This is a genomic window from Simiduia agarivorans SA1 = DSM 21679 (genome assembly GCF_000305785.2).
In the GTDB taxonomy this organism is placed as follows: domain Bacteria; phylum Pseudomonadota; class Gammaproteobacteria; order Pseudomonadales; family Cellvibrionaceae; genus Simiduia; species Simiduia agarivorans.
Genome location: NC_018868.3, coordinates 3571130 through 3686472 on the forward strand (window position 1 = coordinate 3571130; position 115343 = coordinate 3686472).

The window sequence follows — 115343 nt, forward strand, 5'->3', positions numbered from 1 at the left end:
GGTGCAGTTGCTGCATCAGCTCAAAATCGGCGCACAAAAATTCGGTTTCCGTACGCAGCCACGGTTTGCAGTGGCTCAGATAAAACGCTTCTTCGCAGGTGGGTATGACCCACTGGATCTGATGCTGGGTTAAGAACTCATTCAGCGTGTTTGCCCAAGCCGCGAGCTGGGTGCGCGGTGGCGGTAAGTGAAGAAACCCCTGGCTGTAACGGCTGAAGCGCGCAAGCGGAAATGCCAGCGAGTCTGCCAGCCACACCTGATAGCCTTCGCGGCCAAGACGTCGCACCCACTCCAGCGCTGCGGGCGCGCGTGCACCCAGCACCAGGATTTTGTCAGGCGCCGTTTGCATGATGGCCTCGGAACAGAAGGCGACGGACTTTGTCCCCGGGTTTGCCAGCGGTCCAGATTTGGAGAGTGAGCGATGGCGCTTCGAGCGCGTGAGTCCGGAACAGGATCTGCAGGTGTGCCGCCAGCGCTGGAAAGTGTTGCTGATCGGATTCGGTTAATTGTATCAGCCAGCGATCCAGTTCTTGAATAATCCGGTAATCCTGTAACGGCGGGTTGAACGCCAGCAGATGTTGTCGCACGGTATCCGGGAACAGCGGCTTAATGGTTCCGTGCTCTCGGCATGTGGCGTAAAGCACTTCGTCCGCGCGCCCCTCAATGCCGGCGATGGTGGATTCGGCGCGCCCACAGCTGCAGGGTGTGGCGCGGGCGAGTAAAATATCATCTAACCGATAGCGCACAATGGCCTGACTTTCCCGTGAAAAATCGGTGATGACTGGGTGGAATCGGGTTTTTTCTTCATCAATCCATTGGCGTTCTATTATCAGGTGGGTTTCGTTTAGATGCAGGCCGCCGGCTTCGCAGCTGTAACCCAAAAATCCTTCCGTTGCCTGGTAGATCTGTCTCAGGCTGGCTGCCGGAAAAACCTTGCTGATCAGCGCGCGGACGTTTTCATCCAGCACTTCGGCCACACTGACAATGTCGGTGGGTGCAATGCTCAGTTTGCCCTGTTGTTGCCATTCACACAGTTGGTGCAGAACGGAGGCTGGTGCGACCACCACCTGCGGGCTGAACTCATCGAGGTTGGCGCATTGATCCCACAAGGGTTTGGTTAAATCGAAGAAGCGGAAATCAATGCGGCGGGTGTTGAGCGTTTGGTAAAGGTTGCTGTCGGCCCGGAGAAAAAAGGCAATGCGCAGCGGTGCGCGCCAGAAAAAAAGTATCTGTAGTAAAAGCTGCGCGGGCAATAACTTCGCTAATAAAATCCCGGCCCAGCGCGCCTGTTCATGTTCACTGACAAGAAATACCCCGGGCCTGCCGCTGGTGCCACTGGAAAGGCCCACGCTGAGCTCGCCGATTCCCGGCGTGAAATCCCGTGTGGCTTCGGCTTGTTGTGCAACGCTGAGCGCGTGTTGGATATTAATGGCGGCAATATTGTATTGATCGAACTGCGCCAGCAGGGTGTTCTTATCGGATGTGGGCAGGCTCGCCAGCATGGTGGCTATCGACACGTTTCGCTCAGGTTCGGGGGTGTCGCGAAAGGCGCCGTATCGGCCAATTTTTCTGATGAACCGTGTTAACTGCCGTTGCTGTCGACGCGCCAGGGCTTGCGGGTTTAAATGCCGGAGCCACCAGCGCGTGTAGACAAAATGCCACAGCAGCCGCAACTTGTTGCCGATGGTCATTTAATGCTTTCCATGGAATTTCCGGAACGCATCCGGGCAGTGGGACGGCAGAATCGACAGCTCGGGTTCGCGCCGGCTGAGTGTCGATAGATTTGTGAATGTGTGTTTGTAGCGCCGCCAGTTCGCGGTAAAAAATCCCACCAGGGGTGAAGGCAGTGCGCCCCGTTGACAGGCGGGCAGTGACCAGCAGGCATCGGCACAAAGGAGCACCGGGCCTTGTTGGCTGTGCGGAAGTAACAAGCCCAGCTGACCGGCACTGTGGCCGGACAGATCAATCAGCAGCAAGCTGCCATCGCCCGCCATGTCCCAGCCGCGATCAAACGGCGCCATCCAGCCGGGCAGGTCCAAGGGTGCGAAGGTGTCTGCGTATTGCACGCGAGGCCAGAAATCCGTAGGTAGCAGGCCGGGTAAAATGCCTTGCGTCGTCGCACGCCAACGGCCCAGGGATTGCAAATGCATGCAGTCGGCACGGCTCGCAATAAAACGGGCCTTCGGAAAGTCTTTCAGACCTGCCACGTGGTCGCCGTGAAAATGCGAAATAATCACGCCCGCAATCTGCGCCGGTAAAATGTGTCGTTGCTGCAATTGGACACACAGTTGTTCATCGTGCGGCAAGTGGATCGGCAGCAATTGTTTGTACAGCTTTTCCGGATAGCGCGCGCAGGCAGAATCAAAATGGTTGGCGTAGCCGGTATCGAACAGCAGGTGGCCCAGCGTCGGGTGACTGATCAGCGCGCAATAGGATGGAAACTCGGTCGATTGACAGGCCGCATCCCGGACCGCCATGCAGGCGAGGTGGTTGCAATGGCCGACTTTGAGAAAATCCACGGATACTGTGTTCATCGCAATTGATCCCGATACCAGGTGGCGTAGCGGGCAATGCCCTCGTGTAAACTCACCCGCGGCTGATAATTCAGGTCGGCGCGGATGCGGTCCAGGCACAGGGTCTGGCTGAAGGCCATCACGCCCGCACTGTAACGGGTGAGCAGTGGCTCCTTATCGGGCGTCAGCTTGCCCAATCCCTCCAGACAACAGGCGATACCATACAGCACGGGCCAGGGCAGATTGCGCTTGCGCACGGTCAGATCAAACTGTGTGCTGATTTCGTTCAACAAATCGCTGATACAGATTGGTTGGCCATTGGACAGGTTGTAGGTGACCGAGCGGGCGGGCAATGGTTGGTGCAAGGCGAGCAGTACGGCATCCACCAGGTTGTCGATGTAAGTCAGGTCCACCAGCGCACGGCCCTGTCGGGGCGTGGGTACCGCGCTTTTTTCGATGACCCGCAGCAGTCGGGGCATCAGCGTGTTATCCCAGGGGCCGAAGATCGCCCGCGGCCTGAATAACACGGTATTGGGTATCCGGCTTTCGCGTATCCGGGCTTCTGCCAGCGCCTTGGTGGCGGCGTAATGATTGACCGGGGGCGGTAGCACGGAATCTTCATCAATGTTCAGGCAATCGGCAAAGCGGAAATACAGGCTCGGGGTAGAAATGTGAATCAGGCGCTGTACGCCCTGCGATTCACAAGCGCTCACCACCTGTTCGGTACTTTCGACATTGGCGCTGTAGAAATCGTGGTAGCGTCCCCACGGCGAAGATAATCCTGCGGTGTGAACCACCGCCTGATGGCCTTGGCTGGCCTGGTGAATCTGTTTGCCCGCTTCGGGCGAGGCGTGATCAATGGCCAGCCATGTGACGTTGCCGGGCGAGTGTGCCAGTACCTGCTGTGCCGCACGTTCGTTGCGGCCGGTAAAGGTCACCTGGTGCCCCTCTGCGCTCAGTCGCCAGACAATGTGGCGGCCCACAAAGCCGGTTCCGCCCGTCACCAGTATGTTCATCAGTACTCCAGAATCGCGCCGCCAATGGACAGCCCGGCACCGGTACCAATGAGCAGCAGTTTATGCCCCCGTTGTATCCGGCCGTCGTGGATGGCGATGGCCAGTGCGGTTGGCAGCGACGCGGCCACCTGGTTGCCATGCCCGGCAAAAATGTTAATCACTTTATCGGAGGGGATGCCGAGCCGTCGCTCCAAATGGGACAGTGCCAGATGGCTCGCCTGATGGGGTACCACCCAATCGATTTCGGCCAGCGATAATTGCGCGAGGTCGAGCAGCTCGTCGATAAAACCGGGAATTTTTTCGGCGGCAAGGCGGAATACCTTTTTTCCGTCCATTTTGAATCGGGTCAGCGGTGCGAACGGCTGATGGATTCTGCTCGGATGAAAACGGGAACCGCCCGCGGGTATTTCGCAAAAGTGCGCGCCTTCTGCATAGGTGGTTAACTGCGAAGCCAGTATCCGGCTTTGCTCGGTTTTCTGGCTGTCGCCGCCGATCACCACGGCCGCCGCACCATCGCCAAAGATGGCGCTTTCTTCCAGCTGGTCCCAATTGAGGCCACAAGACGCCACGTCCGCTGCCACCAGCACAATGCGTCGGTAGCGACCGGCGGCCAACGGCCAGCGTAAATTATCGAGCGCGGCCAAAAAACTCAGGCAGCTGGCATTGATGTCAAAGGCCGGCATGGGCGGGCCCTTGAGTTCGTGCAGAATCAGCGCGGCATTGCTGGGTAAACCCTGATCCATGGTGCCGGAGGTGGCCACCAGGGCGTCGATCTGATCCAGCCGGAGCCCGGCATTGGCGAGTGCCCCTTCAACGGCTTGCGCCGCCATTGTCGCCGCCGTAAGTTCGGCTGGACAAAAATAGCGCTGAGTCACACCGCTGACCTGTGCAATCCGGCCCGCAGGCAGATTCAGTTTTGCATCGAGAGCGAGGCTGCTGACCGGATCGCCGGGCAGTGCCCAGCTTGAGCCCAGAATTCTAAGAGGGTGAACGTGTTGTGGCATTACCAGGGCAAAACTCCAATAGTGAAAGAGAAGCTTGTCCAAACTGCCGACGAACTGCAAGGCTTATGTGGGACGCGGCGGGAAGTTGATAGGAAAGGCCCAAGCCGTCATTTCGTGTCGGCCAATTGCATAGCTGTGAAACGGTTTGTTGTCGGACGCGGATCAGCGAGAGGTGCCTATCAGGGGATGAAGAATGCCGCCAAGCTTCTGTTGGCGGCATTCTTGCTGTGTTGGACTTGAGTAAAGTCTTTCGTTGTCGAACGAAAACTAATCCAGCTTGGCCTGCGCGGCCACACAGCGGGTTTCCGCTTGCGCGGTCTTTTTCAGCACTTTGGTCACTGTACCGGCCAGGCCTTGCGTCTCGGCCAGCGCCAGGTAGTGGCTTTCGCCTTCCGCTTTACAATGGCGCGGCAGCAGGGCGCCGGCGAGTGTCGCCTGTAACGCCGGTTGCTGGGCATTGGTCAGCGCGTGGAAGGCAACCAGGATGTCTTGCTCCAGTTCGAGATTCAGCGCGTGCTGCTCCAACGGCATCATGCTGAACAGAATGGTGCGCAGATCTGTGTAGGCGTAGGTGGTGTCGGGATTACTCACTTCGGTCAGCCAGCGTTGCTTCACGGCTTTATCGGGCGCTTGTGATTCGGCGGCCAGGCGATTGAGTTTGCCCTTGTCCGAGCTGTCCTGCTGGCTCAGTTTTTCCAACCAGAGTTCGGCATCTTTGTGCCCGGTGCGCACCAGCATGCCGGCCAGGGTCCAACGGTCATCGGTGCCAAGTGTTTGGCCGGCCAGCAATTGGGTGGCGCGCTTCTGGTCGGCAATTCCTTTGGCATAGTCAGTCCACTGACCAAACCAGATGCGCTTGAGCGCGGGGTCGTCGGTCTGGAAGCCGGCCCAGGCCATGGCCGCCAATTTCGCGCGATAGGCTTCCGCCTGTTCCGGGCCGAATTCGCGCACAAACGGGCGCAGGAATACGTAGCTGTATGCGCCCTGTACATTGCGCGCTACGGTACCCAGCAGGGCCGGGTCGTTTTCTTTGGGCAGGTATTTCAGGCCCAGGTCGATGAAGCGGGTGGCGGCCAATTCGCCGTCAATCACGCTTTCCCACAGTGCGCGCCAGATCAACCCTTTTTGTACTGGATCGGTGAAGTCCGCCAGGTGGTTAGCCAGGTAGTTCACTGAGGTATCGTCGAACAGAATGCGGGCAAAGGTATAGTCGGACGCGTTCAGTAACACGAACGCCGGGCAGTCGTAGCCGCGCACCTGTTCCTGGGCGGAGTTTTCGCCGGTGACCTGAATATCCACTAATGAGCGCGCGCCTTCGGTGCTGATCAGCAGTGCGTCCAGTTTGTGTTCGCGCAGTGCACCACTGACATTGGCGGGCGATTGATTGACCACAAAGCTGGTCACCACGCCGTTGTCGCATTGCACGTCCGCTTTGAGCGCATTGGTGCCGGATTGTTGCAGCCACTGTTCGCTCCAGCCCGACAGATCGCGGCCGGCGGCTTCACCCAGCGTGCCCAGGAAATCATTCAGGTTGGCGTTTTTCCAGGCGTAGCGATCAAAGTGCAGCGCCAGGGCTTTCTGGAAAGTATCGGCGCCAATCAGGTGCTTCAACTGGATCAGGGTGGCGGCACCTTTGGCGTAAGTAATGCCGTCGATGGAGGCCATAACCACTTCGGTGTTGGGAATGTCCTGCACAATGGGATGCGTGGTATTCCACTGGTCTTCGGCGTAGCCCCAGCTCTTGCGGCTGGTGGAAAAGCTCTGCATTGCCTCAGTGTATTCAGTGGCTTCAGCGGTGGCGAAGTTGCCCATCAGGTCGGCAAAGCTTTCGTTCAGCCAGATGTCATCCCACCACTTCATGGTGACCAGATTGCCGAACCAATGGTGTGCCAGTTCGTGCATCACCACCACCGCCATGCGCTGGCGGTCGGCGCGGGTTTTCTCGCGGCGGGGTTGCAGGCGTTCGGTAAAGGTGACGGCACCCACATTTTCCATGGCGCCAAACACAAAGTCGGGCACCAGCAGCTGGTCGTACTTGCCAAAGGGGTAGGCGTATTCGAAATAGTTGTCGAAGAAATCGAAGCCCTGGCGGGTGACTTTAAACCAGTCGTCCACGTCAACGTATTGAGCATAACTCTGACGTGCGAACAGGCGCAGCGGCACGCGGAAGTCATTGTCTTCCCACACCTTGTAGGGGCCGGCGTGAATGGAAAAAATGTAAGTGGAGAACAATTGCGTTTGCGGGAAGGTCCACAGCTTGCGGCCTTCACCGGCGTCTTCCACCGCGGATTCGCGCTTGGCGGTAATCACTTGCCAATGGGCCGGTGCGGTAACGGTCATGCGGTAGGTGGCTTTCAGGTCGGGTTGATCGAAACCGGGGAACACCTTATTGAAGTGGTAGTCCTCAAATTGGGTGAACAGGTAGGTCTCGCCATCCTCCGCATCTTTGCTCCAGTGCAGGCCCTGACCGTCGCGACGGTAGGGGTGGGTGTAGGTGATTTCCACCTGCTGTGCCCCTTTGCGCAGGCTGGATGCCGGCAGGGTGATGAAAAAGCCGTTGTGGGGTGCGTCCACCACTGTGCCGTTGACCTTTACTTCGCTCACGGTGCCATCTACCAGGTCCAGCGTGAGTGGTGCGCTCGCATCGCTAAGGTCAAAATCAATCACTGTCCGGCCGCTGAAGGGGACATTGTCAGCGGGCAGATCCAGGTGCATCTGGTAGTGCACATTGCTCACCCGGGCCGCGCGCGAGGCGGCTTCAACGCGAGTGAGGTAGGGCGCGGCTTCGCGCGGTTCAACGCCGGGGTTGACGGTGTTCTGGCTACAGGCGCCGAGCAACAGGGCGGTGGTCAGGCCCGCCAGTAAGGGCAGGCGGCGCAATAGAGTCGATGTCATTCTGCGGTCCATGGATGGTTAATAGATTTGTTGGGTCCAATAGATAGAAACGAATAAAGTCCCCGAGCTTTCATCCCTTTTACCGCCTGAGGTATGCTTTTCGTCTCAGCACGAGGGCATTATGGCCACAATCGGAACCCACTACATCAAAAGTGCCCTGGGCGGCGCTAAGGCCCGGGGCCTGAATCCCAAAGCGTTGCTGCGCATGGCGCGCATTCCCGAACGGCCGTTGCGCGACCCGAAGGCGCGCATTCACGTGGATCTGGTGGCGAAACTGTATTTTGGTATTGCCAAGGCGCTCAATGACGAGTTCATGGGTTTTACCGAGCGCCCGATTAAGCTCGGCACTTTTGCGCTCATGGCGGACTATGTGTCCACCGCGGCCAATCTGGAAGAGCTGTTCCAGCGCGGCATACGCTTTTATAACCAGATTACCGACGAGCTCACCATGTCGCTGGAAGTGGAAGGCGACCACGTCTACCTCACCACTGTATTCAAACGGCCGGAACTGGATTTCGAGCACTTTTACATCGAGTACTGGCACGTGATCTGGCACCGGTTTGCCAGCTGGTTTATCGGCAAACCGATTAAGTTGGTGGGCGCTTACATTAACTACACGCCCATCGATGCCGAAGAGTTCCGGCTGTTGTTCCGCTGCCCCACCCACCTGAAGAGCAAATACAACCGACTGGTGTTTCACCGCAGCTACCTCACATCACCCCTGGTGAAAACCAAGCGCGAGTTGCAGGTATTCCTGCGCCGCGCGCCCATCGACATGCTCACCATCCCCGGTGAAGACACCAGCCTGACAGCGCGGATTAACCAGATGTTGCAGCCGGCACCGGGGCAGGTGCTGCTATTGCCCACGGCCAATGAGATGGCTGCACGGCTGGACATTTCCGAGCAGACATTGCGCCGGCGGTTGAGCGAAGAGGGCAAAAGTTATCAGCAAATCAAGGACAACCTGCGCGCCGACCTGGCCTGTGATCTGTTGGCCAATAAAAGCCTGGCCATCGGCGATGTGGCGCGGCAGCTGGATTTCTCCGAGCCCCGCGCCTTTACCCGCGCCTTCCGCCAATGGCAGGGCATGACCCCGCGCGAATACCGCAACGGTTTACGCGATAAGCCCCAGTTCCACGAGGAGTTGGCGGCCCGTTAGGGCGTCAGCGTCTATGCTTAGACCCCACTACCGCGTTTTTACAGCTAAATAGACAAAAACCTACATATAAAATCACCGTGGCGACTTTTTTATGTATGATTTTGTCCATTATTAATATGGATATTAGTGCTTAATTATTGGCTTAAATTTGTAAATATCTATATTTATCAATGTATTACTGTCTGATTGCGTGGTTTGGTGTGTCGGATTTCAGGGTTTAAAAATAGACATCAATCGGTAATATCGCGCCATTATTTTGTGGTGGGCTGTGTACTCATCGGGTCTCTCCCCGGGCATTTGCCCGGGAACCGATGGTCCTAAATTGCATGGTGCCATCCCGGCCAACCGGATAAAGAGGCAGATATGTCCCAAATACCTAAATCAGCGACTGAGTCAGCCCCGGTGCTGAACAACCCTTTTAATGACGCCGCCGAGGTGGAGTTTTCCGTGCCCGGGCAGGCCAGCTATGAGCCCGGTTTGTACGAGGCCAACCTGAAAAGCGGCCTGGAGCTGATCGAGCGGCCAAAGAAAGCGGCGGGCACGCGCAATATTCAGCGTCAGCATGCCAAGAAGCGCATGACCATCTGGGAGCGCTTGAGTGTGCTGACCGACGAAGAGCCAACGGTACTGTTCCAGAACTGGGGCAAAAATCTGGACGGCGCCTCGCTCGTGACCGCGATCGTGAAAATCAACGGCCGCGATGTGGCGGTGTACGGTCACGACTTTACGGTGCGGGCCGGTTCCATGGATGCCACCAACGGCCGCAAGCTGGCGCGCCTGTTTGAGCTGGCGGGCAAGCGCCGGATTCCGCTGGTGGGTCTGAACGATTCCGCTGGCGCCTATGTGCCGGCCGGTGTGGGCGGCTTGGATGGTTACGCCGAAGCGTTTACCGCACTGCGGAAAATTTCCGGTGTGGTGCCATCGATCATGTGCATGTTCGGCTTCAATGCCGGCGGCGGCTCCTATCTGCCCCGGCAAGGCAGCTTTCTGATTCAGCCGAATGATACCTTCTTCGGACTTACCGGCCCGGGTGTGGTGAAGTCGGTGCTGGGTGAAGATGTCACGCCCGATGAGCTGGGTGGCCCGGGTGTGCATTCTCAATCGGGTGTGACCGATTTTGTGGTGCCGGACGAAGTGGCGGCATTGCGCAAGGTAAAAGAGCTGCTCAATTACCTGCCCGACAATAACAGTATGTTGGCGCCGTTCCAGCCCACGTCCGACCCGCTCGATCGCAAAACCTGGGATATCGATATCCTGTTGAAGAAAGCTTTCAATTCGCCCTCCGGTTTCAATACACCGTTGGATGTGTCCATTATCATTCAGCAGTTGTGTGATCACGGAGACTTCCTGGAAATCCAGCCGGATCGCGCGCGCAATACGGTGACGGCATTGGGGCGCATGGGCGGCAATGTTATTGGCTTTGTGGCCAACAATTCGGCGGTATCGTCCGGCCAGATTGATATTGCGGCGGCCTATAAGAACGCACGCTTTATCCGTTTTTGTAACCTCTACAATATTCCCGTGATTTTCATGGAAGACACCACCGGTTTCTTGCCTGGTCGCGAGCAGGAAGCGGGCGGCATTGTGCAGGCGGGACGCGCCATGCTGGATGCGATCATTGATCTGCGTACGCCGCGTTTTCTGGTGATCTTGCGCAACGCCTTTGGTGGCGCCTATGCGTCGTATAACAATTACCCTACCGGTGCCGACTTTGTGATTGCGCTGCCCTCCACCCGCGCCGCCGTGATGGGCCCTGCCGGTGTGGAGTTTGTGTACAAGCCGGAATTACAGGCCATTCGCGCGGAAGTGAAGCAGCGTCTGGCGGCAGGCGAGGATGCGGCTGCTGTCGCAGCTTGGCAGGCAGCGCAGGAACAGGCACTGAAAACCCGTTACGAACAGGAGCTCATGAGCCCCAATGAAGCCCTGAGCCTGGGGTCTATTTCCCAGATTGTCATGCCCTCGGATTTGCGCCAGGTGTTGTGCAAAAACATGGCATTCCATTTGAGCCATTACACGCCCGAACCCTTTAACGGTGTTCAGCGCGAATTCTTCTAATGGCCCCTGATTCTGAGAGCAAGACAGTGAACAAAGAAAACTACCTGAATAATCCTCTGATTCATCAAGATCGCATCCGCACGGGCTCCGCCTGGGTGCAGAGCTTCGATTGCAGCCACATGCGCCCGTTGATTATTTGCCGTGGCCCCATTCGCAAAGAAGCGATGGATGTGTTTGAAGAAATGGGCATTCATCATTATGGCATTTTATTGTCGGAAAAAGACTCCATCGTGTATCAGAATGCGTTGGCGCCGGAGCTCAGAAAGCTGACCGACCCCACCCGCGTACACCGGGTACCCGATTACACCGGCGCAAATAAAGAAGAGCGCGCGGTGCGCATCCGCCAGATCATCAATATTGCCAAGACCAACGGCTACAACAGCATTTTTGCCGGCTATGGGTTTATGTCGGAAGACGCCGAAATGGTTGAGGCCATGGAAGAGGCTGGGCTCAATTTCATTGGCCCTTGCTCTTACACGCAGAAATCTGCCGGTATGAAGGATCAGGCCAAGCGCACGGCGTTGAAAACCGGCGTGTCGGTCACGCCCGGTGTCAATAACGCTACCAGCCTTGCACTGTTTGCCAAGTACGGTAAAGACGGCCTGGAGAAATGCGCGGCAGACAATAACCTCGCTGTGGATTTCGCTGCCTGCGCGGATGACGAAGAAAAAGCCCTGGCGCTGTTGGCTGCCTCCTACGATGCGGGCATCGACGTGATTGATGCCGATGATATCGGCCGCGCCCTGCAGGTAGAAGCCAGCCGCATGTTGGCGGAAAAGCCCAATAACCGCTTCCGGCTCAAGGCCATCGCCGGTGGCGGTGGTAAAGGTCAGCGCATTCTTCAGGCTGCCAACAGCTACGAGGGCGCGACGCTGGAAGAGCGCGTTGCCAAAGCGGCGGCCAAGGTGCCGGGGCTGACCCGCGAATGTCTGGTGGAATTGAAGACCAATGGCGTGGGCGACAACAAAAACGTGTTGATTGAAATGAACATCGACACCACCCGCCATCAGGAAATCCAGGTGGTGGGTAATGGCCAGTGGTGCATGACCCTCGGTGGCCGCGACTGTTCCCTGCAAATGCACGAACAGAAGCTCCTGGAAGTATCGGTCACGGTCGAAGAGCTGAAGGAAGCGATTGAGGTCGCGCGTGCCGCCGGCAAGCAGGATGAATTGCAGCAGCTGGAAAAGGATCTGGTGATTCTGGAAAAAATGGAGCGCGAAGGCGCTCTGTTTGGCGAAGCCGTAAAGCTGGATTCTGTGGGCACGTTTGAATGTATTGTGGATGGCGAAGCCCATTACTTCATGGAGATGAACACCCGCATCCAGGTGGAACACCGCGTCACCGAGCTGTGCTACGCGCTGCGCTTTACCAACCCCGAGGATGCATCCGACAGCTTCCGCGTGGATTCGCTGGTGGAAGCGATGATGCTGCTGGCGGCCCATGGCCCGCGCCTGCCAAAACCCACGCGCGAAGCCCGCAGTGCCGCCAGTGTGGAAGCACGCCTGAATGCCACCAACCAGGCCCTGCAGCCGCACGCCGGCGGACTGATCGAAAACTGGTCGGATCCCATCGACGGTGAAATCCGCGATGACCAGGGTATTTCCTTACACAACCCGGATACCGGTGTGTTCATGAAATACCATTTAGCCGGCGCCTACGATTCTAATATCGCGTTGCTGCTCACGGTGGGCGATAACCGCAAACACACGTACGAGCGCATGAGCGAAGTGTTGCGGGTCACGGAGTTGCGCGGCAAGGACCTGGCCACCAATCTGGAATTCCATTACGGCCTGGTAAACTGGTTTTTGGGCAACAACATCAACGCCCGCCCCACCACGCGCTTTATTGTGCCCTACCTCACCGCGGTGGGATTACTCAAGCAAGCGGCCAATAATATCGATCTGGCGCACGCCTATGCCAGTCTGTGTCAGACCCGGATCGCGCAAGCGGGCGAGCAAGGCAGGGCAGTGTCGGCAGTGTTGGAAACCAAGCAGCTGCTGTTGACGCGTCCGCTGGAAAAGCTGATGGCCGAGCCTCACCTGATGGCGGGCTGGTTGTCCATGCACCGCGCCCATTTTGACCTACGCGACGGCCACATCCATTGGCTCACCAACCCGGTGCAGGTGCTGGCAGAAACCTACCATTTCCTGAATATGGATTATTGTGGCCGAAAGCCCGCGGCGAACATGATCTGGCAGGAGGACAGCCAGGTACTGGCTGATGCGGTGGCCTTCTATCAGACACTGGCAACCAAAGTGCCCGCCAAGAGCTTTGATGAACTGTGCGCGGTACTGGCAGGCGGCGCGCCCGCAGGCTTCAGCGATGAGCAATGGGCCGACGTTCAGGCCGCGCACCGTGGCTACCAGCTCGGCTGCCAGATTCTCAGTTTGCCGGTTTATCTGGCACTGGAAACCGGCTTCTTTGATCTGAAAGTCAATACGGATCTGAGCATCCACATCCCCGAGCGGTTGACCGAGTCAAGCTTGCAGGCGGCCATGGCCAAAGTGTTGGTACCGCCGCCCGTTGCCAAGTCAGACGAAATACTCGCGCCCACTGGCGGCATGTTCTATTCACGTGAAGCCCCCGGTATGGCACCCTTTGTGGAAGTGGGCAGCCATTTCAACGCGGGTGAGCCCTTGTACATCATTGAAGTCATGAAGATGTTCAACAAGGTGAATGCGCCGTTTGCCGGCACCATTAAAGAAATCCTGGTTCAGGATGACGGCACCATTATCAAGAAGGGCCAGCCTCTGTTTAAAATTGAGCCGGATGAAAAAGTGGAAGTGGAGTCGCCCGAGGCGATCAACGCGCGGCGTCAATCCGCGACCGAGGCTTTCCTGGCCACGCTGGAAATCTGAGTGGGCCTTAGGAGATTATTATGATTGTTGCATTAGACCATATCGCCATCGCAGTGCCTGATCTGGAAAAAGCGATTACGCGTTTCCTCGAGGATTTCGGCCTGGAATACAAAGGCCGCGAAGATGTTGCCAGCGCAAAGACCAGTACCGCGTTTTTTCCGGTGCCGGCTACCCAAATTGAATTGGTGCATCCGCTCAACGGCGAAGGGCCGATTGCCGGCTATCTGGAAAAGCGCGGCGGCGGTTTGCACCACCTGTGCTTCCGCTCGGATGACATCGACGCCGACGTAGCGCGCCTTAAAGCCAAGGGCTATCAGTTTTTATCTGATGCACCCACGCTGGGTGCACACAATTGCAAAGTTATTTTCATTCACCCCAAAAGTTGTGACGGGGTGTTGATTGAATTGAATCAGCCGATGGACGATGAACATCGTTAAGGCTTGGTGCTGAATTCCTTCGCGGCTGGGAATCGGATGGCCGCCCCCCGCTCCTACAGTGTGGGTGCTAATGTGGGAGCGGCTTCCCAGCCCCGAATTCTGGCCGGCTAAGACCGGAGGACGAAAATATTATGACCGAAAAAAAATACACGCTGGCCGAATGGGAAGCCCTGGCCACCAAACAAATGAAAGGCCTGACGCCGGATGACCTGACCTGGCACACGCCCGAAGGCATCAACATCAAGCCACTGTACACCAAGGCAGATACCGAAAACCTGCCCTATGCGGATACCTTGCCGGGCTTGGCGCCCTATGTGCGCGGCCCACAGGCCACCATGTACGCCGGCCGACCCTGGACCATCCGCCAATACGCAGGTTTTTCCACCGCCGAAGAGTCCAACGCGTTTTACCGCAAAAATCTCGCCGCCGGTGCCCAGGGGGTGTCGGTAGCGTTTGATCTGGCAACACACCGGGGGTATGACTCCGACCATCCACGCGTGTCCGGCGATGTGGGTAAAGCCGGCGTGGCCATCGATTCTGTCGAAGACATGAAAATCCTGTTCGACGGCATACCGCTCGATAAGGTCTCTGTGTCCATGACCATGAACGGTGCCGTGCTGCCGATTCTTGCCAACTATATTGTTGCAGCGGAAGAGCAGGGCGTGAGCCAGGAGCAACTGGCCGGTACCATTCAGAATGACATCCTGAAAGAATTCATGGTGCGCAATACCTATATTTACCCGCCTGCGCCGTCGATGAAAATTATCGGTGACATCATTGCGTACACCTCGCAACACATGCCGAAATTCAACTCCATTTCCATTTCCGGCTACCACATTCAGGAAGCGGGTGCCGATGCGGCGCTGGAGCTGGCCTATACCTTGTCGGATGGGCGCGAATACGTGCGCACGGCATTGGCGGCGGGCCTGGATGTGGATGCGTTTGCCGGCCGCCTGAGTTTCTTCTGGGGCATTTCCATGAACTTCTACATGGAAATTGCCAAACTGCGTGCCGGCCGCTTGCTTTGGCACAAGATCATGCAGGAGTTCAAACCCAAGAACCCCAAGTCGTCCATGCTGCGCACTCACAGCCAGACCTCGGGTTGGTCACTGACCGAGCAGGACCCCTACAACAACGTGATCCGCACCACCATCGAGGCCATGGCCGCCGTATTCGGTGGTACCCAATCGCTGCACACCAATGCGCTGGATGAAGCGGTAGCACTGCCGACAGAATTTTCTGCCCGCATTGCGCGCAACACGCAGATTATCATTCAGGAAGAAACCGGCATTACCCAAGTGGTGGACCCGTGGGGCGGTTCCTACATGATGGAATCGCTCACCCAGCAGATTGCCGACCGCGCCTGGGAGCTGATTGAGGAAATCGAACAAAACGGCGGCATGGCCAAGGCCATTGAAGCCGGTTTACCGAAGCTGCGCATCGAAGAGTCGGCAGCCAAAAAGCAGGCCCGTATCGATCGCGGTGAAGATGTGATTGTGGGGGTGAACAAGTACATCCTGGAAAAAGAGGATGACCTGGAAATTCTGGAAGTGGATAATGTGGCGGTGCGCGAGTCGCAGATCAAGCGCATTAACCAGATCCGTGCCAGCCGCAACAACGAAATGGTCAAGCAGGCGCTGGCCGATATTACCGCCGCCGCCAAATCGGGCCAGGGCAATCTGCTCGACTTGAGCGTGAAAGCCGCGCGGCTACGCGCCACCGTGGGGGAAATTTCCGACGCTATGGAAGAGATTTTTGGTCGCTACAATGCTCAGGCCCGCACCATCAGTGGTGTTTATGGTGCACCCTACGAAGACGACGCCGAGTGGCAGTCAATCAAGTCAGACATAGAATCGTTTGAAACCAGACACGGCCGCCGTCCGCGCATGCTGGTGTGCAAAATGGGCCAGGATGGGCACGATCGCGGCGCCAAAGTGATTGCTACAGCGTTTGCCGATGTGGGTTTCGACATTGATTTGTCGCCCATGTTTTCAACACCCGAAGAAGTCGCGCGCCAGGCGGTGGAAAACGATGTGCATGTAGTGGGCGTGTCCTCCCAGGCCGCGGGCCATAAAACCCTGGTGCCGGAATTGATCGAAGCCCTGAAAGCGCAGGGCGCCGACGACATTATTGTGGTGGCCGGTGGGGTGATACCTAAACAGGACTATGACTTTTTGTATCAGGCCGGTGTAAAAGGTATTTTCGGGCCGGGCACAAAAATTCCTGTGTCGGCGCGCAAAGTGCTTGAAGCCATCAATCAAGCGAACGCATAACTCACGGAATTAATAGTCACACCATGATTGATCCCACACTGCTGCGGCAAGGCAATCGCCGGGCGTTGGCCAAGGCCATCACGCTGGTTGAAAGCAAACTGCCCGCCCACCGCGAGCAAGCCCAGCAGTTGTTGGAGCAGCTGTTGCCACATACCGGCAACAGCATCCGCATTGGCATTTCGGGGATTCCCGGCGTAGGCAAGTCCACGTTTATTGAGGCTTTTGGCAAGCACCTGATCGGCCTGGGCAAAAAAGTGGCGGTGCTGGCGGTAGACCCCAGCTCACCGGTGCGCGGCGGCAGCATTCTGGGCGATAAAACCCGCATGGAGGAATTGTCGCGCGACCCCAACGCCTATATCCGGCCCTCACCCAGTGAGGGTGCGCTCGGCGGCGTGGCACAAAAAACCCGTGAGACCATGTTGCTGTGTGAGGCCGCCGGTTTTGATGTGATCCTGGTGGAAACCGTGGGTGTGGGTCAGTCGGAATATGAAGTGGCCGCCATGGTGGATTTTTTCCTGGTGCTGATGATTCCCAATGCCGGCGATGAACTGCAGGGTATCAAGCGCGGCATTATGGAATTGGCAGACGCTCTCGTAATCAACAAAGCCGATGGCGAATCCATCAATCTGGCCACCCGCACCCAGCAGCATTATCAAAGTGCGTTCCATCTGATCAAGCACGGCAACTTCTGGAATCCGAAGGTGGAAACCTGCTCGGCCCTGCACAAGCAGTCCATCGACAAAGTGTGGGACATGATTGCCGAGTACCACGCGCTGGCACTGGAGCACGATGCGTTTTACAGCAAACGCGCGCGCCAGAATGCCCAATGGATGCAAAAGCTGATTCATCAGCTGCTGGAGCAACGGCTAAAGCAAAATCCGGATGTGCAGGCACGCATGGCGGAATTGCAGGCGGCCGTCATCAATAACACCACCACGCCGCTGCTGGCGGCAAGGACGATAGTGGATCTGTTATAGTGTGTGGCTGTTAAATCTGTTGTGCTGTTACCATGAAATTACCTGCCGACGTTGCCCATACCCTGAATCAATTCTTTGACGAGCACCTGCCGTTAACCGGCTTCATGGGGTTGCGGTTGGACCACTACGACGGCCAGACGCTGGTGCTGAAGGCGCCACTGGCGCCGAACATCAATGATAAATCCACCGCCTTTGGCGGCAGCCTCTACAATGCTGCAGTGATGGCCTGTTGGGGCTTTGCTTACCTGAAAACCCAGGAGGCTGGCATTGTCTGCAATCAGGTGGTGGCCGAGGGCCACATCAAGTACCTGGCACCCGTTCGCGGCGATATCACCGCCGTCTGCAGCTCTCCGGGTCCGGACGCGCTTCAGCATTTCTTCGATACCTTCAAAGCCCATGGCAAGGCCAGTATCAACCTGCAGGCAACGATCGCCTGTGGCGGCAAAGACGCCGTGCGCTTTGAGGGCCGGTATGCCATTTTGCGGTGTGATTGAGTTTTAACCAATTTAGTACGCTGGTAACATCAGAGGCTGCGATTCGGTCACACTTTTTTCTGCAATTCGCCTCGCGCTGAGCTTCAGCCTTGTTCTGTCGCAGACCTGTGTGACACCCTTCACCCATTAACAGGGAAGTGATCAATGTTTGCCCGCCTATTTGCCACCAACGACAAACCCTATATTCCCGGCTGGGATAAGCGCCGGAAGATTGAGTTTGATTTGTCTGGGGTGCGTTTTTCTTTAGAGGTTCCCGATTCAAACGTTCCAGATGCGAACGTGCTAATTGCGCCCTCCAGAATCAATATTTTTGATCCAGATAACTACCCATTTGCGGAAGACAGGCCTGATTACACGGTTAGCGGGATAGAGTCTTGTACCTTGATGACCCAATACTATGAAACTAAAGGTGCATTGATCGGGGGAATTACAGGTGGTATCAGCCTGGCTGTTAGTCTAGCGCAGGTGAGAGATTTGCCAGAGGGGATGTCGTGCTTTGTCGCTGCTGATTTTAGGCAGGTAGTAGACAGAGATATGTATTTTAACTTTGGTCCTCCCAATACCAATAGTTTTATGCCGATCGCGCCAGTGAATTGGGGCGTGCGGACTCTAGCAGGTATCGACTGGATATCATATTCCGTCTTGCCAGATAATCAACGCTACAAGGAAAAATTAACTCCTTCTGCTAGCAAGTATTGTTCGTTTGTAATGCTGACGCCAATAGATGCATCGCACTTTGTTAGTATTTGTGTCTCAATCGACAACTACTTGCCGTCGGCTGAGGCTGTCAATTGTTTGTGCCGAAAAGTCGATGAACTAATAGATTCATTTGTATTGACTGGCATTAAACAGGCCATAGATCTTTCAAGTTTGCGAGGTGATCGTCCACCTATTCATTGGGTTGAGCACTTAATGATCAGTAAAGAGGTGGCGCCTAAAATTTATAAGCGTGTAATCGATAAGTACGGATCGGCTCCACCTGAGTTTCAGTTGTCAAAGTAGGGAATATCAATGCGTAACGGATGGATCAGAGTTTTAGAGCAGTCTTATGGAAAGGGCGCGCAAGGCCGAGACGTGTATGTTTCGGCAGCAGCGCACCCATTTTTTGTCAATCTTGAATTGAAAAAAGAATCTAGCTTCCAATTGATGAGCCTTTTTCGCGCGGTTTTGAGTTTGAACGCGAGCCCGAATTCAGGGGATGCTATGAATGGAGCTGCAACGCTGAGAAATCTGCGTGGAGATGGATTCGCAATTGAATACTATCTTGATAATGGCGATGTACTAATATCTAAGCTCCGATTCAGTGGAGAATTGACCCGCCAAGATTCGTCCTTTGGAACTGGCCTTTTCGAGGTTGTTAAAGGTAGTTCTTGGGTAACTCGCCAAACACCTTCGCAACATATGGATTTGTTGCATCGTTGGGATGGCGCTCACTATGCAGCCGTGGCTGGTAAATTTGTTTCTAGTCATAGTGCTGGTTCGCGGTTGATAACGCACATTAAAAAAGCGTACTCCAAAGAGGTTCTTGAGCGAACCGTAGAGAGCCCAACGAACTTATATTCGATGTATTGGACTGAAAGCAAAAAATATGGCCAAAAATCCGACGCGGATGCCCTTGCGTCATTGCTACAGCAAGCCGCTGACGCTAAAGCACCGGTGAATTGGTTGGTCCATGGCGAAGGTGTGAAGACTTTTAACAAGGCTTTAGAAATTCTCAAGAGTGCACCTTCTCTGAGCCGCTATGCCGCAGCCGACGAGGAAATTGTCCGCAACCTGAGAGCAAAATTTGCAGAGCAAAAAGTCTTTTTATCGAATCCTATCGGTGCTGATGAAAAGTCTATTAAACCCCTTTGCAATATCGTCGGATTGACCTGGGTCGACCAACATATCAACAGTCGCGACCTGCGCAGCAGTGCCTCACGACGAAATGTGTACAAAGAAATCGCTTCTCTGTCTGGTAAAGCGGTAGTGGGAGGCGGTGCGGCAGGGGTTGGACTGAAAGAGCTGGGCGTCAGCTCGCTGCAAAAAGCAGGCGCTGCAGCCGTTGATATCTGCAGCTCTGCAGTCGCTAATCCAACGGTCCAGTCCGTGGCGTTAGCGGCCGGTGCGGCCTATGGCGTTTTCGTCGCGGGTAAAGGCGTCTATACCAAATCTTCGGGCGCCTACAAGGCAGCAAAAGCCATGATGATCAGCACCTTTGGTGCAGGCAGCGAGTTCTGGTACGAAAACGACGATGATCTGTTCGAGCAGATGTCGGCCTGACGCCTGATCAGCCCCGGGGTCGCCATCCGGCTCCGGGGCTGTGTTAACCAGTGCAATCCCTCAATTCATGACCTAAACTTGGCGTGTCGATTCCTGTGCCAAAGCCACATACTTATGCGCCACCTGTGCCTACTACTCTTGGTTTTTATGCCGTTTGGAAATATCCAGGCTGAGCCGGAGCAGGGCCCGCAACCGGTTGTCGTGGCTATGGGCAATTTTGAGCCCTACTTTCTCGCCTCCAGTCAGTCCGGCATTTTTACCGATATCGTTACCGCGGTATTTGAACGGATGCCCGACTACGAACCCCATTACTTGTTCGGATTAAGTAATAATCAGCTTTGGAGCGCTTTTGCCGGGGGGCGGGCCGATGCGGTCGCGAACGTGTTTGACAGTGTAGAGCTTGAGGGCTGTCGCTCAGACCCGGTGTTCAGGTTCAGGGATGTGGCGATTTCGCTGTTATCTGAAAACCTTGATATTGAATCAGTGGTCGACTTGAAAGGGCGCTCCATCGTGAGTTTTGAAGGCGCCTATGACTTTTTTGGCCCGTCGTTTTCGGCGGTGGTGGAAAAGGCACATTACAAAGAGGTGGAAAAGCCTCACCTTCAGGCCCGGTTGTTGATGGCTGGACGCTATCAGGTCAGTGTGGGGGATCTGATGATCTTTTTACAGGCGCGCCAGTCAATTGCACAGAAAGAAGGGCGCGATGCCCTTCCCGCTATAGTTGTTCACGATATATTTCCGCAGATTTATTCGCGCATGGCATTCAAGGAGCCTGCCGTGTGTGCGGCGTTTAACGAGGCGTTAGCCGAGTTAAAAGCGTCGGGAGATTACGAAGCCATTTACGCCCGATACCAGACCACCCTGCAGTGATTTTCAGTTGAGCTGATTGCCGCGCAATATCGCGAGTCAATGCAGGTACCTCGGTACCATTAGTCGGTGCGAAAGATGGACTCGGCTTCCTTTAGTGGGTACTCTCCAAGCATCTGTTTATACTGCGACTATGCAGCCTGTGCCTGATCAATTGGCTGAGGCTGATCTACCCGGGTCCAATGGATATGGCCTCATTTCATCGAATATTTACCTATCTATCAGGCTTCATTCTGTTTGGCCTGCTTTCATGTACTGATATTCACGGAGCTTCAAACGTGGCAAAAGCAAACCTGTTTTCGTCGGTGAAAGGGGTATTGACCCTTAGCGGCTCTCCGCTGGCCGGTGCAACCATCAATCGCAGTGTGCGCTGGCGTGATGAGGAACACACCGATAGCACCACAACGGATAAAGATGGGCGCTTCGAGTTCCCGGCCATAATGTCCAGCGGCAGCATACCCAGGCTGCCAGCAGAATTTAATGCTTTTCAGTCGATGACAGTGGACCACGATGGCAGCCAGGTACTGATTTGGGAGACGGTAAAGGCAGAATCAGAGGAAAACGCCGAGCTGGAAGGGCAGCCTATGGTGCTGACCTGCGAGCTGAGCGAAGCGTCGAGATTTGAACACCTGTTGTTGAACTCAATCGAAACCCGGTGTCGCTGGTAGCGATAAATAGGGATTTTTTAAACGGTATTTACTATGACAAACGTAATTGCACCATTGCAGGCTGCGTCACTGGCGCAGGTGATTTACCAGGTTCAGAACCAATATTTTAACAGGGCAACCGTCGATCGTTTTAAAGCTGACTGGGACCTGTCAAGTGAGGACAGCAAAGTCTCCGGTAAGTCCGGCACTTTATGGGTGATAAAAAAGAAAACCGGATTTGGTGTGGTTGCCGAAGGGCGGGGCGCGCAATTTGAAGGGGATCTGCTGCTTCTGTTCCGGGGTACAGATAACACCTTTGACTGGGCCACGGATGCAACGGTTGGTTTGTCGTGGACGGATTCCGCAGAGAGAGTGCACACAGGTTTTAACAAGTGTTTTGGCAGCCTTCGGGATGAGCTTGAGCTCAAGTTGCGGCCCTATGTTGGTAAGGTAAGGACGGTACATTGCGTTGGTCACAGTCTCGGCGGTGCGTTGGCATCGCTGTGTGCCGAGTGGTTGGAAACCAATAGTTTATTGGGGCAATCATCGGTCCAGCTTTATACTTTCGGCAGCCCGCGAGTCGGCTGTGAAGGGTTTGCAAAGTCCCTGAGTAATTCGCTGCAATCAGGTGCTGGCATCTACCGTTGCTATCACAAGACGGATGTGGTGCCGATGGTGCCCATCTGGCCATTTTTTCACGTGCCATACAAAAACCGTAGCTATTGCCTGAACAGTCCCGGGTCCCTGCCATCGGGGAGTTATCACAAGATGACCAACTACGTGAAAACGCTTTCCCGCTCCAAAGGCTGGGATTCGCTGATCGACCTGCAGCCGCCAGTATCTGAATCTGCAGTAGAGACCTGGCTTAAAAGTGACAGTCTGTATTCGCTTACTATCAATTCGATCAATATGCTGAATCATGCATTGATGTACGTGATTAAGAAGGTCCTGCAGGGGGTTGGCTTTGTGATCCAGAACAGTATCGGGCTGGGTGTGACTCTGCTGGATCATCTGGCCATGGCGTTGGCTAAGGGCTACGACCTTGCCAAAGATGCGTCCGTCTGGGTGTTGCGCTTGATGAAACGTATCATGGTGGCATTGGGCATGAAGATCGCCAAAGATATAACCGTGACAGCCCAGTTCATTAAATACCTGCTCACAGCTTTGATGGATAAAGTGAACCGGATGGTAAAGACCGCTGTCGACTTTGTGTTCTCCGAATAGCGCGCACAATAAGATTCTCTCTCCCGGCCGGACGGGCGACAGGCGTCCGGTTAACGGTTGACTGCAAAACCCGCGTGGCCCCTCTTCATTTGCTGCGGAGTTGCGCGACAGTCACGTTTATCGGGCTGGGATTTCGGCAACGGAGTCCCAGGCTCTGGACGCCTAGGGTTGCAGCGCGTGGACTGTTTGGCGTAGCCCCACTTGAATAATCGCCATTAGCCCATAGATATAGCCTATGGGATTGCCTATAATCCCCCTCCCGGCCGCCCAGCGCTGCCGGTGCTCTAGCCAACCGCATCCGGTGGCGCTGATTGGCCTTTGGCCGGTCAGCTGAAACAGGCAGATAATGCTTTTAAGGCTGCAAAGACTTTAAAAGCAAGCGACTTTTCAAGTGTAGTGGTGCCAGGCAAGGCGCCCAAGGCAGATAAAGCGGAGCGTACATTGGTACGTGAGCATTTAGATGACCGCAGGGCAACGACGCATGGCGCCGGTACACGCAGAAAAGGGGCCGATTAGGATTCGACGGCGGTAACAAAACCCGAAGTGCATGTCGTGAGGGTAGCCAATCACGTAAATCCAAAGCTACAAACTATTAGTTGCCAACGATGACAACTACGGTGCCCAGCTGGCTGCGTAAGCGGCTTGTGAAGCACTAACTAGGGGTTCGCCCTTAGCGGTCTTTAACAAGGTGCCAGTACCGCGTTAACGACTGTCATACAGAACTGGATCGCCGTGAAGCCTGCCTGGGGTGGATCTGCTAAACCTTATCAGGATCGCGTTTTACGTCTCGCCCGCTGGGCTGTAAAGCGTTAAATCAATAAGCGGTTCTAAACATGTAGAGCTGACGGCGGAGTACTGACGGACGGGGGTTCAAATCCCCCCGGCTCCACCAATACAAAACCCCACCTTCGAATGAAGGTGGGGTTTTTTTATTGGTCCAGCTGGTGGAGTGGGTGAGCCCCAAGGGTTCACAAAATGCCGGGCAGCTATTTGCTCCTGCAAACCTGTATTTCTGCCGTCCGTGGCAGTCAGAGCATTTTGGCCCGCGTCAGCGTCCGAAGGGTTGCGCACAGGGGCGGCCGCAAGGTCAATTTCCCCGGCCCTATCAATAAAAAATTCCACCCTCGATAGAGGGCTGGGGTTTGCGCTTGGCCACTATTCAGGGGCTTACGTTGCAAAGTCCTGTGTCTGTTAGCGTATGTTGGCCGGCGTTATCGCGCCAAAGGCTAGCGGGCCGATTCGATGCCTGGGCGTCGTTTGTGAGGTGTCTCCACCCACTGAAAAACGGCAACAACGAGTAAGGGCGAGCTCGGAAACCCCTGAAAGGTACGGGCTGATGCGAAGATCTGTTTCACCTTGCCTCTAGAAAAGGGACTACTCTGTCTGTCGATACAAGCTACTACAACTACGCACTTCAGGTCGCGTTGAATATGCAAAGGGTTTTGCCACAGCTCACCAGAATCCGGGGTAGCCGAAGTGTTGATCCCCACCCTAAATCCATAGGGTGCAAGATCCGCAATGGGTTCACGCCAACAGGAGACGCGCTTTACTTTGCCAGGTACTTTAGTCTCAATCGTATAAAACTGGTAAACTTAATCGCGCTTAAAGAGCTATAAAGTGGTTTTATGATCGACACTCTGTTCACACCGTTGTATCTCTGGGCCACGCTACAGGCGCTGGCGCTGGGTGTTATGGTTCCGTTTTTACGGCTGGATAAGTCGAATGTGTTTCTTGGCTCATTTTTTGTACTCACTGCGCTGAATGTGCTGTTTCAGTACCTGCTGGTATTCACTGATTTTCGATTGCAATACCCTGAAACTGTGTTTGTGTCTGATGCTATTGGTTTTTGTTATGGCCCGGTGCTCTATCTGTATTATCGCCAGTTGATTTTTGAGCGCATGGAGCTGCGGCAGTGGCTGCATTTCATGCCGGTTGGGTTGTACCTGCTGTATTTCATTGGTTTCGAACTGCTGTGGCGGGATTTCCGCTATGAAAACTATATCGACCAACCGCAGCACATAGCGGTGCTCAGCCTTATCGCGTTGTCCAATTTGATTTACCTATTTGCACTGCTGCACTCAATCAAGCGAAACGACCGACACAAAGGCGTGAAGGAATTTAAGCTGATCTCCTGGCTCGATATGCTGATCGGGGTGTTTTTGCTGAAATCGCTGCTGCACCTGTATATTTTCACCATGCACACGTTTTTTGAATCCGAGGTGTTGGCTGTAGTTCGGTTGGTGAAAGATGTGTTATTCATCAGTACTACGGTGTTGATCGTGGTGGCAGCACAGTGGTTTTTGTTGCGCTATCCAGAGCTGATACTGCACGGCAGCTCGTTGGATACAGCTGACGAGGATGATGCGGGTGATCCATTGCCCGATGTTGGCAAGTCAGAGCCTGACCAGTCTCTCACCCTAGAGGAGGCTGAACGTTTGAAGGCACTGGTAAGCGGCCAGAAGCTTTATCTGGATGCTGAGCTTACCGAAGCGGTGCTGGCCAGACATTTTGGCGTGCCCAGTTATTATCTGTCACGGCTGTTGAATCAGGTGATTGGCAAGCGGTTCAACGAGTTCATCAATAGTTACCGGGTGGAAGAGGCCAAACGGTTGCTGGCTTCACCGGATTCCAGCAACCGTACAATGTTTGCCGTGTCACTCGATTCTGGCTTCAAGTCGGAATCCGTGTTCTATACCAATTTTAAAAAATATACCCAAATGACGCCGCGCGCCTACAAACTCAAATTTGCGCGCTGACGGTCTGCATTATTCAAATGCTTCGTGCTGATCGTCGGCCGAGCGCTGGATAAAATACTGGTCCAGCTGTTCCGAATCCTGATAGTGAGCCCGCAAATCTTTCAGGTCACTCTTCAGATCTTCTATCAATGCCTGCTGCTCGGGCTGCCCGATAAGATTGTTCAGCTCCTGAGGGTCCTGGGCCAGATCATACAGCTCCCATTCATCCACATCGTGGTAGAAATGAATCAGTTTGTAGCGTTCGGTAATGATGGCGTAGTGCCGCTTAACCGAGTGGATGGCAGGGTAGGCATAATAATGGTAATAAAGCGCTTCGCGCGACCATTGCGCCGGCTGGTCGGTCAGCAATGGCAATAGCGATTGTCCTTGAATGTCTTCGGGTACTGGCAATCCTGCCGCCGCCAGAAAGGTGGGCGCATAGTCGATATTCTGAACCAGCGCTGCACTTTTTTTACCTGCCGGGGTAACACCGGGCCAACGCACGATTAAAGGCACCTGCAGTGATTCCTGATAGGCAAAGCGCTTGTCAAACCAACCGTGTTCGCCCAGAAAAAAACCGTTGTCTGATGTGTACACAATAATGGTGTTTTTATCTAACCCTTCGGCCTTTAGATAGTCCATCAGCCTTCCCACATTTTCATCCACCGATTCAATGGTGGCCAGATAGTCCTGCATGTAGCGCTGGTATTTCCATTCCAGTTTTTCCCGGTCGGTCATGGTGGGCCAGCGGGATTGAAAATCCTGATTGATTTTGTCCAGCGTGGGTTCGTAGGCGGCGCGTTGTTCGTCATTCACCCGATCCGAATAGGGATAGCTGAAGCCCCAGGATGAGGGCGGAATGGCTGGCTCCACTTGTTCCATGGCGTGGTAGGTTTCGGGCCGGATTTTGCTGTCGTGGCTGTATCGCATGTGATCGAGCAAGCGCATCTCGGCGGTTTTAGCGGCTGTGCCGCGGGTGCTGTAGTCGTCGGCCAGCGTCGAGGGCAGCGGATATTCGCGACCGTAAAATTTGGCAAACTTGTCGGCTCTGGGCCACCAGGGCCGATGCGGAGCCTTGTGTAAATAGGCGAGAAAAAACGGCTTGGCTTTGTCGCGCTTTTGGTCGAGCCAATTGATGGTCACATCGGTAATCAGGTCGGTCACGTAACCTTCCAGCCGTACATCGCCCTCCGGTGTAATGAAATCCGGGTTTATGTAGCTGCCCTGGCCCGGCAGAATCATAAAGTCGTCCACGCCTTTGGGGTTGTTGCCAAAATGCAGCTTGCCAAACATGGCGGTCTGATAGCCCGCGGCTTGCAGTAACTGCGGAAACGTTACCTGGGTTTCATCAAACGGCTGCACATTATCCACTTTGCCATTCATGTGGCTGTGTTTGCCGGTGAGTATGCTGGCGCGCGACGGTGCGCAGATGGCATTGGCCACGGTGGCGCGGGTAAACAGCATGCCTTCAGCCGCGAGCTGATCGATGTTGGGTGTATCGATTAACTCAGAACCATAGGCGCTGATGGCCTGATAGGCGTGATCGTCCGACATCATAAAGATGATATTGGGCCGCTCGACCACTGCAGGCTCGCTCGGGGGCGGCGTATCGGAGCAGGCGGTGGCCATAATGGCAGCGAGCAGCAAGGCAGCATTCAAGCGGGTTTTTATTCTCATTGCACTCTGGTCTCTGGTAGCTGGTGTGAAGCAGGTCTCTATTTGCCTACCGCTGATTGAAAGTGATTGTATATTGAATTAATCTGATTGATAAGGATTGATAATGGCGTTTGAGTCTGTGGTCCTCTTTCCTACCGGAACCTGCGGGTTTCCGTCGAGCCTCCGGGCTCCTGTTGGGCTTGCCGGCCTCTTGGGGTAGCCATCCTGCCCCGTCTGAAGAGCGCTGTACGGCCCCGGCTGCGGCTGACAAAGCGGTACCGGCCGCGAACAACAATAACGATAACAAGTGAGCAATGTATGTTAAGACATCTCCTCGGCGGGCTAGCGCTGCTAAGCCTGCAATCCACTATGGCCGCTACCGTATGGCAGCCACTCAACCCCGGTGCCGGGGGCCAGGTACAGGATGTTGTGGCAGACCCTAACCAGGCCAATGTGGTGTATATGGCCTCGGATATGGAAGGGGTCTACAAGAGCACCAACAATGGTGAAAGCTGGCAGATTACCGGCAACCTGGTGAACAACCGGGTGTTCGCCGTGGCGGTAACGCCCGGCAATTCCAACAAGATATTTGTAGGCACGCTGTACGGGTTGCATATCTCCACCAACGGCAGCAACAGCTATGCGCTGGTGCCGGAAACCGAAAACAAATCCATCGCCAGCATTGCCTTCAAGCCCGGCAATGCCAATCACATCATCGCCGCGCCCGGCTGGCGCGATGACGACGATTTCATCGGCAAGTTTGGTGAAACCGCCGCCGGCCCCGGTCAGGTGTTTGTGTCGCAAAACGGCGGCAGCAGCTGGCAGACGGTCACCTTCGACAGCAACAGCAGCACCGACCGCAATGTGTATTCGGTGGTGTTTGACCAGAGCAACGCCAACACCGTGTACCTGGGCTCCAACAAGGGCGTGTACAAAAGCACCAATGGCGGCCTGAACTGGCAGCGCATTGCCGGCCCCGATGATGCCGTGCGCCCCTGGAATAAGGGCATTGCCTTAAGCCCCAACGGCCAGGTGCTCTACGCCACCTATGCGGAGGCCAAACCGGATCTGCGCTACAACACCAACTTTCTGGTGTATGCCACCCGCACCAGCAACATCAACTGGCAGCAGGTAACCGGTGGCCTGGAGGGCAACCGCCGCTATTGGTACCCGGAGGTAGACCCGCGCTCCACCGGTAACAGCCACAAGGTGTTGCTGGGGGCGGTGAAGGATCGCTTTGGTTTGTATGAAGGCACCTTCAACTGGGACAACAACGGCAACCTCACCAATTTTTATTGGGAAAAAATCTGGGACAGCTACGACGGCAGCTGGGACATCGGCTGGGATTACGCCACGCCGCCCAATGCCCGCTTTGCGCACTACACGCCGGTCACCGGCGGCTGGGCCAGGGGCGTGTGGTCTACCACCAACCAGACCATGTACTACGCCAGCCACAACAGCGGCAATAACAGCTACAGCTGGCAAAACAAGTACTCCACGCCCACCAGTCAGACGGTGAACTGGTACGGTACCGAATGGCCCACCTACAAGGGCAAGGGCACCGAGAGTACCTACACCTACGATGTGGCCGTGCACGAGAATTACGTGATCCAGGGCCAGGCCGACAACGGCTTGATGGAGAGCTGGGACGGCGGTGTGTCCTGGTCCAACATGCAGCATCGGCGCGGCGGCGGTTTTAACCTGTCGGACGTGCAGGCAGTGGATATTGCCGATGCCTGGGGCGTGCCCACGGTGGTGGCACAGGCCACCTCCGGTTACGGTGGCGGTGCCCACAACGGCCGCCTGTGGGCCAAGCGGTTGAATACCCACAGCCCGGCCGACCAGTGGGTGGAGCTTGCCGGCGGCCCCAATGCCAAGGCGGGCCTGCCCAAGGGCGTGCTGCGCGATGTGGCCGTGTCTCCGGCCAACCCCGCCAAGGTATTCATGTTCAGCTCCAACTACGGCATGTACATGGTGGAGGACATCGGCCGCGCGCTGGATTACCACGATCGCGGCGAAACGTTGCCGGTCACCCAGATTTACGAAGGGCTGGATAACAGCAACGATGCCCGCATCGCCCGTAAAATTGCTCCGCACCCGACCAATGAAAAGGTGGTGTTTTTCAGCTCAACCGGCGGTGTGCAAGGGGTTTGGCGTGGCGAGCAGCAAAATGATGGCAGCTGGACCTTTGCCCAGGTATTGGCCAGTTCCGGTTGGGATGCAGAAGTGGAGGCCTGGGCCTACAACGGCACCGTGTACCTGATGAGCTTCGCCAAGGGCGGTGGCCCGGGCCTCACCGACGGCAACAACTGGCAGATTCTGCTCTCCACCGATGAAGGCCAGAACTGGCAGAAGATCTTTACCCCGGCCGATGCCATGGCCGTGCGCCCCACCAGCAACCTGGTGTGGTGGAACTCGGTGGGCAACCGATTCAAGTTCACGGGTAAAGGCGGCTCTGCCGGTGCCGGCAACAAGATTGTGATGAGCTACTACGATCACGATTACCAGCTGGGCTACGGCGTGTTTTTGGGCACCATCCAGAGCAATGGTCAGGTGAACTGGCAGGATATCACCGACGATCTGCACTTCTCCGGCATGACCAGCTCGCGCTTTATTAAAGACGCCGGCCAGATGTACCTCTATTCCACCACGCCCGGTGCGGGCCTGTGGCGCAGAAGCATCAGCGGCATGAATATGGATCCGGCGCCCACTTCAGCGCCGGCCAAGCCCAACAACCTGAACGGCCAGTTGCACGCTGCCACCAACACCATCTCCCTCACCTGGAGCGATACCGCCAACAACGAGACGGGCTTTCGCATCGAGCGCAGCACCGCCGGCGGCACCTATAAGGTAGTGGGGCAGGTGGGGCGCAACACCACGGCCTATACGGACTTCGGCCTGGCAGGCAACACCCAGTACACCTACCGGGTGTACGCCTTCAACAGTGCCGGCCAGTCGGCCAACTCCAACACCAAAACCCTTACCAGCGGTGATTCGGTAGAGCCTCCGGAGCCTTGTGAACCGGTGAATCTCACCGGCGATGGTAACTTCACCAATGGCCTGGGTGCCTGGACGGTGTACGCCAATACCAGCGCCGGCGCCTCGGCCACCGGCAGTGTGGGCGTAGAGAGCGGCTTTGGCAGTGGCAACTCACTCAAGGTGGATATCGGTGCCGCCTTTTCCACCAACGATGTGCAGATCCAGCGCAGCTTCGGCAAGCTGGAGGCGGGCAAGGCCTATGTGCTGAACTTCAATGCCAAGGCGGCCAGCAACCGCACCATGGAAGTGAAGATTCACCAGGCTTCCAGCCCCTGGCAAAACATCAAAACCGCCGATGAAATCCAGCTCACCCCGCAAGATCAATCCTTCACCCTGTTCTACGAACCGGCGGTGGATTTCGGCAATCTGAAGCTGGGTTTCTTTTTGGGCGACAACACGGCAGACGTCTGGCTGGATGAAGTGAGCCTGCAGCGCTACTGCGATGCGGTGGTGCAACTGCCGCCACCGGCCTCGGTAACCGCTACCGCCGCGTCTGCCAGCCAGGCCAACGTGAGCTGGAGTGCGGTAACCGATGCCGCCGGCTACCAGGTGCAATACCGCGCCGTGGGCGGCAGCTGGGCCACAGCCGAGGCCAACACCACAGCCACCAGTGCCTCCGTATCCGGCCTTTCCGCCGGCGACTATGAATTCCGCGTGCGGGCCCTGGCCTCGGTGGGGCAGTCGTCTGAGTATCAACTGTCCAATGTAGTGACGCTGGAGGAAGCCGCTGGCCCCTGGGGTGCACCCGGCTGGATTGCGGTAAGCGTCACCTCAGACAACTCGGTGAATGTGCAGTGGGCCTCGGTACAAGACGCGGTGACCTACGATGTGCAACAGCAACTCTCAACCGAAACCACCTGGCGCAAGGCCGTTTATGACGTAAGCGGCACCGCCACCTCTGTTACTGGTTTAACGGCTGGGGCCACCTACAAGTTCCGCGTCAAGGCGCGCAATGCATCGGGCCAGGCCACATCCTGGACCACCAGCGGCTCGGTGAACCTGTCTGGCAGCCAGCCGTTGGCGGCACCGGCCAATGCCGATGCCCTGGCGGTAAGCCATAACCGGGTGGATGTGAGCTGGGATGCCGTAACCGATGCTGACAGCTACACCCTCCAGCGCAGTGTGGATGGGGGTGCCTGGGCGGGCCTGACTTCCGGCGTTACCGGTACCAGCTACAGCGACACCAGCGTCAACCCAGATACTCTCTACGACTACCGCATCGCCGCGGTAAACAGCAGCGAGCAATCCGGCTGGACGGAATCCGGCGCCGTGGCCACACCCTCGGCGCCCTCCGGCAGCTTCGGGGCCCCCACCGGTGTGAGCGCCAGCAAATCGGGCAGCACCAGTGTGACCGTGAGCTGGAACCCGGTGGTGGATGCCGTCACCTACGACATCCAGAAGTTCAAAGCCGGCGATGCCTGGCGCAAGGCCGAGTACGACGTCACCGGCACCAGCGTCACCATCACCGGGCTGGATGCCGGCGCCACTTACACCTTCCGGGTAAAAGCGCGCAACGCCTCGGGTTCTGCCAGCGGTTGGACAGAATCGAATGCCGTGAACCTCTGACGGGCACTGCCCGGATAAAAGCCCCGTGATGGGGCTTTTTTTGTAGTGGGTGACTGCATTCTTCGGATTTATTGGTCGAATATTGACCGCTTTTTCGAAATCAGAAGTTTGTGGTGGCCCCCAAAGTCAGATGTGATTATTTGTAACCCCATGAATTCTCTGAATTTATTGGATCGCGTTCGTGGAGTTTGGCGTTATTTGATTGGTATTGAAAAAAATTTTCTGCGGATTCTTAAACGCGGAGTTTTTGGCCGCAACGCGCCGATATAGTGCACTCAAACGATAAACATAAATGGGCAATTCTATGTCTGCTCCTCAATCTGCGGTGCCGCCAGTGGGCGCACCCATGAATTCCAGTTCTACCTACGTATTCCCTTTGCTGGTGATGACCAGCCTGTTTTTTATCTGGGGTTTCATCACCAGCCTGAACGACATTCTCATTCCGCACCTGAAAAGCGCGTTTGAGCTGACCTATGTGCAGGCCATGCTGATCCAGTTCACCTTCTTTGGGGCCTATTTTCTGGTGTCGTTGCCGGCCGGAGCGCTGATCCGTCGCATCGGTTACCAGAACGGGGTGTCTGTGGGCCTGGGTGTGGCGGCCTTGGGCTGTATTTTGTTTTACCCGGCCGCTGCCATTCAGCAGTACTGGTTGTTTTTGGCAGCACTGTTCGTGATGGCCTCGGGTATCACCTTGCTGCAGGTATCGGCTAACCCCTATGTGGCGGTACTGGGTAATCCCGATACTGCCTCAAGCCGGTTGAATTTCTCCCAGGCGATCAATTCGGTGGGGCATACCGTCGGCCCATTATTTGGTGCCTTGCTGATCATGAACGGCGACCACACTCAGGTGGCAGAATCGGCAGATCCCGCCGCCGTGCAGCTCCCTTACCTGATGATTGCGGCTTTCCTGATTCTGGCTGCGCTGGTGTTCAAGTTTCTCCGGCTGCCGGCTATTGCGGGTGATAACAGCGACCTGGGTGGCGCCAGTCATACCAGTGCATGGCAGTATCCGCACCTGGTGCTGGGTGCGGCGGCGATCTTTTTGTACGTGGGCGCAGAAGTGTCCATTGGCAGTTTCATTATCAATTTCATTTCGCTGCCGGAAATCGGTCAGATCGATGAGCGTACAGCTGCTCAGTATCTGACGCTGTATTGGGGCGGTGCCATGGTGGGGCGTTTTGTGGGCTCGGCGGTACTGCAGTTTGTGCGCGCCACGCGCGCACTGGCATTCAATGCCGTATTGGCTATTGGCTTGCTGGCTTTGGTCATTCTGGTGGAAGGCCGCATTGCAATGTGGGCGGTACTGGCCATTGGTTTGTTCAATTCCATTATGTTTCCCACCATTTTTTCTCTCGGCATTCGCGGATTGGGTGCTCATACCAGTCAGGGTTCGGGCATCTTGTGCCTCGCGATTGTGGGTGGCGCTATTGTGCCAGTACTGCAGGGCGTGTTGGCCGATTCGGTATCGGTTTCAATGAGTTTTACCGTCCCGCTGGTGTGTTACCTGTTCATTGGTTGGTATGCCCTGGTGGGTGCTAACAAGCATTGAGGTGCGATATGAATTCATCTGTTGTTTGTTTTGGTGAGGCGCTAATCGACTTTCTGAATGTCAACGCCCGGGATCAACAGGGGCTGTCCATTCGCCAGTTTGAACAATTCCCAGGTGGCGCGCCCGCCAATGTTGCCGTTGCGCTGGCCAAACTGAAGGTGCCGGTGCGCTTTCTTGGCCAGGTAGGTCAGGACCTTTTCGGTGAATTTCTGATTCAGAGTCTGAGTCATTATGGTGTGGACACCCGGGATACTTATCGACACCCGACCGCGCCTACCGCTTTGGCATTCGTGTTCCTGGATGAGCATGGTGACAGAAGTTTCAGCTTTTATCGCAATGACAGTGCTGATTTGCTGATCACCGAAGCCCAGTGCAGCCCGGCCAGATTGGCCAACTGTAATCTGTTTCATTTTTGTTCCAACACTCTCACCCAGCCGGCCATCACCCAGACCACACGTGCGGCGGTGGCAGCGGCGCGTGCACAGGGAGCAGTGGTTAGTTTTGATGTCAATCTGCGTCACAACTTATGGCCTGAAGGGCGTGCGGACTCCGCGCGGGTGAATGAATTGGTGCTGCAATCCGACATCGTAAAATTCTCCCGAGATGAGTGGGATTACCTGGCGCAGGGCGTCGATATGAGAGGCAAGTGTTTCGATGCCGGTGTGCAGCTCATGTTGATTACCGATGGTGGATCACCGGTGCAGATCCTGACGGCTGAATCCGAATTCAGTTTACCAATTCCTGCCGTCAATGTGGTGGATACCACCGCCGGCGGCGACGGTTTCAGCGGTGGTTTGTTAGCGGCAGTGCACTGTACAGGCTTGGAGACGCTGCTGAATGATCAGGAACAACTGAGGCGTGCTGTAAGTTTTGCCATTGACTGCGGAGCGGTTTCTGTATCGCGTAAGGGCGCTTTCCCTGCGCTGCCTACCGCGCAGGATGTGGATGTCTACTGGAGATAACATGAGTCAATACCCCGATTTTCAAAGCCCGGATTTTTTGCGCAGTCATATGCTGTCGATCTTGGATTTCTATGAAAAAAATGTAGACGACAATGCACTGGGTGGTTTTCGTCAGAACTTCTATGACAGCGGCGATGTGTTTGATACGGGTACCAAGCAGTTGGTGAGCTCGACACGATTGGTGTTTAACTATTGCGTCGCCAGTGAAGTTTTCGCTCAGCCCGCTTATCTGGCACGTGCAGCGAGAGGGCTGGACTATGTGCGTGAGCAACATTGGGATCCTGCGCGCAAGGGATATCACTGGGTGTTGAACAATAACATCCCGGTCGATTCCACCAATCATTGCTATGGCCTCGCGTTTGTCATGCTGGCTTACGCGACCGCGCACAAACAGGGCATCGCCAACGCTTATCAAGGCATTGGTCATACCTGGGATATCCTTGAGCAGCGATTCTGGCAGGCCGATCAGGGACTGTATGCTGATGAAGCAACCCCGGATTGGTCTGTGGTGAGTGACTACCGGGGGCAAAATGCCAACATGCATTGCTGCGAAGCCTTGCTGGCGGCATTCGAGGCCACTGGTGAGGCCCGCTATCTGGATCGCGCCTACCGATTAGCTAACACCGTTGCGGTGGAACTGGCTGCCAAAGGCGGGGGATTGGTGTGGGAGCATTTTACTTCTGCGCTGGAACCGGATTGGGAATTCAATAAAGAAGATCCCAAAAATCTTTATAAACCCTGGGGCTTTCAGCCCGGTCATCAAACCGAGTGGAGCAAGCTGCTGCTAACGCTGCACCAGCACCGGCCGGAGCCGTGGATGGTGGATCGCGCCAAAGCGTTGTTCGATGCTGCATGGGAAAAGTGCTGGGACGAAGCCCGGGGTGGACTCTACTACGGTCATGCGCCCGATGGTCGCATCTGCGACGACGAAAAATATTTCTGGGTGCAGGCTGAGTCATTTGCGGCCGCTGCCATGTTGGCCTTGGCGACCGGCGAATCGCATTACTGGGATTGTTACCAAAAGCTTTGGCAGTACAGCTGGGATCACATGATCGATCATCAATATGGCGCCTGGTATCGGGTGCTCAGTGCTGACAATCAACCTCTTTCCAATATCAAAAGTGCGGCGGGCGCCAAGTGCGACTACCACACACTGGGTGCCTGTTATCAGGTACTGCAACTTCTGAAAGCGAACCGCGAAGGAAAATAAAATGTTTGCATCAAGAAAGTCTACTTGCAAAACAGCGCTGTTGGCGTTGTCTGCGGGTTTTTTACTGGGCGGTTGCGGGGGGGAAACCACCTCCAGCGCTGAGTCATCAACTGCTGTCATGAGCCAGAGCAGTGGCCTTGTCAGTCAATGGGTGGATCCGTTTATCGGCACCGCTAACGAGGGTAATACCTATCCGGGCGCGGTGCTGCCCTGGGGCATGGCCTCGGTAGTGCCACAGAATATCGACTTTGCCAATGACAAAAACTCCGCTGCCTATGTGTTTGGCAAGCCGTATATCTACGGCTTTGGTCACATGCAATTGTCTGGTGTGGGTTGCCCGAGCTCTGGCGCACTGCCAGTAAAAATCACCACCGGTGAATTGTCGCTGGCGCAAAAAGATACCCGCAGTCGCTATTCCCGCGAGCTGGCGCAACCCGGTTACTACCGTGTGTTCCTGGATACCTTTGGTGTATTGGCAGAAATGTCGGCAACCACCCGCAGTGGTATCAGCCGCTACCAGGTGCCCGCCGGGCAAACCAATTTTATTTTTGACCTGGCGTTAAACCAGGGCGAAACCAAGGGCGGTACCATCACCCACGTGAGCGAAAACCGCGTGGAAGGGTTTCAGGCAGAGGGCAACTTCTGTGATGCCGGCCAGATGCGCAAGGTGTTTTTCTCCGCTGAATTCAGCAAGCCTGCGGCGTCCTATGCAAAATTTGAATCGCCGGAATTTCTGAAGGCGGCCAAGCGCGTAGAGGGTGGCAAATACGAGGGCGTACATTTCAGTTACGACTTTGCCGAGGCCACTGAGATCGAACTGCGTGTGGGTATCTCGTTTGTTTCGGTTGAGAACGCCCGCGAAAACCTGAAGGTAGAGCAGCAGGGCAAGTCCTTCGCGCAGATCCGTCAGTCCGCCGCTCAGGCCTGGGAAAAAGAGCTGTCGGTTGTCAAAGTGCAAGGCGGCACGCCCGAGAACAACACCAAGTTCTATACGGCACTGTATCACTCACTGATCATGCCGCAGACATACAGTGATGTGAATGGCGAATACCTTAGCATGGACGGCAAAACCGTTCGCAAAGCCGAAGGTTACACCCGCTATTCCACCTTCAGCCTGTGGGACACCTATCGCACGGTACACCCGCTCATTACGCTGACGCACCCCAAGCAGCAAACCGACATGCTGAAGTCCATGGCCGACATGGTGCATGACAGCGGCTGGCTGCCCAAGTGGGAATTGTTTGGTATGGAAGCGGCCACCATGGTGGGCGATCCGGCGGTACCTGTAGTGGTAGACAGCTACCGCAAAGGCCTGACCGATTTTGACGTGGAGGCCGTGTACGGCGCCATGGTTAAAGCGGCCACGCAAACCGAACCCTTCAACCACATGCGCCCCGGCCTGAAGCACTACCGCGAGTTGGGTTACATTCCGCAAGATGATCGCGGCGGTGAAGGTAAAGACTTTGGCTGGTTCAACGGCATTGTGTGGGGCACCGTGTCCACCACGCTGGAATACAACCTGGCCGACTGGAACATTGCCAAGCTGGCCGAGGCACTGGGCAAAACCGAAGACGCCAAAGCCTTCCACGAGCAAAGCCTGAGCTATCGCAAGCTGTACGATGAAGAAACCGGCTTCCTGCGTCCGCGCAATGTAGACGGCTCCTGGATGACGCCCTTCAATCCGCTCGATCGACATTGGGATATCCGCTGGGAAATGAGCGGTGGCCCCGGTTACGTTGAAGGCACCGCCTGGCAGTACTTGTTCTTTGTGCCGCACGACATGCCCGGCCTGATCGACATCATGGGTGAAGAGCAGTTTATTGCGCGACTGGACGAAAGTTTTGACGAATTTTATTTCGACATGACCAACGAGCCGGATATCCAGTACCCCTTCCTGTACAACTATGTGGCCGGTAAGGAATACCGCACCCAGGAAGAAGTACGCTACGCCGTAGACAAGTACTTCACCACCTCGCCCTGGGGTATTCCCGGTAACGATGACGCCGGCACCCTGTCTGCCTGGTTGGTGTTTGCCATGATGGGCTTCTATCCCGATCTGGTGGGCGAGCCCAGCTACCAGTTGGCGTTGCCAAGTTTTGCCCGCATCGATATCGATCTGGATCAGAACTACTACCCGGGTGAGAGCTTTTCCATCGTGGTGGACAACTTCAAAGACACCCACCGCTATCTCGCCGACAAAAAAGTCAATGGCGAGCCATTGGCGGCGTTCCAGCTAAGTCACGATGCCATCGTCAAAGGCGGCACCATGACACTCACCACATCACAGTACCGCGAGGTGAAGTGATATGAGCGTGGCAGAGAAGTTGTCCGGCAAGCTGGATGCTGTAAACGAATACGAGCGCGAACCGGTACCTGAAAAAAAAGTCAAGGGGTTCAAGAGTTTTCTCGGATTGGTGTCCGGCGAGCACATCGCCGGTACCGAATTCGTGATTGGCCCGTTGTTTGTGTTGCACGGCACGGCCTGGAACGATTTGTTCTGGGGCTTGTTGGTGGGCAACATTCTCGCCACGCTGAGTTGGGTGCTGCTGTGCGCACCCACCGCGGTTAAAACCCGGCTGACTATTTATTACCAACTGGAAAAAATCGCCGGGTTTAACCTTGTCAGTATTTTCAATTTTTTGAACGGCCTGCTGTTTTGTGTTGCAGCGGCCGCCATGATTGGCGTATCCGGCACGGCCATCGGCTACATGCTGGGCGTGGATATGCCGGGCCTGACGGATTTAATGCCGGGCAGCTTCGATGCCATTCTCATCGTGTTTGCCATCGGTGTGGTGATGGCCCTGGTGTCTACCTGGGGCTATGACTTCGTCAGTAAATTCTCACTGATTTTTGCACCCTGGATGCCGTTTATCTTCCTCGGGGCTGGCATTGCCATGTTGCCGCAGCTGGGCCTTACCCAGTGGTCGGACTTCTGGACCATTGCCGAAACCAAAATCTGGACCGGTGTGCCGGTAGAAGGCCAATCCAAATACGGCTTCTGGCACGTGCTGATTTTTGCCTGGCTGTGTAACAGCGCCATGCACATCGGTTTATCCGACATGACCATTTACCGTTATGCGAAAAAGCCGCACTACGGCATCGCCTCGGCGGCGGGCATGTTTATTGGGCACTTTATGGCGTGGGTAGCCTCCGGCATCTTGTGCGCGGTGGCCATTCAGGCGGGCAACAACAATCCAAGCTCCGGCGAGATCGCCGTGATGAGCATCGGTATCGCCGGCGGTATCTGCGTGTTGATTGCCGGCTGGACCACCGCCAACCCCACGGTGTATCGCGCGGGCATCGCCGTGCAGGCACTGTTCCCGAATTTCAAACGCTGGAAAATCACCCTCGGTATCGGCCTGTTGGCCACGGTATTGGCCTGCTTCCCCTGGATCATTTCCAAGCTGGATCAGTTCCTGGGTTTTTACGCACTGGTGGCTGCTCCGGTGGGGGCCATGGTGCTGGCCGACGTGTGGTTGTTTCCGAAGCTGGGCCTGGTGCAGAACTTCGCCGATTTCCGCAAGATCAGTTTCAACTACGCCGTGGCCTCGGCCTGGGTGCTTTCTATCGTTGCAAGCTATGGGCTCTATGTTGCATTTGACGCAGACTTCTTTTTCTTTATGGCATTGCCGGCCTGGCTGATAGCTGGTGCCTTGTATGTGGTATTTGCCAAGCTGATGCAAAACGGGGTGACTGAAAGCCCTGCAGCAATGGAGGCAAACTGATGAATTGGCTGATACCCCTGAAGCTCGTTTCCTATGCCGGGTTGGTGCTCATTCTGGTGTCCTCCTTGTTGGTTTTTTACCAACAGGTTGATTTGGAAAATTTTAAGGATATGGCGTTGATAGGCACGCTGGTCTGGATTTTTACCGCACCATTGTGGATCAATCGCAAGGCCTGATCGTAGCTACCAAAGAACAATAAAATAGAGCCGGTGGCTGCGCCACCGCCGTTAATATTCGGGAAAACGTTGATGAAAATCGCTGGAATTCAACCGCTGCTGCTCATCACCGGTATGGCAATGGCAATACCGGTTATGGCTAATAGCAACCTGGTTGACTCACCGCTGTATAAAACCGTTTCAGACACCACCCGCGATTATATAGCGAGGGCGGCTGCAGGAGATCATCTGGCGTTGGAAGGCGGTCACATGGCTCTCGATGGCCATGTGATGCCTTATATGTATTTCCAGGCCCACGAAATATTGTTTTTGGATCGCCTGGGTAAACTGCGCCATCGCACCGTTTGGGCGACCGATGCGGTAAGCCGTGTAGATCATTGGCAAGATGCGTTTATTAAAGACGGGCTGCCAAAGGATGCTGTTATGGCAGCGCCTGGTGAGTTGGTGGGCGGTCGGCACTCGCAAATTGGTTACGAATTTATCTTGCCCGCGCTGCCCGAGTCGCAAACGGGATGGGAGCGATTTTTTACACTCAAGCCCATGGACATGAGTGTGCCCGGCTGGCCGGAAACCACCATATATGTAGATGGCATCGCTCGCGCAGCTTTGCAACGCAAACACTTCTATTGGGCGCTGGATAAGCTTGGGGACAGCACCAGACCTCAGCGGATCACGCTCAAAAGCTTCGGGGTATTCGATCAACCACGAGGCTATCGGGAAGTGGCTGTGGTTGAACGTGATCCACTGGCTGATGATGTTTATTGGAAGCTCCGGGTGTTGATTGAGGCGAGCACCATTCTTAATGATGACAGCGTACCCGGCCGACAGATCCGTGCGTTGATCGATAAAGCCATCGCGGCGGTGAACTTAGAAGTGCCGCATACCCCGGTGTATCGTCAACAATTACAAGCGGCGAATCAGTTGCTCGCGGAAGGTTTTACTGCATTAGCCAAGCTACCACAGAATAACGAGCGCCTCAGGGTAATGTTGCATGGCCATCTGGACAGTGCCTGGCGCTGGACGCTGGATCATACCGACGACAAATTATTGCGCCTGGCGCTCAATAATCTTTATCTGATGGACCGGTTTCCCGAATACAGGTACATCTTTACCACGCCGTTTCACTACGAGCGTATTCAGGCGTTGTATCCGGACGTATTTGAGCGGATCAAAACCAAAATCAACGCGGGCCAGTGGATTGCGAACGGTTCCACATACGTGGAAACCGATCTGAACCTGCCTGGTGGTGAAAGCGTAGTGCGACAGTTTTTGTATGGGCTGGACTATTACCGCAACACCCTTGGTGTTAAAGACAACGCCCTGTTCCTACCCGATACGTTTGGTTATCCGCAGTATTTTCCTCAGATAGCGCAGGACTTCGGGTTAGACAGTCTGGTGGCTATGCGCGCAAACACTCCGGAGATTGACAGCACCCTATATCGCTGGCGTGGACTGGATGGCAGTGAGTTATTGGTGAACAGCCTGTCAACACCGGCGTGGGAATATCCCTACGAGGAAGTTATTCATGGGCGTTCGTACGATGAAGGCCATTGGATCACAACCTATAACGCGCCTGATGCGGGACCAAGACGACTGGCGGGAACATGGGCGCAATTTAAAAATAAAGCGGAAACCGACCAGCAGTTGCTGTTGGTGGGGTGGGGCGATGGCGGTGCGGGCGGCACTGAAGATCATGTGGAATTGATCCGCCGGGTTACGGATTTGCCAGGATTCCCGCGCGTGCAGTGGACCAATATGTACGACTATCTCGAGCAGCAAAACCGGCAGCGTGAGCAATTCCCTCTGTTTGATGGTCGGATTCTGGCGCGCCCGTGGATTCAGCGCACGTTTATGCAGGCGAGTGGCATTAAACAAGCCAACCGCCGGGCCGAGCAGCGATTGCAGGAAGCGGAAGCGTTGGCCAGCTATGCGTCGCTTTCTGGTTTTGAATATCCTCAATCGGAATTTAAGCAGATCTGGAAGTCACTGTTGTTGCAGCATTTCCACGATATTGTTACCGGTATGGCGGTGCCCGAGGTGCTGGAGCGTGCGGCCAGGGATCTTGCCGATATCGAGCAGCGCGCGGCGATAATCCGGGATCAGGCGTTGGCGCACATTCTGCGCGAAGCGGATCTGGCCGATGCGGGCCTCGTGGTTTACAACCCTGCCGCCACAGTGGCAAGCGGTGTGGTAAATCTGGGTAAGGTGGATCTCGCGGGTGTCCGCCTTCTGGATGCGAGCGGGAATGTTCTGGCGCATGAGCGTGATGCGGTGGGCAATCTTTGGGTTGACCTGCCGGATCTCGCGCCGCAGACGTTTACCCATCTTCGGTGGGGCGACAAGCCCGAAGTGTCGGCGTCGTCGGGTGAGCTCAGCGTTCGCAAAGGGGTGCTGGAAAACGCCTTGGTCCGGGTGACGTTTAATCAGAACGGTCAGATCAGTTCCTACTTCGATAAAGTGGAACAGCGAGAGCTGGTGCCCGTAGGCAAAGTGTGGAATCAGTTTATGCGTATTCCTCACCAAACCGGCGTCGCTGAACCATTCTCTGCGCGGGCAAAGATAGATCAGGAATTTACCGGGCATTTGAGGGCGGGCATGCGCCTGAACTGGCGCAAAGGAAAAAGCCGGGTTGTCCAGCAGGTGTGGTTAGCGGCGCATTCGCGCCAGCTCCAATTTGACACGCATATCGATTGGCAGGAAGACCATCGCCTCGCCGTGGAATTCCCGCTCAATATCAACAGCCGGGAAGCGCACTATGGCATGCCTTTCGGGTTTGCCAGCCTTTCCCGGGGCGATTACGACCGCCACGCGGCAGTGGTATCGCCCATTGCGGTGCATGAATGGGCTGATGTCTCGGAAGGTGGCTATGGTGTCGCGTTACTGGATCGTACGCGATATGCCTACAACCTGAAGTCTGGCGGCTTGCGACTTAATCTGGCCTGGGGACAGCACAAGCACGAGTATCAGGAAATGCATCATTTGCACTGGAGTGAAAGCGGCAGTGGTGATGCGGGCGGTATGCAGATGAGTTATGCCTTGCTGCCGCACCAGGGCGACCTGCTCCGAGGCGGGGTGATCGAAAAAGCCAAAACCTTTAACCATTCACTGCTGGTCGCCGCCAATGCGGCAGGGCGGGGGTTAGGCCGTGGATTGCCGGCACCCATGATCAAGGACTTGCCGGCGAATGTCGCCTTTCCCTCAATCAAACGCACAGAGGCGGGGGACGCCATAGCGCTCCGGTTGTATGAGACCGGTAATCAGCGCACCCGGTGGAGCCCGCCCGCCGGCGCCCGATCTGCAACGCTGGCGGAAACCCCCAGTGTAGAGAACCCGGCTCTGTTTACGCCGTTCGAGATCAAAACATTGATTGTTAATGATTGAATATGATTTGTGTGTGGCATTTTGACGATGATCTTGGCATCAGGATCATCCTCCAGAGAAGAGGTATGGATGCGTTTATTAGGAAAATAAACGGTATAAACGGTGTTGTTACGGCAGCTGGCGGCATTTTGGCACCATTGGTAACAAATTCTCTATAAGGAAAGTTTTTGCAATAAAAATGATTGTAATTGATTTTAAATGATTCATAATGGCTGTATGTTGCTTTTTGGGTGATTGCTTCTGAGAGCAGGAAAAGCAGGACAAAAGCAGCAGCTGAGTAGCATCACAATAACTAAAGGTAAGAGATATGCTGAAACATAAGGCGTTTAATCGCTCCCTTCTCTCCGTTGCCGTGGCGACAGCTATGTGCAGCGTCACAGGATATGCATTGGCGCAGGAAGTGCCTGCGGACGAGGCCTTGCTAGAGGAAATCGAAGTCGTAGGTATTCGTCGTTCACTACAGAAGTCCGCGGATGTGAAGCGCGATGGTATGGGCGTGAGTGATGTGATCACTGCGGAAGACATGGGTAAGTTCCCCGATTCCAACCTGGCAGAGTCTCTGCAGCGCGTGCCCGGTGTATCCATCAACCGTGAAAACGGTGAGGGCCAGCAGGTCACCGTGCGTGGTCTGGGGCCACGCTTTAACTTGGTACAGCTTAATAATCGCCAGATGGCGGCAGCCAGTGGTCAGCGCAGCTTCGATTTCTCCGCAATTGCACCGGATATGATCCGTGGTATCGAGGTGCACAAAACTACCGCTGCGTCCCGCGAGACCGGTGGTATGGGCGCTACCATCAACGTGCGTACCATGCGTCCGCTGGAAGAGCCCGGCGAGCGTGCGGTGGTAAGTGCCCAGGGTATTTATGACCAGTCTTCACACGACCCGAGTGTGACGCCCGAGTTTTCCGGCATTTATTCCAACACCTTCGATGACGACAAGTTCGGTGTCGCCGTTGCGGTAAACTACCAGGAGCGTGCCAACGGACGTAACCAAGCCCGTGGTCTTTCCTATCAGGTGGATGAGTGGGGCCAGCCAGGCACCAACTGGCAGCCGCAGGAGTTGAGCGTATCCTGGGGCTCGCATGCCAATGGCCCAGAGGCCGGCGATCGATTCACCCTGCCACGCATGGATTTTTACAATATTGTTGAGCAGGAACACACCCGTGCTAACGCGCAGGCTGTATTCCAGTGGCGTCCGGTGGATAACATTACCGCCACGGTAGATTACAACTACTTCAACAAGGACATCGATACCGTCACCAACTCGGCTTCTATTTGGTACAACTGGGATTGGAATCCTGCCAATACTGCAGTCTGGAGTGATGACCCGATCAAGTCGCCGTTGGTTTATGCAGAGCTGTCCAACAACCGTCCTCTGGGTGAAACCACCTTTGCAGTAAGAGAGGATCACGTACGCAATACCCTGCAGTCTTATGGTCTTAACCTGGAGTGGGAGGCTACCGACGATCTGAGCTTCGAGCTGGACCTGAACGGTTCCACCAACGAAGTGACGCCAAACGGCGGCCGTCTGGGATCTACCGCTGATGTTGAAATGGCGGCGCTGACCCGCTCGGCAGTTGCCTATGATCGCACCGGCGACATTCCTGCAATCTATGTGACCAACCCAAATGTGGTTGCCGCCGACGTAGTGCCTCTGACTCACCGGATTACCAGCCAATTTAATGAAGGTGAAGTATCCCAGGCCAAATTCTCGGGCGAGTGGCGCTTCACTGATGAGCAGTCGTTGAACTTTGGGTTGCAGTCTACCAATCTTGATTGGTCGTCTGGCAATATCCGGGTGGAGCGTGGTCGTGGCCATTATGAGCAATTCAAAGGCGATTTTGTCAGCTTTGATGGGTTCAGTTCGTTCAATTTCATGAATGAGTTTGACGCCAGCTACGGCGACTTCGATACTATCGCGGCGCAATTGCCGGCCGGTAACGGCACAATCACGCATCCCTGGACCGGAGAGTCAGCCACACTGACTGGCGATAATTTCTACAGCACAGCGCTGAACTTCGACCTGAACCAGATGCTGGATTATCTGGCGGCGAATTACGGCGGTTATGTTGATGGAAAAGACTCGCCTCAGACCATCCTGGGTAACTGTAACTCCGTATTCTGTGCGTCTAATAAGTACAACTATGCTGATCTGCAGAATGTATCTGAAGAGACCAAAGTCGCCTATCTGCAGTACAACCTGAATTCCAACTTGTTTGGTCTTGATTATGCTCTGCATCTGGGCTATCGCTACGAGCAGACGGATATTACTGCCGCTTCGGCAATTACCCAGTACGACACCGTACTGTGGGTAAAATCCAATCAGCTCGAATTCCGTCCGGCCGTGGATCAGAATGGTGAGCAGGTTCAGACTTATGGCGTGCAAAAGGGAGACTACAAGTTCCATTTGCCAAGCATGAATCTGAACGTGAATCTGACAGATGATCTGGTTATGCGTCTGGCCTATGGCAAGTCCATTGCCCGGGCAAATCTTCCCGCATTGCGCGGTGGTGTGACGATCGAAACGGCAACGGTAAACGTTGTTAATCCGCAGGCTTTCACAGGTAACCCTAACCTCGCACCATTGGAGTCGAACAACTTCGACCTCTCGCTTGAGTGGTACTATGGTGATGGTAGCTATGTGTCTGTTGCTTACTTTGACAAAGCCATTACCCAGTTCCCGAAGACTGTTGATTCTTATCTGAATTATCCTGGTCTGGCTAACCCGGTATTTGGTCAATATGCAGATGCTGCTCGTGCTACCGGCTTGCAAAGTCTTGATGAAATTTTCACCTATGTGATTGAGAACTTTGACGGTCAGGATGGTGTGACCAACAATGGCGGTGGTACCGGTCAGGTTGTGGGCAGCGTCAATCGTGATCCGTTGGTGGATTTCAAGTACGGTCTGACAACCAATGGTGATGCCAAAAACGGTGTGGACGGTATTGAACTGGCTGTTCAGCACATGTTTGGGGAGTCTGGTTTCGGCGTCATGGCCAACTACACCTTTGTCAACTCCGATGTGGGCTATGATCCCTACACGCTGGGCGGCTCTGACGCGCTGCTGGGTGTTAGTGATTCTGCCAACCTGGTGGGCTTCTACGACAAAAACGGCATTCAGGTGCGTGTTGCCTACAACTGGCGTGATCGCTTCCTTGACTCCCATAATCAGGAGTTGGGTCTGACTGAGCCAATTTTCGACGAAGCCTTCAAGACCATAGATCTGAACGTGAGCTACGACATTACCGACAATGCCCAGATTTTCCTGAAGGGCATTAACATTACCGGTGAAGACAACCGTTCTCATGGTCGTGGGTCAAACCTGCTCATCAGTCATGAAGAGACAGGTGCCCGCTGGATGTTGGGTGGTCGTTACCAGTTCTGATAAGTACTGCTGTACTTTCTCCCTCAGCCCCCTTTATGGGGGCTATTTTTTGTCTGCAATTTCGGGTTTGTCACAATGAAATTCTTTCAATCAGCATCTTTTTTTACTGTAATCATTTCGATGCTCATAGCTTGCTCCTCTGATGGTTCCCGCTCAACATACTCAAGCGTTGCGCCTATCCTGAAATGGGAGTACTGGGCCCCCGGTGGCGGTGGGGAAATACAAAGTATTTATCTTGAGCCCAATGTAAAAAATCGCTTTTATGTGTTGAGCGATATGGAAGGCTTGTATCGCACGGATGATGGCGGCAACTCCTACCGGTTGCTGGCGGCTGAGTTACCCCAGCTGAATGTATTTGGTATGGTCAGTGATCCGGTTAACCCAGATAGACTGTATCTCGGCACCCACCGTATGGCGCTGATCAGCGATGATGCGGGCGAAACCTGGAAGGCAATTGACGAAACCCTGAGTTATCCGATTCAGCTGATTGCGGTCAATCCAAGGAATCCAAAACATATTGTGATGGCGCTCAGCGCACCGGATATTACCGATCTGAATGAACAGCCAATGCATGTCCCTGAATATGTCCATGGGGATAAGCATCCCGGGCTGGTGTTTGTTTCGGAAGACGGCGGATTGAGTTTCGAGAAGCACTACTATGATCCGGCAACCCTGCCGGAAAAAAATGTCTGGCAATTGGTGTTCGATCCGAATCATCAGCTGCTGTACCTTGCCAGCGAACGCGGATTATTTGTTTCTGATAATGGCGGAATTAACTGGACGAGTGCCAATATGCCAGAGGGTTATATGGCTGCGCTTGGCTTTGAAATCAGTCCAGACGGGAAGACCGCTTTTGCCATTTTCTCCAGATCCGTCACTCAATCTACCGTATTTGTGTCAGACGCAAAGGCGTTGGCACAGGGGCATGCACAATGGCATCAGGTGGATGAGTTGTTTGGGTTAGATGATCGTACACGCCTGTCGCAGCCTGGAGAAACCCGTGTGGAATGGGACGGCGAAAGCTATACCAATCCGGGACAACGCTATGCCCGCTTGAAAATCGATCCACGCAGTGGTCAGGCTGCCTACGGTTTGGCGAATAAAGTCCGGGTGTTAATGGGGAAAACCATGAAGCACCACAACTCGTCGTTGTTTTATTCCGAGTTTGACGTCAGTAATGGCCTCCCGGAGCGGGGCAATTGGCAGCGTATTTATTACGAACAAAACAAGAAAGGCTGGCAAACATCTCAGGGCTCGGACAACTACATTCAGGTAGACAGTTTTGATTTCGTCCCTGTGCCCTGGGGGCAGCATAATAAGATCATTCTGGAAAACGGCCATGGCATCAGCTTGTTGGATATGGATGCCCCCGGATTTCCGAAAACCGGCGGTGAAACCGTGTTGTACCAAACTGCGGTCACCCAAGCGAATGGCGCGCCGGGCCATACTACTTGGACCAATCGTGGTTTTGTAAATACCTACAACGGTGATTTTGCCACCAGTGAGAACTATTTTGTTGCTGCGCTGAGTGATCAGGGGTTACATGAAAGCTGGGATTTCGGCAAAAGCTGGATTCGAGATTTGCGGCCTATTCCTGAAATTACTGCGTCCAAGTCTGTTGAAATACTAAAAACCGAACCGCCGGTGGTGGTGTTAGGTACTGGCTATGGCTATGGTGCAAGCGATATTCCTATGGGATTGTACGCGAAGGTTTTGGTCCACCATTCGCCGGAAGATCAGTGGCAGCATCTGGCGGGTGGGATTTCCCGTTGGAATGGTGAAGGCGCGGAAAACCGGAACGGTTTACCTTCGGTGCCAGAGGCGTTACAAGTCCACGGCCATCCGGACGCCTGGGATTATAGAATCTGGGCTATGGCGGCAGATTCACAGGTGCCGGGCAGACTGTTTGTGGGTTTCAAAGGCCAGGGGATTTATGTGGCAGACGATGTGCCTGCACTACTGACGGGTAACGGCAATGGCTTCCGCCGGTTGCCGCTTGGCGAAATAGAATTGCCGAAAACCAGTCTGGTGACTCATCCGGCCAAGGCGAATACCCTGTATTACCCCAATGGTAATGAAGTATATGTGTACCGTGGCTCGCAGAATCTGAATCATCCTGGTGAACGCATTGGCGAGTTTCCTGGATTGGTTGAAGATGTGACCGCCTGGCTCAATGAGCAAGGTTCCCTGATGCTGGCAGTGTCAGCGCGCAATGAGGCTGATGCCAGTCACAATGTGTTCGTGAGTGTCGATGAAGGTGTGCATTGGCATAAGGTATTCGATCGTGCGTCACTGAAAGCAGCAGGTGTACCTTCGTTCTTTGATACGCCAGCCTATCCTCGCGAAGATCCCCTGATGCCTTTCATGGGTGGTTTTGTCGGCTATAAAAACTGGTTGATCGTGCCGGTAGGTTCCATTCGCAATAATCTCGGTGTCTTTGCGTTGCGCCTGAATCCGGCAAAGCTGGATCAGGTATCGATTTTTCCCATCACCGGCAAAGACAATTACCGCCACGGATACACGCGGGTGAATGAAGGCGAATTGCGTTGGGTTAAAGGTGAACCGTGGGTGGTACACAGCACCCGTGGAGCGGGTGTGGTGGCAGCGAGTCTGGCACCGTTGGATCAGTGGGAGCGGCAGTGATGGAGTTGTTATTTCTGTGCCCTTTATGGGGCTCTGAACAACTGCCGTTTACCGAGTTTGTCGCCAATGCCAAGGCAGCTGGCTATGACGGCGTAGAAGTGGCCTTTCCCACAGACCGGAAGGTCTGTCGGGAATGGGTGGCGGCAATCCGCGATCATGACTTGTGCTTTGTTGCGCAGCACTGGGACACGCTGACAGCGGACTATGACAAGCATGGTCCTGTTTACTTGGACCGGCTTTCGCAGCTGGCTGAAACCGAACCCCTCTTTATTAATTCACACAGTGGCCGGGATCATTTCAGTTTTATTCAGAACCAGGCGCTGTTGGCGTCGGCAGATGGTTTGTCCCGGCGTTTGGGGCTGCCCATCTATCATGAAACCCACCGCGGCCGTTTTAACTTTGCCGCTCACGTAACACTGCAATACCTGAAGGCATTGCCGGATCTGAAAATCACCGCTGATTTCAGCCATTGGTGCTGTGTGGCCGAGTCATTATTAGCGGATCAGCCTGAGGCATTGACGTTGGCGATTGCGCGCAGCTACCACGTGCATTGTCGCGTGGGGCACAGCCAGGGCTCACAAGTCACCAGCTTGGCGCTGCCGGAATATGCTGATGCACTGGAGCAGCACCTGCAGTGGTGGGCTGCTATCACGGCGAGCGCCCGGGCCCGGGGGCAAAAACAGCTGACATTTACTTCTGAATTCGGGCCTGCCCCATACATGCTCAACGATCCTGAAACGGGGCAACCCATCGCGGATCAGTGGGCAATGAATGTGCAGGTTATGCAGTTGGTGCGTGAACGCGTTCAGAAAATTGCAGAATAATCTCGCGTTGGTAAATTTCTCCGGGCATGAGCACAGGGCTTGGAAAGCGCGGTTCATTCACCGCGTTCGGATAGCCCTGGGCTTCCAGGCAAACCCCGCTGAAAGGGGCGAAGTGGCCGCCCAGATGGCCGGCTGTGTAGAGAAAGATACCCGGCTGGTCCGTGTGCAAGGTCATTTCCACCGTCTCGCTCAGCAAGGTGGCTGCCTTGATGGGTTCTCCTTCGGCGCCGCAGATGGGAAAGAAATGATCAAACCCGTGTCGGTCCGACCAGTCTGCTTGCCGCCAGCGCTCAATCTGCTGTCCTAAATTGTGCGCCCGATCCAGTTTGAGTTTATCCAATCTGATGTGTTGTCCGGTGGGAATGTCACTGCGCTTTTCCAGCACTGAGTCGGCATTGAGATCCAGGCGCAGTTCACGGCAATCCCCTGCGCCCAGAGTGAGGTAGGCATGATGGGTCAGATCCACGGGGGTGGGCTTATTGGTTTTGGCCTTCAGGTGGATGTGCAACCGGTTATCGGGTTCCAGGCGATAGTCAGTCCATGCCTCCACCCGGCCGGGAAAGCCTTGATCGCCGTCCTCAGACACTATGTGAAATTGGCAGTGCGTCGCTGACCAATCCACCAAATGCCACGCCTGATTGCTGAAATTCCGCTCACCACCATGCAAACAATGGTCGCCCAGGTTCTTCGACAGACGGTAGTGTTGCCCGCGCCATTCAAAGCTTGCGTTGGCAATCCGGTTGGCGACCCGCCCGCAAATGGCGTTGACCGCATAGATATCCGCCAGCCACTGTGCGTCCTGGCTGTAGCTCAACACCATGGGCTGCCCGTTGAACGTCATTGAGCGCAGACGGGCGCCGTGGGGCACACAAATCAATGCGAGTTGGTCGCGTGAAAGTTGAACGCCTTTTAGTGCACTCATGGGTATTTCTCTATTGTGTTTGATTGAAATTATAATTAAAATGATTGTAAATGACTAATAATGATTTGTAAGCGGTGATCTTTCATCAGTTTGCGTCAACAGAGATTCGCCATGTCTGCCCGAGACTATTCACTTACCGGCCCCTGTGGTGCGGACGCCCAGCGCAACGGGCTGGCGGACGCCCATTGGTACCAGAGCCCGGTGGATAAAGGTGCCATGCGCGCGCTGCTGGTGCGCAAGGACTGGCCGGCGATACGCGATACGCTTATTTGGTTTTCCCTCTTGGCGGTAGCCGGCTATTCCATGGTGCAGACTTGGGGCAGCGCCTGGTTTTTACTGCCTTTTTTCTTCTATGCATTTCTCTATGCTTCGGTATCAGATTCCCGTTGGCATGAATGCAGTCATGGCACCGCGTTTAAAACCGATTGGATGAACCGCGCCTTGTATGAGGTGGCGTCGTTCATGATTTTACGCGAGTCCACCACCTGGCGTTGGAGCCACATCCGCCACCACACAGACACCATTATTGTGGGGCGCGATCCGGAAATTGCCAGCCAGCGACCGGCGAGGCCGCTGGCGTTATTTTTATCGTTCTTCAAATACCCCGCCCTGGTCACTGAATTGCGCCGGATGCTGATTCATGCCTGCGGCCAGCGCGACCAGGAGGCTGCAACCTATGTGCCGGCCAGCGAATGGCCAGCGATACATTGGAAAGCGCGCGTGTATGTAGCGGTCTACGTTGGCGTAGTGGCGCTGGCGATCGTGCAGCAAAGTTGGTTGCCGCTGATGTTCGTCGGCTTGCCATCGGTTTTTGGCACCTGGTTGATTGGTCTCTACGGTTATACCCAACACGCAGGTCTGGCAGAGAACGTTACTGATCATCGGTTGAATAGTCGCACGGTACTGATGAATCCGCTCAACCGCTTTTTGTACTGGAACATGAATTACCATGTTGAGCACCACATGTATCCGTTGGTGCCTTACCATGCGCTGCCCGCGCTGCATGCGCTCGTGAAAGATGATTGCCCGCCTGCTTATGATGGCCTGTGGGCGGCCTGGAAAGAAATCCTTGCCGCCTGGAAGCGGCAGATAAAAGACCCCGACTATTTTGTCCGGCGGCCGCTGCCAGCGCCGGCGACACCAGCGCCAGCGTCGGAAGCGTTAGCCGTGGGTCATGACGGTTGGGTGTGTGCGGGCAATGCTGACCAGATTCAAAATGCCGATGTGCTGCGCATTGATGCGGCTGGCCATACTTATGCTATCTACCGCAACCAGGCAGGTGATTTGTTCGCCACCGAAGGGATCTGTACCCACGGTAATGCGCACCTGGCGGAGGGACTGGTCATAGGCGATGAAATAGAATGCCCGAAGCACAACGGCCGTTTTGCGCTATCCGATGGCCACGCCACAAGAGCGCCCGCCTGTGTGGCACTTGAACGCTACCCGGTAGAGCAGCGCGGTGAAAAACTATGGCTGAACACCGCGCCTTATCCGCGTATCGACAGTATCCGGCGCTGGTCGCTGCGGGTGGTTGCTGTGCGCAACCTGTCTACCTTTATTCGCGAGATCGAGCTTGAGCCCCAGCAGCTGGTACCGAAATTCAACTATCAACCCGGTGATTACTTGCGCATTTGTGTGCCTGCCTACCAATCGCTGAATCTGAATCCGGCGCAACAGCAGGGCAGCCAGTCTCAGATCTGGCAGTCCCTTGGGCTTCACACGGCAAAGGCCTTCAATCGCCAGCCCTGTATGCGTAACTACTCATTGGCGACCAACCCGGTAAAAGATGAACGGTTGGTGTTGAATGTGCGGCTGGCATTTAACCCGAGCGCGCCAGAACTTCATCTGGGCGTGGGATCGGGCTACATGTACAGCCTCTCTGAGGGCGATGTGATTGAAGCGGTCGGACCCCAAGGCGAGTTCCGAATCAAACACACCAGAGCAGAAAAAATCTATATCGGCGGTGGTGCTGGTATGGCGCCTTTGAAGTCGCATTTGTCTTACCTGTTGGAAACCGAACAGGTCAGCCAACCAATCCGCTTTTGGTATGGTGCGCGCAATCATCAAGAGGCGTTATATCAGGATTATTTTGAGCAGTTGGCACAAAAGTATCCCAATTTCCGTTTTAACTTGGTGCTGTCTGAACCCGAATCGGAACAGGATGCCCGCTATCCGAATGGTTTTGTACATCAGGTAGTGGAACAGGACTTTCTTTCAAAGGGTAGCGATTGTCAGCAATACGAATTTTACCTGTGCGGCCCGCCACCGATGATGGCAGCCACGCGTAACCTGCTGCAAAAACTGGGTGTGCCTGAACAGCAAATTGCGTTTGACGAGTTCTAACGGCGCACCGGTTTGCAAGTCCGGTGTGTCATTCTCTGGGTGTTCTCTCGACCCTCGTTGATACCGCCCCGATGGGGCGGTTTTTTTTTGAATTTTGTTTATAAGGATCAAAGGATATGCGCGAAAAGCTGGTTATTGGCAATTGGAAGATGAATGGGTCTGCTTTGCACATCGACAGCTTCGTGGATGCGCTCCGGCAGAAGATACCCGCTGACTTTCGCGCCCAAACCCTGATTGCGCCTCCGGCTTGTTACCTGGGCTATGCCAGCCCGCGTTTTGAAGAGGTGGGCATCGGCCTGTGTGCCCAGGATGTGAGTGCATACCCGGTTGGCGCTTATACGGGCGAAATTTCTGCCGGGATGTTGTTGGATCTCGGTTGCCGCTTTGCCATTGTGGGGCATTCGGAGCGGCGTAGCTACCATGGAGAAACTGATGCGGTTGTCGCTGCGAAAGTGAAGCAGGCATTGCGCGATGGTATCCGGCCTGTAGTGTGCGTTGGAGAGGCTCTGGCTCAGCGGGAAGAGGGGCGCTATGAGCAGGTGATCAGACAGCAGGTGCAGGCGGTACTGCAAGTGTGCGAGCCTGAGGTTTGGTCCGATTTGGTATTCGCTTACGAACCGGTTTGGGCAATTGGCACAGGGCAAACTGCTACACCGGAGCAGGCGCAGGAGGCGCACCGGTTTATTCGCAGTCTGCTTGGCGCGCCAGGTGCCTCGGTGTCCATCTTGTATGGTGGCAGTGTAAAGCCAGAAAATGCCGCTGCAATATTTTCTCAACCGGATGTAGATGGCGGCCTGATTGGTGGTGCTTCACTTTGCGCGGCAGATTTTAAAGCGGTTTTCAGCGCAATCTGATCAATCCGTTTTGTTCGGGGCGCAGATGCTTGTGCTGTACCTGTCTCGCGGCAACAGACGTAATCATCCGGATATGCTATGTTTTAGTCTGATCAGGCCCCCAATTGGCACCTTAAGCCCATGCGATTTCCTGCCCTTGTTGCTGGTGTAGTGATGTTCCCCTGGTTGGTTTTCGCTGAAGCGGATAGCCGGCCAGTGGTGAGCTTTTCTGTGTCAGTCTGGCCGGCGTTGATGGCGTCTGATGGCCGGGGTTTGTTTTCGGATCTCATTTCGCAGGCGCTACCGCAATACCAGATTGAATATCAGGTCGTACCCTGGCGGCGCGCTACACAGATGCTCGTGGCCGGTGATGTGGACGGTCAGATAGGCACCTATCGCGCTGCGCTGATCAACCAGGTGGATCCGGGCAACGTAAAAATCAGCAACCGTGTGCCAATCTACCTGGAAAGGGTTGAGGTGTGGTGTCATTCAGGGCGTGCTCTGGCCAACTGGCGCGTTGAACTGCGGGGGCTAAGCTACGCCTGGCCGCGTGGCTATGACTATGACGTTCACTTCGCTATCCCAAAGGCGATGGAAGTCCACGATACCGAACAAGGTATTCGCATGTTACTTGCGCGCCGCATCGACTGCTACATTGACGATAGCGGCGACATTGCGCACCGGCTGCCAATGGACGCCGTGCAGGCGCATCGGCTTAATACCGCGCCTATTGGCAGTCACCCGCTCTTCGTCACGTTCATGGATCACGAGCAAGGCAGGGAAATTGCACAAGCCCTTGATGCCGGGCTGACCAGGCTTCGTGCCACGGGCGAGGCCAGGCGTCTGTTCACCAAGTGGGGGGTACTGAAGAATTATCCGGAATCTTCCGCAGACTAGTGCCTTGCTGATGTGGCAGGCTACCAGTGTAACAAAGCACTCAGTGCGCAGACAGAAATTGCCGGATGGCACGATCGATCCGTTCACCTTCACAACGAGTAGTCATGTGACCACAGTGTGTATCCAGCACTAAAGTTTCTGCACCCAGCAGTGTGCTGAGTTGCAGAGCGGGTTCTGGTGTGACCATGTGATCCTGCCTGTCTACGATATTCAGCATGCGCGCCTGTATGGATTTTGCGGCAGCGGTGATGTCATTGCCGGCACGACGGCTGATATCGTGTGAGAGCATGGCGTCCAATTGCGCTGCGGTATCCCGCATTGATCGGGAGACGCCGGTCTGAGCGGCGTGGATAAAACTGCCCGCCTGGCTCACCGGTGTGTGTAAAGCGTGGTATTGCGGTGTATGGAGCGCAAGTGTACTGATCATCCCCACCATTGCTGCGGCTTCTTCCGCGTTGCCCGCGTCTGCGGCCTGAGTAATCGCCTGTAACTGTGTTTGCCACAATAACTGGTCATAAGCTGCTGGCCGGGGACTGCCTACGATGGTAATGGCGCGGTCCATAAAAGTGGGAAATTGTGTAACCCATTCAAATGTCTGCATGCCCCCCATTGAAGTTCCCATGACGGCGTGAAGCGACGGGATGTCGAGTGATTGTGTCAGCAACTGATGTTGCGCTTTAACCATGTCGCCAATGGTAATCCGGGGAAAATCGGGGTGATTCGACGGTGAGGACGAGATGCCATTGCCAAAGGCATCCACGACAACCAGAAAGAATTGCGTTGTATCAACCACATTAATAACACCATATTTGAACAGATCTTCAGATGTGCCGCCAAACCAGGTGAGATACAACACCGCATTGCTCTTTTCTTTGTTGAGCGTTCCCTTGGTTCGGTAGCCTACTTTGGCATTTTGAAGATGCTCCCCACTTTCGAGATGAACGGTGTCGAGTACGGCAATCCTCAGTGGGGGGATCTCACTCGCGCCAACCCTGAGTGTCAGTAGTAGCAGCAGGGATAGGGACCAAAAAATACTGTGCCGTCGCATGGTTTGAATTCACCTCAAAAGGAATACGGTTCGCCTGAACCCATGGGCATGCAACCCGGAAAGATGACGATCGCCAAACGAAATAACGAGGCAGCGCAGACGCTGCTCCGTTATTCAGTCTCGGGTTAATTACAGTGCTTTAAACCAGGTTTTCATATTGTCCGGTGATTCTTTATCCTTGAGCGGATAGAGCATGATCTGATTGCCGGGTTGATTTGGCCAGGAGAATACGTCGTACTGGTTTATTTGTACGTCGCTGGGCGCCACGGCCATGAGGGTTTTGCTGGTTTGTGGCAGGCCTTTCATGGTGCGGATTTCCAAACCATCTATCGCTGCGCCGCTGGCCATGGCGCGCATGGGCAGGGTGGGAATGTCCACGTTTTGTGCAGCTCGCGCGGCGAGCATCCAGGGGCCCAGGAATTGGGTGTAGACGTTGCCGCTTTCCGCTGTCACAGGCTCGGGCGCTTTCCCGGGTGTGGCGTTCCAGAATTTCCAATGGGCGGTATAGGTGTGCGTGTGATTATATTGCCCGGCATGCCAGCTGGCCCAACTTGGCTCGCGCAGATTGACCTTTTGTATAGCGGGCGCCTGCGAGAGATCAACGATGAACTGACGGTAGTCTGCACTCCAGCTGAGATTGACGGTCTGATCGCCGAACGTAAAAGTACCTTCAATGGGATGAAGCACGCTGAGCGTGTCGCCATCGCGCTGCACAAAATAGCTGGCGGCTTCCAGCATCACCGAGGGTCCGTAGAGCGAGCAGCACCAATAGCCTTCCTTGCCCATTTGCAGGTAGCGATTCTGGTAAATCAGCCGTGCGCCAAAGCCGCCATTGATGGTCTGGTTGTAGAAAAATTGGTTTTCCAGGCACAGAATCCCGCGCTCCAGCCAGGCGTCTTTGCCCGTGAGCTTGTGCAATTTGAGGCACAGCAACATCCAGTCGGCGTGGGAGCAGGCTTCATCGTCATGTATGTGATCCTTGCCGAATTTTACAAAGCGCTCGGGTATGCCGCCGGATTCCATCACAAATTCCCGCCACACCTGTTCCAACTCCTTTTCAATGGCCGCTACCATTCCGGTGTCGCCACCGCGCTCGGCAAATTCCAGGCAGCCGCGTCGCACGGTAAGGTAAGAGTGCGAGTGATCTGCCTCTGCCAGCGAGGCCACATTGGGCATGAATTGTCTGGCCAGGGTAAGAATGCGTTCGTCGCCGGTGATCTGGTAGGCGCTTGAGAGTCCCGCCAAACCGTGGAAGTATCCGCTGGGTGTTACCGCATAATATTCGGTGTCGCGTTCGCGGATGTTGCGGGCCACCTCTTCCCAATAGGGGTACTGATCGATGTACCACTGCACGTGCTGGCGCACGGCGGTTTCGAGTTTTGCATCGGGGAACAGGCTGGCCAGTACCGATAATCCTTTGAGCATCCAGCCATTGCCGTAAGCGCCAAGCATGGTTTCAACGCCAGGTGCGATAGTCTCGTTGCCAAAATGACCGTCGGCCTGTTGGTGAGCGATGGCCTTGTGCGCCAGGCTTACCACGTCAGCAGGCGCCTCAGTACAGTCGGAATGCGCCAGCGCCTGGGCCCACAACCAACGCCCGGCGACGTCGCCATGGCAACAGGGAAAGTTGGTCCATGTTTGCGGATCAGTTTTGATTTGCTTAAGCAAATACTCTTCGCTGAACGGCGCTTCGTGGCTGATGCGCTGAATTGAGCGAGCCAGGCGTTCCCCCAGCTCACCGGAAAGCGCTACGCTGTCGGCCGAAAAATCGTATCGGTTGATTTTCTTCGGGCTGAATTTTACGGGTTGTGGTGCTTGGTACATAACATGGACCTTGTCGATGTGTTCAGGCGTTGGTTTGCGCCGCAGTGGATTCGTTGCTGTGAGCGTTTTGTTTATAGGCCGCCAGTGTGTCGCGGTTGATACCGTAGCGCCAGATAAACACCAGGCCAAGTGCTATTACAATGGGACCACCCAAAAATGAGAAATTGGCGATGGCGCGGGCAGTTTCAGGCGCTTGGGTAGTCACACCCTCAGCATAGCCAAGCCACTCCAGGGTAAAGCCACTGATAAGTATGCCGACGGAGGTGGCGGCCTTGATCACAAAACTGAAAATGGCCGAATAGCTGCCGTCTTTCAGCTCGCCGGTTTTGTGGAAGTTCACTTCCGATGCATCGGCAATCATGGAGATGGTCAGCGGAATAATGATGCCACAGCCCAACCAGAACAGCGCCTGGGGCAATGCAAACAAGACGGTGGTATACCACTCGCCCATGTTGGCTACTGCTTCGCGAATGGCGGATTGACCAAAGGTGGCAAACATCAGCAGGCCCATGGCCAGCGAAAATACCGTGGCCCCACTGCAGATGTTACGTTTCTCAAAATGTTTTACCAGCCACACGATCAGCAGTGATCCGAGTGTGAAACCCACCATGGTAGCGCTGTGCACCACGGTCTTCTGGAATGCCGACAGCTGCATGTAGTCGATAAAGGTGTAGATCTGCATTTGTGCGGTAAGGCCGATGCCGATTTGCGCCACAAAATAAAACAGAAATACCTTGTTGGCTTGTGGGTCGCGGAAGATCTGCACAATACTCAGAAAAAATGCCTTGATTCCTGCGTGGGCAGTTTTCATGGCGCGCGAATCGGTGATGTAGTGACGTGTTAAATAACAGCACAATAAGGTCAGGCACAGGGTGGCGATGGCGATGGTAATGCCCATTTGTTCGTAGTTGGCCACGATATTTGTGCCGTCCAGGCGCGAGCCGTCGGGATTGATGCCGTCTTTGAAGAACAGCGTCCAGGCCATGGCACCAAAGGTAAAGTTAATGGCCATGTTCACCACGTAGCGAATCGATTGCAGGCTGGCGCGCGATTCATAGGTGGTACAAATCTCAAAGCCCAGTGCAGTAAAGGGAATCACAAAAATGGTGACGGCGGTGCGCAACAAAATGTTTACCCCTAGCAGATAGGCAAACAGCAGCCCGTGGTTACTGACTATGGATTCCGGCACAAACCACACAAAGTAGAGCGACAGCGCCACCAGAATGCCACCAATGAGCAGATAGGGGTGGCGTCGGCCGAAGCGGCTTTTGGTGTTATCGGTGACGTGGCCCATCACCGGGTCGGTAATCGCATCCCACAGTGTGGTAATGCTGAGCGCAAGCGCGGCCAGTGTGGCGGGCAAGCCTAATGCCTGTGTATAAAACACCATGGCAAAGTTGCCGATTGTCAACAAGGGAATGGCCGTACCGCTTTCGCCGAGGGCGTAGTACCACATATCGCGGCGCGGTGCGCCAGACTTGTGAGTGTGTGAAGATTGCATATTGGAACCGAGCTCGTATTACAGGTTATTGCGCCAGTGCTTTTATAGGGATCGATAATCTGTGCATTGCTGCTTATCGCAAAAAATCAGTGTTGTTTTGGTCGGTAGCCGTGCAGTCCGTAGTAGATCACGTACAGGTAGCAGGCGAGCGGTACGATCAGGGACAGCTCCATACTGATGAGATCGGCCACCAGTCCCATCAGGGGTGGCACCAGCGCTGCACCGAGAATGGCCATAATCAGCATGGACGAGCCCTGGCTGGTGAAACGCCCCAGATTGTTAATGGCCAGCGTAAAAACATTTGACCACATGATGGAATTGAACAAGCCCACTGCAATCACACACCACATAGCGGCCTTAGCGCCCACCAGCATGGCAATCGCCAGTAGTAAAACGATCACACTGGCGAACGCCATAAGTGTGCGATTTGGACTGAATTTACACACCAACATCAATGCAATATTGAGCGCAATAAAGCCGGCCCATATTGTGGCTGCAGTCCAGGATACCAACAGGCCGCAAAGGCCGAAGGCCAATGCCCATACCAGCGCGAACAAGGCCATAATGCTGCTGCGTTTGAGGTTGTCTGTGAATGCTATGGCACCCAGAAAGCGCCCAACCATCAGACCGGCCCAGTAGAGTGATAAGTAAATGCTGGCTTCTAGCTCGGCCATGCCGGCAATGTCCGGCAGCCCGAGGTATTTGATCAGAATACTGCCCAGCGCCACTTCGGCACCCACGTACATAAAGATGCAGACAGCACCCAGTGTCAGATGGCGGAATTGCCAGACGCTGCCTTTGGTATCTTGTTGCAGATTGACATCTTCAAACGCGGGCAGTCTGATTAGTTTAAAAAACACCGCCATGAAAAACAGCGTGGTCGCCATTACGGTGTATGGCGGTGCTACGCTGTTGACATCGGCGCTCAAGCCCGAATGACTGAAAATAAGGATGCCGCCGATGATCGGCGCTAATGTGGTACCCAAGGAATTCAGCGCCTGGGAAAGGTTGAGCCGGCCAGATGCGGTTTCGGGCCGTCCGAGGATAGACACATACGGATTGGCAGCGATCTGCAGAATCGCCATGCCGCCGGCCAGCACAAATAAAGCAAACAAAAACAGCCCATAGCTTTCCAGGCTGGCGGCGGGGCGGAATAGCAGGCAACCGGCGGCCATGATAAACAGACCCAGGCTAAGCCCGTTCTGATAGCCAATCAAATTCAGCAGGTCTTTGCCTTTTTGCGCGAATAAAAAATACACCAACGAGACCACGAAATAGGCGATAAAAAACGCGAACTGTACCAGCATGGCCTGGGTGTTGGTCAGCGTGAACACGTCCTGTAGATGGGGTATGAGAATATCGTTCAGCGCTGTGATAAATCCCCACAGGAAAAACAGGATGGTGAGAAAGCAGAGGGGTACCCAGTAACGGCTTTGTGACTCGCGGTTATTCAGCGGGGTGTCCGGACTAAGGGTGTTTGTATTCATGCGCAGCTGCTCGTGGTTGTGCGTTATTGTTATGGATCAGGCCAAGGGCCAAACAGATGAGGCGGTGCAGGCCGGTTTCGATGTGGTCGCGTGTTTGTCAGCTGATGACAATGCGAGCTGCGCCACACCCACCGCGGCGTAGTCACCGATTTGCTCGCCCAATGCGGCAGGTACCACCCGGCATACCGCTGCCGCGCCGGGCAGGGCTTCACGCGCAATGACTGCGTGGGCGGCAGGGGCAATAAACGATTCACAGCGCGCAAACACACTACCGATCACAATGTATTCGGGGTTCAGCAGGTCGATCACCATGCTCAGGCCCTGGCCCAACCGTTTGCCGGATTCTGCAAACACCTTCAGCGCGAGGGCATCACCTGCGCATGCGTGCTGTGCCAGTTGCTGTGTCGTCAGTGTGGCCAGTTCGGCTTCGGTGCGGCACCAGGCCGGCCCCTGATTGTGTTGCCAGGCTTCCCGTACGGCCGCCTGACCGAGCAGTCGGATACCTGCGCCGCTGCAAAATCCCTCGAACGAACCGTGTTTGCCAAAGGCCAACGGGCCAGAGTCGGCCAGCCGGATATGGCCCAGCTCACCGGCCAGGTCGTTGGTGCCGCTGTAGAGTTGCCCGTTCAGAATCAAGCCGGCGCCCAGTCCGGTGCCGAACGTGAGAAACACCATGTTGCGGCTGCCTTTGCCTGCACCAAACCGCCATTCGGCCAGCGCACCGGCATTGGCGTCATTTTGCAGAGCGGCGGGCACACCAAAGAGGTTGCTGAAAAAGCGGGTGACCGGCACCGCGTCCCAACCGGGCAGATTGGGCGGAGACAGGACTAACCCCCGGGCGCTGTCGAGCGGGCCTCCGCAGCTGATGCCGATGGCCCGCAGCGACGTAAGGTGATCCGGGCTGAAGCGTTCGCGCGCCAGCGCAGCCAGTTGCTTGAGCGTCTCCATGGGGGGTTGCGAAGTGTTGGTGTTCAGCACCTCCCGGCGCAACAGTTCACCGTTGATGGTGGCCAGTACCAGGGCGCATTTGGTGCCGCCAATATCCACACCCAGCAGGTAACCGCTCATATATCACGCTCGAATTCAGGTCACTTATCGTTATTGTCCGGACCGGCGCCAGGCCAGACCGGTTGATCGGAATAGATTACTATTGATTGAATATGCTTGCAATCATTGGTGATCACTCACTGACAGGTGGCAATTCAATCAACGACAGGCTGTGGGGCGGCAGGGATACCGTGGCACCGGCGGGGTGGTGCCGGGGGACGAGGTGGAGTGGGCCTTGTGCCCAAATGGGACCACTACCCTCGTACTGCACCGCCACCGATGCAGGCGCCTGCTCGCTGGCTGGATAGATCCATTGCGTTGCCGTTGTGCCGGCATTGGCACCGGGCATTGACGGTAGCGCGATGGTCAGCGGGTGGCCGCTCCGATTGATAATCCACAGCGCGAGTCCGTCGTTTCCGCTCAGTGCGGCACCGTAGAGTGCGCGCTGTTGGGCATCGCCTTCGATGGTTATGCCAAGCAGGGGGTTATTGCTGAAGTCGAGCGGGTGCATCTGCTCTTGGCGCAAGGCGATGCTGGTGAGGTGGGCGTAGAGCTGACCCATTTTGGTGAGTGTGCCGGAGCGCGTGTCGATGGGCAGCCCGAGGCCCCAGCCGTGATCGAGGTTACCAATGCTGTGGTGGTTGAGAATCTCGATGGCATCGGGATTGTTCATGCCGTTGAGTAAAAAGCTGGCCTGATAGAGCGAGTTCCAGCCGGTATCCCGGGTGGCCAGCATCCATTCTGCCGAGGGGCCGGTGCCGTGAAATTGTTTGTAGTAAGCAATCACATTGTATTCGGTAATCCACATGGGGTAGTCGCCGAAACGTTGTTTGATCAGTTTTGCTGCGCGATCAAGTGTGGCGGTGGGGTAGGCGAGAAAAGCTTTGGCGCGTTCGGCATCGGTGGTGTAAGGGTCGAGTTTTTGTCGCTTCATTACGTAGTGGTGCAATATCAACGCGTCGAAGTGGGGCCGGAATTCCGGTCGCATGATCTGTTTATTCCAGTTCACCATGGCGACCGAGTCGTCTTCGTGATGGCTTTCGAACAGGTCGTCTTCACGAGTGACGATACCAATGCGCACATCGGGAAAGAGTTCGCGAATGGCCGGGCTGAGTCTGGCCACGCGGCGGGCGTAGTTCAGACCGCGCTCGGCCTCGCCGAATTCATTGCCCCAGAAATAGGTTTCATTATCCATCTCCACGTAGCGGATATCCGCGCCGGCGGCTTTGAGTTTTTTCAGCGCTGGAATTTGCTCGTCTTCACGGGTGGTGAGATTGAGCATCCATTGGATTTCCGCATCAATGGCTTCGCCGAATTCCAGAAATTTTTCCGGTCCCAGGGCGCCATCGGGCATGTTGCGGGTGTCTTCTACTAATTCAAGCATCCAGTTAAATGCGCCCGGTGGCCAGATGGCGGTGATTTCCTGCTCGGGGATAAAGTGACCGCGATGCCAGTCCCAGAAAGATGCAGGGCTGCCGGAGGGGTATCGTATGCCCTGCGCGTTGAGGGCGCGCAGCAGTGCCCGGTAGGCCGGGTTGGCGGCGGGGTCGTCACTGGTCTCGTGTACGCCGTTGACGCCAAACAGACGGGGATTGATAGGGGTGCCCTTGCCAACGGTGACGGACACTGGTGAGCTGCCAGTGGTGTCCGCCCACAGGGGCTGGGTGACAAAACATGCGGATAAGGTCAGCGGCAATAACCAGCGTTTCATGGCGGACTCCCAATGAGCTGTGCTGCGGGTCGCGCCAAGCCGGCCCGCTTTTTGTAGGTTAAGAAATGGCGTTGTTCGCGCCGAATCAAAAGTGTTGTTTCAGCAGTGCCGGTCGCTCACGATGCAATTTCAGGATCAGCTCACCAAATAGGGTATTGGCCCAGGCGAACCAGTCGCGTGAATATTCCGCAGGATTATCCTTGTCGAAGGCCTCGTGCATGAAGCCGGTTTCCGCATCGGAATTGCACAGCCACTGCAGGCACTGGTTGATTTCGGCATCGTCGTGACTGGTCATGGCGCGCAGGATAATACCCATGGGCCAGATACGGCGCTTACCGGTATGGGGGCTGCCCTGTCCTTCAGCTGCGCTGCCGCGCAGGTAGTAGGGGTTGCTGTCGCTCAACAAAAATTTCCGGGTGTTCCGGTAAATTTCGTTGTTCACGAAGCGGTGGTCCAGATAAGGTAGCGACATGAGCGATGGAACATTGGCATCGTCCATAAACAGTGCGTTGCCAAAGCCGTCCACTTCGTAGGCGTATATTTTTCCGAAATCAAGGTGGTCGCGTACCGCGGCAGATGCAATGGCAGCTTCCACCTGGTCCGCCATGACACGGGCGCGCTGTGCAAACGCGCGGTCGTCAAACAACGCGTCCAGCATCTCTGCCAACTGACGCAAACTGATCACCGCAAACAGATTGCTCGGAATGAGAAACGGAAACAGGGTGGCATCATCGGACGGGCGGAACGCGCTGGCAATCAGGCCCACCGGTTTTACCGGTCGACCAGTACCTTCAAACACCGGCGCATCAATCATGCGAGGCGAGCTGCGCACAAACCGGTAGTCGGATTCGCCATCAAAGCGCTGCTCTGCTTTGAAGGTCTGCTCGATATTGAGCATGGCCTGACGCCAGCGTTGGTCAAAGGGCGCCGTGTTGCCGGTGGCTTTCCAGTAGTGCCAGCCAAGGCGGATGGCGTAACACAGCGAGTCGATCTCCCATTTACGCTCATGAATGCCCGGTTTGGGCGATGGCTCGTCTGATGACCAGTATGACTCGCGTGTGAGGTCCTTGTAGAAAGCGTTGGCGTAAGGATCTGTCAGGATGCACGTAGTCTGACGATTGATCAGCCCCTGCATGAGCAGATCAATTTGCCGGTCCTGATTCACAAAAGGCAAATAGGGCCACACCTGGGCGGTGCTGTCTCTGAGCCACATGGCATCAATATCGCCGGTGATAATAAATGTATCGGGGCGGCCATCGATCATTTCGAAATCAACGGTGGTGTCGAGCGTATTGGGCAGGCAGTTGACAAAGAGTTGTTTGAGTTTGGGAGAGGCAATGGTTCCGGCCACATCTGCCAATGCTTGTTCCAGCGCGAGGCTGTGATAAGTGCGTGCGGCAGGCGCGGGGCGTCGCAGTGGAAACGCTTGGCTAGGTGCCGCACCCAGACGACTACTGGTCAGTGCAGCGCCGGACGCGGCCAGGGAAACGAACTGTCGGCGGTTGATCATGGTTGCTGGACTCTGTTTCTTTATCGCTATTATTTGTTGGTGTGATGATGCGCTTGGTAGCGTGCTACCAGCGCATTGGTAGACCCATCAAAGGGGCTTGCACTGGCACCCGTAAGTGCCGGATGAATTTCGTTACACAGCTGTTTGCCAAGTTCTACGCCCCACTGGTCGAAGGCGTTGATATCCCAGATGACCGACTGCACAAACACCTTGTGTTCATACAGTGCGATCAATGCCCCCAGTGTGTCGGGGCTGAGTTTTTCGAACAGCAGAGTGCTGGACGGGCGGTTACCTGGCATCATTTTGTGCGGTGCCAGTGTGCGTGCAACGTCAGCATTGAAACCCATCTGCTCGAATTCCGCCTGTGCTTGCTCAAAGGATTTACCCAGCATCAGTGCGCGGCTCTGGCTCAAGCAGTTGGCAAACAACTGCGAATGGTGATCCGCCAAGGGGTGATGACTGGCCAGACTGACAATAAAATCCACCGGCACCCGATGACTGCCCTGGTGCAACAGTTGATGAAACGAGTGCTGGCCGTTGGTGCCCACTTCGCCCCAGATGACGGGGCCTGTGCTATGCTCCACGACATCGCCCCGGCGGTTTACCCGTTTGCCATTGCTCTCCATATCGAGTTGCTGGATGTATTTGGTGAACTCACCCAGATAGTGGTCGTAGGGTAGAATGGCGTGGCTTTGTGCACCCCAGAAATTGCTGTACCAAACACCCAGCAGCGCCATGATAACCGGCAGGTTGCGCTCAGGTGCAGTGTCTGAAAAATGCTGATCCATACGTGCGGCGCCGGCCAGCAGTCGCTCGAAATTCATCATGCCGCAGGCCAGTGCGATTGGGAGGCCGATCGCCGACCAGAGCGAGTAGCGGCCGCCGACCCAGTCCCACATAGGGAATATATTGTCTCGGCGAATGCCGAATTCGCACGCTGTGTCGATAGCGGAAGTGACTGCCACAAAGTGTTGGGCGGTCGCTCCCGCATCGTTCAGATTGCCGTTAAGCCAGGCCTGTGCCGAACGCGCGTTGGTGAGCGTTTCGGCGGTGGTAAATGTTTTTGAAGCCACTACAAACAGGGTGTTTGCGGGGTTGAGATGTTTAAGCGTTTCGCTGAGATCGGCACCGTCGACATTTGACACAAAATGCGTGGAGAGTGTCGGGGCCTGGTAGGGCGTCAGGGCGCGGCATACCATTTTCGGGCCCAGGTCAGACCCACCAATGCCGATATTGACCACATCGGTGATGCGTTCGCCAGTGGCGCCTCGCCAGTGTCCGCTATGAATCTGGTTTACAAAGTCGGCCATTTTCTGCAGCGCGCTGCGTACCACTGCCCGTTGTTCGGGCAAGTGTTTGCAATCACCGCGCAGGGCTACGTGCAATACCTGGCGGTTCTCTGTGTTATTCAGCTTTTCACCTGAAAACATGGCGTTTATTGCCGCCGGGACGCCACGGCTTTGGGCCAGTTGAGTCAGTAAAGAAACTGTTGGATCGTTGATGTGGTGCTTGCTGAAATCGAGGGTGATGCCGGCAGCGGACAGGGTATATTTTTCCGCGCGCTGTGGATCCTGCTCGAACAGCCCTGCAATAGACATGTGTTCAAGTTGCTGGCGCTGTTTCGTGAGCGCCTGCCAGACAGGGCTTTGCGTCAAAGTATTCATTCGTGCTTACTGATCGGTCGGATGGGTATCCGTAGAGTGTTGGAGGAACCAATGGTAGATGTCTTCGCCGGCATACACCCTGCGCCAAACATCGTGTGCCATATCGGCGTGAATGGTAAAGCGTATATCGGCGCTGCTGTTGTCGCGCAGCAGATTGAGGCCGGGATAAAAATGCTGAATGGGAATCACCGGGTCCATGCCGCCGGCAAAACACCAGACCGGAACTTGTGCCTGGCTGATCGATGTCATGAGAGACGGGTGCCCCCAGCCGGCGACGGGCGCCACAGCAGCAAAAGTTTCCGGATATTTGCTGGCCATGTACCAGCTGCCGAAGCCGCCATAACTCAAGCCTGTGAGATAGGTTTTGTTTTTATCCACTCGCAGCTTGCGCCGGGTTTCAGACAGCATTTCCAATAGGTCTTTTTCGATGGTCTCCCAGCCCTTGGGTAGCAGCGGATCTATTTCGCTCATACTGTCAGTCGCGGGATAGGAAATCATCGGTTGCGTTAACCGCTGTGGCTTTTCTCGCTCGGGAGTGCCGTCGTACTGGCGACGAGGGATCTGATCGAATGTTCGCTCGTTGAAATAGTTGTTGGTACTGGCAAAATCAAACATTGGTAGTTGCGGGGCAATAATAACAAACGGCAAGTTTCGTTTTTGCACCCAGGCCTCATAAAGCGGGCCGTGTGTCAGTACGTAGTCGAGCTCTGATTTTCCGTTCCCCCGTTCGCCGTTGCCGTGCAGAAACAGGATTGTGGGCCAGCGTTTGTCAGGCTGTGCGTTGTAACCTTCAGGCAGGTATACAAAGTAATCCCGCTCGCTGCCGTCCAGTTGGCTGGTCAGCGACCAGCGTTCCAGTCGGGCTGGATCTTCCGCAGGCTCACAAGCTGACAGTGCCCATGCAGTCAAAGCGCACAATAACGCGTTAAGCGGCTTGGTCATGGGGTTGTTCCTTGCATTGTTTGGAGGTTGTTCACCATAAAACGCCAATGATCCCGATAGGCTTCCAGCTGTGCGAATTCGCTGGGCGTGCAACGGGTTAGCGAAGGTCGTCCTGAAATTTCTGGCTCACACAGCAGAGCGCAACCCGATACGGTACCGGTATCATCACTTGACAGCAGTAGCGTTTGCTCCGGCCGCAGTTGTGCCAGCAAGGTGCACAGCAAACGGTTTTTCAGGAATGCACCTTCCATAATGATGTCTCCCTGCGCGTGGAGGTGGTCGAGAAGGTAGTCGAGCATCAGAGCGCAGTAGAGGGACGCCAGACAATTGCCACTGCCGTCGGGCACATGGCCCTGAATGCTGCCGGCTTTGCTGGCAAACGGCCCGCCGGCCTTGGCGAATGACGGCAATGCCAAAACTTGTGCTTCCAATAAATGACTCACCCGCTGGTCGATGGCGTCTGCCGACGCGTTTTGTGCCAGTGGGGCGTTGGTCAGCCGGCAAATCGCTTCGTATTCGCGCCCGCCCATAAAGCGGGCACAGGCAACCGGTCGGCCGGTGACATCGACGTTAGCAAGCATGTCGTACGATTCGAGCAATTGCCCGACTCTCACACCCGCGCTCATGAGGATCGACCAGGTGCCTGTGGAAATAACGGTAAACGGCGCGTCACCGGCGTGCACCCGGTGACGCCAGTAGCTGGCGTTGCTGTCGTGCACGCCGGTATGAATGCGGCATTGGGGATCAAGGCCCGTGGCGGCACAAAAGTCTTGCGAGGGTAGAAACCAGTCCCGGGCATCGCGCAGTGGTGGCAGTTTTTCGCGCAGTTCCAGTTGATCGACGAGGGGCGCATAGTCATTGCGCAATGGTTGCCACAGATCGGTATGACACCCCAATGACGTGACTTCGTTGCAGCGTTGCCCGGTCATGCGCCAAAGCCAGTACTGCGGATAGCAAAGCAGGGTGTCGGCTTGGTCAAACTCGGCGGGGAAGTGCTGCTTCAGCCAATGCAGTTGGCGGCCGAGATTTAATCCGAACGGTAATCGGGGCGACTGGGTCAGTAAAAACGGGTCCCGAATCGCCTCGTATTCGGCAGCTACGGCCTTGTCCTGATAGAGCCCGTCGAACTCGTAGTCCAACACCGGCAGCGCCAGTGCCCCCGTTTTGCTGTCCAGTAATGCTGCGGTTGCGCCGTGAGTGGTGATGTTCAATCGCGCGATTGGGTATTGTTCGGTCAGTGTCTGCATTTCCCGGCAAAGCCATTGCCAGATGGTATCCACGTCTGCGTGCGGATAGGGCATGCCAGTGCTGACGCGATTGGCTTGCTCACGGCTGGCAAGGGGCTGAAGGTTTGGGTCGAGAACGCACAGCTTGATATGCGTTTTGCCAATATCGAAGACCAGGGTGTTGGCCATGCGGGCATCCTAATTATTGTTTCTGGGCGTAACGCTAACACCATTATTCCGTCAAAACAATCATTGAGTGATCACTAATGCTTGTTAATGATTTTTATGGGTGTGGGCGATAAGATCTATTTTGGTCTTTAAAAACAAAGGTATGGCGCGATTGTTGGCGATTTTGCCATTCATCCAAATAATCAATATAAATCAATTGCGCTCATAAATTATCAGTGACATAATGCCTGCAGATTTATCCATGATATTAATAACGAGTTCAGAGTCCGCTATGAATCGACCCCTTGAGAGCCTGTGGGATGACGCCCTGGCTGCAACCTTGTCCGAACCCGAAAAGCTGAAATACCGTTCCAATTTGCTGGGCTCAGACCTGCGCATCACTAATTATGGTGGCGGCAATACGTCAGCCAAGATCACCATGAATGATCCGCTTACCGGCGAAGATGTTCAGGTTTTGTGGGTCAAGGGTTCTGGTGGCGATCTGGGGTCTATTGAGCTGAATGGCTTTGCCACCCTCTACATGGAAAAGTTGGAAATGCTCAAGCAGAAGTATCGCGGGCTTGCGCATGAGGATGAGATGGTTGGGTATCTGTCTCATTGCACCTTTAATCTGAATCCTCGCGCGGCCAGCATCGATACGCCTCTGCACGCTTACATTCCGTACCCGCATGTGGATCATATGCACCCGGATGCGGCCATTGCGATCGCCTGTACCAAAGACAGCCGGGCGCTCACAGAAACCATCTTTGGCGGTGCTATGGGTTGGTTGCCGTGGCAGCGCCCGGGTTACGATCTTGGCCTGAAACTGGAAGCGATGGCTAAGTCCTCTCCGCATCTGAAAGGTATTGTGCTGGAAGGGCACGGTATCTTTACATGGGGTGATTGCGCGAAAAGCTGCTACCTCAATACTCTGGATATTATTCAGAAGGCGGCCGATTGGCTGTCTGAAAATAATACCAAGCCTGCCTTCGGAGGGCCGCGCTACCTGCAGGCCTTGGATGCCGATACCCGTGCGCGGGTGGTGGCGCGCCTTATGCCATTGGTGCGCGGAAAAATTACGCTGGATCAGCCCAAGGTGGGGCACTACAACGATTCGGATGAAGTGTTGCAGTTTGTGAACGCAAGCCAACTGCAAGCGCTGGCAGATCTGGGTACGTCCTGTCCCGATCATTTTCTGCGTACAAAAATCAAACCTTTGGTGTTGGACTTTAACCCCGGGGCGGCCGATCTGGACGTTGAGTTGGATCGTTGCGCAGCAAGCCTGGACTCGGCATTGACCGGCTATCGGGAGTACTATGCCGCTTACTATGAGCGCTGCAAGCGCGACAACAGTCCTGCCATGCGCGATCCCAATGCGGTGATCTATCTGGTGCCTGGCGTGGGTATGCTGTCGTTTGCCAAAGATAAAGCCACTGCGCGTATTGCCTCCGAGTTTTACGTCAACGCCATTAATGTCATGCGCGAAGCCAGTGGTGTGAGTGAGTATGTGGGCCTGGATGAGCAGGAGGCATTCGATATCGAATACTGGTTGCTGGAAGAGGCCAAGTTGCAGCGCATGCCCAAGCCTAAGAGCCTGGCCGGAAAAATTGCGTTTATTACCGGCGGTGCCGGCGGGATTGGCCGTGCAACCGCGCAGCGTTTATTGACGGAAGGCGCTTGCGTCATGCTGGCCGACATTGATGCCGATGCCCTGGCCAATGCTCAGCAGCAATTGGCAGAGCTCTTTGATAAAGACCGCGTAGCGTCCACCGTCTGCAATGTAACAGAAGAGGCTTCTGTGCAGGCGGCACTGGCTGCCACGTCGCGGAATTTTGGTGGTCTGGATATTCTGGTATCGAATGCAGGCATTGCCAGCGCAGCGGCGATCGATGAAACCACACTGGCGTTGTGGAACCGCAACATGGACATTCTCGCGACCGGCTATTTTCTGGTGGCGCGCGAGGGGTTCAAAGTATTGAAAGCGCAGAATGTAGGTGGTGCGATGGTCTTTGTGGCCAGTAAGAATGGTCTGGTTGCCTCGCCCAATGCATCTGCTTATTGCACCGCCAAAGCCGCTGAAGTGCAGTTGGCTCGTTGCCTCGCGCTGGAGGGTGCGCCCATTGGCGTGCGCTGCAATGTGGTCAATCCCGATGCAGTCTTGCGCGGCTCCAAAATCTGGTCCGGGCAGTGGAAAAAAGAGCGTGCCGATGCCTACAACATGAGTGAGGAGCAGCTGGAAGAACACTACCGCCAGCGCAGCCTGCTCAAGCGCAATGTATTCCCCGAAGACATTGCCGAGGCGGTATACTTTTTAAGTGCCGATGTATCGGCAAAATCCACGGGTAATATTATCAATGTTGACGCGGGACACGCCCCGTCGTTTACCCGATAACAGGACAGCGTCATGACAGAATTACGAATCGATGCCAATCTGGTTGCAGAAACCAACGCGCAACAGGCCGAATACCTTGCGCAAGATTACGACATGTTGGCGGGCCAGTTGGCGCGCCGCAACATTGATATTAATGCCATTACCGAGCGGGCAATGGCATTTGAAGTGGCTGTGCCGTCGTGGGGTACCGGTACCGGGGGAACCCGATTTGCGCGGTTTCCCGGCTTGGCCGAGCCCCGCAATATTTTTGAGAAACTGCAGGACTGCGCTGTCATCAACCAATTGACGCGTTGTACTCGCGAAGTGTCGCCCCATTTTCCCTGGGATAGAGTGGATGATTTTTCTGAACTGCGTCAGTACGCAGACAATCTGGGCTTGGGCTTTACTTGTGTCAATTCCAACACCTTTCAGGATCAGCCGGGGCAGCAACACTCCTACAAGTATGGCAGCCTGACAAATACCTCGCAGGCGGCCCGTGAGCAGGCCATTGCCCACAACATCGAATGTATTCAATGGGGGCAGACGCTGGGCGCTAAAGCGCTGACGGTGTGGGTAGGCGATGGTTCAAACCACCCTGGTCAGCAGCATTTTCAGCACGCGTTAGAGCGCTACCTGGACTCCATGCGCAAGATCTATGCGGCCTTGCCGGATGACTGGCAGGTGTTTATCGAACACAAAATGTTTGAACCAGCGTTTTATTCCACCGTGATTCAGGACTGGGGCACCAACGTACTCTGTGCAATGGAGCTGGGTGACAAGGCCAAATCGTTGGTGGACCTGGGCCATCACGCTCCGAACGTGAATATTGAAATGATTGTGTCGCGCCTGATTCAGTTCAAGAAGTTGGCCGGCTTCCATTTCAATGACAGTAAATACGGTGATGATGATCTCGACAGTGGCTCACTGCACCCATACCAGCAATTTCTGATTTTCAATGAGCTGGTGGATGCCGAGTATCGTAAGCAGGAAGGCTTCGCTCCCTGCTATATGCTGGACCAGTCACACAATGTCACTGATCCGATCGAAAGTCTGATGAATTCCGCCGAAGAAGTTCAGCGTTCCTATGTGAAAGCGTTGCTCGTTGATCGCGAAGCACTTTATGCCGCGCAGGCCGACAACGATGCGCTGCAGGCTTCCCGTTTGTTGAAGGCGGCGTTCAATACCGATGTGGGCCCGATTCTGGCGATGGCACGCAGTCGCCAGAACGGTGCCATTGATCCGGTTCAAACCTACCGGGCCGCCAATTACCGCGCGGCCATTGCAGCCGATCGCCCCTCCAGTGGCGTGAGTGGCTCCGGCATCGTTTAAACATTTTAGTTTTCTCGCTTGGCATGATGCTCTGTCATTGCACCTTATAAGCCCCAGTCTCTGGGGCTTTTTTTATGTCCATGGATGGACTGTATGCCGAAAGGAGCCAGGGAAGGCGATTCGGCGTGCTGCAGGTCGCTGCCGAGCGAGTTTAAGCATGTGGCTGCGGTGGTCCGACACTTCGGCGAATGCCGAAAGGAGCCAGGGCACCAATTTGCTCCTGCAATTGGTGCACTCCCGCCATCCCTGCGGTGGCCCGACACATCGGCGGATTGCGCGGTTCGACGCTTCGATTCGGCGGGCGGAAGTTCACCGCCGAGCGAGTTTATGCGAATGGCCATAGACCAACACAGCAAAACCCCACACAAGCGAGGAAATTTCATGAAACACCATATCGCTTTATGCATTCTCTGTCTGTCAGGTCTGTGTTTCGCCGAAACGGCGCACGAATTATTGCCCGAATACCTGGCTGACCCTTTCATCCTGACCACCGATGATGGTTACTACTTGTACGCAACCGGCTATGTCGATGAAGATAAGGCGATTCCTGTATACCGTTCGGATGATATGGTGAACTGGCAGTTTGTGCGTGCAGCTGTTGCGGTCAACCCGGACCCAAGCGCCTGGAACCACAAGAACTTCTGGGCCCCGGAGGTTTTTGCCTGGGACGGAAAATATTATCTGTATTACACCGCATCGCCAGGCACCACACCGCGTAACGAGGGTAATCGGATCGGGCTGGCTGTCGCCGATCATCCGGCTGGTCCGTTTGTTGATCAAGGGCCGGTGGTGTTGCACGGTAGTCTTGATGCGACCGTGGTTCACGATGAGCAGGGCCAGGCATATATGGCCTATGCATTGGAACTCAACAACGGAACAGGCCTGGGTGAGGGCGTGATCGTCATTGACAGGATGCTCTCCCCCAGCAGGTTGGTTGGCAAGCCCCGATTGCTGTTCAACGCCCATGGTTGGCAGGAAGCGCCGAACTTTATCCATCGGAGCGGTCGCTATTTCATGCTTTATTCCGAAGGGCCCTGGCGCGAGCCGGCCTATGCCACACGCCTGGCGGTATCGGCGACACTGGCGGGACCGTTTGCTGAAATAAAGGCCTATAGCCCAGCGCTTACCACCCTTCCCGGGATGCAGGGGCCGGGGCATGGGCATTATTTCAAAGATCGCAAGGGCCAGGAGTTTTTTGTTTACCACGCTTGGGATGCGCGCATGAAACGCCGTTCACCGCGGCTGGCCCGGCTGCAGTGGGAGGGGGCTGGTCTGGTACTTACGCCGGTGGCCAGCCCGGCAGCGCTATTGCAGTGATGGATCTGGCTTGCTTTATTGACTTGTAATGATTGATTGTGATCTATAATATGGTTTAGTAGTCAAAAATAACCATAAATGATCTTTGGGCCGGTGCTCGCCGCGCCCCTTCAACTACGAGCAATTGAATATGAAGCGACTTCTCATTGCGGCAATTCTGCTGCTGCCTTGGTTTGCCCAAGCGCAATGGACCTCTATCAACCCCGGCGCCGGTGGCCAGGTGCAGGACGTGGTAGCGGACCCGAATATCAACGAACGCCTTATCCTTGCCTCCGATATGGAGGGCATTTACGAATCGCTCAACAATGGTGAAAGCTGGAAGCCCAAGGGCGAGCTGCACCAGAACCGCGTGTACGCGGTGGCGATTCCAAAACAATCCGGCAACCAGAAGATGTATGTGGGCACGCTGTTTGGTTTGGAGGTGTCCAACGATAGTGGCAACACCTTCACCTTGATTGATGCCACCAAGAAAAAATCCATCGGCGCAATCGCCATTCATCCCACCAACAAAAACATTGTGCTGGCCGCGGTGGGTTGGAAGGATGACTATGATGACGCCGGTGGCGGCAACCGTTTTTACAGCCTGTTTGGCATGTCCAAGGGCGGCAAGGTTACCGTGTTCAAATCCACCGACGGCGGTGTGAACTGGACCGAAAAAACCACCGCCAACACCTATGGCGATCGCAACGTGTTTGCCATTAAATTCAATCCGAAAAATGGCAGTGAGGCTTTTTTAGCCTCCGACGCGGGCATCTTCCGCTCCACCAATACCGGTGACAGCTGGTCGCGCTTGTCCGCGCCCAACGGCACCAATGGCCGAGCCAAGGGTGTGGACATCAGCCCCGACGGCAAAGTGGTGTACGCGGTGTACCTCACCGACGCGGCGGTGAACAACGGCCGCGACCAGGGCGAAGATCTTGAAGCGGCGGTGTTCGCCTCGCGCATCTCGTCTATCAACTGGAAAAATGTCACCGGCTCGCTGCCCAATTACAGCTTCTGGCAACCTGAGGTAGACCCATTCTCCACCGGCCATGTGCACAAGGTGATTGTGTCCATGGATCAGGAGCGCAAGGGCTTGTACCAGGCTACGGTGACCTGGAACGACACCTACAGCAGTGCCACGCCTGCGAGCACCAACTGGGCGCAAATCTGGACCGAAAATGATGTGGTAGACGGTTGGGATGTGGGTAAACCTAATGCGCGTTTTGCTCACTACACGCCCAAGGGCAACGGTTGGGCGCGCGCCATCTGGACCACGCAAAATCAGACCATCTACCGCGGTGACCTGAACGGTTCCAGTTATAACTGGCACAACCGTTACAGCTATACCACGAATCAGTTTTTTGCCGATTACTGGGGTATTCCTGTAGCCACTTACGGCACCCGTGGCACCGAGAGCACCTACACATGGGATATCGACGCCCACGCCAACTATGTGATCCAGGGTATGGGTGACAATGGCCCGGTGGAGAGCTGGGATGGCGGCGAAACCTGGAGCAACGTGTGGATGCGCCAGAACGGTTTCCTGTCTGATGTGCAGGCGGTGGAAATTGCCGATGCCTGGGGCAAGAAAGTGGTGATTGCGCAAATGGCTGCGGGCTTTGGCGGTCACGCCGGCACCGGCAATTTGTACGTTAAACACCTGGATAATTACTCCCCCAATGACGAGTGGGAATTCTACGCCGGTGGCAGTGAATACCGTGGCGGCCTGCCCAATGGCCTGATCAGTGACATCGCCGAATCTCCGGCCGCGCCCGGAACGATTTTTGTTTTCTCCCGTGGCAACGGCCTGTACATGCAGGATTTTGGTTGGGCCTATAACGACAAGCACCTGCTTGGCGACCAACCCTGGTTCAGTAAAATCAGCAACGGCATTGCCGACCAGATTTCATCCGTTAAAAAAATCGCGCCGCACCCCACCAACCCGAACATCGTTTATGTGAGTTCGGTGAGTGGCAGCACTGGCGTGTTCAAAGGCGTCAACAATGGCGGCAACTGGACCTGGAGCAAAATCTACAATGGCGGCGGCTGGGATGCCGAGGTGTACGCCTGGGACAATGCCGGCCAGACGGTGCTGTTTTATTCAGGCAAAAGCTATGAAGACGGCGATGGCGAAAACTTTGTGGGCGCCATTTCGCTGGATGAAGGCAACACCTGGAAAACCGTGCTGAAGAGCCACAACACCCGCGCAGTGGTGTCGCACAGCTGGTACAACAAAGTTACCTCCGGCCCCAATGCCTACGGATTCAAATTCCAGAACAAAGGCGGTTTGGTAGGTTACGACAACAAGGTGATCATGGCGCACTATGATCACACCTTGCAAAAAACCTACGCTGTATTGGAGGGCACTATATCTGGCTCCAATACCTCTAACGCCAGCGTCAGCTGGTCAGACATCACCGGCAACCTCCCCTTTGGCGGTTTGACCACTGCGCGCGTGGTGGCCAATGGCAACGACAAATACCTGTACGTGTCTACCGCCGGTGCCGGCGCCTGGCGTAAAACCCTGGGCGGCAGCTCGGTAGTTACCCCGTCCAGTGTGTCCATCGGCAATTGTCCTGCTGGTGATCTCACCGTGGGCGATACCGCGAGCCTTAGTGCCAGTGTGCAGCCCGCCAACGCCACCAACAAGGCGGTGAGCTGGAGCAGTTCCAACAGCAACGTGGCCACGGTTAGCAGTAGTGGTGCGGTGAGTGCTGTGGCGGCCGGTTCGGCGACTATTACCGTGACCACCCAAAGCGGCAATAAAACCGATACCTGTGGCATCACCGTGGTGGCGCCACCTGCAAGTGGTGCGGCGTCTATTACCGTGCGTGCGCGCATGGCGCTGGGCAGCAGCGATTCGCTGCAGCTACGGGTAGACAATCAGGTGGTGCACACCTGGACCATCAGCGGTTCGTCTTACGCCAACTACACCACCAGCAAAGTGTTGAACGGTAATGTGAAGTTGTACTTCCCCGACAACGGCACCGACATGGAAATTGACTATCTGAAAGTCAATGACACCACTTATCAGGCGGAAGCACAGGCCATCAACACCTCGGCCTGGATGAACGGTTCCTGTGGCGGCGGTGGATACACCTCCATCATGCACTGCCCCGGGCATATTGATTTCGGCACCATCAATGCCGGCAGCAATCCGGGCAATGTGTCGGTAACCGGTGTGCAGATCAACAACTGTAACAACCCGTCGATTTCGGTGGGCGGCAGCGTGGATCTGAATGAAACGGTATCGCCAACCAATGCCACCAATAAAACTGTGAGCTGGAGCAGTGCCAATACCGGTGTGGCCACAGTGAACAGCAGCGGCGTGGTGAGTGGCCAAAGCGCGGGCAATGCCACGATTACCGTGACCTCGCAGGACGGTGGTTTTACCGCCAGCTGTTCGGTGGCAGTGACCAACAACCAGCCGCCGCAAACGGGCTATCGCTACCTGATGCTGTACGGTTACGGCACCGTATTGAATGACACCACTATCCAACAGATCCATTGGATGGTGAACGGTTATTCGTATCCCGATCCCAAACTGACCTGGAACACCAAATCACAGGTGACTTCGAGCACCAATGGTACTAACGATTACGCCGCCTACGACGTGACCAATGTGGGTTGGGTGATCGGACGTAACTTTCCCGCGTGGATTAAAATTGATCTGGGAGCCGGCAACGAAATTGCTCCGGATGCCATCATGATCAAACCCAATGCCGATGACCGGGGTTTCTCATCTTTTGAAGCCTTTGGTTCCAACGACAACAGCAATTGGACTTCGCTGCATTCGCGCAGCGGATTGACCAGCGCGGATTATTCGGGATTGACGACTTTCGAATTTTCTAACTGATGTTCAAAGCCCGGCACCGCCGGGCTTTTTTTGCTTTCAACGGTTTATTTGCGGCGGTACTGCAGCGGCGTACAGTGAAACTTTTGTTTGAACTTTCTGTGGAATAGGGGCAGCGACGGGAATCCGTTTTGTTGGGCAATCCGGGCCACGGGGAGTTCGGTTGAGAGCAATGTATCCGCGGCTCGCAGTAAGCGGTATTCCATCAGGTAATTGGAAAACGAGCGGTTCATAGTACGTTGAAAAAAACGTGAAAACTGCTGCTCTGAAAAGCCTGTAACTTGTGCCAGCTGTCCAAGCCGGATCGGGCTGGCGTAGTTTTCCTGCACAAATGCCAGCGCCCGGTTCAGGCGGCTGTGGCTGTCTTGCGCCCGGTCGTAAAGGTAGTTGCCCTCCGTTAGTGGCTGCCAGGTGTGACGGCTGAGCTCATCCAATAACGCCACCAGGCCGACAAACCGGTTCAGCCCATTGCGGGTGAGTAACTGACGCATTTGCGCGCCTATCCGCACGCTTTCATCGCCCGCATACACAAGCCCTCTGCAGGCCTGTTCCAGCAGCCGGTGAATGGCAACAAATTCGCCACCCGCAGGTATCAGCTCCACGGGCCATTGCAGCACATAAGCGTGGGCGCTGCCTGCACACTTGCCGTAGCTTTTCCACATATGTGGCAGGTTTGGACCCAGCAGTGCCAGGTCGCCCGCACTGAACGGTGCCAGGTGATCTCCCACGTGGCGCATACCTTCGCCACGCCTGATGAAGGTTAATTCGAATTGGGGGTGGAAGTGCCAGGGCGCGGGAAAGGCATCGGCGATCAGGTTAACGCCATTTACCGAACTTTCTGGTGAGGTGGCTATGCGTTCGAGCTGAGCGCGCAAAAGTAAACTTTCCTGTGCTGAAAAAGTGGATTTAGTCTTGTTTTAATGTCTATTAATACACTTTACCAAGGTTGCGCGCTAGTCTGGCCGGAAATAAAAAGAGGGTTACAGAATGCAGGATTTATCACGGGTTCATGAGGCGATAACGTCGCGTATGCGTCATTTGCTGCAGGATTGTGATTGGGACGCCTACCGTCTGAGCGAGGAGCAGGTAGAGCATTTTCACGATCAGGGCTATGTGGCTGGGATTCCTCTCGTGGATGACGACTACATAGCGGCGCTGCGCGAAGAGCTTGCGGCCGTAGTGGATCCGGCACACCCCGGACACCATCTGTTCCATGAATTTCACAGCAACGAATCAAGCAATACCGACAGTGTGCTGTTTCACTCTCTGGGCCATTGGCGTATCGTTCCGCACTTTCATGACCTGTTGTGGAACCCGCGCTTTCTGGTGCCGGCCAGCCAGCTGTTGGGCGGTAAGGGTGTGCGCTTTTGGCATGATCAGCTATTTTGTAAGCCCGCCCAGCATGGCGGTGTGGTGGCCTGGCATCAGGATTACAGCTACTGGACCCGCACCCAACCGATGCAGCATTTAACCTGCTGGATGGGCCTGGATGATGCAGACCGGGACAATGGCTGTTTACACTATATTCCCGGTAGCCACCGGTGGGGGCTGTTGGATAAACCCGAATTGGCCGGTGATATGGATGGCCTGGCGCAATACCTGAGTGCCGGGCAGCAACGCCAGTTTGAAGCGCAAAAGGCCATTGAGCTCAAGCGCGGCCACGGCAGTTTTCATCACCCCTTGATGGTGCATGGTTCCTATGAAAACCGCTCTGATCGGGCTCGGCGCGCCTGTGTACTCAACGTGTTTGCCGATGGCACTCAGGCCGCGAGTCACGAGCCCCTGCTGCCGGGTGTGCCGCCGTTGGTTCCGGGCGCCCCGCTGGATGGCCAGTTTTTCCCATTGCTGTACCCGGGGTGCGATTAAAGTGTGCTTTAATCATCAAAACCCTTTAATGATGGTTAATGAGCGGTTATGATTGACTGATTGTCAATCTCTAGGGAATGGAACCATGCTCGAACGTCAGCGCCATCAGTTGTTGCTGGAAATTCTGGATGAGCAGCAGTTCGCCAGTGTTGCCGATTTAACCACCCAGCTGAACTCTTCGGAAGCCACTATCCGCCGTGACCTGATCAAGTTGCATCGGGAGGGCAGGCTGGAAAAGATCCGCGGAGGCGCTCAACGACTGAAGAATGCCGCCGTTGCTTCAGGTAAAACCCATATCACCGGCTCCGCTTTTCTGGTCAATAAAGACAAGGCCGCGGCCGCCAAGCGCGCCATTGCCCGCCATGCGGTTAGCATGTGTGAAGAAAACGAACTCATTATTGTGAATGGTGGTTCGTCCACCTACATGATGGGCGAGTTCCTGGTTCAGCGGGATGTTGGTGTGCTCACCAATTCCTATTATCTGGCTCAGTACCTGTGCGATAACGGCCAGAATCAGGTGACCGTGCCAAGCGGTGAAATCTACCGCAAGCAGGGCATTATTCTCAGTCCGTTCGAGAATGACTCTATCCAGAATTATCGCAGTAAGCTCATGTTTACCGGTACGGCCGGGATCGGAGAGTTTGGTGTGATGGAGACCGATTCATTGTTGGTGCGCGCGGAACAGAAGTTGCGTAAGCAAGCAGAGAAACTGGTAGTTCTGGCAGACAGTAGTAAGTTGGGGCACAAGAGCAACTTCATTCTCTACCCCATCCATGAAGTGGATGTGCTGATTACTGACGAAATGGCTGATCCTGCGATCGTTGAAAAAATTCAGAGCCACGGTGTTGAAGTGATACTGGTCGCAATCGAACCTTTGGAAGCCGCCGTCTGACCCCTTGCGCAGGCACTTGCCTGCGCATGCCTCCCCGCCTGGTCGCCACGCCGATCACCTAATACTATCGGATTATATTGATCAACTACGCGCGAGAATGTGCGTAATTTTAGTCAAATCTATTCAGTGCTTGACCGAATGTGATTGAAAGTGGTAGTTTTAATCCCCACAATAATCACAAAAATCGTCGGAGCTAAGGCTGCCGGCGCGAGGGCAGTACCCATGTCGAAATCCGTATTACTCAATAATCAGGACCACCAAAACCTCAGATACCAACCGCGCTTTGGTGCCCGGTATGGTCACCAAGTGGGGCGGATGGTGGTATTCCCTAATGAAATCCAGAGTTTGCATGTGCAGTACCCGCTGCTCTTTGCCCATGGCGAGCAAGGGTTGCAGCTGGTTGCGCTGTTCGGCTTTGCGCCGGACGAAAACCTGTTCCTCAATGGCTCTCAGTGGCAGGCCCATGTAGCACCGCTGCTGGCCAGTCGTGGACCTTTCATGATTGGTTTTCAGGGCAATGATCAGGGACAGCCTTCAGCGGTGGTCCATGTAGATCTGGCGGATGATCGCCTGAGTGAAACCGAGGGCGTACCGCTGTTTCTGGAGCAGGGTGGGGCTGGTCCGCAGTTGCAACGTATTCAGGGCGTGCTAAAGGCTATCGATGAGGGCCTGAAGCAGACTGCTGGCCTGGTTGAACTATTGCAAGCTCATGAGTTGCTGGAACCCATGTCGCTGGATGTCGCGATCGGCGAGACCAGCTATCAGCTGGAAGGTTATTTGGGTATTTCAGCACGGGGGCTTGCAGGTTTAAGTGACGAAGTGATCGGGCAGCTCAATCGCAGCGGGGCCTTGCAGATTGCACATCTGCTGCACGGATCGCTGGCCAATGTGTCGCGCTTAGCGGATCTGAAGCAGCGGGCGCTACAGAATGACTAGGTCCGTCGTTGAGCGGACGGGCATCAGGCTGGATGCGATCCCGGATATTCTCCCTAGTGATCAGACACCGGTGGTATTTCGCGGTGCCGCCAGCCATTGGCCGCTGGTGGGTGAGCAGTCGCCGGATCGCTTCATCACCAAACTCCGGGCTTATGATGCAGGGCGGCCATTTGTCTGCTATCGCGCGCAGGCCGGGTCGGACGGACGCTACGGTTACACCCCAGATGTCAAAAGTCTGAATTTTGAAAAGCAGTCTATGCCTTTTGACACCTTTGCGCAGGCGCTGATGGCGTTTCTCAAGGGTGACAGTGATCAGAGTGTGTTTGCACCGTCTGTCCATCTGGAGACGTTTTTTCCATTGCTACGCAGCGCCATCGATGCCTTGCATCAACTACCATCGGCGCTAGTGCAGGCCTGGCTGGGCGGGCGATCGTTGATACCTACTCATTTTGACTCGCAGCAGAATCTTGCCTGCTGCGTGGTTGGCCGGCGCAGGTTTACATTATTTCCGCCCGACCAGATTGAAAACCTTTATATCGGACCATTGGATTTAACCCCAGCGGGGCAGCCCATAAGTCTGGCTGACAGTGTGGAGGCTTACCCCACGTTGGACCAAGCACTTGCCTGCGCCTGGGTGGCTGAGCTGGAGCCTGGCGATGTGCTGTATTTGCCCGCGATGTGGTGGCACCAGGTAGAGGGATTGGCTGATATCAATCTGATGATCAACTACTGGTGGCGCAGTTTGCCAAGCCATCATGGCGATGCAATGCATGCTTTGTTTCACGCGATGCTTTCCGTACGAGATTTACCGACACCGGAAAAAAAGGCCTGGATTGGACTATTTGATCATTATGTTTTCGGCAATACAGGTGATGGCCGGTTCGACCACATTCCTGCCAATGCAAAAGGCCGATTGGGTGAGATTGATGAAAATAGGGCGCGACAGATGCGCGCACAATTGCTGCAGGCGTTAAACAGATAAGGGGCGCATAATGAATAAGTTTTTGTCAACGGTTGCGTCTGTCGTGTTATTAGTCGCCTGTGGCGGTGGTGGTGGAGACTCTGCGCCGGCACCTTCTGCTGTGGCACCCGCTCCAACACCGACACCTACGGCAACACCAACACCAACCTCTACCCCCACGCCCAGCTGGCAATTTACGGATGTTACCGACGCCAGTGGCCTGATTCACCGCTGGGGTGTGCGCGGTATTGTGCGCGCGGAGGAAGCCACCACGGCAGAGTATTCTGCGGGTGGTTTTGCCGTGGGTGATTATGATGGCGACGGTTGGATCGATGTGTTCATCGATGCGGGAGATCGGGAACCATCTAAGCTGTTTCGCAATCTGGGTGGTAACAAATTCCAGAACGTGGCAGCTACGGCCGGAGTCCAAATTCACCAACACAGGGGCAGTGGCCCTATGTTTGCGGATGTTAATGGTGACGGCTGGCTGGATCTTTTCGTTGGTGGACTTGAGGGTGACGCTAACTACCTTTTTCTCAACAATGGCGATGGCACCTTTGACGACTATTCCGACCAGTCGGGTCTGAACGTGCAGGCGTCAAACACTATATCTGCTGCCTTTGGTGACTATAACAAGGATGGATTTCTGGACCTCGTGCTGGCGCACTGGGGAAATCCACGTACAACGGATACTGAAACCCTGTTTCAGGGAAGCGGTACGGGCTACTTCGAAAATGTCAGTATCGCTTCGGGGATTGCTGAAGCATTGATTCCGGAAAATCAACCGGGCATTGAAGGGGATTCCGATTACGGATTTACCCCCACGTTTGCCGACCTCAATAATGATGGCTGGTCGGATCTGACCATGGTTGCTGACTTTTCTGCCAGCCGCTATTTCCTTTCTGACGGTTTAGGTCGTTTTAGTGACGCGACTGATAACCAGCTAACGGATCAGTTTGGGATGGGTAGTGCTTTAGGCGATTTTGACAATGACGGAGATCTGGACTGGTTTGTTACCAGCATTTACCAAATCAACGATTTCGCGGTAACCAATATTGGCAATCGATTGTATAAAAATAATGCGGGCAGATTTAGTGATGTCACATTTGTTGCCAGAGTTGAACAAGGTGGCTGGGGCTGGGGTGCCTGTTTTGCCGACGTAAACAATGATGGATACCTCGATATTTTTCATACCAATGGCTATCGAGAGACCGGCGGCACCGATCCGGAAAAAAATGATTACCGGATAGATGAGAACAAAATGTTCATCTCGGAAAAAAATGGCCGATTCAAGGAGTCCGCTGAAGAGTTGAAATTGAACGACGCCGGGCAAGGTCGTGGGGTGGCTTGCTTTGATGCTGATCAGGATGGCGACATCGATATTCTGGTGTCAAAAAATGATTTGGAGGGCAATGGCCTACAGCTATTCCGCAACGATGGCCATGAGCAATCTACCCATTATTTACGAATACGGCTGAAGGGTGCTGGAGCGAATACGGAAGCAGCGGGCGCAAGGGTTTATGTCAGCACGGACAGTCAGACCCAGATGCGGGAAGTAATGATTGGTTCAAATTTCGTCAGCCAGAATCCTGCGGAGTTACATTTTGGCCTAGCAGATGCATCGGAAGTCGATGAGGTCAGGGTTCGTTGGTTGGATGGAACCGAAACTGTGTTGAGCGATATAGCTGCAAATCAGCTCATCGTCATTTCCCAATAGGTCATTTCAGGTAACTGGCTGAAAATTAAGAAGATAATAATATGAAGTACTTTAAACACTACGCTGCCGGCGTCCCAACCATAGCTATGGGTATTTTGTTGGCCGCCTGTGGTGGTTCATCAAGTCCTGCGCCGGCACCTACGCCCATGCCCACGCAGGCGCCTGCGTTGGACACCAAATCCCCATCCGTGGCGCGTCAGTGGAATGAGGTTTTGCTGGAGGGAATCCGCAATGACTTTGCAAGGCCGACTGTGCACGCGCGCAACCTGTTTCACATCTCGGCGGCAATGTACGATGCTTGGGCCGCGCTCAGTGAAACGGGTGCAACGCCTTTTTTATTGGGAAACACCGTTGGTAGCTACCAGTGTGAATTTTCCGGTCACTCCATCGAAAAATCCCAGTCCAATCAGGAAATTGCGATTGCTCATGCGGCCTATCGTTTGATCGAGCATCGTTTTTTCCGATCGCCGGGTGTCGATCACATCATGGCAGAGGCTGATGAATTAATGGTGGTGTTGGGACTGGATAAAAACAACATTGATTCAGACTACGTGAATAATGGCGCTGTTTCGTTGGGTAACCATATCGCAGATTGTTACATATTCTATGGATTGCAAGATGGCGCAAACGAGCAGTTTAACTACGCCAATCAGGCATATGAGTATCGTAACGGCATTATTGAGCCACAACAGCCCGGCAACCCCAATGCGCTGGCCAACGCTGACTACAATAGCTGGCAGCCCATCGTGCTGGAGGAATACATCGACCAGGCCGGGAACCTGATCAGTGGTACGCCACCGTTTTTGTCGCCGGAGTGGGGCCATGTGGCGCCATTTTCGCTCGATCCGTCTTCGGCACAAAGCTATTGGCGCGACGGCTTTGAGTACAAGGTGTACTTCGACCCAGGTACTCCTCCATTGTTGGGTACCGATTCGCGTGAATTCTACCAGTGGAATTTTTCATTGGTGGCCAAGTGGTCGTCACATCTGGATCCTGCTGATCGCGTAATGGTCGATGTCTCGCCCAAATCGCTGGGAAATAACCCCGCGTTACCGGCTGAAGATTCGGTGGATGCCTATGAAGCGTTTTATCAAACACTTGCCGGTGGCGATGCCAGCCAGGGCTACGATATCAACCCTGCAACCGGTGAGCCCTATCAGACGCAAATGGTGCCGCGGGCGGATTACGCCCGCGTACTGGCAGAATTCTGGGCTGATGGCCCGGATTCGGAAACACCGCCGGGGCATTGGTTTGTATTGATGAATGATGTATTCGACCATCCGGCGTTTGAGCACCGTTGGCGCGGCGAAGGTGATTTGCTAGGTCGGTTGGAGTGGGATGTGAAATCCTATTTTGCTCTGGGTGGCGCCATGCATGACGCGGCTATTGCCGCCTGGGGCATCAAGGGCTGGTATGACTATGTACGTCCGGTTTCCGCAATCCGGTTGATGGCTGACTTGGGACAAAGCACCGACCCAATGGCGCCGAATTACCACGCAGATGGTATTCCACTTGAGCCGGGCTTTATCGAACTGGTGCAAGCCGGGGATTCACTTGCCGGCGCCGCAGATGAGCATGTCGGTAAGATAAAGATCAAAGCCTGGCGTGGTCCCGATTACATTGAGGATGTCACGTCCGATTACGCAGGCGTGGATTGGATTCTTGCTGAAAACTGGTGGCCCTATCAGCGCCCCACCTTTGTGAGTCCACCATTCGCAGGCTATATATCGGGTCATTCCACCTATTCGCGTGCGGCAGCCGAACTCATGACGCTGTTAACCGGTGATGCTTATTTTCCTGGTGGTATGAGCGATTACCGCGCACAACAGAATGATTTTCTCGTGTTTGAACAAGGCCCGAGCCAGGACGTGATTTTGCAATGGGCCACATATCGCGATGCGTCGGATCAGTGCAGTCTGTCGCGGATCTGGGGCGGTATTCACCCACCGGTGGATGACATTCCTGGCCGCAAAATCGGCGAGCAAATCGGACCGCAGGCGTTCACCAAAGCTGAAAGCTATTTCGGTATTTGATGGTTCAATATGTGCGGCGCCGTTAACGGGGTTCTCGGTGCTGTTTTTTCATAAATCATGGGTCAGGGGATCGGACTGATGAAGCGTATTTACCCATTGTGCATTTTGGTGCTGGCGTCAGTGATGGGGTGCAGTGAGCCGGTGCAAAGTAGCGCACAGGCAGATAAAAAACCCAATATTATTTTCATTCTGACAGACGATCAGCGTTGGGATGCGGCTGGTTATACCGGTAATCCCATCATTAAAACGCCCAATATTGATGCGCTAGCCAGCCAGGGTACTCGTTTTTCCAATGCTTTTGTGACCACGTCGATTTGTGCGGCCAGCCGTGCATCGATCATGACTGGCACCTATGAACGTCGCCATGGTTTCACGTTTAACGAGCCGCCTCTGGCCAAAAAGTTTATCGATAATTCCTATCCTAAGCTGTTGAAAGATGCAGGCTATACGGTGGGGTTTGTGGGTAAGTTCGGCATGCAGTTTGAGGGTGATGCCGATAAAAAACTATTCGATTATTACCAGCGTCCCGGGGATTTTAACGAGGCAGGCCGTTATTATCAGCTTAATCTCAAAACTCATCAGCACGAACACACCACCGAAAGAATCGGTAGTCACAGTATCGAATTTATCCGCCAGGCAGCACGTGAAGGTAAGCCATTTAACCTATCGGTCAGCTTCCATGCGCCCCATGCGGACGATCATGACCCCAATCAATATGTGTATCCGCGCGACCTGGAATCTCTTTACCAGGATGTGGAAATTCCGCTTTCGCCGTTGGCAAAGGATGAATATTTCGACGCGCAGCCGCAGTGGGTGAAGGATTCTATCAGCAAGAAACGCTGGGCCTGGCGTTTTGATACACCGGAAAAATACCAGAAGATGGTAAAGGGCTACTACCGCATGATCACCGGTCTCGATCGCGAGATTGGCAAAATTCGTGCAGAGTTGGATGCGCAAGGTGTGGCAGACAACACCATTATTATGTTTATGGGTGACAATGGCTATTTCCTGAGCGAGCGACAGCTGGCCGGTAAGTGGTTGTTGTATGAAGACAGTATCCGCGTTCCGTTTTTTGTTTATGACCCGCGAGCGCCCCATGCAGCCGGTGGTAAAACAATGGATCAACTGGTGCTGAATATTGATGTGGCACCCACCATCCTGAAGTTTGCCGGCCTCGATGCACCTGCGGTGATGCAGGGGGCCGCGTTGCAGTCCCTGATCGCAGGTGAACAGATTGATTGGCGCACGCAGTTTCTGGGGGAACACCTGATGCGCACCGACTGGATTCCCACAACGGAAGGCGTGCGGACACTGGACCGAAAGTTTATCCGCTATCCGCAGCATCCCGGTTATGCCGAACTCTATGATCTGAAAAATGATCCTCTCGAGACCCGAAACCTCGCGCTGGATCCTGCCTTCAGCACTGAGGTCGAAAAAATGAATGCGCTGACGGACCAATTGATTGCTGAGGCAAGGTAAATGACACGAAATGATCTACTGAAATTAACAATCGGCTTGTCCGTTGGTTGTCTGGCCGAGCTGGCGTTGGCAAAACCGGTTGTTATCGTTGATGCAGATACTGCCAATGAAGTGGATGATCTGTTCGCTGTGGCGCGCGCTGCAGTAGCGAGCGAGTGGAATTTGGCATCGGTGACTGCCGCACAATGGCAAGCCAGTCACTGGTCTGTTCCGAAATCCATGGAGGAAAGCCATCGGCTGAACCAGATGATTCTTGCGCATTTGGGGCAATCCACTCCCACCTATCGGGGCGGGCCTGATCGCTTGTACGATTGGGGTGATCAGGCTCAGCATTCCGCAGCGGCGTACGAAATCATCCGCCAGGCCAAGGCCATGCCAAGTGGTCAGAAACTCAAAGTATTGGCACTGGGTGCGCTTACCAATGTGGCATCGGCCTTATTGATTGAGCCCGCTATCGGCGACAAGGTCGCGGTGTATTGGTTGGGGTCACAATATGATTTCTCCTCCGGTACACATGCTATTGATGATTTTAATTGCATGATGGATATGCAGGCCCTGTTTAAGATTTTTAACTCAACGGTTGAGTTACATGTATTACCACTGAACGTGGCGTCGGCATTGGTGATGGACTTCAACACGGTAAGGCAAAAGCTGGCAGGCAAGCACCCGTTGGCGGATTTTCTGTTACAGCGTTGGCAGCAGCATATCGATCCGTTGAAGCGCGAACGTGTGGTTTGGGATCTGGCGCTGGTGAGTGCAGTGATGCGGCCTGATTGGGCCGAAGAAACTGTTATTACCACGCCCGCATTGTTGGGTGGCCGGCAGATCAAGATGTATCAGAGTATTAATGCCAGGGCGATAGAAGCCGATTTCTATTCTGCGCTTTCAGCATATTTCAAGCGGCAGTCTTAGCCGCCGTTATAAAGGATGAGTCACATTCATGCATGATAGTGTTAAGGTCTATCCAGCCAAACCCAGCCGGGTGTATTTGTATGTTACCTGTCTGGTGGACAGCTTTTCACCCGATACCGGTTTTGACGCTATCGCGTTGCTGGAGCGCGAAGGCGTTGCCGTAGACGTGGTACAAGGCCAGACCTGCTGCGGTCAGCCGGCCTATAATTCCGGCTACCGGGCAGAGGCGCGAAAGGTCGCCGAGGCACAGATGGCGCTGTTTCCCGAACCCTGGCCGATTGTCATTCTATCCGGGTCCTGTGGTGGCATGATGCGAAAACACTATGCCGAACTGATGCCGGAAAACGTAGATGTGCCGGCATTTTCACAGCGGGTGTATGAATTCAGCGAATTCTTATTGCACGTTCTGAATGTCAGATTACAGGATCAGGGCGAAGCCACCGAGATCACGTTACACACTTCCTGCGCCGGTCGCCGGGAAATGGGTATCCACGAAGCCGGGCTGGCACTGTTGGCCCAATTGTCCCGGGTTACACCTATAGCCCATGATTATCAGTCGGAGTGTTGTGGCTTTGGAGGCACCTTTGCCGTTAAGCATGCGGATATTTCACGCGCCATGGCAGAGGATAAAACCCTTCACATCGCTGCCACCGGCGTACAGGAATTTGTCAGTACCGACTGGGGTTGCATGCTCAATCTGAATACCACATTCGAATACCAGAAAGCGTCATTGCGCGGCCGGCATCTGGCCAGTTTTCTTGCAGAGCGCACCGGACTGAAGCGGAGTTCAGACTGATGCAACAGCAGCCCCAATTATTCAAAGACGCGAGCCAGCACGCGCTGGCAGACGCGACTCTGCGCACGAATTTCCGCGGCGCGATGGATTTTCTCCGCAATAAGCGTGAGCGGGTACTGGACGACGCAGAATTTTCTTCGCTGTCTGCACAATGCGAGGCCATCAAGCAGCGTTGCCTGAGTCAACTGCCGGCGTTACTTGAGCAGCTGGAGACCCGCTGTCAGGCCAACGGTATTCAGGTGCATTGGGCCGAAACGCCGGCACAGGCCAATGAAATCATTGCCGCGATCGCCGACGGGTGTAATGCCACCTCCGCAGTCAAAGGCAAATCCATGGTCACAGAAGAAATCGGCCTGAACGATTATTTGGGGGCGCGGGGTGTGGAGTGCCTGGAATCGGACATGGGCGAATTTATTGTACAGATGGCGCACGAACCGCCGTCGCACATCATCATGCCCGCTATCCATAAAAGTGCCGCGCAAATAGCCCGCCTGTTTCACGAGCAGCTGGAGGGCGTTGACTACACGGAAGACGTGGACACGCTCATTGGTATTGGCCGTTCGGTATTGCGCGGTAAATTCCGGCACGCCCATGTCGGCATATCCGGTGTTAACTTTGCCGTGGCCGAAACCGGCACGTTGTGTCTGGTGGAAAACGAGGGCAATGGTCGTATGTGTACCACTGTGCCGCCGGTGCATATTGCTGTAACCGGCATCGAAAAGGTTGTGCAGTGGTTGCAGGATGTGCCGCCTTTGTTGTCCTTGCTTACCCGCTCGGCGACCGGTCAGCCCATCACTACCTATTTCAATATGATTTCCGGCCCGCGCAGGCCCGGTGAAAAAGACGGGCCTGAACAGGTGCACCTGGTATTGCTGGATAACGGCCGCTCCAACGCTTTCGCCGATGAGCAATTGCGTAAAACCTTGCAATGCATTCGTTGCGGGGCCTGCATGAATCATTGTCCAGTGTATACCCGCATTGGCGGTCATGCCTACGGCACTACCTACCCGGGTCCCATCGGCAAAATCATCAGCCCGCATTTGTTGGGATTGGATGCCACGCGGGATCTGCCCACGGCATCATCGCTTTGCGGTGCCTGCGAAGAAGTGTGTCCGGTGCGCATTCCTATCCCGCAATTGTTGCAACGGCTGCGAGCGGAATACCGAAGCGATGAGGAAGGTGTAATGAGCGGTGCCGGTGGTGGGCGCAGTATACTGGAAGCCGGTGTGTGGGCCGGCTGGGCCTGGGCCTGTGAGCACCCGGGTGTTTACCGGTTGCTGACCTGGATTGCAGGGCGTATGCGGTCACTGGTGCCGTGGTTGCCGTCAGCCTGGAAAAACGGCCGGACGATGCCGGTACCGGCGGCGCGGTCTTTTCATCATCGTTATCAGCAACGGAAGTCCCGCCCATGAATGCGCGTGAAAATATTCTGGGGCGTCTGCGCGCAGCGCAAACCCAAACTCCCATGGCAGAAGCCGCAGAGCCGTCGTCAGCCATTGTTTCCGATCCGGATGTGATGCGGTTTGTGGCGGCGCTCGAGGCCAATCATGCTGTGGTTGTTTCTGTAACCCGTGAGCAATTGCCCGGCGCCATCGCGGAGCAGGTCCGCGCGCTGAATCTTTCGCAGTTGGTTGTCAGTGAGGCTCACCATGCCTGGCTGGATCAATTACCCGCGAGTTGCAAACCCGTGTTCTGGCAGGCGTTGGGCGACACGCCGGTGGATGCGCTGTTTGATCAGCCGGCAGCCCTGACGGGTTGCTATGCGGGCATTTGTGCTACGGGCAGTTTGGTGTTGCGGCCGGATGCGCATGAGCCGCGCAGTCTGTCATTGGTGCCACCCGTGCATCTCGCGGTCATTGAGCGCAAAAACCTGGTAGCAGGTCTTGACCAGCTGTTGGCCCGACCGGGGCTACGCGAAGAGATGCCCACCAATCTTGTTCTGGTATCCGGTCCGTCAAAGACCGCCGATATTCAGCAAACACTCGCCTATGGCGCCCATGGGCCGCACACCCTCGTGGTGTTTTTAGTACAAGACAGGCCAGCCTGAGTCTGCTCTGCCTCACGTTATCCCCTGAATGACGCGGCCAATGTCCGGATTGTGACATTGGCCGTCGGACTGTTGTTGACTGAAAAAGACTATAAATGTAACTTTAGTGATTGAAGATGCGTTTTTAGTAAAACAAAAAATCAAAAACGATCATCAACACTAGCTGGACTTCGTGGGCGGCGCTGTTTTCGCGCGCCATACATTACAACGATAAAAAGTGAACAGACACCATGAAAATGAAATTACTCGCCGCCAGCATCAGCCTGGCCTGTGCTCAGTCCGCCTTGGCAACACCCAATTGGGAATCACTCAATCCCGGAGCCGGCGGCCAGATTCAGGATGTGGTTGCCGACCCCAATACCGCCAACGTGGTATACCTCGCGTCCGATATGGAAGGCGTGTACAAGAGTCTGGATAACGGCATGAGCTGGAAGCCCACCGGACAGTTGGTGCAAAACCGGGTGTACGCTGTGGCTGTGGCACCCGGCGATGCCAATACCGTCTATGCGGGTAGCCTGTATGGCTTGCACATTTCGGAGGATGGTGGCGACAACTACCGGTTTGTGGAAGCGACCCGCAACCGGTCTATTGGCGCCATCGCTTTTAAACCCAGCGATAAGAATACTGTGTTGGCAGGTCCGGGCTGGCGCGATGATGACGATTTTATTGATCATTTCGGCGAGCAGGCCAATGGCACTGGCACCATTTTTCGCTCTACCGATGGTGGTGACAGCTGGACTGAAATCGTGTTCGACAGCGATACCGGCAGCGATCGCAATGTTTACACCATCAGCTTTAATCCCGCTAATGATACCGAGATTTATCTCGGCACCAACAAAGGGGTTTATCGCTCTGCAGACAGCGGGGCCAGCTGGAGCAAAGTCGCTGCACCTAATGCCACCCATACCCGCAGTAAAGGTGTGGCTGTGAGCCCCGATGGCAGTAAGCTGTACGGTGTGTTTGCAGGCAACGGTAATGACTGGACTTTATATGCAACGGCTGCCGTCGGTATTGACTGGCAGCCACTGATGAATGGTCTCGATGCCGATAAACGTTATTGGTACCCGGAAGTGGATCCGCGTTCTTCGGGCAATGAGCACAAAGTACTTTTAGGCACGTTGGGTGATCGCGCCGGTTTGTTTGAGGCGCAAATCTCCTGGAACGGCGATCAGGTTGAGAGCTACAGCTGGGCGCGGATTTTTCACGAAGCCGATGGCAGTTTTGATATTGGCTGGGATCACGCCAGTCCGGCCAATGCACGTTTTGCGCACTACACACCGGACAGTGGTGGCTGGACGCGCGGGGTCTGGTCGACTACCAACCAGGCGATGTTTTTTGCAGACTACAGTGCCGGCAACAACAGTTACCAGTGGAGCAACCGCTACTCAGAGCCCAATAACGCCATTCAGGTCAGTTGGTGGGGTAAGCTCTTCCCCACCTATTCGGGGCGGGGTACTGAGAGCACTTACACCTACGATGTCGCTGTTCACGGCGATTACGTCATCCAGGGGCAGGGCGATAATGGCCTGGTAGAAAGCTGGGATGGCGGCGTGTCCTGGTCCAACATGCAGCACCGGCGCGCCGATGGCAATTTGTCCGACGTGCAAGCGGTGGCTATCGCCGATGCCTGGGGTGTACCTACGGTCGTGGCGCAAGCCACGGGTGGTTATGGCGGTGCGGCAGTAAACGGTCGTTTGTGGGCAAAAAAACTTGTGCACCACAGTCCGCTGGATGAATGGGTTGAAATCGGTGGCGGGGTCAATGCCAAAGCCGGTTTGCCAGACGGGGTGTTCCGCGACGTGGCGGTTAGCCCGATGAACCCTGCCAAGGTATTTGCCTTTTCCACCAATCATGGTCTCTATGTCATCGACGACATAGGTCGGGCTCTGGCATACGAAGCTGAAGGGAAGTCCATCTCCGCCAAGCGTATCTATCGGACAACCGACAATACCTCGGCACGCATCGCGCGCACCATTGCACCGCATCCCACCGATGAAAAAGTGGTGTTCTTCAGTTCCACCAGCGGCGCTCAAGGCGTCTGGCGGGGTGAAGAGCAGCAGGACGGTAGTTGGGATTTTGAGCGGGTCCTCGACACCCGGGGCTGGGATGCCGAAGTGCATGCCTGGGAATATGACGGCCAGGTGTATTTGCTGAACTTTGCCAGTGGCGGTAGCGGGTTCGAAAACGACAATCACTGGCACCTATTATTGTCCAAAGATGAGGGCCAGACCTGGGAAAAAGTGTTCAGCCCCTCCGATGCTCAGGCCCTTCGACCCACGTCACTGGTAAAGTGGTGGGATGATGTCAATCAGCAATTTACCTTCAGCGCTAAAGGTGGCGCTACCGGTTTTGCCAATAAACTGATGTTGAGTTATTACGATCACCGCCAGCAGGTGGGTTACGGAGTTTTTGAAGGTACGCTGGACGAAAATGGCAGTATCGCCTGGGCAGACATCACCGGCGACCTGCATTTTTCAGGCATGACGAACACCCGCTATGTGATGGAAAACGGTGGGGTGAATCTGTATGCGGCGACACCGGGTGCGGGTTTGTGGCGGACTAATGTGACCTCGGTAGATCTGCCCGCGGCTGCGGGAGCTGCGCCCGCGGCGCCTGATGGTCTGTCGGCCATCCTGGATGCGAGCCGCAATGAAATTCAATTGACCTGGCAGGACAATACCGATGTTGAAACCGGCTTCCGGATCGAGCGCTCGACGGGAGGCGCCTTTGTGACGGTGGGGCAGGTGGGGCGAGACACGGAGGCTTTCATCGATTTTGATCTGGCAGCCAATACCGAATATCGTTATCGGATCGTAGCGTTCAATGCCTTGGGCGTGTCGGACACATCCAATGAGGTCACGCAATCTTCCGGGAATGCAGTCGACCCCATTCCCGAATGCAACCCGGACAATCTGTTGATCAACGGCGATTTCTCGTCTGGTGTGATTTCACCCTGGAATTTTTATGTCAACACCGGCGCAGGTGCCGACGCCAGTCATTCCATTGGCAGTTTCAATGGTTACTCCTCTGGTCAGGTACTGGATATTGACCTGGTTGCCAGCGCCTCGGCAAATGACGTGCAACTGCAGAATAGCTTCGGATTACTTGAGGCGGGTGTCACCTATGAATTGAGCTTTACTGCCAGCGCTGATGCGGCCCGGAGTTTTGAGGTGAAAATTCATCAGGCGCAAGCACCCTGGCAAAATGTGAAAGAGGGGGACGTAATTCAGGTAGATGCTGCGCCGGTCACCTATACCATCGAGTACACGCCAGCCAGCAGCTTGGGTGCACTATCATTGGGCTTCTTTCTTGGGAACGATCTGACTAGTGTGCAAATCGACGAGGTAAGTTTGAAACAGGCCTGTGAAACGCCAACACCGACACCAGCACCAGCACCAACGCCAACACCAACGCCAACGCCAACACCGGCTCCGACCCCGGCGCCCACGCCAACCTCTGGTGCGGGCTCGTCTTCCGGTGGGGGTGGTTGCGCGGTGGGCTCGGGCTCTCCCATTGATCCAACACTGTGGGGGCTGCTGGTGCTCGCGACTTTACGCCGTTTCTTCCGCGCGACGTTAAAATAGCGCTGTCGATGACTGGGAATAAACGCTGGCGTTTTAACTGTGCCGTCCGGGCATTGTGCCTGGACGGCATTTTTGGGTTTGCAGCGGCGGATGTCATCTGATTAGGTGCGCCAATAGTTCGTTGCATCCCGGATAGTTTTTTTGGTTCCTCTTGCACATGTCTTAGGTGATCGCTTGCCATAACGCATTCACGTTTTTACCAGGTACCGGGAATAAATCTGCGGCTGAACCGTTAACTGAGTGAACCCCAACACAGAGGATCACTCAACATGTTCAAACCAACACTTCTTTTCATTGCTTGTACTGCCATTTCCGGTACCGCTTTCAGTCAACAAGTGGCGGTGGACGTCAGGACTCAGGGTGCTGCGTCAGTACAGGGCAATAGCGATTACACCCGTGCGCAGGCATCGGGCTCCGGGCAAGCTGAGGCGCGCGGCGAGCAGTCAGCAGGCGTCAGTGCAGAACGCAATGTCGCTGGCGGCACGCAGACTGAACAACAAGCGCTGGCGTCGCCGGATGCAGCCTCCGTGGCTGATGCGTCTTCGGACAGTGCAGCAGGTGTTGCAGCCAATGCCACGGTACTCGCCAACCAGTCTGTCGCCTCTACCCAGCGCGTGGGGCAAGCACTTCAAGGTCGGGTTTCTACCGGTGCGCAGACTGTAGCCGGTGTATCCCGCCAGACAACCGGTAATGCCGTTGCCGAGGCGCAAGGCGCAATAAATCAGGCTGAAGCCTTGGTCGACAGCCAGACTGTGCCCGCGCAGGTAAGCGTCGGTCTGGATCAATCACTCAGCACTGAACTGGATGCGGCCGTTGCGGAGCAGGTGAATACTGCCGTTGCATCGGCGGTAGACGGTGTGGTGGCGGCGACGGTCAATGATTCCGTTTCGGCGGCAGTGGATGCTGCAGTAGATGCCGCGGTCAATGCGTCGATTACCGATACCCTCAGCCAACAACTGTAACTGAAGCTGCGGCGCGCAAGCGCCGCAATTTTTGCGCCAGGCAGTTTTTTTGGGAGAGCACAATCATGAATACCAAGCAAAAGAAAGCCGCATTGTTCATGCGTCTGATCGCCGGGGCAATCGGTATGGGTTTAACAATGCCTTTGACCGCTGCGCCCACCCTGAACGGTTTTTTTGATATGGGTGGAGAATACGACAGCAATGTGGGTGTGAAGGAACTGGATCAGCTCAGTCGTGAAAGTGATTGGGCGGCCACGGCCAGCGCCGGCGCAACACTGGATTGGACCATCAGTCCAGGATGGACCTTTTCTGCCGGCGCGCAATACGACCACAAACACTATCGGACATTCAGTGCCTATGATCAGGCAGGGGTGCGCGGCCATGTGGATATGAGCTATCGGTTCAGCCCGCTAACCGTGGGCCTCAATCATCATGCAGTGGTTGTCCAGCTGGACCGCGAACCGTTTCTGACCTTGTCCCGCTCCGGTCTTTACGCCGGCAAAATGCTGACGTCCCACCTGTACCTGCGTGCCCAGGTGAGTCAGCAAACAAAGTCGATTGCCAGCCAGCCGGCGCGCGATGCCGAGGGGCTGGGATGGGCGCTGGAATCCTATTGGTTCAGCGACGATGCCAGCCGCTATTGGACCGCCGCCATTGCCGTGGAAGATGAGCAGGCCAATCGCCACGACTACAGTAATCAGGCGCTGAGTGTACGTCTCGGTTGGTCCAATCAGTTTTCTCTGTTGAATAAAAACAGCCAATTGCAACTGCAGTGGCGGTACCTGGACAGAGGCTATGACGGCCCGGGAATTTCACCGGAAGTGACGTCGCTGGGGCAATCCGCGTTGAATCCATCACAGGCAGCGATGCCGACGCCGGCAAACCGGTCGGATCTTGTGCAGCAGTGGGAAGCGAAATGGCGCTTGTCAGTGAATGATGTTTTGTCGTTGGGCACCCAGCTGGTGTACGCAGACCATCGCTCGAATCTGGCGACTGCCGATTACACCGAAACCACTGCATCTGTTACGGCGCGCCTGAGTTTCTAGGCATCCCACTCGCCCATCGTTTGTATACACCCGCTTGCCGCAGGTTCACCACCTGCGGATTTTTTTTTGCCGTGTTTCAGGGCAGCCAGCCCTCGCCAAATACCGTATCGCGTCCGGGCGCACCCAGATCTGTGGCCTGCGCACGCAGCGTGGAAAGCGCCGTCTCCAGGCGTTCACCGCGAGCCAAAAGACAGGCGAGGTGGGCGGCAATAACCGGTGCGGCCATAGACGTACCGGATTCGCGGCCAAGGGGGTTGGATTGTTGCGGATTGATCGCACGTGCAGTGATCACACTTACACCCGGTGCGGAAAAATCGACCTGATGTCCTTGGTTGGCCCAGCGATAAATAGCTTGCCGGGCGTCCACCGCCGTCACACCAATCACCGGCTCAAAGGCGGCGGGATACAAGGGTGGCGCTGCGGGCCCCTCGTTACCGACCGCAGCCACCAGCGCAATGCCTTGTGCGTGTATGAGTTCGATGGCGATGCCCAGTAATTTATTGGGCGGGCCGGCAAGGGACAGATTAATGACCCGGACCTCCTGACTGCTGAGCCAGTTGAGTGCCTGAATCAGGCTGTCGGTGGTGGCGCCCTGGGAAAAATCCGAGCGCTGGTAAAAGGCCGCCGCGGCAAACAGATGGCCGGCCCCTAACCGGGGTGTAAGGCCCTCGGCTTCACCCACAAGCACACCGGCGACTGCGGTGCCATGGGCATCGGGGGCAATCAGGTCGGCGGGCAGAAAATCGGCCCGGGTTATGCGCCTGTGGCTGAATGCCGGGTGCTCGACCTGAATACCGGTGTCTACCATGCCCACCTTGACCGGGTGGGGGCAGGGTGTGGCCAGCCTATCAATCGACCGGTTGCTTGCGGCAATATCTTCCGCTCCGCTCTGGCTGTCGTAGGTATGGTTGCGGTCGAGCATGGGGTGCAAGTGGGCCGGTAGCAGGGCCTGCAATGCACTGCGCTGATCCAGTGATTGGGTGACCCGGAAACGGACCAACTGCTTGCCCAACGCCGGCATGGGGGTGGCGGAAATCAGTGTGATGCCCGGTTGGTTGAGCGTGTTCAGTTCTTCACCGGTCAGCCACAGCAGCCACTCACCGGCAATGGCACGCCAGCCGTCGTCGGTGATGACTTCCTGCAGGACCATATCGCCCTGGGCATTGAGAATTGGCAGGGCGTCGGGCAGCGCCGCCAGCGGATTGCCCAGGCTGCGTTCAATCGGGTCCAATGCGGCCTCGCGCGCGGCAGCTTCCGCTGCCAGTGCCGCACGCCGGGCGGGCTCTGCGATGGGAGCCAGCTCGCGCTGGGCGTTTTGCACAGGATTTTCCAGCGCGCCGGTGATGGGTTCGGCGTTGATCAATTGAGCCTGCGCGCCGGTCAGGGGCAAGCCGGTGCTGCATATCAGGGCCAGTGCGATTGCGGTGCGTTTCGGGTTCATGGTCGTTATCCTTGGCGTCTTAGTCGGTGGCGTCCGGGCCGGGTCTGACCGCAGGGCGCCTGTAACGTTAACGTGCCCGGGCAAAAAAAATTCCCATCGGCGGGAATAAAACCCGGGCTGGCCCGTTATCCCTATGAAACCAGGGGAAACCTATGCAACAAGAGTTAACAGAATTATTACCCGGACTCAGGCGCTTTGCCTATTCCCTAACCGGGCAGATGGCGGATGCAGATGATCTGCTGCAAAGCACGGTAGAGAAGCTGCTCAGTAAGCCGGCGCCGGCGGGCGTCGAGCTGGCCAAATGGGCCTTCACCGTGTGTCGCAACCTGTGGATTGATGAATACCGGGCGCACAAGGTACGCCAAACCGCTGCCCTGGCACCGGAGCTATCGGAAGGGCAGGTTGTGGATGGCGAGCGTGCAATGGAGCACAAGATGACATTGGAGCGGGTCAACCGGGCGATGGCGAAACTGCCGGACGATCAGCGCTCCATCCTGGCACTGGTATGCCTGCAGGGTATGGCCTACAAAGACGTGGCGGAGGTGTTGAGCCTGCCCATCGGCACCGTTATGAGCCGGCTGGCACGAGCCCGCCAGGCGCTGGTGACACTATTGAATACACCCAACGAAGGGGTAACCGCATGAACATTACCGACGAAACCTTGTCCGCATTTCTGGATGCCGAACTGTCCGAAGCCGAGATGGAGGCTGTTCGCGCACGCATTGCGGAAGATGAGCAGTTGGCACTGCGGTTGGCAGAATTGGCGACAGTCGACAGCCTGGTGCGCGATACCTATAGCGCCATTGATCAACAACCCATGCCCGCTGCAATCGACCGCTTACTGGCACAATCGCCGGCCTCGCAACCGGCCGCCAGTGACGACAGTGCACCGGCCATTAAACCGGTTGCCAGACCTTTCAGCTTTCCGCGTTGGGCGCCTCAATGGGCCATGGCCGCGAGTATTGCGTTTGTTGCTGGTTTCGGGCTGAACCAATGGTTGTCAGGCGCGGCACCGGCGGCCGAATGGCGCTCGGTTGCGCAGGCGTTGGATACCACGCCCAGCGGCGCCCAGCAGGCTATTGCTGGCCACACGCTGACGCCCCGGGTCAGTTTTCAGAATGCCGAGAGTCAGGTCTGCCGGCAATATCAGCTGCAGTCTGCCCGCCAACAGGTGCAGGCCATCGCGTGCAAAATTGACGGCCAATGGCGCGAAGTGGCTGCCCTGCGCCAGCGGATTACAGCGGATCAAGGGCACTATCAATCCGCCAGTGGCGCCAGCGCAATCAACGCAATGGTAGATCAGATGGCCGTGGGTAATTTTTTCAGCGCGACGCAAGAAGCGCATGCAATCGAAACACAATGGGCGCGCCTGCCCGATAGCAATCAGTGAGGTGATGTCATGAACAAATTTATTGTTATTTCAATTGTTGCGTTGATGACCGTAGGGTGTGCCAGCAGTAATGGCTACAAGCAGGCCAAGGGCAATGGCTATGGGTACACCGATACGGCGTTGACCGAAAACCGCTACCGTATTAACTATAAAGCCAAAAGCCACCAATCGGCCAAAGCCAAAAACTATGCGCTGTTGCGCGCCGCGGAGTTGACCCTGGATCAGGGCTATGACTGGTTCGTTGTGGTGGATCGCGAAACCCGGGTGGAAAAAACCGAAGACCGTTTCAGCACCAGTATGCAAACCGGCCAAACGGTGACGAAAAGTTGCGGGTTACTGAGCTGCACAACCCAGGTTCATCCGAGCACTCAATACGGTGTGGGCATGTCCTCGGGCAACGGCGCGGATGAAGCCATCGCCAGCCTGGAAATCCGCATGGGTAAAGGTGTGAAACCCGCAAGTGGCGATGTCTACGATGCGATGGAGATCAAAGACAGTCTGGGTAAGCGGAAATAAAGGGCCATTTTCACGCTGAACAAGAAGATTTTTAGTCTGGCTTTCACGTGGCCCCTGCCGAAAATCAGGCAGGGGCTTTTTTATTCCTGTTGGTTGGTAACGTCTCTCAACCAAAATAATAACTAGTCCCCAAAATCAGCTGCACTGTGTCTTTCTTTCATTTGCAGCGGCTCGTGCCCCCACACCCGGTTCACCCGCCGGCCGCGGGCAACTGCCGGGCGGTCGTGCAGCAGTTTGGCCCAACGCGCTACGTGTGTGTATGACGCCACATCCAAAAACTCCGCTGCCTCATACAGCTTGCCCTCTACCAACACGCCGTACCAGGGGTAAATAGCCATGTCGGCGATGGTGTATTCGTTGCCACACATAAATGTATTGTTGGCCAAATGCTTATCCAGCACATCGAGCTGGCGTTTGACTTCCATGGCATAGCGGTTGATGGGGTACTCGAACTTTTCCGGTGCGTAAGCATAAAAGTGCCCGAAACCGCCGCCAAGAAACGGCGCGCTGCCCATTTGCCACATCAGCCAGGAGTAGCATTCGGCGCGCTGTGCCGGCGCCTTCGGAATAAACCGGTCAAATTTTTCTGCCAGGTACAACAGGATGGCGCCGGATTCGAACACGCGAATGGGCTCGCGCTGACTGCAGTCGAGCAACGCCGGAATTTTGGAGTTGGGATTGATGTCGGTAAAGCCGCTGCCAAACTGTTCACCGTCGCCGATATTGATCAACCAGGCGTCGTACTCCGCCGCCTCAATGCCCAGCGCCAGCAATTCTTCAAACAGAATGGTGACCTTCACGCCATTGGGGGTGGCCAGCGAATAGAGTTGGAACGGATGCTCGCCGCGGGGCAAGGCCTTGTCGTGCGTGGCGCCGGCGATGGGGCGATTGATATTGGCAAATTTACCACCGCTGGCCTGGTCCCAGGTCCAGACTTTGGGGGGCAGGTATTTCGTGTCTGTCATGGAGTGCTTCCTTTGGTTGAAACGGCATTAATGAGCGTTAGCCTACTTCAAGCAGTCGTTAATTACAGGTGGGGGCGGCGTGAGTCTTGAATCCGAGCACGTAGGATTGGCCTTAGGTTAAAGTCAGAATGACAGTAACCGGTTACAAAAAACATAAGCCTTGTACCGCTCAGGTGTGGCCAGACTATCCGCCGAATCCGCAAAGATTTGGTATGTGTCTTTTGTTGAGCGCTAGTTTGGGATTGTTGTTAACGTATTGATTTGTAAATATAAAATACTAGTATTTGTGATGGGTGGCGCGATTTCTTAATGTCTAAGTATGGCTTGCGAAGGTGTTCGCTTGGTGTCATTATAGCGTGGCCCTGACGGGTATTTTTTAAAAATAACGATGTAACCGGTTACACTTGTAGGCTGTATTGACAAGATCCAGCCTGGGGAAACCGTCGGTGCAGTGTTGAAACGAATAATAACGAAAGAGTACGGGGACAGATCTCATGCAAACACCCAATCGCATTCCCAAAGCCTGGTTGCCTATTGGACTTGCCAGTTCGCTGGTGATGAGCGCGATAGTGCCTCTGGCGCAGGCCCAGTCGGAATCCGCAGATAACGCCACCGAGCTGGAAGAAATGGTGATCTATGGTATCCGGCAATCACTCACCGATGCCGTCGACCAGAAGCGCAATTCGGCGGCCATTATGGATGCCATTTCCGCTGAGGATATTGGCAAGTTACCCGATGAGAACGCGGCGCGAGCGCTGCAGCGGGTAACGGGTGTGCAGATTTCAAACCGCGATGGCGAAGGCTCTGAGATCCAGGTGCGCGGTATGTCTCAGGTGAATATGGAGGTGAACGGCGTTTCGTATCTTGGTACGCCAAGTCAACCGGGCTTCCGTTCAACGGTTCGCCGCAATGCCACGCTGGAAGATATTCCCTCTGAACTGTTGGCCGGGCTCGAAGTGATCAAGTCGCCCTCCGCCGACCGGATCGAAGGTGCCATTGGCGGTACCGTCAACATGAAAACCCGTAAGCCATTGGATACCGAAGGTTTCCAGCTGGCGGGTTCTGCCAAGGGGGTGCACTCCGAACTCGCGGACGCCAACGACGGTCGCTATTCGTTTCTGATTGGCAATAACTGGGATGACCGCTTTGGCGTACTGGTGAATGTCACCAAGGGTGAATCCACCAGCCGCAATGACACCATCGACTACCGCAATTGGGATGGTCTTTCGTTTGAGAACTGGAATTCCAATGTGCCAAGCCTTGAGGCCTGGAACGAAAGTGTCTGGTGGGACAGCGCACAAGATCCGGCCAGCGTGTGTACACCTTTCTGTTGGCGTAATGTGGGTTGGGGCGAAGACCCTACCAATCCGGGTTCCGATGCCCCGGTACAAAACGGAGGCTGGATGCCAACGCTCATGTACCTCAATCCCGAAACCGGCAAGCTCGCGCAGGTGATTGCACCGCAGGAAGTTGAGCTGCAACAAAAAGAAATTGTCCGCGAGCGCACCGGTGTCAATATTTCGCTGCAAGCTAAGCCCTCGGATAACCTGAGCTTGTACGCTGACATTATCGGCAGCCAGTACGACGAAAAGCAGAGTGCCTCGATTCTCACCCTGGGCATTCGCGATATCGATTGGCCACACACGGGCGTGATACTGGATGAGAGCTTCGTGCCCTTTACGCTGGGGCAATACACCGAAGGCTCTGATGTTCCCTCTACGGCGTCAATCAAGCCCGGTGATCTGAATGGTGTGGATGGTGAAGTTACGCTACTGTCCGGCGGCTTTGCGCCCATCAGCTGGAACAACAATGGTAACGCGCACCGCTTGGGTGGGCAGGCTGCATTCCGCGAAGTGGAAAACCGCAACATCAGCTTGGGTGGAAGCTGGTGGCAGGATGATCTCACCGTGAGTGTGAACTACTCCAATGGCGCATCCAAATTCGACAGCATCTGGCTGCGCCAGGATCTGAAAGGCAGTTATGGCAATGTGAACTGTGCCTGGCGCGACCCGCGTCCGATGGACCCGGCCAGTGGTCAGCCGGTAGCTTGTGCACAGAATGTCAGCTGGGGTTATGACATTACCCAGGGTGATATCGGCTCTGTGATGATCAATCCGGCATTGACCGGAGTGAATCCTTCGGCTCCCAATGGCGGGGACTACCTTACCGATCCCTACAGCTATGCGATAGCATTTGTCAGTCTGTGGAAAGATGAATTCACTTCAAATCAGGATGCACTGGCACTGGATTTTGATTACAACCTGGATGAAGCCTTTGCCGGCCTGACACTGGATTCTGTTGAATACGGTTTGCGCATTGCGCGTCGCAGCAATGAGCGTGAAGTGGAGCGTGGCATGGGTACCCATTGGCGCTCCGAGTGCACCGATAATACCTGCGCGGTGGAAACCGACCAGCGTTTAGGCGTTGAAGATGCCAACTCCATTTACATTCAGCCGCCACAAATTCGCAATGCGGTAGCGGTGAATGACGGCAGCTTCCTGGATGGCGTTGCGGGTAGTGTACCGCGTCAGTGGATTGCCGGTGATCCTTCCGTTTACAACAACCCTTTGGCTGACCTTAACAACATCTGGGGAATCTACCCTGTGTCGGACAAGATCAACGACTACAAGGTGAGTGAAGACACCCAAGCTGGCTACCTCAAAGTCAACTTTGCCAATGGCGCTGAAAATGTGTCGGGTAACCTGGGTGTACGTGTGGTACGTACCTTTACGGATTCTACCAACTATTCGGTTAAATCCGGCGCAAGCTCTCGCTACCTGTTTGTACCTATCTACACAGGTGCAGACTATGAGGCGAATACACTGGAACGTTCTTACACAGACATTCTGCCAAGCCTGACCGTTAACTGGGATGTGACCGATGACCTGAAAGTGCGTTTCGCGGCATCGAAAGTCATGGCGCGGCCAGATCTCACTGATCTGACTTCGGGTATTTTCATTACCTCTATCACCTCGCGCACGGGCATCATTGGCAATCCGGATCTCGATCCCTATCGCGCCAATCAGCTGGACGGTTCGCTGGAATGGTATTTTGATGAAGGCTCATTGTTGTCTGTCACAGCGTTCTTTAAAGACATCAACAGCTTCATTACTTACGACTACTCTGAAACATTCATGGGCCCGGGCCGTACACCTGACGTGAACGGTGATATTCCCGACGTGGAATACTCTGCGCGCAAAGCGGTGAACGATGAAGGCCAGGTAAAGGGTGCGGAATTTTCCTATCAGCAACTGTACGGCGGCCTGTTTGATGGCTTCGGTACCGTGCTGAACTACACCTACGTAGACAGTGAAACACCCGACGGTTTACCGATTCCTCAGCTCTCCAAGCATTCGGCTAACGCGATTTTGTTTTTCGAGAAGCATGGCTTTGGTGCGCGTCTGGCCTACAACTGGCGCGATGACAGTTTGAGTGCCGCCGATGGATCAGGTGGTCGTTCAGAGTACCTCAAGGACTACGGTCAGTTAGACCTGTCACTGAGTTATGATTTGAGTGATAACCTCAAAATCACCTTTGAAGGCCTGAATCTGACCCAATCCAGCCTTAAATCCTATGTGGAAGTGGAGGAGCGGATTCTGCAATACCAGCAACTGGATCGCGTGTTCCAGCTAGGCATTATCGGCCGCTATTAACGCAGGCTTTGGAGTCCCGGCCTGCGCGCTATGCAAGGGCCGGTGTAAGATGCGATTTCCCTATGTTCTCCCTCGATGCAGTAGCTTTTTTCTCTCGCTATATGCACCGCTTATGCCCGGCAATGCCGGGCTTTTTTTACACCACTGGGCGCGGAATATTTGGAGTCGGATGGGACTCCGATTGCCGGCCTATTCAATCGGAAGGAAAAAAAATGGAAAGTGCGTGAATATGTCAGGTAAGTAGAGTCTTAAGCTCGCGCGTTTTTTCGGCCAGAAGTAAAGGGTTGTTGCGCGCTTCAACATTTAAACGTATCAATGGTTCGGTATTGGATTGGCGCAGGTTGAATCGCCAGCTGCCAAAGTCCATATCCAGCCCGTCCAACTCGCTTTCTTTAGGGTTCTGGTGCCGGTAATGTGCGCGCACTTGTTCAATCAGCGATTGGCTGTTGAGCACCTCAAGATTGATCTCGCCCGAGCAAGGAAACGCGGTTTGCCGTTCACTGATCAGTTGGCTCAATGTCTTACCGGTGCGGCAGAGCAATTCAGTGAGCAGCAGCCAGGGCAGGGTGCCGTTGTCGCAGTAGGCAAAGTCTTTGAAATAGTGATGGGCACTCATTTCGCCGCCGTAAACCGCGTCGGTTTCACGCATCTTCTGTTTGATGAACGCGTGCCCGGTTTTGCAGATGGCGCTGGTACCGTTATTCTGGCTCACCAGATCATGGGTATTCCAGTAGAGCCTTGGGTCGTGCACGATGGTGGCGCCGGGGTGACGCTGTAGCATCATTTCTGCCAGCAGCCCCACGATATAATAACCTTCAACAAACTGGCCTTGTTCATCAAAGAAAAAACAGCGGTCGAAATCACCGTCCCAGGCAATGCCCAGATCGGCCTTGCTTGCTAGCACGGCGTCTTGGGTGGCGGCCCGGTTTTCCGGCAATAAGGGATTGGGCACACCGGTGGGAAAATGGCCATCGGCATGGTGTTGTATGCGGATAAAATCAAACGGCAGATAGCGTGCAAGCCGATCAACCAGATCGCCGGCGCCGCCATGGCCGGGGTTTGTGACAATGCGCAATGGTTTGAGTTTCGAAACGTCTACCTGCTCCAGCAAAAACGCATCGTAGGCCTGGCGGAAATCAATTACATGAATCTGGCCCGGTTCTGCGCTGGGACGCAAGTCGCCCGAGGCAACCTGTTCCCGTAATTGAGTCAGTTGTTCACCCGTGATGGGGTGGGAATCCCGGGTGACGAGTTTCATGCCGTTGTAATCTTTCGGGTTGTGGCTGGCGGTGACGCAGATACCGCCGTCCACCGGTTGGCTGAAGCTTGCGTAATACACTTCTTCCGTGCCGCATTGCCCAATGTGCCAGGCGTCGCAGCCGGCAGCGCAAATGCCTTCGGCCAATGCTTGTGCCAGTACCGGGCTGGTGAGCCGGATATCGTGACCCACGATCAAACGTTTGGCGTTAAGTTGGGATGCATAAGCAAAACCGATGCGCCAGGCCAGTGATTCGTTCAGTTCTTCAGGTACACGCCCCCGGATGTCATAGGTTTTGAAACCACTGGTGGGGTAATGGGCATTCATCGCTGCTGGTCCTGATAGTCGATGGCTTCGGTTGCGGCAACCAGCAAATGGTACAAGGTGCTGGCCGGCGCCTTGGTATTGATTACCTGATTGTTGGCATCCAGTTGGTCGCAGTAGCTGCCGTCAACGCGCGTCGAGAAATAAAATTCAAACAAGGCACTGATGGCATTTGCCGCCACCAGCTCGGCCGCCGCTTTGCTGCTGGCGTCGGAATGTGACGCCGCTTCCGCCAGGCTGGCTTTGATAAGCTCTGTCATTGGCCACAATCGCTTGCTGGCTTTTTGCACTTTGCCATTGGTATCCAATTCATCGAAAAGCAAGCCGCTGTGTTTTTCTTGTCCGAGTTCCAGTGCGGTGCGGTACAGCGAACGGGTGTAGTGTGTCACCGGCGTGCCAGAGAGTTGGCCGTACTGGTGCAGCAACCACACCCATTCCAGCATGTGGCCGGGTTCTACTGCTTGCCCCTCAGCGACTGGCCGCCAGTCGGGATGAAAATATTCCAGCAGGAAATGTTTTTCCGGGTCGTAAAAGCGCGTCTCGAACAGGGTAAATATGGAGCCGGCCCTTGCCAGCCACCTGCTGTCGGCACTGGCCTGAAAAAGCGCCATATAGGCCTCGAACAGGTGCATGTGCGGGTTCTGCCGGCGCACCTTGGCCGGGTAATCGCCCTCGCGCCAGCCACCAAAATCGCCTTTTATGTGGGTATCCAGATAGCGTTGGATGCGATTGGCCCGCGCCAGTGCCTGACTGTCGCCAAAGGCGCGATAGCGCCAGGCACAGGCGAGCAAGTAAAAGGCGAGATCGTAGGTGTCCAATCGGTTGTCCAGCGGTTGATCCTCGGCAGTCAGCTGATGCACATACAGATCCATGGCATCGGCATGTTGTGCATTGGGGTGACGGGCCTTGGCGTCCAGCCAGCGCTGGATTTGCCCGACCCTGACGCCCGCTTCGGCCAGCCAGCCGCGGTTGGCGGCCACAGAAAACACAAAACTCTGCCGGTATTGCACCCGGATGCGCTTGGGGCATTGGGCATCGGGCGCGCCGCTCGCATCCAGTTGTTCAAAGGCGCTGCCGTGCAGCTGGTCGAAACCCTGCGAAGACCAGAGTGGTAATGCCTGGCGGACCATCCAATCCGCCAGGCGTTCGGTGGCCTGTGAAAGCGCGTGTACAGACATAAAGTAACCGGTTACAAATTATTGGGTTTAATCGCATTGCTGGTGCGACCTGATTACGCTGCAATGTAACCGGTTACATTTTCGAAGTAAAGAGGGCGCTCGGGATCTGTCTGCAATCTGCGCGTATCAGCGCCGATTGGGTGTGGATTTACGCACCACAAACTCGTAGGGCAGGACGATTTCGCTGTTTTGCAGTTCACGGCCTTCAATCAGGGTCAGCAGGGACTGAAAGGCCGTTTTGCCCAGTTCTTCCGCCGGTTGGGCCACGGTAGTGAGCGCGGGGTCGCTGTAGCGGGCAAATTCAATGTCGTCAAAACCGGTGATAGACATGTCCTCCGGCACCCGTATTCCGGCAGTGCGCAGGCCCTGAATGGCGCCAATGGCCATTTCGTCGTTCATGGAAAAAATTGCTGAAGGGCGCTCTTTCATGCGCGCGAAATGGCTGGCGGCTACCACGCCGGAGCGCAGAGTGAAGTCGCCGTAGACCACCAGATTTTTGTCGAAAGGTATACCGGCCGCTTCAAGTGCCTGCATGTAGCCCTTGTAGCGGTCGATGGTGTGGGGGTTGTCGGCCTTGCCGGCAATCACGCCAATACGGGTGTGGCCCTGACCAATCAGATACTCCATCACCGCCTGGGCGGCACCGGCGTTATCGATGCGCACCGAGGCATAAGGCGTGTTTTCACAGCCACAGGCATTGACCATGGGGATGTGCGGGTTGGGTTCGAGCGACACGCCAGGAATGTGGGGGCGCAATTGCAAAACCCCGTCAGATTGACGGGTTTCCACCAGATTCACATAGTCCTTTTCGCGCTTGACGGAATCGCGGGTATCGCCCAGCAATACGGCGTAGCCTGCCTGCTGCGCAGCATCCTCAATGCCCCGGATTACGGTGGAGAAGAACAGGTTGGCGATATTCGGCACCAGTACCACAATGGAATAGGAGCGCACGGCGCGGAAATTGCGGGCCATCATATTGGGCCGGTAATTTACCTTGGCGATAGCGGCCTGGACTTTCTCCAGTGCGGCTTTGGATACCTTGTCGGGGGTACTGAGTGCGCGCGACACAGTGGCAATCGATACCCCTGCAATGCGGGCAACTTCGCGGATACTGGACATAAGTGAGCCACTCCGATGGCAAATCCTGTGGAAACGGTTACAGGGCGCAATTTACCTCATACGGGAAATTGGTACTAGCCAAACGAATTGTAACCGGTTACATTATTAAAAAGCACCTGACTCAGTAGGCATAATCTGCTTTGTGGGTGATGTATCTATGAAGGTTCCAGCGTGGCTGGCAACAGAATAATCAATCCGGCGGGTCGATTCAGAGGGGCACCCCGGTAACAACAGGATCAGCCAATGCAGCTCGCTGTCATCGACATCATTATCATCGGCTTATACATGGCCCTGTCTGTGGGGATTGGTGTATGGCTGAGCCGCAAGGCATCGCAGAATATCCGTACCTATTTTCTGGGTGGCAACCAGCTGCCCTGGTATTACCTGGGGTTGAGTAACGCCTCTGGTCAGTTCGACGTGGGCGGCACCATGTGGATGATTTATTTGTTATTCATCTACGGCTTAAAGAGCGTTTATATTCCCTGGTTGTGGCCTGCGTTCAACCAGATATTCCTGATGGTTTTCCTGTCGCTCTGGCTGCGTCGCTCCAATGTGATGACCGGCGCCGAATGGATCAGTTTCCGGTTTGGTAACAGTCGCGGCGCTGAATTTGCGCATCAGGTGATTGTGGTATTTGCGTTGTTGGTGGTGCTGGGGTACCTCGCCTATAGTTTTGTGGGCGCTGGCAAGTTTGCGGCCGGTATCATGCCCTGGCAGTTGAGTGCAGACCCGCACACCAATGAAATTTTCTATGGTCTCATCTTAACGGCGATCACCACCGTTTACGTGGTGAAAGGTGGCATGTTTGGCGTGGTGCTCACCGAAGTGGTGCAGTTTTTCATCATGACGGTTGCCTGTATCGCCATCGGGGTTATCGCCATGATGCAGGTGTCGCCCGAGATGCTCAGTGCAGCGGTGCCTGAAGGTTGGAGCAGTATGGCGGTCACCCATACGCTGGATCTGGATTGGAGCGGCATTCTTGATTCTGCCAATCAGAAAATTATCAACGACGGCTGGTCGCTGTTCTCTGTATTTTTCATGCTGGTATTGCTCAAAGGGATTCTTCAATCCTTAGCGGGGCCGGCGCCGAACTATGATATGCAGCGTATTTTGTCGGCCCGCACTCCAGTGGAGGCCGCCAAAATGAGCGGCGTGGTGAGCCTCGTGCTGTTGTTTCCCCGCTATATGATGATCACCGGCCTGACGGTATTGGCGCTGGTATTTTTTGCCGAAGACCTGCGTGCCATGGGGCCGGATGTGGACTTTGAAGCGATACTGCCGTTCGCACTGGCTAACTATGTACCGGCGGGTTTGTTGGGCCTGGTGTTGGCGGGTTTGCTGGCCACCTTTATGTCTACCTTTGCTGCTACCGTAAACGCCGCGCCTGCCTACGTGGTGAACGATGTGTACAAGCGCTACATCAATCCCGATGCCAGCCAGAAAACCTACGTGCGCCTGAGTTATGCGGTGAGCTTGTTTTTTGTAGTGTTGGGTACGGTGATCGGATTATTCGTCCCTTCGCTCAACGATTTTATTTTGTGGATGGTAAGTGCGCTCTATGGCGGTTACACCGCGGCCAACATTCTCAAATGGTATTGGTGGCGCTTTAACGGTGTGGGCTATTGCCTGGGCATGCTCGCCGGCATTGTGGCGGCTATTCCGCTGATGTTTACCGATGTGTCGCCGCTGTATGCCTTCCCGTTTCTGTTTGCTTTCTGTTTGTTGGCCAGTGTATTGGCCGCGCTTCTATCCAAACCCGACGATATGGACGTGCTCAAACAGTTTTACCTTAAAACCCGCCCCTGGGGGTTCTGGGCGCCGGTGCATACCGCGCTGGAACAAGAGCAACCCGGCATTCGCCGCAACACCGATTTCGTTCGCGACATGGTGAATTGTGCGGTGGGATTGGTGTGGCACACGGCACTGACCGCCGCCCCCATTTTCCTGGTGATTAAACATTGGCCGGAGTTTTTCGTAGCAGTGGCGGTGATTGCGTGTGCCACCATTTATCTATACCTGAACTGGTATCGCCACCTGAAAAATACGCCGGAGGATGCGCCTGCTGAGCAGAATGATGTTGCGCTTTCTGCGGCCAGATAATTTTTTAGTTGAGTTGTAACCGGTTACTGCGTGGCGGTTTCAAGTCGAAATAAAACAAAACCTGATATTGAATGAGTAGTTTTGCCATGTCTGATTTTAAACACCGTGCGCGTGCATTGATCGCGCAGCAAGATTCCCTGTTGAAACGGGGTAACGAACCTATGCCTGTAAGCAACGGCGTGTATCAGCGGTGGCAACGGCCGGTCATCACGCGGGATCATGTGCCGGTGTCCTGGCGCTACGATTTTAATCCAGCCACCAATCCCTTCCTGATGGAACGTCAGGGCATCAACGCCACGCTGAATGCCGGCGCGATTTTTTTCAACGGCAAATACTGCGTGGTTGTACGTGTGGAAGGCGATGATCGCAAATCATTTTTTGCTGTGGCCGAAAGCGATAACGGAGTGGATAACTTCCGCTTCCATGACAAACCTATCGTTATGCCCGAAACCGGCCGGCCCGACACCAACGTCTACGACATGCGTCTGACCGCTCATGAAGATGGTTGGATATACGGGCTTTTCTGCACCGAGCGAAAAGACCTGGATAAACCCAACGATACCTCCGCGGCTGAAGCTCAGTGTGGCATCGCGAGAACCAAAGACCTGGTCACCTGGGAGCGCTTGCCTGATCTGGTCACCTACTCCGGTCAGCAACGGAACGTGGTGCTGCACCCGGAATTTGTCGATGGTCAATATGCACTTTATACCCGCCCTCAGGATGGCTTTATTTCTGTGGGCGCCGGCGGGGGAATCGGCTGGGGGCTGACTCCCACCATGGATGGCGCGGAAGTCAAGAAAGAAACCATTGTGGATGGCAAGGTTTATCACACCATCAAAGAAGTTAAAAACGGTCAGGGCCCTGCGCCCATTAAAACGGAGGCCGGCTGGCTGCATCTGGCCCATGGTGTACGCAATACCGCCGCCGGTTTGCGCTATGTGCTCTACGCGTTCATGACTGACCTGAATGAACCCTGGAAAGTGATTCACCGCCCGGCGGGTCATCTGATTGCACCCGAGGGAAAGGAGCGCGTCGGTGACGTATCAAACGTGGTGTTTTCCAACGGGTGGATTGCGCGCGACGATGGCCAGGTGTTCATTTATTACGCCTCTTCCGACACCCGGTTACACGTAGCCACCAGCAGCGTGGCTCAGCTGATAGATTACTGTAGGAATACCCCTGAAGATGGGTTGCGCTCAGCTACCAGTGTGCAGGCGCGGTTGGCGCTGATTGAAGCCAACCAGTCTTGTATGGCTGATTTGTAAGTGGCTATCACTGTGAGCAATAGTGCGAAAGAATTGTCGATGGCGTGTGAACAGGAGTTGGAAAATATCCTTGCCTGGTGGCGTACCCATACGCTGGATTCAGAGGGCTTTGTGGCAGAGCTGGATAATAATGGCCAGCGCAATGTGCACGCGGAAAAAGGCATTATCCTCAATACCCGTATCCTGTGGTTTTTCAGCGAGCTGGCCATTCAGAGGCCGGCGCTTGAATGCGGCGATCTGGCGGATCGGGCCTTTGACTATCTGACCGACCACTTTTTCGATGAAGAATACGGTGGGCTTTTCTGGAGCCTGGATGCGGCCGGTCAGATGTGTGGCGACAAAAAGCAGACTTACGCACAGGCATTTGGCATCTATGCACTAAGCGCCTATTACCGTTTGACGAAAAAACCTGAGGCATTGGCGTTTGCAATGGATCTGTTTCGGCTGATTGAGCAGCATTGTCTGGATCGGGCGAGTGGCGGCTATGTGGAAGCCAAAAGCCGCCAATGGGAACCATTGGTTGATGTGCGCCTGTCGGCCAAAGATGACAATGCGCCGAAAACCATGAACAATCACCTGCATGTTTTAGAAGCTTATACCGGTCTCTACCTCGCCAACCCCACCCGGGAAACCGAACAGGCGCTGCGCAACAATATTCTGTGGATGTGCGAACGCATCGCCGATGCTGATACCGGCCATCTTAAGCTGTTTCTCGATATGCAGTGGAATGATCACTCCTCATGTTATTCCTATGGCCACGACATTGAAGCCAGCTGGTTGATATGTGAGGCGTTGGAAGTGTTGGGCGATGAGGTGCTGCTTAACCGATTCAGCCCGTTGGTGGTGAATTTAGCGAAGACCTGTTTGGCCGAGGGTATTGGTGAGCATGGTCAGGTGCTGGATAAATTCGATAAAACCAGCGGTGAGCGACATCCCGAATCTGAATGGTGGGTGCAGGCCGAAGCGATGGTGGGCTTTGTGAATGCCTGGCAGCTCACCGGCGACGAAAAATTTCTTAGGGCCACCGAAGCGGTCTGGGTTTATATCCAACAGTATCAATTGGATAAAAACCTGGGGGAGTGGTTCTGGTACTCAACCCTGGATCAGGCGCGCGGACATCAACATTATAAAATGGGCTTCTGGAAAGCACCCTATCACAATGGCCGGGCTATGCTGGAAGTAGCTAATCGACTCAGCGCTGCTTGCCAGAAATCAGAATAATAAGGAATAGAGAATATGAAGCACATAGGCCCACATTTGTTCTGTCTGGGGTTGCTGATGCTGCTTGGCTGCGGCGAAAAACCGGCGCCTGCCGTGGAAGCGGCACCTGCTGCGGCTGAGCTGACCGGGGCAACATCGGGATTTGATACGTTTATCCAGCGTAAAGAACACCAGCTTTTTGACGGAGAAAAACCGTTTCGCTTTTTTGGTTTGCACGCCACCGAGTTGCACAGAATTGAAGATGATGTCCGCTCAAAGGCGAGTCAGATAGGCAAGTCGGATCATTTCAAATGGCCTACTGCCCGTGAGCAGGAAAACTGGGTGAAATCGCTGGTATGGAGCGGCCATACCGCTACCCGCATTTACGCCTTGAGCATTGACGATATCAGCCTTGCGCCTGATGTGCGCAAAAATATGCCTGCGCACGTGCTGTGGGATCAGGAAAGCCAGCGCCTGGTATTGAACGAGGACGGCATGCAGGTGCTGGATCGATTGGTCTATCTGGCGGATCTACACGGATTGAGATTGATCATTCCATTTGTTGATCACTGGAGCTGGTGGGGCGGAAAGCGGGAGCTGGCGTTGATGGCAGGCGAACCGGATATGGACGATAAAGTGACCGGGCCCATTTATGATATTAACAGTCAAACCTATGCGCTGTATCAGGATCTGATACGGCAGGTTATTGGCCGTACGAACACGCTTACCGGCCGAAAATATTCTGAAGAAAAGGCTATTATGGCGTGGGAAACCGGTAACGAATTACGGGGTACCAATGCTGAGTTTCTCGCCCAGACTGCTGCGCTGATTAAATCTTTGGCGCCGCATCAGCTGATTGTGGATGGTGATCAGCAGGCGGATTCCATCAACTTGCCTGATGAAGCCGTAGCGGTGGGCTCCGAATTTCTAGGCCTTGTCGATCCCAACGTGGATATCATGTCCAATCATTTTTACGGGGATTACATGTCGGCAGATGTAGTAACCCGTCAGGCCGATCTGGCAAAACAATACGGCAAGGTATTTTTTGTTGGGGAATACGGTTTGCAGCCCATGGAAACCATCCGCCAGGTCACAGACGCCATCGTCGCTCACGAAGCCATTGGCGGTGCATTGATCTGGGGCTATCGTGGCCACCGTGAAGCGGGCGGCTTTTATTGGCACAAAGAAGGCGACAGCGGGCACCTGAGTTACCATCTGCCGGGCTTTGCCGTAAATGCTGCAAACCAGGAGCAAGCTGTGGTTGAATTGATCCGTCAGGTGCAGGCCGGATTTGCCACCAATGAGCAACAGCGTCGCTTTGCCACCGAATGGCCCGATCCGGAAGCCCCATTGTTGCATCCCATTGGTCCGCAAGGACAAATAAACTGGATGGGCTCACCCATGGTACTGCGCTATAACCTGTACAAGGCCAACGCCAGAACTGAGTGGCATTTGTATCAGGCGGACCTGACCGATGGCAGCAACGGTTGGGACCCGGCCATAATGAATTTGTATCAGGACAGCAATTGCCAGACGGGCGATCAATACCGGTTGACCGCGGTCAACCCAGCGGGCGAGTCGATTGGGTCTGAGATACGGATTGCGAGCTGTAACTGACGCCACGAAACAGCGCCTCAGGGCGCCGTTTTTATTGGGCCAATCCTTATCCTATCCGCATGTCGCCTGATAATGCTGAGCGTAGTGCTGTCACTATCAAACACCCCATTCAAACCCTGCGGTTCCTGCGGCGGGTCACCCAGATAATCATCCCCGGGTGCCCAGAGCTCCGGATTGGCGCCCGCTCGCCCGGCTCCTGCGAAGGCCCAGAAGTTCGTACCCGCAAAAGCCTTGCCGGTATTTTCTTCAATGAATTCGAACACGGTACGGTAGTAGTCATCTCGGTATAGGGTGCTGGTTTCCGGCGCGAGTTCGCCTTCATCGCGTTCGGCGCCAAATTCTTCCAGCACCAAGGGTTTGCCGAGTTGCATAGCCATGGCGTTGTGCTCGCGCAAATAGTTCAACGCGTTGGTCTTGGCCGTTTCGATGGTGGTCTCGGCGTTGTGAATATCAAACCAGCCCCAGTTTTTAATCCAGAGGTGTACGGTCATGTAATCCACGTAGGGACTCTGGTGTGCGCGCAGGTAGGTGTCTTTTGATTCCTGGCTGCCCTTGATCCCTTCACTGCCGGTGCTCACA

General features: G+C 55.0%; 78 protein-coding genes and 1 other RNA gene (2 of these 79 running past the window's edge). 54 read left to right on the plus strand and 25 right to left on the minus strand.

All coding sequences use genetic code 11. From position 1 onward, the window contains the following. From M5M_RS20255 to pepN, 6 genes are all read right to left on the minus strand, one after another. Positions 1 to 349, minus strand: the beginning of a protein-coding gene (locus M5M_RS20255; protein ID WP_015048566.1) for a GNAT family N-acetyltransferase. Its footprint begins 1922 nt before the window's first position; the window shows 349 of its 2271 coding nt (coding positions 1-349); the start codon lies at positions 347 to 349; the stop codon falls past the left edge of the window. Continuing rightward, a complete protein-coding gene (locus M5M_RS16120) occupies positions 333 to 1691 on the minus strand; it encodes a F390 synthetase-related protein (protein WP_015048567.1) in 1359 nt (452 codons plus the stop codon). Before M5M_RS16120 ends, M5M_RS20255 begins: the two co-directional genes overlap by 17 nt. Next, positions 1692 to 2534, minus strand: coding sequence for an MBL fold metallo-hydrolase (locus tag M5M_RS16125; RefSeq protein WP_015048568.1), 843 nt, complete (start codon positions 2532 to 2534; stop codon positions 1692 to 1694). Further along, positions 2531 to 3529 (minus strand): NAD-dependent epimerase/dehydratase family protein, encoded by a 999-nt coding sequence (locus M5M_RS16130; RefSeq protein ID WP_015048569.1) that lies wholly within the window; start codon positions 3527 to 3529, stop codon positions 2531 to 2533. The genes M5M_RS16125 and M5M_RS16130 overlap by 4 nt, the downstream gene beginning before the upstream one ends. After that, positions 3529 to 4533: a 3-oxoacyl-[acyl-carrier-protein] synthase III C-terminal domain-containing protein gene (locus M5M_RS16135; RefSeq protein ID WP_015048570.1), complete on the minus strand. Its 1005-nt coding sequence runs from the start codon at positions 4531 to 4533 to the stop codon at positions 3529 to 3531. Before M5M_RS16135 ends, M5M_RS16130 begins: the two co-directional genes overlap by 1 nt. Positions 4534 to 4800: 267 nt before the next feature. Further along, entirely contained in the window at positions 4801 to 7428 is a 2628-nt protein-coding gene (gene pepN / locus M5M_RS16140; protein ID WP_016389772.1) for an aminopeptidase N, read from the minus strand. Between the two features lie 121 nt (positions 7429 to 7549). On the opposite strand from pepN, the gene M5M_RS16145 reads away from it, so the two are divergent. The 14 genes from M5M_RS16145 to M5M_RS16205 all read left to right on the plus strand — a co-directional run bounded on the left by M5M_RS16145 (position 7550) and on the right by M5M_RS16205 (position 25437). Next, complete coding sequence (locus M5M_RS16145) at positions 7550 to 8587, plus strand: AraC family transcriptional regulator (RefSeq protein WP_015048572.1); 1038 nt, start codon at positions 7550 to 7552, stop codon at positions 8585 to 8587. A gap of 363 nt (positions 8588 to 8950) precedes the next feature. After that, positions 8951 to 10642, plus strand: coding sequence for an acyl-CoA carboxylase subunit beta (locus M5M_RS16150; protein WP_015048573.1), 1692 nt, complete (start codon positions 8951 to 8953; stop codon positions 10640 to 10642). Then, entirely contained in the window at positions 10642 to 13500 is a 2859-nt protein-coding gene (locus M5M_RS16155) for a biotin/lipoyl-containing protein (protein WP_015048574.1), read from the plus strand. The genes M5M_RS16150 and M5M_RS16155 overlap by 1 nt, the downstream gene beginning before the upstream one ends. 20 nt (positions 13501 to 13520) lie before the next feature. After that, entirely contained in the window at positions 13521 to 13937 is a 417-nt protein-coding gene (gene mce, locus M5M_RS16160; protein ID WP_015048575.1) for a methylmalonyl-CoA epimerase, read from the plus strand. A gap of 131 nt (positions 13938 to 14068) precedes the next feature. Next, a complete protein-coding gene (scpA, locus tag M5M_RS16165; RefSeq protein WP_016389774.1) occupies positions 14069 to 16210 on the plus strand; it encodes a methylmalonyl-CoA mutase in 2142 nt (713 codons plus the stop codon). 23 nt (positions 16211 to 16233) lie between these two features. Beyond that, entirely contained in the window at positions 16234 to 17187 is a 954-nt protein-coding gene (gene meaB / locus M5M_RS16170) for a methylmalonyl Co-A mutase-associated GTPase MeaB (RefSeq protein ID WP_015048577.1), read from the plus strand. Positions 17188 to 17219: 32 nt separating this feature from the next. Further along, entirely contained in the window at positions 17220 to 17681 is a 462-nt protein-coding gene (locus tag M5M_RS16175; RefSeq protein WP_015048578.1) for a thioesterase domain-containing protein, read from the plus strand. A gap of 144 nt (positions 17682 to 17825) precedes the next feature. Continuing rightward, positions 17826 to 18683 (plus strand): hypothetical protein, encoded by an 858-nt coding sequence (locus M5M_RS16180; RefSeq protein WP_015048579.1) that lies wholly within the window; start codon positions 17826 to 17828, stop codon positions 18681 to 18683. Between the two features lie 9 nt (positions 18684 to 18692). Next, the gene (locus tag M5M_RS20260; RefSeq protein ID WP_016389777.1) at positions 18693 to 19943 is read left to right on the plus strand and encodes a hypothetical protein; all 1251 of its coding nucleotides are present in this window, start codon (positions 18693 to 18695) and stop codon (positions 19941 to 19943) included. Positions 19944 to 20090: 147 nt separating this feature from the next. After that, positions 20091 to 20813: a substrate-binding periplasmic protein gene (locus M5M_RS16190; protein ID WP_162141139.1), complete on the plus strand. Its 723-nt coding sequence runs from the start codon at positions 20091 to 20093 to the stop codon at positions 20811 to 20813. 185 nt (positions 20814 to 20998) lie between these two features. Beyond that, a complete protein-coding gene (locus tag M5M_RS16195; protein ID WP_144062485.1) occupies positions 20999 to 21478 on the plus strand; it encodes a DUF6795 domain-containing protein in 480 nt (159 codons plus the stop codon). A 33-nt stretch (positions 21479 to 21511) separates the two neighbouring features. After that, complete coding sequence (locus tag M5M_RS16200; protein WP_015048583.1) at positions 21512 to 22681, plus strand: lipase family protein; 1170 nt, start codon at positions 21512 to 21514, stop codon at positions 22679 to 22681. 504 nt (positions 22682 to 23185) lie between these two features. Beyond that, positions 23186 to 23573, plus strand: a transfer-messenger RNA (tmRNA) gene (gene ssrA, locus M5M_RS20005). Positions 23574 to 24306: 733 nt separating this feature from the next. After that, on the plus strand, positions 24307 to 25437 hold the full coding sequence (locus M5M_RS16205) for a helix-turn-helix domain-containing protein (protein ID WP_015048584.1): 1131 nt from the start codon (positions 24307 to 24309) through the stop codon (positions 25435 to 25437). A gap of 9 nt (positions 25438 to 25446) precedes the next feature. Here M5M_RS16205 and M5M_RS16210 read toward each other — a convergent pair whose 3' ends face one another. Next, positions 25447 to 27093 carry a sulfatase family protein gene (locus tag M5M_RS16210; RefSeq protein ID WP_015048585.1) on the minus strand — a complete coding sequence of 549 codons (1647 nt, stop codon included), beginning with the start codon at positions 27091 to 27093 and terminating at the stop codon, positions 25447 to 25449. 297 nt (positions 27094 to 27390) lie between these two features. On the opposite strand from M5M_RS16210, the gene M5M_RS16215 reads away from it, so the two are divergent. The 11 genes from M5M_RS16215 (at position 27391) to M5M_RS16260 (ending at position 49532) form a co-directional block, all read left to right on the plus strand. Then, positions 27391 to 31677, plus strand: a complete 4287-nt coding sequence (locus M5M_RS16215; protein ID WP_016389781.1) for a fibronectin type III domain-containing protein — start codon at positions 27391 to 27393, stop codon at positions 31675 to 31677. Between the two features lie 304 nt (positions 31678 to 31981). Next, positions 31982 to 33226: a sugar MFS transporter gene (locus M5M_RS16220; RefSeq protein ID WP_024330145.1), complete on the plus strand. Its 1245-nt coding sequence runs from the start codon at positions 31982 to 31984 to the stop codon at positions 33224 to 33226. Between the two features lie 8 nt (positions 33227 to 33234). After that, a complete protein-coding gene (locus M5M_RS16225; RefSeq protein ID WP_015048588.1) occupies positions 33235 to 34188 on the plus strand; it encodes a carbohydrate kinase family protein in 954 nt (317 codons plus the stop codon). Position 34189: 1 nt separating this feature from the next. Beyond that, positions 34190 to 35398, plus strand: coding sequence for an AGE family epimerase/isomerase (locus M5M_RS16230; protein ID WP_015048589.1), 1209 nt, complete (start codon positions 34190 to 34192; stop codon positions 35396 to 35398). Position 35399: 1 nt separating this feature from the next. Further along, positions 35400 to 37703 (plus strand): GH92 family glycosyl hydrolase, encoded by a 2304-nt coding sequence (locus tag M5M_RS16235; protein ID WP_015048590.1) that lies wholly within the window; start codon positions 35400 to 35402, stop codon positions 37701 to 37703. Position 37704: 1 nt separating this feature from the next. Then, positions 37705 to 39123: a purine-cytosine permease family protein gene (locus M5M_RS16240; RefSeq protein ID WP_015048591.1), complete on the plus strand. Its 1419-nt coding sequence runs from the start codon at positions 37705 to 37707 to the stop codon at positions 39121 to 39123. Then, on the plus strand, positions 39123 to 39299 hold the full coding sequence (locus M5M_RS20415) for a hypothetical protein (RefSeq protein WP_016389784.1): 177 nt from the start codon (positions 39123 to 39125) through the stop codon (positions 39297 to 39299). Before M5M_RS16240 ends, M5M_RS20415 begins: the two co-directional genes overlap by 1 nt. 72 nt (positions 39300 to 39371) lie before the next feature. Next, positions 39372 to 42680: an alpha-mannosidase gene (locus tag M5M_RS16245; protein ID WP_015048592.1), complete on the plus strand. Its 3309-nt coding sequence runs from the start codon at positions 39372 to 39374 to the stop codon at positions 42678 to 42680. Positions 42681 to 42987: 307 nt separating this feature from the next. Then, a complete protein-coding gene (locus M5M_RS16250; RefSeq protein ID WP_016389787.1) occupies positions 42988 to 46065 on the plus strand; it encodes a TonB-dependent receptor in 3078 nt (1025 codons plus the stop codon). A 75-nt stretch (positions 46066 to 46140) separates the two neighbouring features. Continuing rightward, positions 46141 to 48708 carry a WD40/YVTN/BNR-like repeat-containing protein gene (locus M5M_RS16255; protein ID WP_015048594.1) on the plus strand — a complete coding sequence of 856 codons (2568 nt, stop codon included), beginning with the start codon at positions 46141 to 46143 and terminating at the stop codon, positions 48706 to 48708. Continuing rightward, positions 48708 to 49532, plus strand: coding sequence for a sugar phosphate isomerase/epimerase family protein (locus tag M5M_RS16260; RefSeq protein WP_015048595.1), 825 nt, complete (start codon positions 48708 to 48710; stop codon positions 49530 to 49532). Before M5M_RS16255 ends, M5M_RS16260 begins: the two co-directional genes overlap by 1 nt. On the opposite strand, the gene M5M_RS16265 is transcribed toward M5M_RS16260, so the two are convergent. Beyond that, positions 49489 to 50454 carry an aldose epimerase family protein gene (locus M5M_RS16265; RefSeq protein WP_015048596.1) on the minus strand — a complete coding sequence of 322 codons (966 nt, stop codon included), beginning with the start codon at positions 50452 to 50454 and terminating at the stop codon, positions 49489 to 49491. The genes M5M_RS16260 and M5M_RS16265 overlap by 44 nt on opposite strands. 111 nt (positions 50455 to 50565) lie before the next feature. Here M5M_RS16265 and M5M_RS16270 point away from each other — a divergent pair, with 111 nt between their 5' ends. The 3 genes from M5M_RS16270 to M5M_RS16280 all read left to right on the plus strand — a co-directional run bounded on the left by M5M_RS16270 (position 50566) and on the right by M5M_RS16280 (position 54527). Next, complete coding sequence (locus tag M5M_RS16270; protein WP_015048597.1) at positions 50566 to 52797, plus strand: fatty acid desaturase; 2232 nt, start codon at positions 50566 to 50568, stop codon at positions 52795 to 52797. Positions 52798 to 52913: 116 nt separating this feature from the next. Then, positions 52914 to 53651: a triose-phosphate isomerase gene (gene tpiA / locus M5M_RS16275; RefSeq protein ID WP_015048598.1), complete on the plus strand. Its 738-nt coding sequence runs from the start codon at positions 52914 to 52916 to the stop codon at positions 53649 to 53651. Positions 53652 to 53771: 120 nt separating this feature from the next. Then, entirely contained in the window at positions 53772 to 54527 is a 756-nt protein-coding gene (locus tag M5M_RS16280; RefSeq protein ID WP_144062486.1) for a substrate-binding periplasmic protein, read from the plus strand. Between the two features lie 40 nt (positions 54528 to 54567). Here the strand turns inward: M5M_RS16280 and M5M_RS19715 are convergent, their stop codons facing one another. The 10 genes from M5M_RS19715 to M5M_RS16330 all read right to left on the minus strand — a co-directional run bounded on the left by M5M_RS19715 (position 54568) and on the right by M5M_RS16330 (position 68676). Then, positions 54568 to 55575 (minus strand): alpha/beta fold hydrolase, encoded by a 1008-nt coding sequence (locus M5M_RS19715; RefSeq protein WP_024330144.1) that lies wholly within the window; start codon positions 55573 to 55575, stop codon positions 54568 to 54570. 129 nt (positions 55576 to 55704) lie between these two features. After that, the gene (locus tag M5M_RS16290) at positions 55705 to 57399 is read right to left on the minus strand and encodes a glycoside hydrolase family protein (RefSeq protein WP_016389790.1); all 1695 of its coding nucleotides are present in this window, start codon (positions 57397 to 57399) and stop codon (positions 55705 to 55707) included. 22 nt (positions 57400 to 57421) lie between these two features. Then, complete coding sequence (locus tag M5M_RS16295; protein WP_144062487.1) at positions 57422 to 58900, minus strand: MFS transporter; 1479 nt, start codon at positions 58898 to 58900, stop codon at positions 57422 to 57424. A gap of 86 nt (positions 58901 to 58986) precedes the next feature. Then, positions 58987 to 60387 (minus strand): sugar MFS transporter, encoded by a 1401-nt coding sequence (locus M5M_RS16300; RefSeq protein WP_015048603.1) that lies wholly within the window; start codon positions 60385 to 60387, stop codon positions 58987 to 58989. 36 nt (positions 60388 to 60423) lie between these two features. After that, a complete protein-coding gene (locus M5M_RS16305; protein ID WP_015048604.1) occupies positions 60424 to 61455 on the minus strand; it encodes an ROK family protein in 1032 nt (343 codons plus the stop codon). Between the two features lie 112 nt (positions 61456 to 61567). After that, complete coding sequence (locus M5M_RS16310; RefSeq protein ID WP_015048605.1) at positions 61568 to 63145, minus strand: hypothetical protein; 1578 nt, start codon at positions 63143 to 63145, stop codon at positions 61568 to 61570. Positions 63146 to 63230: 85 nt separating this feature from the next. Then, a complete protein-coding gene (locus M5M_RS16315) occupies positions 63231 to 64655 on the minus strand; it encodes a glycoside hydrolase family 125 protein (protein WP_015048606.1) in 1425 nt (474 codons plus the stop codon). A 29-nt stretch (positions 64656 to 64684) separates the two neighbouring features. Next, positions 64685 to 66319 (minus strand): glucose-6-phosphate isomerase, encoded by a 1635-nt coding sequence (gene pgi / locus M5M_RS16320; RefSeq protein WP_015048607.1) that lies wholly within the window; start codon positions 66317 to 66319, stop codon positions 64685 to 64687. 6 nt (positions 66320 to 66325) lie between these two features. Beyond that, positions 66326 to 67261, minus strand: a complete 936-nt coding sequence (locus M5M_RS16325) for a carboxylesterase family protein (protein WP_015048608.1) — start codon at positions 67259 to 67261, stop codon at positions 66326 to 66328. After that, positions 67258 to 68676 carry an FGGY-family carbohydrate kinase gene (locus M5M_RS16330; RefSeq protein WP_015048609.1) on the minus strand — a complete coding sequence of 473 codons (1419 nt, stop codon included), beginning with the start codon at positions 68674 to 68676 and terminating at the stop codon, positions 67258 to 67260. Before M5M_RS16330 ends, M5M_RS16325 begins: the two co-directional genes overlap by 4 nt. Before the next feature lie 271 nt (positions 68677 to 68947). Here M5M_RS16330 and M5M_RS16335 point away from each other — a divergent pair, with 271 nt between their 5' ends. From M5M_RS16335 to M5M_RS16350, 4 genes are all read left to right on the plus strand, one after another. Further along, positions 68948 to 71047, plus strand: coding sequence for a bifunctional rhamnulose-1-phosphate aldolase/short-chain dehydrogenase (locus tag M5M_RS16335; RefSeq protein WP_015048610.1), 2100 nt, complete (start codon positions 68948 to 68950; stop codon positions 71045 to 71047). A 12-nt stretch (positions 71048 to 71059) separates the two neighbouring features. Beyond that, positions 71060 to 72355: an L-rhamnose catabolism isomerase gene (gene rhaI, locus M5M_RS16340; protein WP_015048611.1), complete on the plus strand. Its 1296-nt coding sequence runs from the start codon at positions 71060 to 71062 to the stop codon at positions 72353 to 72355. 381 nt (positions 72356 to 72736) lie between these two features. Further along, the gene (locus M5M_RS16345; protein WP_015048612.1) at positions 72737 to 73672 is read left to right on the plus strand and encodes a glycoside hydrolase family 43 protein; all 936 of its coding nucleotides are present in this window, start codon (positions 72737 to 72739) and stop codon (positions 73670 to 73672) included. Between the two features lie 130 nt (positions 73673 to 73802). After that, positions 73803 to 77510: an Ig-like domain-containing protein gene (locus tag M5M_RS16350; RefSeq protein ID WP_015048613.1), complete on the plus strand. Its 3708-nt coding sequence runs from the start codon at positions 73803 to 73805 to the stop codon at positions 77508 to 77510. A gap of 44 nt (positions 77511 to 77554) precedes the next feature. Here the strand turns inward: M5M_RS16350 and M5M_RS16355 are convergent, their stop codons facing one another. Further along, positions 77555 to 78382 (minus strand): AraC family transcriptional regulator, encoded by an 828-nt coding sequence (locus tag M5M_RS16355; protein WP_015048614.1) that lies wholly within the window; start codon positions 78380 to 78382, stop codon positions 77555 to 77557. A 112-nt stretch (positions 78383 to 78494) separates the two neighbouring features. On the opposite strand from M5M_RS16355, the gene M5M_RS16360 reads away from it, so the two are divergent. The 14 genes from M5M_RS16360 (at position 78495) to M5M_RS16425 (ending at position 96738) form a co-directional block, all read left to right on the plus strand. Then, positions 78495 to 79373, plus strand: a complete 879-nt coding sequence (locus M5M_RS16360; RefSeq protein ID WP_016389794.1) for a phytanoyl-CoA dioxygenase family protein — start codon at positions 78495 to 78497, stop codon at positions 79371 to 79373. Positions 79374 to 79458: 85 nt separating this feature from the next. Next, positions 79459 to 80265, plus strand: coding sequence for a DeoR/GlpR family DNA-binding transcription regulator (locus M5M_RS16365; protein WP_015048616.1), 807 nt, complete (start codon positions 79459 to 79461; stop codon positions 80263 to 80265). 222 nt (positions 80266 to 80487) lie between these two features. After that, entirely contained in the window at positions 80488 to 81201 is a 714-nt protein-coding gene (locus M5M_RS16370; protein WP_015048617.1) for a SapC family protein, read from the plus strand. Next, positions 81194 to 82183, plus strand: a complete 990-nt coding sequence (locus tag M5M_RS16375) for a cupin-like domain-containing protein (RefSeq protein ID WP_016389796.1) — start codon at positions 81194 to 81196, stop codon at positions 82181 to 82183. Before M5M_RS16370 ends, M5M_RS16375 begins: the two co-directional genes overlap by 8 nt. A 10-nt stretch (positions 82184 to 82193) precedes the next feature. Further along, on the plus strand, positions 82194 to 83879 hold the full coding sequence (locus M5M_RS16380) for a CRTAC1 family protein (protein WP_015048619.1): 1686 nt from the start codon (positions 82194 to 82196) through the stop codon (positions 83877 to 83879). 41 nt (positions 83880 to 83920) lie between these two features. Next, the gene (locus tag M5M_RS16385; RefSeq protein ID WP_015048620.1) at positions 83921 to 85912 is read left to right on the plus strand and encodes a vanadium-dependent haloperoxidase; all 1992 of its coding nucleotides are present in this window, start codon (positions 83921 to 83923) and stop codon (positions 85910 to 85912) included. Positions 85913 to 85990: 78 nt separating this feature from the next. Further along, on the plus strand, positions 85991 to 87391 hold the full coding sequence (locus M5M_RS16390; protein ID WP_015048621.1) for a sulfatase family protein: 1401 nt from the start codon (positions 85991 to 85993) through the stop codon (positions 87389 to 87391). Then, on the plus strand, positions 87392 to 88303 hold the full coding sequence (locus tag M5M_RS16395) for a nucleoside hydrolase (RefSeq protein WP_015048622.1): 912 nt from the start codon (positions 87392 to 87394) through the stop codon (positions 88301 to 88303). It abuts the gene before it with no gap. Positions 88304 to 88331: 28 nt separating this feature from the next. Then, positions 88332 to 89099, plus strand: a complete 768-nt coding sequence (locus tag M5M_RS16400; RefSeq protein WP_015048623.1) for a (Fe-S)-binding protein — start codon at positions 88332 to 88334, stop codon at positions 89097 to 89099. After that, positions 89099 to 90511 (plus strand): LutB/LldF family L-lactate oxidation iron-sulfur protein, encoded by a 1413-nt coding sequence (locus M5M_RS16405; RefSeq protein WP_015048624.1) that lies wholly within the window; start codon positions 89099 to 89101, stop codon positions 90509 to 90511. The genes M5M_RS16400 and M5M_RS16405 overlap by 1 nt, the downstream gene beginning before the upstream one ends. Further along, positions 90508 to 91146, plus strand: coding sequence for a LutC/YkgG family protein (locus tag M5M_RS16410; protein WP_015048625.1), 639 nt, complete (start codon positions 90508 to 90510; stop codon positions 91144 to 91146). Before M5M_RS16405 ends, M5M_RS16410 begins: the two co-directional genes overlap by 4 nt. 230 nt (positions 91147 to 91376) lie before the next feature. Continuing rightward, positions 91377 to 94730 (plus strand): VPS10 domain-containing protein, encoded by a 3354-nt coding sequence (locus M5M_RS16415; protein WP_015048626.1) that lies wholly within the window; start codon positions 91377 to 91379, stop codon positions 94728 to 94730. Between the two features lie 269 nt (positions 94731 to 94999). Beyond that, positions 95000 to 95692, plus strand: a complete 693-nt coding sequence (locus M5M_RS16420; RefSeq protein ID WP_015048627.1) for a hypothetical protein — start codon at positions 95000 to 95002, stop codon at positions 95690 to 95692. Between the two features lie 65 nt (positions 95693 to 95757). Next, positions 95758 to 96738, plus strand: coding sequence for a surface lipoprotein assembly modifier (locus tag M5M_RS16425; protein ID WP_015048628.1), 981 nt, complete (start codon positions 95758 to 95760; stop codon positions 96736 to 96738). Between the two features lie 76 nt (positions 96739 to 96814). Here M5M_RS16425 and M5M_RS16430 read toward each other — a convergent pair whose 3' ends face one another. After that, positions 96815 to 98179, minus strand: coding sequence for a S8 family serine peptidase (locus M5M_RS16430; RefSeq protein ID WP_015048629.1), 1365 nt, complete (start codon positions 98177 to 98179; stop codon positions 96815 to 96817). A 152-nt stretch (positions 98180 to 98331) separates the two neighbouring features. Here M5M_RS16430 and M5M_RS16435 point away from each other — a divergent pair, with 152 nt between their 5' ends. The 3 genes from M5M_RS16435 to M5M_RS16445 are packed head-to-tail and all read left to right on the plus strand — an operon-like array spanning position 98332 to position 100085. Further along, positions 98332 to 98823 (plus strand): RNA polymerase sigma factor, encoded by a 492-nt coding sequence (locus tag M5M_RS16435; RefSeq protein WP_015048630.1) that lies wholly within the window; start codon positions 98332 to 98334, stop codon positions 98821 to 98823. After that, the gene (locus M5M_RS16440) at positions 98820 to 99569 is read left to right on the plus strand and encodes an anti-sigma factor (RefSeq protein ID WP_015048631.1); all 750 of its coding nucleotides are present in this window, start codon (positions 98820 to 98822) and stop codon (positions 99567 to 99569) included. Before M5M_RS16435 ends, M5M_RS16440 begins: the two co-directional genes overlap by 4 nt. A gap of 9 nt (positions 99570 to 99578) precedes the next feature. Next, positions 99579 to 100085 carry a CC0125/CC1285 family lipoprotein gene (locus M5M_RS16445; protein ID WP_015048632.1) on the plus strand — a complete coding sequence of 169 codons (507 nt, stop codon included), beginning with the start codon at positions 99579 to 99581 and terminating at the stop codon, positions 100083 to 100085. A gap of 122 nt (positions 100086 to 100207) precedes the next feature. Here M5M_RS16445 and yghU read toward each other — a convergent pair whose 3' ends face one another. Further along, entirely contained in the window at positions 100208 to 101050 is an 843-nt protein-coding gene (gene yghU / locus M5M_RS16450; RefSeq protein ID WP_015048633.1) for a glutathione-dependent disulfide-bond oxidoreductase, read from the minus strand. A 494-nt stretch (positions 101051 to 101544) separates the two neighbouring features. Between yghU and M5M_RS16455 the strand changes: the two genes are divergently transcribed. Continuing rightward, positions 101545 to 104703 (plus strand): TonB-dependent receptor, encoded by a 3159-nt coding sequence (locus tag M5M_RS16455; protein WP_015048634.1) that lies wholly within the window; start codon positions 101545 to 101547, stop codon positions 104701 to 104703. Between the two features lie 232 nt (positions 104704 to 104935). Here the strand turns inward: M5M_RS16455 and M5M_RS16460 are convergent, their stop codons facing one another. The 3 genes from M5M_RS16460 to M5M_RS16470 all read right to left on the minus strand — a co-directional run bounded on the left by M5M_RS16460 (position 104936) and on the right by M5M_RS16470 (position 108582). Beyond that, positions 104936 to 106288, minus strand: a complete 1353-nt coding sequence (locus M5M_RS16460; protein WP_015048635.1) for a phosphohexomutase domain-containing protein — start codon at positions 106286 to 106288, stop codon at positions 104936 to 104938. Beyond that, positions 106285 to 107463 carry an AGE family epimerase/isomerase gene (locus tag M5M_RS16465; protein ID WP_015048636.1) on the minus strand — a complete coding sequence of 393 codons (1179 nt, stop codon included), beginning with the start codon at positions 107461 to 107463 and terminating at the stop codon, positions 106285 to 106287. The genes M5M_RS16460 and M5M_RS16465 overlap by 4 nt, the downstream gene beginning before the upstream one ends. A 126-nt stretch (positions 107464 to 107589) precedes the next feature. Continuing rightward, positions 107590 to 108582 (minus strand): LacI family DNA-binding transcriptional regulator, encoded by a 993-nt coding sequence (locus tag M5M_RS16470; RefSeq protein WP_015048637.1) that lies wholly within the window; start codon positions 108580 to 108582, stop codon positions 107590 to 107592. Positions 108583 to 108825: 243 nt separating this feature from the next. Between M5M_RS16470 and M5M_RS16475 the strand changes: the two genes are divergently transcribed. The 4 genes from M5M_RS16475 (at position 108826) to M5M_RS16490 (ending at position 114764) form a co-directional block, all read left to right on the plus strand. Beyond that, complete coding sequence (locus M5M_RS16475) at positions 108826 to 110682, plus strand: sodium:solute symporter family protein (protein WP_015048638.1); 1857 nt, start codon at positions 108826 to 108828, stop codon at positions 110680 to 110682. Between the two features lie 86 nt (positions 110683 to 110768). Further along, the gene (locus M5M_RS16480; protein ID WP_015048639.1) at positions 110769 to 111947 is read left to right on the plus strand and encodes a glycoside hydrolase family 130 protein; all 1179 of its coding nucleotides are present in this window, start codon (positions 110769 to 110771) and stop codon (positions 111945 to 111947) included. A gap of 12 nt (positions 111948 to 111959) precedes the next feature. Further along, positions 111960 to 113168 carry an AGE family epimerase/isomerase gene (locus tag M5M_RS16485; RefSeq protein WP_211216993.1) on the plus strand — a complete coding sequence of 403 codons (1209 nt, stop codon included), beginning with the start codon at positions 111960 to 111962 and terminating at the stop codon, positions 113166 to 113168. Positions 113169 to 113183: 15 nt separating this feature from the next. Next, positions 113184 to 114764: a cellulase family glycosylhydrolase gene (locus tag M5M_RS16490; RefSeq protein ID WP_016389806.1), complete on the plus strand. Its 1581-nt coding sequence runs from the start codon at positions 113184 to 113186 to the stop codon at positions 114762 to 114764. 17 nt (positions 114765 to 114781) lie between these two features. On the opposite strand, the gene M5M_RS16495 is transcribed toward M5M_RS16490, so the two are convergent. Beyond that, positions 114782 to 115343 carry the final stretch of a glycoside hydrolase 5 family protein gene (locus M5M_RS16495; RefSeq protein WP_244431040.1) on the minus strand. The gene runs 665 nt beyond the window's last position, so the window shows 562 of its 1227 coding nt (coding positions 666-1227); its start codon lies beyond the right edge, outside the window; its stop codon occupies positions 114782 to 114784.

What these genes read in the sequence shown, in the direction of transcription:
- M5M_RS16300 (WP_015048603.1), bottom strand. Translation starts at nt 60,387, where the DNA reads ATGAATACAAACACCCTTAGTCCGGACACCCCGCTGAATAACCGCGAG.
- M5M_RS16465 (WP_015048636.1), bottom strand. Translation starts at nt 107,463, where the DNA reads ATGTCTGTACACGCGCTTTCACAGGCCACCGAACGCCTGGCGGATTGG.
- M5M_RS16400 (WP_015048623.1), top strand. Translation starts at nt 88,332, where the DNA reads ATGCATGATAGTGTTAAGGTCTATCCAGCCAAACCCAGCCGGGTGTAT.
- M5M_RS16470 (WP_015048637.1), bottom strand. Translation starts at nt 108,582, where the DNA reads ATGTCCAGTATCCGCGAAGTTGCCCGCATTGCAGGGGTATCGATTGCC.
- M5M_RS16425 (WP_015048628.1), top strand. Translation starts at nt 95,758, where the DNA reads ATGAATACCAAGCAAAAGAAAGCCGCATTGTTCATGCGTCTGATCGCC.
- M5M_RS16290 (WP_016389790.1), bottom strand. Translation starts at nt 57,399, where the DNA reads ATGTACCAAGCACCACAACCCGTAAAATTCAGCCCGAAGAAAATCAAC.
- M5M_RS16350 (WP_015048613.1), top strand. Translation starts at nt 73,803, where the DNA reads ATGAAGCGACTTCTCATTGCGGCAATTCTGCTGCTGCCTTGGTTTGCC.
- M5M_RS16145 (WP_015048572.1), top strand. Translation starts at nt 7,550, where the DNA reads ATGGCCACAATCGGAACCCACTACATCAAAAGTGCCCTGGGCGGCGCT.
- M5M_RS16195 (WP_144062485.1), top strand. Translation starts at nt 20,999, where the DNA reads ATGGCCTCATTTCATCGAATATTTACCTATCTATCAGGCTTCATTCTG.
- M5M_RS16260 (WP_015048595.1), top strand. Translation starts at nt 48,708, where the DNA reads ATGGAGTTGTTATTTCTGTGCCCTTTATGGGGCTCTGAACAACTGCCG.
- M5M_RS16420 (WP_015048627.1), top strand. Translation starts at nt 95,000, where the DNA reads ATGTTCAAACCAACACTTCTTTTCATTGCTTGTACTGCCATTTCCGGT.
- M5M_RS16430 (WP_015048629.1), bottom strand. Translation starts at nt 98,179, where the DNA reads ATGAACCCGAAACGCACCGCAATCGCACTGGCCCTGATATGCAGCACC.
- M5M_RS16455 (WP_015048634.1), top strand. Translation starts at nt 101,545, where the DNA reads ATGCAAACACCCAATCGCATTCCCAAAGCCTGGTTGCCTATTGGACTT.
- M5M_RS16370 (WP_015048617.1), top strand. Translation starts at nt 80,488, where the DNA reads ATGTCGAAATCCGTATTACTCAATAATCAGGACCACCAAAACCTCAGA.
- M5M_RS16375 (WP_016389796.1), top strand. Translation starts at nt 81,194, where the DNA reads ATGACTAGGTCCGTCGTTGAGCGGACGGGCATCAGGCTGGATGCGATC.
- M5M_RS16125 (WP_015048568.1), bottom strand. Translation starts at nt 2,534, where the DNA reads ATGAACACAGTATCCGTGGATTTTCTCAAAGTCGGCCATTGCAACCAC.
- M5M_RS16270 (WP_015048597.1), top strand. Translation starts at nt 50,566, where the DNA reads ATGTCTGCCCGAGACTATTCACTTACCGGCCCCTGTGGTGCGGACGCC.
- M5M_RS16325 (WP_015048608.1), bottom strand. Translation starts at nt 67,261, where the DNA reads ATGACCAAGCCGCTTAACGCGTTATTGTGCGCTTTGACTGCATGGGCA.
- M5M_RS16155 (WP_015048574.1), top strand. Translation starts at nt 10,642, where the DNA reads ATGGCCCCTGATTCTGAGAGCAAGACAGTGAACAAAGAAAACTACCTG.
- M5M_RS16215 (WP_016389781.1), top strand. Translation starts at nt 27,391, where the DNA reads ATGTTAAGACATCTCCTCGGCGGGCTAGCGCTGCTAAGCCTGCAATCC.
- M5M_RS16235 (WP_015048590.1), top strand. Translation starts at nt 35,400, where the DNA reads ATGTTTGCATCAAGAAAGTCTACTTGCAAAACAGCGCTGTTGGCGTTG.
- M5M_RS16315 (WP_015048606.1), bottom strand. Translation starts at nt 64,655, where the DNA reads ATGATCAACCGCCGACAGTTCGTTTCCCTGGCCGCGTCCGGCGCTGCA.
- pepN (WP_016389772.1), bottom strand. Translation starts at nt 7,428, where the DNA reads ATGACATCGACTCTATTGCGCCGCCTGCCCTTACTGGCGGGCCTGACC.
- M5M_RS16180 (WP_015048579.1), top strand. Translation starts at nt 17,826, where the DNA reads ATGTTTGCCCGCCTATTTGCCACCAACGACAAACCCTATATTCCCGGC.
- M5M_RS16390 (WP_015048621.1), top strand. Translation starts at nt 85,991, where the DNA reads ATGAAGCGTATTTACCCATTGTGCATTTTGGTGCTGGCGTCAGTGATG.
- M5M_RS16410 (WP_015048625.1), top strand. Translation starts at nt 90,508, where the DNA reads ATGAATGCGCGTGAAAATATTCTGGGGCGTCTGCGCGCAGCGCAAACC.
- M5M_RS16255 (WP_015048594.1), top strand. Translation starts at nt 46,141, where the DNA reads ATGAAATTCTTTCAATCAGCATCTTTTTTTACTGTAATCATTTCGATG.
- M5M_RS16330 (WP_015048609.1), bottom strand. Translation starts at nt 68,676, where the DNA reads ATGGCCAACACCCTGGTCTTCGATATTGGCAAAACGCATATCAAGCTG.
- M5M_RS16150 (WP_015048573.1), top strand. Translation starts at nt 8,951, where the DNA reads ATGTCCCAAATACCTAAATCAGCGACTGAGTCAGCCCCGGTGCTGAAC.
- M5M_RS16220 (WP_024330145.1), top strand. Translation starts at nt 31,982, where the DNA reads ATGTCTGCTCCTCAATCTGCGGTGCCGCCAGTGGGCGCACCCATGAAT.
- M5M_RS16305 (WP_015048604.1), bottom strand. Translation starts at nt 61,455, where the DNA reads ATGAGCGGTTACCTGCTGGGTGTGGATATTGGCGGCACCAAATGCGCC.
- M5M_RS20415 (WP_016389784.1), top strand. Translation starts at nt 39,123, where the DNA reads ATGAATTGGCTGATACCCCTGAAGCTCGTTTCCTATGCCGGGTTGGTG.
- M5M_RS16335 (WP_015048610.1), top strand. Translation starts at nt 68,948, where the DNA reads ATGAATCGACCCCTTGAGAGCCTGTGGGATGACGCCCTGGCTGCAACC.
- M5M_RS16310 (WP_015048605.1), bottom strand. Translation starts at nt 63,145, where the DNA reads ATGAAACGCTGGTTATTGCCGCTGACCTTATCCGCATGTTTTGTCACC.
- M5M_RS16445 (WP_015048632.1), top strand. Translation starts at nt 99,579, where the DNA reads ATGAACAAATTTATTGTTATTTCAATTGTTGCGTTGATGACCGTAGGG.
- M5M_RS16475 (WP_015048638.1), top strand. Translation starts at nt 108,826, where the DNA reads ATGCAGCTCGCTGTCATCGACATCATTATCATCGGCTTATACATGGCC.
- M5M_RS16280 (WP_144062486.1), top strand. Translation starts at nt 53,772, where the DNA reads ATGCGATTTCCTGCCCTTGTTGCTGGTGTAGTGATGTTCCCCTGGTTG.
- yghU (WP_015048633.1), bottom strand. Translation starts at nt 101,050, where the DNA reads ATGACAGACACGAAATACCTGCCCCCCAAAGTCTGGACCTGGGACCAG.
- M5M_RS16295 (WP_144062487.1), bottom strand. Translation starts at nt 58,900, where the DNA reads ATGCAATCTTCACACACTCACAAGTCTGGCGCACCGCGCCGCGATATG.
- M5M_RS16415 (WP_015048626.1), top strand. Translation starts at nt 91,377, where the DNA reads ATGAAAATGAAATTACTCGCCGCCAGCATCAGCCTGGCCTGTGCTCAG.
- M5M_RS16240 (WP_015048591.1), top strand. Translation starts at nt 37,705, where the DNA reads ATGAGCGTGGCAGAGAAGTTGTCCGGCAAGCTGGATGCTGTAAACGAA.
- M5M_RS16480 (WP_015048639.1), top strand. Translation starts at nt 110,769, where the DNA reads ATGTCTGATTTTAAACACCGTGCGCGTGCATTGATCGCGCAGCAAGAT.
- M5M_RS16360 (WP_016389794.1), top strand. Translation starts at nt 78,495, where the DNA reads ATGCAGGATTTATCACGGGTTCATGAGGCGATAACGTCGCGTATGCGT.
- M5M_RS20260 (WP_016389777.1), top strand. Translation starts at nt 18,693, where the DNA reads ATGCGTAACGGATGGATCAGAGTTTTAGAGCAGTCTTATGGAAAGGGC.
- M5M_RS16205 (WP_015048584.1), top strand. Translation starts at nt 24,307, where the DNA reads ATGATCGACACTCTGTTCACACCGTTGTATCTCTGGGCCACGCTACAG.
- M5M_RS16460 (WP_015048635.1), bottom strand. Translation starts at nt 106,288, where the DNA reads ATGAATGCCCATTACCCCACCAGTGGTTTCAAAACCTATGACATCCGG.
- M5M_RS16135 (WP_015048570.1), bottom strand. Translation starts at nt 4,533, where the DNA reads ATGCCACAACACGTTCACCCTCTTAGAATTCTGGGCTCAAGCTGGGCA.
- M5M_RS16250 (WP_016389787.1), top strand. Translation starts at nt 42,988, where the DNA reads ATGCTGAAACATAAGGCGTTTAATCGCTCCCTTCTCTCCGTTGCCGTG.
- M5M_RS16175 (WP_015048578.1), top strand. Translation starts at nt 17,220, where the DNA reads ATGAAATTACCTGCCGACGTTGCCCATACCCTGAATCAATTCTTTGAC.
- M5M_RS16405 (WP_015048624.1), top strand. Translation starts at nt 89,099, where the DNA reads ATGCAACAGCAGCCCCAATTATTCAAAGACGCGAGCCAGCACGCGCTG.
- M5M_RS16440 (WP_015048631.1), top strand. Translation starts at nt 98,820, where the DNA reads ATGAACATTACCGACGAAACCTTGTCCGCATTTCTGGATGCCGAACTG.
- M5M_RS16365 (WP_015048616.1), top strand. Translation starts at nt 79,459, where the DNA reads ATGCTCGAACGTCAGCGCCATCAGTTGTTGCTGGAAATTCTGGATGAG.
- mce (WP_015048575.1), top strand. Translation starts at nt 13,521, where the DNA reads ATGATTGTTGCATTAGACCATATCGCCATCGCAGTGCCTGATCTGGAA.
- tpiA (WP_015048598.1), top strand. Translation starts at nt 52,914, where the DNA reads ATGCGCGAAAAGCTGGTTATTGGCAATTGGAAGATGAATGGGTCTGCT.
- scpA (WP_016389774.1), top strand. Translation starts at nt 14,069, where the DNA reads ATGACCGAAAAAAAATACACGCTGGCCGAATGGGAAGCCCTGGCCACC.
- M5M_RS16225 (WP_015048588.1), top strand. Translation starts at nt 33,235, where the DNA reads ATGAATTCATCTGTTGTTTGTTTTGGTGAGGCGCTAATCGACTTTCTG.
- M5M_RS16380 (WP_015048619.1), top strand. Translation starts at nt 82,194, where the DNA reads ATGAATAAGTTTTTGTCAACGGTTGCGTCTGTCGTGTTATTAGTCGCC.
- pgi (WP_015048607.1), bottom strand. Translation starts at nt 66,319, where the DNA reads ATGAATACTTTGACGCAAAGCCCTGTCTGGCAGGCGCTCACGAAACAG.
- meaB (WP_015048577.1), top strand. Translation starts at nt 16,234, where the DNA reads ATGATTGATCCCACACTGCTGCGGCAAGGCAATCGCCGGGCGTTGGCC.
- M5M_RS16345 (WP_015048612.1), top strand. Translation starts at nt 72,737, where the DNA reads ATGAAACACCATATCGCTTTATGCATTCTCTGTCTGTCAGGTCTGTGT.
- M5M_RS16490 (WP_016389806.1), top strand. Translation starts at nt 113,184, where the DNA reads ATGAAGCACATAGGCCCACATTTGTTCTGTCTGGGGTTGCTGATGCTG.
- M5M_RS19715 (WP_024330144.1), bottom strand. Translation starts at nt 55,575, where the DNA reads ATGCGACGGCACAGTATTTTTTGGTCCCTATCCCTGCTGCTACTACTG.
- M5M_RS16265 (WP_015048596.1), bottom strand. Translation starts at nt 50,454, where the DNA reads ATGAGTGCACTAAAAGGCGTTCAACTTTCACGCGACCAACTCGCATTG.
- M5M_RS16190 (WP_162141139.1), top strand. Translation starts at nt 20,091, where the DNA reads ATGCCGTTTGGAAATATCCAGGCTGAGCCGGAGCAGGGCCCGCAACCG.
- M5M_RS16395 (WP_015048622.1), top strand. Translation starts at nt 87,392, where the DNA reads ATGACACGAAATGATCTACTGAAATTAACAATCGGCTTGTCCGTTGGT.
- M5M_RS16210 (WP_015048585.1), bottom strand. Translation starts at nt 27,093, where the DNA reads ATGAGAATAAAAACCCGCTTGAATGCTGCCTTGCTGCTCGCTGCCATT.
- M5M_RS16130 (WP_015048569.1), bottom strand. Translation starts at nt 3,529, where the DNA reads ATGAACATACTGGTGACGGGCGGAACCGGCTTTGTGGGCCGCCACATT.
- M5M_RS16385 (WP_015048620.1), top strand. Translation starts at nt 83,921, where the DNA reads ATGAAGTACTTTAAACACTACGCTGCCGGCGTCCCAACCATAGCTATG.
- M5M_RS16120 (WP_015048567.1), bottom strand. Translation starts at nt 1,691, where the DNA reads ATGACCATCGGCAACAAGTTGCGGCTGCTGTGGCATTTTGTCTACACG.
- M5M_RS16245 (WP_015048592.1), top strand. Translation starts at nt 39,372, where the DNA reads ATGAAAATCGCTGGAATTCAACCGCTGCTGCTCATCACCGGTATGGCA.
- M5M_RS16230 (WP_015048589.1), top strand. Translation starts at nt 34,190, where the DNA reads ATGAGTCAATACCCCGATTTTCAAAGCCCGGATTTTTTGCGCAGTCAT.
- M5M_RS16435 (WP_015048630.1), top strand. Translation starts at nt 98,332, where the DNA reads ATGCAACAAGAGTTAACAGAATTATTACCCGGACTCAGGCGCTTTGCC.
- M5M_RS16200 (WP_015048583.1), top strand. Translation starts at nt 21,512, where the DNA reads ATGACAAACGTAATTGCACCATTGCAGGCTGCGTCACTGGCGCAGGTG.
- rhaI (WP_015048611.1), top strand. Translation starts at nt 71,060, where the DNA reads ATGACAGAATTACGAATCGATGCCAATCTGGTTGCAGAAACCAACGCG.